Genomic DNA, 113,161 nt, shown 5'->3' on the forward strand with positions numbered 1-113,161 from the left:
ACATGCAACGAAATATTTCGAACGCAGGCCGTGCAAAAGCATTCGCCGCCCTCAAGCAACGTTCCGTCGCTTAAAATCGCGAAAATCGATTTGTTCATCTTGGGTTGAAGTGATCGGCGCGAAGACGGGGCTCGGTCGCCAAATAGAATTTTCATCTCGGAGGACACTTTGCGTAAAACCCTGATCGCCGCCACCATTGCCACCATGGCAGTTCCGGTCGGCATGTCGATTTCCGAAACCGCCGAAGCGCGCGGTCGCGGCCCCGAATATCACCACACCAACAATGGCATCCGCTACTGGCGCGGCAACGACGGCCGTTACCGCTGCACGAAGTCGAACGGCACCACCGGCCTGCTGATCGGCGGCGTTGCCGGCGCCCTGATCGGTCGCTCGATCGACACCCGCGGCGATCGCGCCACCGGCACGATCCTCGGCGCCGGCGCTGGTGCGCTGCTCGGTCGCTCGATCGATCGCAACAACAGCCGCCCGCGCTGCGGCTGATCTCAGACTGATCGGGCCGGTTGGCCCATAGATCGATGGGGGGCGCGCCGGCGAAAGCCGGCGCGCCCCTTCTTGTTTTACGGTGTTGTTCTGGCGCCATTTACCGGCGCCCGGTTTCATGGGCTGAAATATTCTGAAATCCGCAACTCACATGAAGGCCTCAGGGCCTTGCCCCATGGCAACCGTTCTTGAGACCCCCGCTCTGGACAGGACCGCCGGTACCACCGGCCTGAACCGGATCATCGCTTCGGCCTTCGGCGTGCGCCTCGTCAGCGACGTGCCCGAACGGTTGTCCCGCTTCGGACTGCGCCCTCTGCTGGATGCCAAGCGCCGTCAGCGGCTCAATCGGATCCGCATGAGCGGCCTGTTGTTCATCCATGTTCCCAAGAATGCCGGCACCTCGATCAGCGACCGGCTCTACGGCGCCCAGACCAAGCACGCTTCCGCCATCTATTATGCCCGGGCGGCACCGGACCTGCTGATCCTGCCCAGCTTTGCGATCGTGCGCAATCCGGTCGAACGGTTCCTTTCCGCCTATCGCTACGCCCGCGCAGGCGGAACCTTGCATCGCACGATTTCAGCCCCGTTTCGCGAACGCTACACCGCCTTTCGTTCGATCGACGACGCCATCGACCACCTTGCTGCCGCGCGCAGCCCGTTCGATCTGGATCACGTCTTTCGACCGCAATCGTGGTACTTGCTCGATGCCTGTGGCCAACTGGCGGTTGACCGGCTGATCCCCTATGAGCGGATCGGTGAAATCGGCAGGCTGCTGCGCCGGCCGGATCTGGAGAACCTGCCGCAGTTCAACTGCTGCGAAACAGCGTGCGAACTGCCGGGACGCGCCCAGCTCGATTTCCTCCACCAGTTCTATGCTGACGATTTCGCCTTGCGCGAAAGGGCTCTGAAAGCCGGCGCACCGCTGCTGACGCCCTGATCCGGACGCCCGGTTCAAGGGGGCCGGTTCAGGGGGCCAAGTTCAAGGGCCGGCCGTTGGCAGTTCGCGCCGCACTTTGCGGCAGAGGCGAAAAATCAAAGCATTGCTCTGTGCATAGGGGCCTTTCCTAAGCCGCCGTACTATGCTCCTATGCTGGCGATGTTCATGCGGAATCCCCCCTTCCTGACATATCGGAATTGCCCCGTTTCGGCTCCGGCCGGGCAGGCCCGGGGATTTTCACCTGAACCGTGTCAACTGTGTCAACCGGGCCATCAGACGGGGGCCTGCGCTTGACCGAGAGGCCGGCAATGCTCGTCACCGGCGGTGCCAAGCGGATCGGCGCGGCCATCGCCCGTGCCTATGGCTCGGCGGGCTGGCATGTCGTGATCCACTACGGCAACTCCCGCGAACAGGCTCAGGCACTGGCCTCCGAACTGCCCAGCGCCGAAATCGTCAGCTGCGAACTGGATGACTGGAACGCGGGCCCCGCGATGGTCGAACAACTCGCCGCGCGCCTGCCCCGCTGGCGCGTGCTGGTGAACTGCGCGGGCATGTTCGATCTCGACACCGCCGAGGCGCTTGTCCCGGCGACGTTCGAGAAGGCCATGCGCGTCAACGCGGGCACTCCGGCCCGGCTGGCGCAGGCGTTCCTCGCCCATGCGCGCAGCCCGGAAGGCCGCCGCGTGATCCACGTGACCGACCAGAAGCTACTCAATCCCAATCCGGACTTCTTCTCCTACACGATGAGCAAGCACGCGCTCGCCGCGACAGTGCCGATGCTCTCGATGGCCCGCCCGCGGGCGGAAGACCGGATCTACGCGCTCGCACCCGGCGCGATCCTCGCCAGCCACGACCAGAGCGAGGCCGAGACCGAAGTGTCGCACCGGATGAACCTGCTTCACCGCAAGACGACACCCGAAGACGTCGCCGACGCGGCGCTGTTCCTCTCGCAGGGATGGCTCGCAAGCGGGGAGACGCTTTTCGTCGATTCCGGACAGCACCTGCTCGCGCAGCCGCGCGACGTGCTGTTCCTTGCACGGCAGTAAGGGAGGCGCTGCCCGATTTCTCGCCTTCGCATGCGGCATTCGCACGCGAACCTTCTTGTTCCGGGCCGGCGCGCCCACTCACAAATGGCTGATGGCAATGGGAATTCTCGATCGCTTTCTCGAACGCGGGGTCCGCAGCGGCACGCTCGAACTGACCCGGCCGGACGGGAGCGTAAAACGCTTCGGTAAACCGGTCGCCGGTTACCCCGATGTCCGCATCCGCTTCGCGGACGCCAAGGCCGAACGCCAGATCCTTACCGATCCCCGTCTCGGCGCGGCGGAAACCTACATGGACGGCAAGCTCACTGTCGAAAACGACGACATCATGGGGCTGGTAGAACTGCTGCGCGCCAACTCCAGATGGGACAAGGGCGGCGAACTGCACGAACAGTCTGCCCTCAAGAAAGTGACCGGAAAGCTCGTCACGCTGGTCGACGGCATCAACAAGGCCACCAGCGCCAAGAAGAATATCGCGCATCACTACGACATCGGCAACGAACTCTACAATCTGTTCCTCGACATCGAACACATGCAGTATTCCTGCGCCTATTGGCCGGAAGAGAACATGACGCTGGAGCAGGCGCAGACCGCCAAGCTCGCCCATATCGCCGCCAAGCTCGCCCTCGCCCCGGGCCAGCGCGTGCTGGACATCGGCTGCGGGTGGGGCGGCATGGCGATCTACCTCGCGAAGAATGCGGACGTTTCGGTGCTCGGCATCACGCTGAGCGAGGAGCAGCTTGCCCTGGCGCGCGAGCGGGCGCAGCAGGCGGGCGTGGCGGACAAGTGCACGTTCGAACTGGTCGACTACCGCGACCTTGCCGCCCGCGGCGAGAAGTTCGACCGGATCGTTTCGGTCGGCATGTTCGAACATGTCGGCCAGGCGCAGTTCGCACAGTTCTTCAAGGCCTGCGGTACGCTCCTGCCCGACGACGGCGTGATGCTGCTCCACACCATCGGGCGCATGGGCGGCCCCGGCGCCACCGATGCCTTCACACGCAAGTACATCTTCCCGGGCGGCTACATCCCCGCGCTGAGCGAGACCGTGGCGGCGAGCGAAAAATTCCGCATCATCGCCACCGATGTCGAGAACCTGCGGCTTCATTACGCGCTCACCCTGCGCGAATGGTACAAGCGCTGCGTCGCCAATCGCGAAGCGATCATTTCGATGATGGACGAGCGATTCTACCGCATGTGGATCTTCTACCTCTCGGGCGCCACCGCCGCGTTCGAGAGCGGAGGCATGTGCAACTATCAAATTCAATACGCCCGTAATCGCGGTACGCTGCCGATCACGCGCGACTACATGGGCAAGGCCGAAGCCGCGCTTCCTAACCGCTGAGGGACATCTCTCACCCCGCCCGCCGTTGCGCGTTATTGCACTGGGGGGCGGGGGCTGTTAGGCGCGCGAGCCGAATCCAGCGCATTTCTGCGGAGCCCGTTCCCATGTCCGACAGCATCAAGAAGGTCGTCCTCGCCTACTCCGGCGGCCTCGACACCAGCGTCATCCTCAAGTGGCTTCAGGTCACCTACAACTGTGAAGTGGTGACCTTCACGGCCGACCTCGGCCAGGGTGAAGAACTCGACCCCGCCCGCGCCAAGGCCAAGATGATGGGCCTGCCGGACGAGAACATCTACATCGACGACCTGCGCGAGGAATTCGTGCGCGACTTCGTCTTCCCGATGATGCGCGCCAATGCCCGCTATGAAGGCGACTATCTCCTCGGCACCTCGATCGCCCGCCCTCTGATCTCCAAGCGCCTGATCGAAATCGCGCACGAGACCGGCGCCGACGCGGTCGCGCATGGCGCCACCGGCAAGGGCAACGACCAGGTTCGCTTCGAACTCTCGGCCTACGCGCTCGATCCGAACATCAAGGTCATCGCCCCCTGGCGCGAGTGGGACTTGACCAGCCGCACCGCCCTCATCGCCTGGGCCGAGCAGCACCAGATCCCCGTTCCCAAGGACAAGCGCGGCGAAAGCCCGTTCTCGACCGACGCGAACCTCCTCCACACCTCGTCCGAAGGCAAGGTTCTGGAAGATCCGTGGGAAGAGACCCCCGACTACGTCTACTCGCGCACCGTAAACCCGGAAGACGCGCCGAACGAGCCGGAATACATCACCATCGACTTCGAGAAGGGTGACGGCGTCGCGCTCAACGGCGTGGCCATGAGCCCCGCCTCGCTCCTCACCGCGCTCAACGAACTCGGCCGCAAGCACGGCATCGGCCGCCTCGATCTGGTCGAGAACCGCTTCGTCGGCATGAAGTCGCGCGGCATGTACGAGACGCCGGGCGGCGAGATCTACGCCCGCGCCCACCGCGGCATCGAGCAGATCACGCTCGACCGCGGCGCCGCGCACCTCAAGGACGAGCTGATGCCGAAGTATGCAGAGCTCATCTACAACGGCTTCTGGTTCGCCCCGGAGCGCGAGATGCTTCAGGCCGCCATCGACCACAGCCAGGCCCGCGTGAACGGCACCGTTCGCCTCAAGCTCTATAAGGGCAATGCCTCGGTCGTCGGCCGCAAGTCCCCGGACTCGCTCTACTCCGAACGCCACGTCACGTTCGAGGACGATGCCGGCGCTTACGACCAGAAGGACGCAGCCGGTTTCATCAAGCTGAACGCCCTGCGACTCCGCCTGCTGGCCCAGCGCGATTCCAAGTAAATACCTTCGGATTCGGCCTTCCGAATCCTTTCAACGTCTTAACGACATAGGGCGGCCCGTTGCCAAAGTGCGACGGGCCGCTTTTGCATGGGTCCTCAAGGCGATGAACTGCCTGTAGGAGTCCATCCCTATGACGGGGAAGCAAAACCAGCCGCCTAAAGCTCGCGCTAAACGCATCGGGTTCGCTCTGGCGAGCATCGCGCTTATCGCAGCTCCCGCCTCTTCGGCCGTGGCCGAGGGGCGCCTGGTCAAGCTGCCGGGCTCCGAGCCCGCTGCGGCGGAAGCTCCGGTAGCCATGGTGCCGCCCGCCGCGCTGACGCCGGCCCCGGCCGCCACTCCGCTGATCGAGGCTATCCAGCCCGAAACGCAGGAATTCGAGACCATCGGTTCCGGCATGGCCAGCTTCTACGGCCGCGAACTCGCCGGCAACCGCACCGCCAGCGGCGACCGTTTCGACCCGACCGCCCTCACCGCCGCGCACCGCACCCTGCCGCTCGGCTCGCAGGTTCGCGTCACCAACCCGGCCACCGGCCAGTCGGTGATCGTCACCGTCAACGACCGCGGCCCGTTCCATTCGAACCGCCTGATCGACCTGAGCAAGGCCGCTGCCGACAAGATCGGCATCTCGCGCGCCGGCTCCGGCAAAGTCGAAATCGCCGTCCGCGACGACGATTGATCGCCCATTCTGCCTGATCTGAAAGAAGGTTAGGCCGACGCGGTATCGGAGGGGGGTGGGGGAAGCACCGCGCCGGCCTTCACAGATACAAACATCGCCAGCGTCATAGAGTTCCCGGCCCGCTCGATTTTTTTGCGCCGCCGCCGCGCCGCGCGGTTGACACAGTTGACACGGTCCAGCGCAAATAGGCCCAGCCCTTTCCGAGCCGCCCCACACCGCACCATCCAGCGACTTGAACTCCATCGGCGGCCCGCCCACCGAGGCGCCATCCCCCGCCAGCACGCTGTCCACCGCCGCGAAAGCATGGCCCTGCCACGCATCCCACTCGCCCGCCGCCAGGGCCCGGCACGCCTCCAGATCGAGAGCCGGCGCATCGGCCACCTCCTCCCCGGCATCCACCGCGTCGAGCCACGCCTCCCGCGCTTCCCCGACGAGCAAGGCCCCCAGCTCCGCCACGTATCGCCCGCGCTCCGGCGGCAACCGCGCATCGCCGAGACCGTCCGCGTCGTCCTCCATCGGCGTCAGCCCCTCCGGCACCGCGCCCGCCACCAGCGCCAGCACCTCGTCGAACCGATCGGCATGAGCGCCCGCCTCAGTCTCCTCCGCTGCCCGGTCGAGCCGCGCCAGATGCGCGAGCAGCAGCCGCGCATCGAACCGACGTCGCACCGCCACTTGCTCGCCATGGTAAAAGACAGCCTCCTCCACCCCATCGAGCGCCCGCGTCGCCAGCACTTCCTCGACATGCCGCCGCGCCAGCACCAGCGCCGCATCCCATCCCTGCGCAAAGAGAGCGTCCCGCCGCCGCAACACGTAGGCCGACTGCCGAGACAACCCCACCGCCGCACTCGCCGCCCGCACGTCCCCCTTGTCGGCCAGCCGGTGCAAAAACCGAACCTTCCGCTCGGCGGTCCAAGAATTGTGAGGTGAAAGATCCTCCCCCATCGGGGGAGGGGGACCATCTCCGCTCATCCTGAGCTTGTCGAAGGAAGGATGGTGGAGGGGGCGAGCCACAGCGCCACCGCCAGAAGTAGAGGAACCAGATAAAATGCGAGGGCCATCGCCCTCGCGCTCCCCAACCCTTCCCGCCGCGCCCGACGCCCGCGAAGCGCCCTGCCCCGCACCGTCGCCGAGCGCCTCACCAAAGCCCGGCCCCATCCCGTCATCCCAGCGCAAGCCGGGATCGCCCTCGACCGAGCGCCCACCGCCCCGCCCGCGCGGAAAGGACTCCCCCGGCAACCCGATATCCCGAGAGCCCGGAATCCACCCCCGCCCGGCAGCGGTGGGATACGAAGAGTTTGAATGGTCGGACATGGTTCACCCCCAAGACTGGAGCCAAAGCCCCGGCACGGAGGCGGACACCTCGAAAAACCGCTGGCGCCTAGCGGCTTGAGCTGATTCACTGCCTTTGCACGACGGTGGAGGCGATGATGGCGGGACAGCCGAGTTTCTTCGATCTTTCGGACCGATACGAGGCGTTGAGCGCGGCAGGCGATCCACTTGAGCGGCTTGCGGCTGTCGTCGACTTCGAGGTTTTCCGCGGTCCGTTGGTAGCAGCACTGCGGCGGAGTGTCCGCGGCAAGGGCGGCAGGCCGCCGTTCGATCCGGTCCTCATGTTCAAGATCCTGGTGCTGCAGGCGCTCTACTCGCTGTCCGACGAGGCCACCGAGTTCCAGATTAAGGATCGCTTGTCGTTCCAGCGCTTCCTAGGGCTCGGGCTCGACGGCACGGTGCCGGACGCAACGACGGTGTGGCTGTTCCGCGAGAGGCTGGTCAAGGCCAAGGCGATCGACAGGCTGTTCGCTCGCTTCGATGCCGCGCTCACCGAGCGGGGCTATCTCGCCATGGGTGGGCAGATCATCGACGCCACGGTCGTGCCGGCACCCAAGCAGAGGAACACCGAGGCCGAGAAGATGGCGATCAAGGATGGCCGAGTGCCCGAGGACTGGAAGCCGGCCAAGATCAGGCAGAAGGATCGCGATGCGCGCTGGAGCGTCAAGTACACCAAGGCCAAGGTGAAGGAGGGCGCTGATCCCAAGGCAGCGAAGCCGGTTGACCTCGCTATCCCGATGTTCGGTTACAAGAATCACATCGGCATCGACCGCGCTCATGGCCTCATCCGCACCTGGGACGCGAGCGCCGCCAATGCCCACGACGGCGCGCGGCTGCCCGAGGTGGTCAGCAAGGACAACACCGGCTCGGGCGTTTGGGCCGACACCGCCTACCGGTCCAAGAAGAACGAGGCCTTCCTCGCCAAGGGCATGTTCACCAGCCACATCCATCAGAAGAAGCCGCCACGTCGACCGATGCCCGAGCGCATCGCCAGGGCCAATGCGAAGCGCTCCGCCGTGCGCTCAGCAGTCGAGCACGTGTTTGCCGGCCAGAAACACCGCATGGGGCTTGTCGTTCGCACCATCGGCATCGCCCGCGCCCGCATCAAAATCGGAATGACGAACCTCGCCTATAATTTCCAACGCCTCGCCTGGCTTGAGGGGCGAACTGCGCCCGCGTGACGCCGAAAACCGGCCTTAAGGCCGTCCATCACCCGAAAATCACAAGATCAGGAGGACGAAACAGAGGCCCACCGGGCCCTCCCGCGCCGTCATGTCAAAATCATGCCGATTTCAGAAAGTTCTTCGAGGTATCCAGGCGCCGGGGTGAACCAGATCATTTATCGCATGTGAGGACGTGTAGGAAAGTGAAGTATCGGAGACATCTTGCCGACAAGCTCACGACGAGAGGGTTCATCAGATGGCCGCTTGGGGCCGGTAGGCGACTGCCCGATTTAGAGGTGGCACTAACGGTTATTTGCCGTTCGCAGGATGCCAGCTTACCCGCTGTGAGAAAAAGCATTGTCGTTGAACAGTTCTACCTCTGATGGATCGACCACTTCCGGCGTATTTGCCGCATCTGCCACCACGATTTTGCTAACATCCAAGGCTTCTTTCAATGCGGCCCCAGATATCCAGTCATTGTTCCACAACGCTTCCGATTCGCCATCGACAATCTTACAAATTGTCTCGTTTGACGTAAATTCAAGCTCTAGTGCAGCGGGTTTTGTTACACGTTGCAGCCAGACTTCTTGATAACCGTTGTACGGAACACCGCCCATCTTTGCCTTTACCTTGCGCCATAGCCTGGCTTTCTCCTCTGGCTTTTGCAAGGCGAGCAAATGGGTCAAGATACCGGCAACTACCGGAAAAGTTGATGGGGACGTGACAGCTATGTCTGTGGCGATTGCCACTTGCACTTCTATATCTTCAGGCTCGATCTTTTGTGCGGCGATCTTTTTGTGCAATTCGGCCAAGAGCCGCTTTAGTGCGCCGCTGCTCGGATACTTCCGACCGAATGAATGTAATCGGAGCAATTGCTTCTGCAATGTCCTGGCGTTGGTCTCACCCAGGTCTTGGATTTCGATAGCAGCGATCTTATCGACCTTGATGGAACCTTCGATGACGTTGGTGCTGGAGTACGTCTTCGCAACGCCCAACCTCATTCCGACTTCTCGCAGACAATCGCTGACCACTTTTAGTATGCGTTCGCCCTCCCGATCGCTGTTAGTAAAAATGCGGTAATCATCACGGTAGCGCAGGATTATGAAGTCTTTCTCTCCTTCGAGATTCTTTGTGATCAACTCGTCAACGTAGCCAAGCACAAGCTCTGCCAGAAAGTCCATCAAAACGGAGCCTTGGGAAATGCCGTTTGTTTGGCCAAACCTCCCCCCGCGAACAAGGCGGTCAATCTTATCTCCCAAGAGGCTCTTGCCATTGCTTTCCTTCGCAGCCTCGAGGCCGTGTAAGGCCCAAGAGATGCTGTGGGTATAAAGCGAGCCGTAACAGTCAGTCACATCCGTATGCAGAATATGTGAAAAATCCAGTGAGTAGGTCAGCGATGCCTGCTCTACCGTCTGCCACCATTTTCTGATTTGCGTAGCTTGATCCTTTTCGTCGCCATCAGACAAGAAAACCGAACTGCAACAGGTGACAGCCCCGCCCTCGAATTCGGCGAACCTTTCTGTTATCGTTTTCCAAGCATCTGGCTCGCAGATCGTATTGACCAAAGATACGTAAATTGCGGGATGCATCAATTCTAATGGCCGCCATGCAAAGCGACCATCTTTGTTGGCAATGAAGTTATAGTTCACACCAGACATTTTTTCTGGCTTACCGTCGGCCAGTTCTTTGTAATCACCTCCCTTGAGCACACTCGATACAGCCTCAAGGATGGGCTCGAAGCTGATATAATTTGGGAAATCAGCGTTGAAGTAGCTACTACCCCTCAGGAAATACTTCATCGCATCAGCGGCAGGAAGATCTACAAGCTTTGTCAAAAACTATCTCATGCAAACATTACAAATCATCGGCGTGTTGCCACATTCGAAATCTTTCGGCTAGTCTTAATGATGTTACTGGCCTGCCAGCTTTTCGTTTGCGGCGAGACAAAGTGCCGTTTGTTACTGATCGGTCATTATGGGGTCGTTGCACGGGCGAGAATGGGTGTGGTCGGCATTCGTTGACTTAAATGCCGTTGCTACCGTGCCCAGCAATGACCGCTTCCGGGAAATCTAAACAATTGCCCTGATGGCCGGATTGGAGTGCAAAGCGGCCAAGCGAGGCCTACATCATCACATAGTGCGGCTTGCTCCACGTAGCGTAGCCCCGCCGCACTTCGGACGGCCTGAGATTGAGCCGCCATGTGCGGCCATTGCTCCGCAGCAGGACGAGGACGCCGGAACGGCGCAGGGTCTTGCCGGGCGCATCGCCGCGCACGTCTTCACAGCGAAGGGATGGCGCGGGCAGCGCGCTGCGCGGGGGTGCGCTCGACGGGACCGTCGGCGCTGTCGTCGAGGAACCACCCGGTCCGACTTCGTCCGCCACGGGGCCAATCGCCGAACGCGGGGCCCAGCTCGCGCCGGCAAGGGGTTGCGGCATGGCTGCAAGCGCCGCCGTCAGGACGGCAAGGGTGACTGCATTGGCTCTGCTGTTCGCGCGCATGTCTCCCTCCAGAAACAGGCGCCAGTTCGAAAGTCTCGCGCCCGGATGGCGCGGTTGACATTACGAATCGACTGAGCGTGCCACTACGCCCCTTGCATGGGCAAGGGGCGTGATGCGGCTCACACTTCCATTTTCGGCGTGAAGGGCCGCGCCGGACTGCCTGCCCGGCGCGCCGGGCCGGTCATTTGGCCAGCAGCGGTTTCAGGTAGTGCCCGGTGAAGGACTTCTTCACCTTGACGATATCCTCCGGCGTACCTTCGGCGATCACCTCGCCGCCGCGCACGCCGCCTTCCGGGCCCATGTCGATGATCCAGTCGGCGGTCTTGATGACATCGAGGTTGTGCTCGATCACCACCACCGAATTGCCTTGCTCGACAAGGCGGTGGAGCACTTCGAGCAGCTTGCGCACGTCCTCGAAGTGGAGGCCGGTGGTTGGCTCGTCCAGCACATAGAGCGTCTGGCCGGTGGAGCGGCGGGCCAGTTCCTTGGCGAGCTTGACGCGCTGCGCCTCGCCGCCGGACAGCGTGGTCGCCTGCTGGCCGACCTTGACGTAGCCGAGGCCCACCTCGTTCAGCATGTGCATCTTGTCACGGATCGGCGGCACGGCCTTGAAGAACTCCTCCGCGTCCTCGATCGTCATGTCGAGCACGTCGGCGATGGAGTGGCCCTTGAACTTCACTTCCAGCGTTTCGCGGTTGTAGCGCTTGCCGTGGCATTCCTCGCACGTGACGTAGACGTCTGGCAGGAAGTGCATCTCGATCTTGATCAGGCCGTCGCCCTGGCACGCCTCGCACCGGCCGCCCTTGACGTTGAAGCTGAAGCGCCCGGCCTTGTAGCCGCGTGCTTCCGATTCCGGGAGGCCCGCGAACCAGTCGCGGATCTGGGTGAAGGCGCCGGTATAGGTGGCGGGGTTGGAGCGCGGGGTGCGGCCGATGGGGGACTGGTCGATCTCGATCACCTTGTCGCAGTTTTCGAGCCCGGTGATCCGGTCATGCGCCCCGGCGACGACGCGCGCGCCGTTGAGCTGGCGCGCGGCGCCGGCCTGCAGGGTGTCGATGGTGAGCGAGCTTTTGCCCGATCCGGAAACGCCGGTGACGCAGCAGAAGGTGCCGAGCGGGAACTTTGCCGTCACGTTCTTCAGGTTGTTGGCGCGGGCGTTCTCGACCACGATCTTCTTGCCGTTGCCCTTGCGGCGCTTGGTCGGCACCTCGATCTTGCGCGTGCCGTTGAGGTAGGCGGCGGTGAGGCTGTTCTTGCTCTTGAGCACTTGCTTCAGCGTGCCTTCGGCCACCACTTCGCCGCCATGGACGCCGGCGCCGGGGCCAAGGTCGACAATATGGTCGGCCGTGCGGATCGCGTCCTCGTCATGTTCGACCACGATCACGGTATTGCCCAGGTCGCGCAGGCGCTTGAGCGTTTCCAGCAGCATGTCGTTGTCGCGCTGGTGGAGGCCGATCGAGGGTTCGTCGAGCACGTAGAGCACGCCCGACAGGCCCGAGCCGATCTGGCTGGCGAGGCGGATACGTTGGCTTTCGCCGCCTGACAGCGTGCCGCTGGTACGGTCGAGGTTGAGGTAATCGAGCCCGACGTTGTTGAGGAAGCCGAGGCGCTCGTTGATTTCCTTGAGGATGGCCTTGGCGATCTGCTGCTGCTGGGCGGTCAGCTTCTCCTCAAGATTGCCGAACCATGCGAAGCCGTCCGCCACCGAAAGGCGCGCGGCGTCGGCAATGTCGCTGCCGGCGATCTTCACCGAAAGCGCTTCGGGCTTGAGACGCTTGCCCTCGCAGGTTTCGCAGGGCTGCGCGGTCTGGAACTTGGACAGTTCCTCGCGCATCCAAGCGCTGTCGGTCTGGATCATGCGGCGGTTGAGGTTGCCGATCACGCCCTCGAACGGCTTGTTGACCGTGTATTCCTTCTTGCCGTCCTTGAACGTCAGCGGCACGGCCTTGCCCGCGGTGCCGTAGAGGATGACGATCTTCACCTCGGGCGAGAGCGCGTCCCACGGCGTGGTGAGGTCGAAACCGAAGTGCTCGGCCAGGCTGGAGAGCACCTGCATGTAATAAGGCGAAGGCGGGTTGGACTTGGCCCAGGGCACCACGGCGCCCTGCTTGAGGCTGAGATGCTCGTTCGGGACCACAAGTTGCGGATCGAACAGCAGCTTCTCCCCCAATCCGTCGCAAGCCGGGCAGGCGCCCTGCGGGGCGTTGAACGAGAACAGGCGCGGCTCGATCTCCTCGATGGTGAAGCCGCTGACCGGGCAGGCGAACTTTTCGGAGAAGACGATGCGGTTCGGCGGCAGGCCGACCTTCTTCATGCCCTTCGGTTGCGCTTGGCCTTCGACAGGCTCAGGCTGAGCGGACTTGGAGCGCCCCCCCTTCCCCGCTCGTGCCGAGCTTGTCGAAGCACCGGAAACCTCCGCCACCGTCGTATCGGCAAGGTCGATATAGGCCAGCCCTTCGGCCAGCTTCAGCGCCTGTTCGAAGCTGTCGGCAAGACGGGTCTGGATGCCGTCCTTGACCGATATGCGGTCCACCACGACTTCGATGTCGTGCTTGTACTTCTTGTCGAGCGCGGGGGCGTCCTCGATGGCGTAGAGTTCGCCGTCGATGCGCACGCGGGTATAGCCCGCCTTCTGCCACTCGGCCAATTCCTTGCGGTATTCGCCCTTGCGGCCGCGCACGACCGGCGCGAGCAGGTAGGCGCGGGTGCCTTCGGGCAGTTCCATCACCCGGTCGACCATGTTGGAGACGGTCTGCGCCTCGATCGGCAGGCCCGTGGCGGGCGAATAGGGAATGCCCACGCGCGCCCAGAGCAGGCGCATGTAGTCCCAGATCTCCGTTACCGTCGCCACCGTGGAGCGCGGGTTGCGGCTGGTGGTCTTCTGCTCGATCGAGATCGCGGGGCTGAGGCCGTCGATATGCTCGACGTCCGGCTTCTGCATCATCTCCAGGAACTGGCGCGCATAGGCGGAGAGGCTCTCCACGTAGCGGCGCTGGCCCTCGGCGTAGATCGTGTCGAACGCGAGGCTGGATTTCCCCGAACCCGACAGGCCGGTGATGACGATCAGCTTCTCACGCGGGAGCTCGATGTCGAAACCCTTGAGGTTGTGCTCACGGGCGCCGCGTACGGTGATGTGGGAGAGACTCATGGGGGAGATATGTTCCAGATTTGTTCACGATACGCAAGGCACGCTGCGCCGCAAAATGGGGGCCGCGAAGCCATGTGGGAACGGCAGGCCCGATTGCAACGTATGCCGCCCCCCGCCCTCCCCTCGGCGCCGCTTCCACCGGTCACGCCGTTCGTCGGCAATCGAATGTCGTCTATCGGTCGTGCAATGTCGTTTGCCGATCCGTTAGTTTGCAGACTTGAAACCGTCATCCCAATCAGTAATAGAGACGCTGCCTGATTACAGTAACGACTCACCCTTTGCTATTATGTCGACCTGCATGACAAAGTAGATCGTCAGGTGAATGAACCGGCCCGGGACGTCGCACAGGCTAACGCACTTATTGCCGATCGAATTCACAGCTTGGATTCACAACGTGAGTTCACGGCGGGGCAGGTGCGCACAACGCGCCTGTAAAACAAGAATTTTCAGATCGCACCAGGGTCGTCGCAGTTCATTTGCATCGTGGGACAGGGAGGTTCCGCGAAAGGCCGACTGCGCCCTTAAAGGAGGAGTACCTGAGATGACCAAGGTTTCCCTGTTCGCTTCCGCCGTCCTGTTCGGTGCCGCGCTCGGCCTGGCCGCGCCGGCCATGGCAGAAGACGTCCTTGTCAAGAATCGCGCCATCGATCCGAACGTTCCGCGCGTCGAAGTGCGCTACAGCGACCTCGATCTAGATAGCCAGGCGGGCCGCGACCGGCTCACCACGCGGCTCGATTCCGCGGTCCGGACGGTCTGCGGAGACGCGGATGTCCGCAATCTTGACGACTTCAGCCACATGCGGGACTGCCGCGATGAGTCCACCGATCGTGCCTATGCGGCACGTGACGAACTCTTCGCCCAGCACATGGCCGCCCGGGCGAGTGGCCAGACCCTTGCTTCGGCCGGCACCCCGCAAACCATGGCGGTCTTTGCCCGGCGCTGAGCCCTTGCGTCCGCCGGTCCGGCCCTTTCCGGATCGGCGGGACGCATCATTGAGTTAGCAGACTGAAATTTTCGGCAAGCGCCCTGTTGTATAGGCAATACTGTCCGAGCAATAGGATTACGCCAGCTTGCAGTTACTTTGTACGTTGCGGAATTAATTTTCCGTCACTGTATTTAATATTTCACAATCGAGAAATAGAGGAGGCCGTCCGCGCATTGCGGGATGGTCTCGGGGGGAATCGATGCCGCATCGTGCGCCGCAATTCGCGGTCACCCAGGTCGGCCCATCCCTCCCAAACACCGTTCAAAAGACCGCCACCAAAGCGGCCGACAATAACGAAGCAACGCCATGAGGGTCGCTCGCAATCCACCACCGTGCCGGGATTCCCCCGGACCGACCGGAGCATACGAGCATGACGCATTTTAACAGCCGCAAAACCTCGCAATTCGTTTCCACCCGTACTTTGTGGTCCGGTGTCGCGCTGCTTTGCACCGCGCTGCCGATCGCATCGCCGGCTCTCGCGCAAACCGTTGCCGCCACCATGACGGATGGCGACAGGCCCACCGAATTGGTGCGGTATGCCGACCTTGACCTCACTTCCCCGCAAGGACGCGCGCGGTTGGATGCGCGCATCAATTCGGCAATCGATCATGTCTGCGGCCACGCCGACATCGGCGATCTTGAAGGGCGCGCCCAGATCCATGATTGCCGCAGCGAAAGCGCGCAGCGGGCCTATACGGCGCGCGACACCATGCTCGCCGCTCGCGATCGCGGCGACCATGTGGCCGCCCTTGCCATCTCCAAGGGTCCGGCCACCGGACGTTCCGATCACTGACCGCATCGGAACGCCCTGAATGCGCCGCCCCCGCTCCCCCATGCGGGGGCGGCGCTTTCCATTTCATGACCCGTGGTTCCTGGCTCCGGCTCGGGGCCGGTTCCCCGAGAAATCCTCTTTCTGTCGCAGGCGCCGCACAGTCCGTCCCCGCGCGTCACCATTCGTCGCATAGGCTTTGCGCCGGCCCGTTCGCGTGGTCACAGATGCGCGCAAACACCTTCAGGGACGGAGAATTACATGAGGGGGTCGCCCATCCTTCTGGCGCTTGCTGCACCGGTTTTCGCATTCGGCATCGCCAGTGCCGCGCATGCCGACGATCCACGCGATCCGACCATGACGCCCGAGGCCATTGCCCGCGATCGCGCCGTGATCCGCAAGCTAAATCAGGACCAGCTGGCCTATGTGCGCAATCGTGATGCGCAGTATGCCGAAGGCTGGAAGGCCTATCGGCAGTCGCCGGATGCCCGGCGCAGCAGCGCCAGCGACGACGGCGCCCGCGATTACGCCGAAGCCCGCCGCCAGTACGAGGCCGACCTTGCGAGATGGCGCCGCGATGTCGCCGCCTGCCGCGCCGGCGACTATTCACGCTGCCGCTGACTTCTGACCGGCCCCTCTTGGCGAACCGCATGAGCGGCGCGTAAGATCCGGCCCATGACACTGCGCCCTTTCCACCTCGCCTTCCCCGTCCATGATCTCGACGCCGCACGTGCGTTCTGGGGTGGGCTGATGGGCTGTCGGGAGGGGCGCAGCAGCGACGCCTGGGTCGATTTCGACTTCCACGGCCATCAGATCGTCGCCCACCTCGTACCGGACATGGCGCGCGGGGATCGCGCTTCGAACCCGGTAGACGGTCACGGCGTGCCGGTACCGCATTTCGGCATCGTGCTGTCCATGGAAGACTGGGAAGCGCTGGCCCTGCGCCTGCGCGAAGCCGGTGTCGCTTTCGGAATCGAGCCCTATATCCGCTTCGCCGGTCAGGCGGGCGAGCAGGCAACCATGTTCTTCCGCGACCCTTCGGGCAATGCCATCGAGATGAAGGCCTTCGCGCAGCTGGACCAGCTTTTCGCGACCTGAATGTCCGTTTGAGCAACGCCCGCTCGGGCATGTTCGCCGGGGCACCGGCCAATTCCCTGCCGGAATTTCCGGTTTTTCAGACTTTCGCATGACTGGAACCACAGCGGCACCTCGCGTATTTACGCGGGATGGAAATGCGGCCGGATCCGAGGTGAGATGAAGGCAAAGCGCGTTTCCGCCGCTCTCGGCCTGCTGGTGCTGGCGCTCGCGCCTGCCGGGTGTCACCGAAAGGCGTCCGGCGAAGGTCCGCCGCCCCGCGCCAATGACGCCATCGTCATCGAACCGCAGGCGTCCTTGCTGACAGTCCCCGTCGAGGCAGACATTTCCCCGCTCGGCCCCGCGCTGGAGCGGGAAATTCCGCGCACGCTCTGGTCGATCGACCAGACCGGGCTGGACTGCCTGCCCTCGAAGCGGGTCAAAGTGGCCTTCGTCAAGATCAAGACCCCGAAGATCAAGTGCGACATCGTCGGCGATGCACGGCGCGGGGCCTTGCGCTTCTCCGGGACCGGCAACGAGGTTGTCTTCACCATTCCCGTCGTCGCACAAGTGCAGGCGCGCGACATCGGCGGCGTGCTCAAGCACGAGACCGCGAGCGCCCGCGCTGAGGCCCGCGCGCGCGTCCGTCTCGACCTGACGCCCGACTGGCACCTGCGCGGCAAGGTCGAGATCTCCTATCACTGGATCGACAGCCCGCACCTCGACTTCCTCGGCAAGCGCATCTACCTGTCCAAGCCTGCCGACCAAAAGCTCGCCCCGATCGTGGCCGGGCTGGAAAAGCAGCTGAGCGCGGAACTGGCCAAGATCAACGTCCGGCCGAAGATCGAGCAGGCCTGGGCAGCGGCCTTCACATCGGTGGAACTCAACAAGCGCAATCCGCCCGTGTGGATGCGGATCACGCCGCAGGAGCTGCAATACGGCGGCTATACCGTGAACGGGCACCGCCTGCAGTTGCGGCTCGGTCTCAAGGCGCTGACCGAGACCTTCGTCGGCGAGCGGCGGGACGATCCGCAGCCCACAGCGCTGCCACCGATGCGCCCCCTCGCCAGCGAGGCGGGCCGGATCGCCTTCTTCATCCCGGTGATCGCCGATTATCGCGAGCTGGAGCCGGTGCTGATGAAGGCTCTGGTCAAGCGCCAGCAGCGGCCGTTCACCGTGCCCGGCGGCGGTGCCGTGCGCGCCGAGTTCCGCAAGGCGACGATCTACGGCACCACCGGCGGGCGGATCGCGGTGGGCATCGAACTCTCGGTCGAGGGGACGAGGGGCTATCTGGGCAAATCGAGCGGCACCGTCTGGCTGACCGCCCTGCCCGCGAATGCTCCCGATTCCCGCAAGGTGGCGTTCACCGCGCTGCACGTAAGCGGGGGGATCGACATGGTCGGCAGCGATCTGTTGCTGAGCTTCGCCAATGGGCCCGAACTCTCCGCCACGCTGGCGGATGCGCTGGGCCAGAACTTCGAGAACGACTTCCAGAAACTGCTCGGCAAGATCGACCGTGCCATTGCCGAAAAGCGCGCGGGCAAGCTGCTGATCCGCGCCGAAGTTCAGGACGTGCACACCGGCACGATCCGGGCGGCCGGTCAGGGCCTCTACCTGCCCGTACGCGGCAGCGGCGTGGCAACGGTCAAGGTCGACGAATGAGCGCAGGGCCCGCTCGCTTCCAGCCCCATCGCGTGGACATCACAATTTGTATACTATATTCTGTAATTCCATCCAGCCAGACATGATGCGGAGGGCAAGGTGAACGCGGTTTTCCAGCACGGCGGCAACGGCAGGATCGACCTGCGCTATGCCCCGGCGACAAAGCCCGCGATCGGCCACGATACCGTGCTGATCGAGGTGGAGCTGGCCTCGCTGGAATGCGTGGACACGCATGACCCCGCCACCCTGCCGGCGCCGGTGCCCACGCGGATCCCGGGATGTCAGGCTGTCGGCACCGTGATCGCGGCCGGGCCTGCGGTCACGCGCTTCGCCGCGGGGGACCGGGTTGTCGGCCACCATCCCGGCGGCGCCTTCGCGGAACTCTTCGCCGTGCCGGAGGCGACCGTCTGGCACTTGCCCGAAGGGATCGACCCGGCGTTCGCGGCGGCCGTGCCCCATGCTTTCGCCTCGGCCCATGCCACGCTTTTCGCGCGCGGCGGCCTCAGGCAGGGCGAGACGCTGCTCATCAACGGCGTCACCAGCGCCATCGGGCTCATCCTGTTGCAGACGGCAGCGCAGGCGGGCGCGCGGGTGACGGGCATCGCCGCCGACACCTCTCGCCAGGATACCCTGACCGGTTACGGGCTCTCCCACCTGATCGACAGGTGCGGCAATGACGTGCTGGCCGCCTGCCTGGAGGCGAGCGACGGGCGCGGCTTCGATTTCGTCGTCGATACCGGCTTGGGCGCGGACTATGACATACTGTCGCGCCTGACGGTCTCGGGCGGGCGCTACGCCAGCTTCCGCCGCGATAACCAGTACCGGGACCCGAGGTTCGCGCACTTCGCCATCGGCCTTTTCGCGCCAATGGACGATCCGGCGGTCCATGCACTCGTCGAGCGCGAGTTGCACCGCGTCGCGCGCGGCGAAGTCGAAATCCCGGTCGAACACGAATTCGCGCTCTGCGAGGCGGGCGAGGCCTGGGCCTTCACCCGCCGGGGCGGCGTCTACGGCCGCGTGGTCCTGCGGCCTTAGGTATAGTCGCGGAATTGAGAACCGTCGCGCCCGCGAAGGCGGGGGCCCCGCTTCTTTGCAACCTCTCGTTCAGCCGCAAGAAGCGGGATCCGCCAAGTTCACAAACGAAGTGCAACACCAGGTTATGGTGTTGTCATGGGAAGAGCTTACGAACAGCTTGATCTGGAAGAGCGGTGTACGATTGCCCGTCTTCATGAAGACGGGCAATCGCTGCGCCAGATCGCGGCAGCTGTGGATCGCTCGGCATCGACGATCTCTCGGGAGCTGAAGCGCAACAGCGGCAGCACGGTGGGCTATCGGCCCGGCTATGCGCAAGAGCAGGCGCGCGCCCGGCGCTGGTCGGGCATGCGCCTCGAACGCGATCAGGCCTTGCGCGAGGGCGTGCTGGGCCGCCTCGCGGCCGGCTGGTCACCCGAGCAGATCGCCGGCCGCATGGCCCGCGAGGCCGGCGTGCGTATCATCAGTCACGAGAGCATCTATCGCTTCATCCATGCCCAGATCAGGCGGACGAACGATCGATCATGGCGCCATTATCTGCCCCGCGCCAAGGCCCGCCGCGGATGGCGCCGCAAGCCCGGCGGATCCTCGGTCCGCTTCATCGCCAAGCGCCAACCCATCGCCATGCGCCCGGACGAGGCCGCGGATCGGTCCCGGCCCGGCCACTGGGAGGCCGACTTCATGCTCTTCGCCCGATACGGCCAGGCCATCCTCGTCGCCCATGAACGCTCCTCGCGCTACACCCTGATCTGCCATCCGCCCGACCGAAAGGCCCGGCGCACCGCCGACCTGCTCGCCGCCATGCTGCGGCCCTGGCCCGCCGCCTTGCGCCAAACCCTGACCCTCGACAACGGCACCGAGTTTGCACAGCACCACAGGTTGCACCGTCTCGGCATCGATACGTTCTTCTGCGACCCCCACGCCCCATGGCAAAAGGGCGGCGTCGAAAACGCCATCGGCCGCCTCAGACGCGACCTGCCGCGCAAGACCAACATCGAGGATCTCTCGCCTGCCCACTTTGAGGACATCATCCAACGCTACAACAATACACCGCGAAAATGCCTCGACTTCAAAACACCCGCCGAGGCATGCTCTCTTCAACCGTTGCACTTCGAATGTGAATCCACAGCCCCGCCTTCGCGGGGATGACGGGTTTGGGGTTAGCAGCGTGCTTTTTAGCAACCTGAGCCAAGGCTCGGCCGATGGAACCGTCAGACGCTATCCGGATAGATCGGACGAATATCCACCGGCAGCGTACCCATTGCCTTGATCACGCCTTCCGCCTCCGGATCGAGCTTCGCCCAGCGGTCCATGAACGCGATGGTCCCGGCATAGTCGCCCCTGGCCTGCAACATCAGCATGTCGTGGAGCAGGTCGCGCAGGCCCGCTTCCATCTTCGCATCGTCCACCGTGAAGCGCCCGGTCGCCGGGTCGAAGACGAAGGCGCCCTTCGCACGCAGATAGCCGTATTGCAGCGCCGCGCCCTTGCCATGCGCCTCCACCGCGCCGAACCGCACCGCGCGGAACACGCCCACCGCGTAAGTCGCGAACAATTGCGGCTTTTCCGCCACCGGCAATTCGCCCTTCTGCATCATCAGCAGCAGGTCCCACACCCCCGCGACATCGGCCTTGGCCTCTTCGATGGCGGAGTTCTGCTCCTTCAGCGCCTTGTCCACGGTGGTCTTCTCGCCATTGACGACGATCGTGCCCGGCCCGAGACTGTGCGAGAGTTCGTGGAACAGCGTCTCGAACTGCATGTACCGACGATCCACCAGCGCCGCTTGCTCAGGCACCAGCACCAGCGCGCCCATCGGTTTCAAGATCAGGTCGAACTTGGCGCCCAGCACGTTGGAGAGGATCACCTTCTTGGCGCCCTTGGCCTCCCGCACCCGCTCGTCATTGGGCAGGTTGAAAGCGATGGTCTGCGGGCCCGGCACATTGTCGCCGCCACCGCGCACCTGCTCGGCCACGGCGATGGGGCTGGCGAAACCGCGCTGGAAGTTCTTGTACTCGTCGGGGATCGGCAGGTTCGCTTCCATATCGCGCAGGAAGGCCTTGTACTTGGCGAGCTTGGCCGATTCCTCGGGATCCTTCAGCGTCACGAAAGCCTCGAACGAGGCCTTCGCGCCCATCAGGCGATCGGTATAGACTTCATAAGGCCCGATAGCCGGTTCGATCGGCGTGCCCTCGATGTCCATCCACGCCAATTCGCTCTCGAAGTAGTCGTCGGTGCGCAGCGCCTTGGCCCGCAGGCTCAGAAACTTCTTCAGGCTCGCATTGCTGGTGCGCGCCGCCGCCTCGTCGAGCAGCTTGGCGGCAGGCTCCAGCCATTCCTTGTAGGCCTGCGAATAGGGCACCGCGACCAGCTTGCTCCCATCGCGCCGCACCACCGTATAGGGGCTGGTGAGCGCCGCCTTCTGGTCCGGATGGGCGGCGAGATAGGCCTCGAATTCCTGCCGCGTCAGGTCTTCGGGATAGAAACCGGCGCCTTCGGGCATCGGCTTGTCACCCCAGAACGGGTGGAGATCGGCCAGTTCGTCCCACGGGCCGAAGTTGCGGTGGAACATCTCCACCAGCAGATCGCGGTTGGCGCTCCGGTCTGCCGCAATCGCGCGGCCCACTTGCGGGTTCTCTGCATAGCGCTGGCGCATGTAGATCTCGCTGAACAGGTCGGCGACCTTCATCAGCTTGTTGACGACATCGCGCTCTTCAGGTGTCAGGAACTTGGTATCGACCTGCATGTGCACGGTCGCCAGCTTCGCCTTTTGCGCGGCAAGATCGTAGACCGGCGCGGCCGTCTGCGCCATGGCGGGCGGGGCCTGCAAGACACTGGCGGCAAGCAGCAATGGAGCGAGCGCGAAGCGGGTGGTGGGCATGATGGGGCCGAACTTGGGGACGAACTTAGGCGCGAACATGGGGGGAGCCTTTCGGGTCTGTTCTCGGCGCGGACCCTAGACCCAAGCGATCCATGAGAAAAGCCGCGAGCGCCGCCGAAACCGTTCAGCCGAACCAAGACCCGCGCCTCATTCTTTGCTAGCATATCAACAACAAGCATCAGAGAATGCCCGGAGAAGAGATGCCGCCATCGACCCTGAAGCGCCGATTTTTCACGGCTTCAGCTTGCCTGTTCCTGATGGCCAGCGGCTTTTCCGGGCTGGCCGAGGCGCCCGAAACCATCGGCGATCCAATCGTGGTGACGGCCCGCAAGATGCGGATCACGAATATCGAATACACCGTGCGCGGCCCCTATCTCAGAGGCTGCGTGCCGCACCCCTCCGTGGGATCGCCCGCCGCCGATCGCGTCCTTTGCTCCATGTTGCAGCAGTGCCTGCTCGAAGGGTACTCCGGAGAAATCCGCGCCAAAGCCTGTCTGAACGACCGTATCAACCGGTTCGCGGCGCAGGACGTTCCGATCGGAGCCGCCGAAGCCTCGTTCGAGACGGACATCGCGGAGAACCTCGGCACTCCGCAGGACAACGCGGCGCCTGCTCCCGAAACCTCCAACGAGATCACCGTTGCCGGATCGCGCCACCCCATTCCGGCGGGGCTGTGGCGCTTCGTCGAATACAGCACCCATACCACCAGCCTGGACCGTGTCTCGCCCCCATCGGTCCACCAGTGGCAGGTCTGCATGTCCGACGATGACCTTCACGCTTTCGCGAATGCCCTGCAAACGCCCGAAACCTCCGTGAACAACGCCATGCCGCCGGCCTGTCGCAGTTGGAAGATCAAGGTCAAAGGCAAGGACATTTCCGGCTCGTTGAGCTGCTTCCTGCAGGGCGGCGCGATCAAGCAGGGCAAACTCACCGGGCGTATCGACGCGAACCGTATCGAGATCACCAAGAACGTGCACTTTGACGCGAAATCGCCGAATGGCCGCGAGCTGCCGTTCTTCTCCACGCTTCAGTCCGAGCTGAGCGCCCAGCGGATTGGCGAGTGCACGAAGCGGTAGGACGGCGGCAATCGTTCGCAGCACCTCCCACTCCCAAAGAACCCGTCATCCCCGCGAAGGCGGGGATCCCGCTTCTGTCGTGCGGGGCGAGAGGTTGCCAGGAAGCGGGGCCCCCGCCTTCGCGGGGGCGACGGTTGTAAGACTGGCGGCCCCTCAGTTCTTCAGATCCGCTCCTAAAGCGGATCGAACTCCAGATGCAGGCTCGCCAGCGCGCGCAGGACATAGGTCGGTTCGTAATCGAAGTGCCACTCGCCTTCCCGTCCGTGATGCGCCTGCGATAGCCGGATATTGCCCATCCGCGCGAGCAGGCGCTCGATGCTGGTGACCACCTCGCGCCGGGCGAGCGGGGCACCGATGCAGGTGTGGGCACCGCGACCGAAAGCAAGATGTTCCTTGAGCTTTGGCCGGTCCATGTCGAACCTGCCGGGATCGGGGAAGCGCGCCGGATCGCGGTTGGCGGCCATGTGCGACATCAAGACCGCCGTGCCCGCCTTGATCTCCACGCCGCCCAGCGTGGTGGTCTTCTGGCACATGCGTCCGCCGCTCTTCACCGAGCCGTCGAAGCGCAAGACTTCCTCGACAAAATTGGCAATCCGCGCCGGATCGTCGCGCAGGCCCTGCTGGATGTCGGGGCGCGTGGCGATAACCTTGAAGGCGTTGGCGAGCAGGCGGTTGGTGGTGTCCTGCCCGGCGCCGAACAGGAACGCGGCAAGGCTGGTGAGGTCCACCAGAGTCGGCTTGCGGCCATCGGGATAGCGCGCCTGCGCCAGTTCGGCGAGGATGTCCTGCTGTGCCAGAACCCCGCGCAGCGGGCGCATCAGCGGATGAAGCGCGAAGCGGCGCTGGGCGATGAGCTTGAACAGGTCCTTGCCCACGCCAACCAGCGGGTTCTTCAGCATGTCCTCTTCGCTGGCGTCCATCGGCACCGGGATCGCGCCTTCGAGCAGCCCGCGGAATTTCGCGCGCGTCTTCTCGGACAGGCCGAGCAGGTCGGAGATCACCAGCGCACCATATGGCCCGCCGTACTGGCGCACGAGATCGACTTTGCCGTCATGGCGGAACTCGTCGATCAGCCCTTCGGCCGTGGCGAGCAGCTTGGGCTGAAGCTCCTTGAGGCGGCTCGGCGTGAACAGCCGCGCGAGGATCGAGCGCAAGTCGGCATGGCGATTGCCGCTCTCGGTGACGACCTGATCGGCGAACGGGATCTGCTTGCGATGCGCTTCGAGCATCGCGGTGATGTCGTCGCCCTCGGGCGTGAAGGGCAGTTCGGCCAGTGGGCCGGTCACGCCGTTGATCGACGAGAAGTGCTTGGTGTCCAGCATGACCTGCACGGTCTCGTCATAGCCCGTCACCGCTACGGCATTGCGGTACGGCAGGCGCACCACCGGGCCCTGCGCGCGCAAGTGGTCGAAATAGGCGTGCGGATCGTCCACCAGCCACACGTCGGTGTACCAGTCTGCGGTGTCGTACGACGCGGCATACTTCGGCGCTGGATTAAGCACTGGGCGACTTCTCCCGATCTCTCACATTTATGATCTTATGTGTATCACATCCACACCGATGGTCAAAGCTTCTCCGCTGTGATATCGCCCCGGCATGGCCATGACTGCCGCCCTCACCGCTTCCCGTACGTGCCGCCAAGGCGCGCGCGGCGGGGCGTGCGCGCGAAGCAGGTAAGGCCAACCACCCTTCCCTCACTCCGCGATACCGCCCGGCCCTTCGGCCGCCGGGTAAAAGCGCGCTTGCCGTTGGAGCCGGGTCTCCAGACCAAGGATCCGACAATGACCATATCCCTCCCCTTCGATGACGAGACGATCGAACGCGTCGCCCACGGCGTGCTCGACACCAGCTGGCCCTATGCCGAGTGGAGCCACGCCGCGCATTTCGCGGCGGCGCTCTGGCTGCTGCGCCATCCCGCGGTGCTGACCGGGCACGGCGGGATCGAGGCGGTGATCCGCCGTTACAACCGCGCCGTCGGCGTGCCGGAGAGCCCGACACGCGGCTTCCACGCCACCATTACCGAGGCTTCGATGCGCGTGGCGGCGCGGGAACTGGCCCGCCACGGCAAGGATGCGCCGCTCTCGCGCGTGCTGGCGGGAATCATGGATTCGCCGCTGGGCCGCTCGGGCTGGCTGCTTGTGCACTGGAGCGAGGCGCGGCTGATGAGCCCCGAGGCGCGCGCGGGCTGGATCGAGCCGGATCTCGTGCCGCTTCCCGAAGCCCATCCGGCCGGTCTATGATACCGGGATGCCGATCATAACCGCTCCCCTGACCCCCGCCCTGCCTCCCGCGATCGACTTGTTCGGGATCGCGGTCTTCGCGCTGTCCGGCGCGCTCACGGCGGTACAGATGCGCCAGACGTTCGTCACCGCCGCCTTCTTCGCGCTGATGACCGGCGTGGGGGGCGGTACCTTGCGCGACCTGCTGATCGGCGCCCCGGTGTTCTGGGTGCGCGATCACTATGTCGCCCCGGTCTGCCTTGCCGTGGCCTTGCTGGCCTGGTTCACACCGGTACGCTGGTGGCAAGGCCGCCTGCTCGAATGGGCCGACGCGCTGGGCCTTGCGGTCTATGCGGTGTTCGGCACGATCAAGGCGCTGGCCTGGGGCGTGCCGGCAGGCCCGGCGATCCTAATGGGCATCGTCACCAGCTGCGTCGGCGGCATCATCCGCGACGTGCTGGCGGGGCACCCCTCGATCCTGATGCGGCCGGAACTCTACGTCACCGCTGCCGCGCTGGCGGCAACGCTGGCGGCGGTGGGGATCGCGCTGGGGCTTTCGGCCGGGCTGAGCTGGGCGCTGGCTGCCGCCGCCGGTTTCGCGCTGCGCGGCGCGGCGATCCACTGGTCGCTCGGCCTGCCCGCCCATGTCGGGCCAGAGGACGCGGACTGACGGCTCAGACGCCCGGAATGCCGTTGAAGCCGAGATTGACGATAGAGCCGCGCCCGATCTCGCAGCGGAAATCGCCGCGCTTCGCCTTACCCTCGGCCGAAGCACCACCGCCCGAAACACTAACCCAGGCGCTCAGCACATAGCCCTCGGGCTTGTGCTCGATATCCTTGAGCCCGACCACCTGCACGCCCGTATAGCCGGCGCCATGCAGCGCGGTTTCGGCGGCGCCAGCGCACATATGCGCGGCCTGCCGCGAACTGACGCCGAATGCATCGCGCCGGTTATCAAGGCGGCGATCGGTGCCGAAGCGGTCCGTCTGCGCCAGTGCCACGGCAGGCAGCAGCGCGACGAGAAGCACGGCGCGAATGAAAGTCTTGGTGGGCATGGATCGGGGCTCCCTTGCACCTTCGGGCAGGCGATCAGCACGGAGGGGGAACTCTGCCGAGTCCCGCTCCATGCCCTATCCTCCGCGATTTCCCCGAAAACTCAAGCCCGTGGCGACGGATCGCCCTCCGCGCTGGATCACTTCTCCGGATGCAGCCCCGTCCACTGCGCCATGAAGGCCAGCACGTCTGCGCTCTCCTCGATCGCCTTGTCGGTCGGCTTGCCCGAGCCATGGCCCGCGCGCGTGTCGATGCGGATGAGGTGCGGCTTGTCGCCCAGCGCCGCATGCTGGAGCGCTGCGGCGTACTTGAACGAGTGCCCCGGTACCACACGGTCGTCGGTATCGGCCGTGGTCACCAGGATCGCCGGGTAGGCCATCCCCTCGCGGATGTTGTGGTAGGGCGAATAGGCGCGCAGCACCTTGAAGTCCGCCGCGCGGTCCGGATAGCCGTAGTCGTCCACCCAGTACCGCCCGGCCGTGAAGCGATCGAAGCGGAGCATGTCCATCACCCCCACTTGCGGCACGGCGGCCGCGAAGAGGTCCGGGCGCTGGTTGGTCACCGCCCCGATCAGCAAGCCGCCGTTCGAGCGGCCCTGAATGGCCAGCCCGTCCTTCGCGGCGATGCCTTGCGCCTTGAGGTACTCGCCTGCCGCGATGAAGTCGTCGAACACGTTCTGCTTGTTGGCCCCGCGCCCCGCGTCATGCCACGCGCGGCCATACTCGCCGCCGCCGCGCAAGTTCGCCATGGCATAAGCCCCGCCCGCCTGCACCCAGGCCATCGTCGATGCCGAGTACCCCGGCGTCAGCGCAATGTCGAAGCCGCCATAGCCATAGAGCAGCGTCGGCACGGGCTTGCCTGCCGCCGCCACGTCCTTGCGGCGCACCAGGAACATCGGAACGCGGGTGCCGTCCTTCGAGGTGTAGAAGCGCTGCTCGACCGCGATGTCGTCGGGCGAGAAGTCCATCTTCGGCTCGGCGAAGACTTCCGTCTTGCCCGTGCGCATATCGAGCCGGAAGATCGAGGCCGGCCGGTTGAAGCTGGAGAAGGCGTAGAACGTCTCCGGATCGCCCGGCCTGCCCCGGAAGCCCGAGGCCGTGCCGATCCCGCTGAGCGCCAGCGTGCGCGGGGTCTTGCCGTCCACCGAGACGATCTCGGCATGGCTCGCCGCATCGCGCATGTAGTTGAGCACGAGATCGCTGCCGATCACCCCGGCCCGCTCCAGAATATCGTCGCGCTCCGGCACGACCTCCGAGAAGGTCGGCGCCTTCTGGGCCAGATCGATGCTGACGAGGCGGAAACGCGGCGCGTTCTGGTTGGTGACGAACCACAGCCTCTGCCCCGCCCCTTCGACAAGGCGCCAGTCGTCGGTAAAGCCGGTGACCACCGCCTGCGTCCGCCAGCCCGCCCGCTTGCGCGCCGCCAGATCGACCACACGGACTTCGTAGCGCGCATCGGTGCCGATGGTGCTGGTAATCACCGCAAGGCGGCCGTCCTGCGTCACCTTGGCGCTGTGCCCGAATTCGGGATGATCGGGCGTCGCATAGACCAGTTCGTCGGCCGACTGCGGCGTGCCGAGCCGGTGATACCAGATAGCCTGATTGTAATTGCGGCTTTGGAACGTTTCGCCCGGCTTGGGCGCTGGGAAGCGCGAATAGAGGAAGCCCTCCTCGCCGATCCACGATAGCGGCGAGAACTTCACCCAGCGCAGCTCGTCCGCCATGACTTTGCCGGTATCGACGTCGAGCACATGGAGCACGCGCCAGTCGCTGCCGCCGTCCTGCACGCTGTAAAGCAGGTAGCGCCCCTTGTCCGACGGCTCCCAGTCATCGAGCGCGGTGGCGCCGTCCTTGGCCCAGCCATTCGGGTCGATCAGCAGGCGCGGCGTGCCGGAAAGCCCATCGCGCACGAAAAGCTGCGACTGGTTCTGGAGCCCCGAATTGCGCGTGTAGAAATAGCGCCTGCCCGCCTTGGTCGGCAGCCCGAAGCGCTCGAAATCGGTGAGCGCGCTGACCCGCTGCTGGAACCAGGCGCGCTGTGGCAGGGTCTTCAGATAGGCATCGGTAAAGGCAGATTGCCGCACTACCCAGTCGGCGACATCGGCATCGCGGCGCACGTCGGCTTCGAGCCAGCGATAGGGATCGGCGATCTTCTCCCCGAACAGCGTATCGACCACGTCACCGCGCCGCGTTTCCGGATAGACCAGCGGCTCCCTGTTCTGCGTGGAAGGCATGTCCTGTGCGGAAAGCGAAGAGGCCGTCAGAAGCACCATGCCGAAAGCCCCACCGAGGCCGGCCAGACGAACCATGTCGTTCTCCGAGAATGAAAAAAGGCGGCCGCGAGCCTAGCACTCGCGACCGCCCTTTCAATCTCGCCTCAGCTTTCGCGTGTGGAAAGCCGGAGGACCCTCAGCCTATCAGGCTTCGGCGTATTCGTTTTCTTCGGTCAGAACCGGACCCGAGTCCTTGCCCTTTTCCGAGGTGTCGCGGTCAACGAGTTCGATGATCGCGATCGGGGCGGCGTCCGAAGCGCGGATGCCGGCCTTGATGATGCGGGTGTAACCACCGTTGCGGCCCGCGTAGCGCTCTGCGAGCACTTCGAAGAGCTTCTTTTCCTGGGCTTCGTCCATCAGGCGCGCGTGCGCCAGACGACGGTTCGAAAGGCCGCCATGCTTCGCGAGCGTGATCAGCTTTTCGAGGTAAGGACGCAGTTCCTTCGCCTTCGGCGTGGTGGTCTGGATCTGCTCGTGCTTGATGAGAGCGGCAGCCATGTTGCGCAGAAGAGCGGCGCGATGGCCCGAGGTGCGCTGCAGCTTGCGCTGACCGTGCTTATGACGCATTTTCAGTTCTCCGTTCGTCAGACAGCCGTTCAAGGTACTGCCTGCCGGGCGATGTGGTTCGGCCACCGCCCAAAGCCGGTTCACTTTCGTGTGAAGGGCGCCCTCAAGACGAAAACGGCGAAAGAGTCAAGGATTGATGCCCCCGGCAGCCAATTCATGCCCGCGCAATGGTCGGAATGCGCACCACGCCAAAACGCCAGCTCCACAGCCCGATATACCTGCGGCGAACACCAGCATTCCAACGGCGACCAACCTGTAGTCCTCGTATTTCCCCGTAAAAGCGGGACTTTCGTAGTAGATATCCTGATAGCTCAGCCCAAACATGACGCGCGAATAGGTCCGCCACACGAAGTGGCCAAAAATCATCGCAAACCAGATGAAGCCCAGACCCAATTCGACCCGCGCCAGCCAAAGCGCCATCCCAGCACGGCGTAGCCATCGCGCAATCCAGACAATAGAGACGGTCGGCGGGATTACCGCCAGCAAGACATCGCTGACTGAAAAGCCCCCGCCAGGCGCGTTGCGAGCGAACCAGCACGCCGACCACGTTAGCGACAGAAAACAGACTGTCAGCGATATGATCGCAAGCAGGATCCGCATGAGCTGCCAAGCCTCCCTCTCCAGTCCCTAACGCAACAGTACCAGAACCGGCGGCCCCAACGTCAGCAATCCGATCCCCGCCGCCGCAATCGCCGCGATGAGTACGGCGCCCGCCGCGATGTCCTTGATGCGACCTATGGCCTCATCGAAGCCGGGCTCGATCCGGTCGCACAGTTCCTCGATCGCAGTGTTGAGCGCCTCGGCCAGCCAGACAAGTGCCATGGCGAGCACCAGCCAGCGCCAGTCGCTTGCCGAAACCTGTAAGAATAGCCCTGCCGCTACCACACCAAGCGAAGCGGTCAGATGTAGCCGGGCGTTATGCTCGCCCTCAACAAGCTGACGGAGGCCACGCCACGCATAAATAGAGCTCCGGAGACGCGCCACGACACTGAAACGACTTTGCTCCGGCAGCCCATCGGCTGAGAGCGTATCGGAAGGTTCGACCATGCCGATACCTTAAACCGACGCTGCAAGTTTGGACCAGCATAAAGAAAAAGGGCCCCACATTGCTGCGGAGCCCTTCTTCAATTCGGTACCGAAGGTGCCGATCAGCCGAGCAGTTCCTGCTCCAGCTTCTTGGCCATCTCTTCGATGTTCTCGGGCGGCCAGCCCGGGATGTCCATGCCGAGGCGCAGGCCCATCGACGAAAGGACTTCCTTGATCTCGTTGAGCGACTTGCGGCCGAAGTTCGGCGTGCGCAGCATCTCGGCTTCGGTCTTCTGAACCAGATCGCCGATGTAGATGATGTTGTCGTTCTTGAGGCAGTTGGCCGAACGGACCGACAGTTCCAGCTCGTCCACCTTCTTGAGAAGGTAGCGGTTGAGCTGGTTGGTGTCGCTCTCTTCCGAGGTCGCAGCACCGCCGGCAGCCATGCCGATCATCGGCGAGGCGCCAACCGGGGCGATGTCTTCGAAGTGGACGAACAGCGCCAGCTGGTCCTGGAGGATGCGGGCGGCATAAGCCACTGCGTCTTCCGGGGTCACGGTGCCGTCGGTCTCGACCATGAGGCTCAGCTTGTCGTAGTCAAGCTCCTGGCCGATACGGGCGTTCTCGACCTTGTAGCTGACCTGACGGACCGGCGAGTAGAGCGAGTCGACCGGGATCAGACCGATCGGCGCGTCAACCGGACGGTTCGACACGGCGGGGACGTAGCCCTTGCCGGTGTCGGCGGTCAGTTCCATGTTCAGGACTGCGCCCTCGTCGAGGTGGCAGACCACGAGGTCCTTGTTCATGACCTCGATGTCACCCGACACCGCGATGTCGCCAGCCTTGACCTCGCCCGGGCCAGTGGCCGAGAGCTGGAGGCGCTTGGGGCCTTCGCCCTGCATCTTGAGCGCGATCTGCTTGACGTTCAGGACGATGTCCGTGACGTCTTCGCGAACGCCGGCAAGCGACGAGAATTCGTGAAGGACGTTCTCGATCTTGATCGAGGTGATCGCCGCGCCTTGCAGCGAGGAGAGCAGCACGCGGCGCAGCGCGTTGCCGAGCGTCAGGCCGAAGCCACGCTCCAGCGGCTCGGCGATGAAGGTCGCCTTCAGCTTGGGGTCGGGTCCCGGCTTGATCTCAAGGCTGTTCGGCTTCTTGAGTTCCTGCCAGTTCTTGATGTTGACAGTCATGGACTTCCCCTGGGAGTGATGGCGGTTACGTCCCGCAGCCTGGTGGAAAGGCCCGGGACGTTCCGAAATCGGACGGCGACCGGTTCGCCGTCCGTATTAGCTCGATCAGACGCGACGGCGCTTCGACGGACGAACACCGTTGTGCGGGATCGGTGTCACGTCGCGGATCGAGGTAATGGTGAAGCCGACAGCCTGGAGGGCGCGCAGGGCGCTCTCACGGCCCGAACCCGGGCCCTTGACTTCGACTTCGAGGGTGCGCACGCCGTGCTCGGCGGCCTTCTTGCCGGCGTCGTCAGCGGCGACCTGTGCGGCGTAGGGAGTCGACTTGCGGCTGCCCTTGAAGCCCATCATGCCGGCCGAGGACCACGAAATCGCGTTGCCCTGGGCGTCGGTGATGGTCACCATGGTGTTGTTGAAGCTAGCATTCACATGCGCGATGCCGCTGGTGATGTTCTTGCGTTCGCGGCGCTTAATGCGCTGGGGTTCGCGTGCCATGTCCGTATATCCTGTAGATTAGTCGCTGCGGGAAAGAAGCCGAAAGGCGACTTACTTCTTCTTGCCGGCGATCGGCTTGGCCTTACCCTTGCGGGTGCGCGCATTGGTGTGCGTGCGCTGGCCGCGAACCGGCAGACCCTTGCGATGACGCAGGCCGCGGTAGCAGGCGAGGTCCATCAGGCGCTTGATGTTCATCGCGGTTTCGCGACGAAGATCACCTTCGACCGTGTGGTCGGCGTCGATGGTTTCGCGAATCTGCAGGACTTCGGCGTCCGACAGGTCCTGGATGCGACGGCTGTGGTCGATGCCCAGCTTGTCGGCGATTTCCAGGGCCTTGGTACGACCGATGCCATGGATGTAGGTGAGCGCGATGATCACGCGCTTGTTGGTGGGGAGATTTACCCCTGCAATACGAGCCACTTAATTCTCCATGCTCCACAGGAATGCCCCTGCGGGCTTTCCTATCTCAACGCTCAAATTCCACCTGAAACTGCTGAAATGGCAAAAGGTCCGGAGCACAGCAACCATTTTGCCTGTACCATCCGGACTTGCCGCAAGTGTCAAGTGAACGGCGCGCTTAGAACGATTCGCAAGGCATGTCAACGCCTGCAAATCCGCGTTCAAGCGCTCGGGCGACCCGGCCCGGACTGAGGCCCGGTGCGCAAGGATCGATCTGGAGCGATCCGCGCCATGGCCTTCGGGCTGCGGCCCGCTCTTCGGCGGTCGTCGCAACACCCGTGATGCAATCAGTGTACCGGATTCGCAAAGCGCAGTCAAAGAAAGCGCAAAGGCCGCAAGGACCTGCCCGCGTTTCCGATGCGCGCCGCGCGCCCTCAACGGCCGATGATCCGCGTCTTGTCGTCCTTCACGGGCGGCGCGTCTTGTGGCTTGTCGGCCGGACCGGCAGGCGGCTCACCCACGGCGCCGAGCGTATCGGGGCGGAATGCAGCGGCAAACGAGCCGCCAAGTTTTTCGACGAAGCGATCGACCTGCCCGGCCAGCACCCGGTCGAGCATCGGCGCAAGCCGGGCCGCATCGGTCCGGAAATAGCCGCCGACGACATATTCCACGAGGATCTGCGTGCCCGTCTCATCGGGCTTGAACTGGAAGGTCAGCGTGCCGACGGCGGCATCGGCCTGAAGCGGGCCCAGCGCGCCGGTCAAGCGCAGCGCCCTGCCCTTGTCGATATAGATCACGCGCATGTGCTCGACACCGCCGCGCGGCGCCGCTTTTGGCGCGTCCTTGTCGGGCAGCACTTCGCAGAAACATCCGCCGGGCCGCGCATCCAGCGAGAGATTGGCAGAGCTGCCCGAATAGGTGTGCTCCGAATCCCACCACTGCGACGGTTTGACCAGCACGGCCCAGGCCTCATCGGCGCCGACGGGGACATGCGCGACGTAGCGCATCACGATGCCGCGCTCGCTTGCCTCCTGCACCTTCGCCTGAGCCGGTGCTGCCGCGAGCACGCCAAGCCCCACCATCGCGAACAGCGCGAGTGTTGCCGCCTTCTTCATCGATTCCCCCTGCCCGTGCCTGTGCCCATGCGCGCCGCCCCAGCGCAGTGCAGTCGATGCAAAAAGGGCCCGCGATATCCGCGAGCCCTTCGAAGCTTCAGGACTTGAGCGCCGCCTCGATCGCGGCGGTCACATCGTCCATCTCGGCCATTCCGTCGACCTTGGCGACAATCCCGCGCGCTTCGTAGATCGGCAGGATCGGCGCCGTCTTGGCCCGGTATTCGGCCATGCGCGTGCGCACGGTCTCGGCATTGTCGTCCGGGCGGCGCTTGAATTCAGTGCCCCCGCACTTGTCGCAGACGCCCGGAACCTTCGGCTGCTCGAACTTGTCGTGGTAGCCCTTGCCGCACGTGGCGCACGTGAAGCGGCCGGTGATACGCTCGACCAGCGCATCCTCGTTCACTTCAAGCTCCACCACGTGGTCAAGCTTGCGTCCGCGCCCGGCCAGGATCGCGTCGAGCGATTCGGCCTGCGCCGCAGTGCGCGGATAGCCGTCGAAGATGGCGCCGACGCTCGGCCCCATCGCGTCAAGCTCATCCCCGATCAGTGCCGAAACGATCTCGTCAGAGACCAGTTCGCCACGTTCCATCACAGCTTTGGCTTCAAGCCCGGTGGGCGTGCCGGCCTTGACGGCGGCGCGCAGCATGTCGCCGGTGGAGAGCTGGCGCATGCCGTGCCGCTCAACCAGACGCTGCGCCTGGGTGCCCTTGCCCGCCCCCGGCGGGCCCAACAGGATGATATTCACGCCTTACCCCTCAATTATCCCTGTGCCTGCGCTCCCTTCAGCGCAGGCGTCCCTTCAGCTTGGCCTTCTTGATCAGGTCGCCATACTGGTGCGCCAGCAGGTGCGACTGGATCTGGGTGATGGTGTCGACCGTCACGTTGACGACGATCAACAGGCTGGTGCCCCCCATGAACAACAGCGGCAGACCGGTCATCGAGAGGAAGTACTCGGGCACGGTGCAAACCACGGTCAGATACAAGGCGCCGATCACGGTCACGCGCGTCAGCACGTAGTCCAGATAGTTCGCGGTGTTCTTGCCCGGACGGATGCCGGGAATGAAGCCGCCATTCTTCTTCAGGTTGTCGGCCGTCTCTTCAGGATTGAAGACCACGGCAGTGTAGAAGAACGAGAAGAAGATGATGCCGGCCGCATAGAGCGCCATGTACAGCGGCTTGCCATGGCCGAGATACTGGTTGAGCGTGACGACGATCTTGCCCGCGGTCGATTCCGGGTTCAGCGACTTGCCGGCGAACTGGGTGATCGTCAGCGGCAGCAGCAGCAGCGAGCTGGCGAAGATCGGCGGGATGACGCCGGCGGTGTTCAGCTTCAGCGGCAGGTGGCTGCGATCGGCCTGCATCATGCCGCGCTGGGTAGCGCGCTTGGGATACTGGATCAGCAGGCGGCGCGTGGAACGCTCGAAGAAGCAGATCCCCAGGATCATCAGCACCACGAGTGCGATCAGCGAGATGATCAGGATCGAGCCGGTGTCGCCGGCGCTGTAGGCCTGGCCCACGTTGCTGGCGAACGTCGGCATCTGGGCGACGATGCCGGCCATGATGATCAGCGAAACGCCGTTGCCTATACCGCGCGCGGTGATCTGCTCACCCAGCCACAGCAGGAACATGGTGCCGCCAACCAGCGAGATGACCGCGCCCACGCGGAACACGAGGCCCGGATCCACGACTGCGGCGAGACCGCTGGAGGCGCCATAGGCCTCAAGGCTCACGGCCAGGAACCAGCCCTGGATCGCGCAGAGCACCACAGCGCCGTAGCGCGTGTACTGGTTGAGCTTCTTGCGGCCGGCTTCGCCTTCCTTCTTCAGCGCCATCAGCGACGGATGAAGGGCAGCGGCCAGCTGAACGACGATCGACGCCGTGATGTAGGGCATCACGCCGAGCGCGATCAGGCTCATGCGCGAAAGCGAGCCGCCCGAGAACGTGTTGAACAGGTCGAGAATGCCGCCCTGCGTCTTGTCATAGAGCTTGGCGAGAATCACCGGGTTCACACCCGGGAGCGGCACGAAGCTCAGGAAGCGGAAAACGATCAGCGCACCGACTGTGAACCAGATACGGTTCTTCAGTTCGGTGGCCTTCGAGAAATTGGCCAGGTTCAGCGAGCTGGCAATGTTGTCGGCGCGAGAAGCCATGACGATTGGTAATGCCTCGAATAGTCGGTTCGCACTTGCCTTAGCGACTGCGCGCAGGCTTGTCGAACCCGGTTCTGGTCCGCTCATATAGACATTCGCGCCGGGTCTGAAAGACCCGTGCCGCAGGTTCGGTCGGAATGTTACACAAGTCGGAACGAAGAGAGGGCGAAGCGCATGGCGCCCGCCCTCTCCCTATGAGCTAATCGCTGATGCGATGCCTCAGGCCTCGACGGCTTCCTTGGCAGGAACGATGACCGTGCCGCCAACCTTTTCAACCGCTGCAATGGCGCCCTTCGAGGCACCGGCAACGTTGAAGGTGACCTTGTCGGTCAGTTCACCCTTGGCGAGGAGGCGCACGCCGTCCTTGCCGCCACGGGCCAGACCGGCTGCCTTGAGAACGGCGTGATCGACGGTGCCCGAGATGTCGAGCTTGCCGGCTTCGATCGCCTTCTGGATCATGCCGAGGTTCACTTCAGCGTAGTCCTTGGCGAACTTCTTGTTGCTGAAGCCGCGCTTCGGAAGGCGCATGTGGAGCGGCATCTGGCCACCCTCGAAGCCGTTGATCGAAACGCCCGAGCGTGCCTTGGCACCCTTCTGGCCGCGACCGGCAGTCTTGCCCTTGCCCGAACCGATACCACGGCCGACGCGGATGCGACGGTGACGGGCGCCGGCGTTGTCGCGGATGTCATTCAATTTCATAGTCTGCACTCGCTTTCGCTTTAAATCGCGCTTGAAGGAAGGGGCGCCCCATAAGGGAAAGGCGGCGGCCTGTCACCCCCTAATGCGGGAACGCGGCCGAAACCCGCCGATTCGCGGGCCTCGGCGCCTTTGAAACGGCCTTTTCAGGTGCCGCGAAGGCGGATCATCACCTTGCCCTCGCCCGCCACCGGGCGGCCTTCCGAATCGCGCGCCGGCACCCATTCGAGAACATCCCGACCCAGCTTGCAGATATCCGCATCGAACTCGGGCGAGACCGTCTTGGGTTCGAACGCGCAGGAGGTCATCCCGCCGCGCGCATCGATCTTGAAGTGCAGCGTGTGCCGGGTCATCTCGTCCTTGTTGAAGATCTTGCCATAGCGATCGCCAAGCTTGGCCAGCTCCCCATTGAACTCGGCCTTGCTGCCGTCGGCGAGTTGGGCCTCTTCGGCGAGCGCGGCGTAATCGTCCTCGGACACTTTCGGCTTCATCCGCTGGACCATCCCGATCCAGCCCAGCGCGCGGGCAATCTGCATCGGCGAATCGCGGTCGACCAACGCCTGGCACTGCGCGCCGGAGGGGCTGGCCCCGTGCGAGAGCAGGAGGCGCACCGCTTCATCGCGGCGATAGGCCATGGCCCAGGCCAGCGGGGTCATCCCGAACAGGTCCGGCGAATCGATCGAGCTTTTGGGAGCGGGCCTGTTGGTGGACTTTTCGCCCGGCTTGACCGGCGCATTGGCCTGTTCGGCGGCCAGCTTGCGCTGTTCGCGTGCTTCCTCATTCAGCATGCGGCGCAGGGCCGCCACGTTGCCCCTACGGGCCGCATCGGCAAGAGTCGCGCCGGTCTGTAGCGGGCCGAGGTCGGGATAGCCGTAGGCGCGCTTGGGCGCCTCGCTGATCGCGCGCACCACGGCGCCGTGGGCCGAGCCGACGTCCTTGCCCGCCGCATCGGCTTCCTGCGCCTCCAGCGGACGGCAGACGTCGCGGTAAGGATAGGCCGGATCGGCGATCAGTGCCTGATTGAAGGCGCGCGCGAAGGCGACGAGGTTGTCCTCGCGCGTGGCTTCCGGCGCGGCGCTGGCGGTATCGGTCGGCTCGGGCGACGGCTCGCCGTCCTCGCCGTAATACGTGACGACGCGGGCCATGCGCGGATTGAGCCCGCCGCGCAGCGCACAGAGCGCGCCGAACCCGCGCGTATCGATACCCTCCACCGTGACGGCGGCGACGAGCCGGAAATCACCCGCTGCAGCGGCCTTCTGCGCTTCCTCGATGGGATCGGCGCGGCCCTGCGCGATCGCGGCCTTCAGCGCGCGGTCGGCATTGCGGTTGCGTTCGAGCACGGCCGGATCCGCCAGCGGATCGGCGCAGGGAGGCTCCGCCGCCGGGCTCTCTTCGACGTAAGTCTCGTCATCGCCGGTGGCGGTGCCGTCGCAGCCCGAAACGGCGAGCGTGGCAAGAATGAGCGATGAGGCCGCGATGGTCCTGCGAAACAAGGTATCCCCCAGGGAAGTGCAAGGTGCCGAAAGTCGGGCGCGCTTAGCACAGGACTCATCCCCAGGTGGAGATGAACTTGCGCGAACGCACAGCTTTTCGATGGGCGGCCGTCGGCGGGATGACGCCGGAACCGGCCTGAGCAAAGAAAAGGGCCCCGGCGTTTCCGCCGGAGCCCCTTCCTGTTTTCTGGCCAAAGGCCGGTCGATCAGTCGACCACCACAACCATGTGCGGCAGCTTGGCGATCGCACCACGGACTTCCGGGGTGTCTTCGCGCTCGACGACCTTGTGCATCTTGCCGAGGCCAAGACCGATAAGGATCTTCTTCTGGCTCTCGGGGCGACGGATCGGCGAACCGATCTGCTTGATCTTGATCTTCGCCATGATGCTTACTCCACGATGGCTTCAGCAGCGGCTTCAGCCTCTGCTTCGCTGGCGCCACCGCGACCAAGCAGGTCAGAGACCTTCTTGCCGCGACGCTGGGCAACCGACTTCGGCGAAGTCTGGTTGGTCAGCGCGTCGAACGTGGCGCGGATCATGTTGTACGGGTTCGAGGTGCCGACCGACTTGGTCACGACGTCATGGACGCCGAGGCTTTCGAACACGGCGCGCATCGGACCACCGGCGATGATGCCGGTACCGGCAGGCGCCGTACGCACGTTCACCTTGCCGGCGCCGAAGTGGCCCCGACCGTCGTGGTGAAGAGTGCGGCCGTCCTTGAGCGGCACGCGGACCATCTTCTTCTTGGCAGAAGCAGTGGCCTTCGTGATCGCTTCAGGCACTTCGCGAGCCTTGGCATGGCCGAAGCCGACGCGGCCCTTGCCGTCACCAACGACGACCAGTGCTGCGAAACCAAAGCGCTTGCCGCCCTTAACGGTCTTCGAGACGCGGTTGATGTGGACGAGCTTCTCGATGAGCTCCTCGCCCTGTTCCTCGTCGTTGTTGCCACGGCCGCCACGGCGGTCGTCGCGACGGCCACGGCCGCCACGCTCGCCGCGTTCGCCACGGCCACGGCCACGACCACGACCTTCGCGGACTTCCTGGCCTTCAACAGCCGGGACGTCGGTCTGGATTTCGGTGTTTTCGTCAGCCATGATCAGAACTCCAGCCCGCCTTCACGGGCGGCTTCGGCCAGCGCCTTGACGCGGCCATGGAAGAGGAAACCGCCACGGTCGAACACGACCGAGGTGATGCCCGCCTTCTTGGCGGCCTCGGCGAGTTCCTTGCCAACGCGGGTCGCGGCATCCTTGTCGGTGCCCTTGCCGCCAAGGGTATTGGCGGCGGCCAGCGTACGGCCCTGCGCGTCGTCGATGATCTGCGCATAGATGTGACGGCCGGTGCGGTGCACCGACAGGCGAGGACGGCCGCCCGAACGGGCCTTCAGGGCCGTGCGGACGCGCCGGGCGCGGCGCGCGAAAAGAGAAAGCTTGGCCATTACTTCTTCTTCCCTTCCTTGCGGAAGATGAATTCGCCGCGGTACTTGATACCCTTGCCCTTGTAAGGCTCAGGCTTGCGCCAGCGGCGAATTTCGGCCGCGAGTTGGCCGACCTTCTGCTTGTCGATGCCCGAGATTTCGACCGTGGTGTTATCCGGGGTCTTGATCTCGATGCCTTCCGGCACGGCGATGTCAACGTCATGCGAGTAGCCGAGCTGCAGCTTCAGGTTCTTGCCCTGAGCGGCCGCACGGTAGCCGACGCCCTTGATCTCGAGGACCTTGGAGAAGCCGTTGGTAACGCCTTCAACGAGGTTCGAAACGAGGGTACGCTGCATGCCCCAGTGGCTGCGGGCAGCCTTGGTCTGGTTGGCAGGCTGAACGGCGATCGAACCTTCTTCGACCGAGTAGGTCACGAGGTCCGACAGACCCAGAGTCAGGGTGCCCTTGGGGCCCTTCACGCTGAGAACGCCGTTGTCGATGGCGGCAGTGACCCCGCCAGGGATCACAACCGGCTTTTTGCCGATGCGGCTCATTAGAACACCTCCGCCAGCACTTCGCCACCGACGTTGGCAGCGCGCGCTTCGGCATCCGAAAGCACGCCGCGGGGCGTCGAGACGATGGTGATGCCAAGGCCGTTGCGCACAACCGGGAGTTCCTTCGAACCCGAGTAGACGCGGCGGCCAGGCTTGGAGACGCGGGCGATGTGCTTGATAGCAGGCTCGCCCTCGAAATACTTCAGCTCGATGCGCAGCTGCGGGTGGGCACCGGTGGCGTCATCGCTGAAACCACGGATGTAACCTTCACGCTGCAGAACTTCGAGCACGCGCGCACGCAGCTTGCTGGCGGGAGAAAGGACCGAGTCCTTCTTCGCCTGCTGGCCGTTGCGGATGCGGGTGAGCATATCACCCAGGGGATCGGTCATAGCCATTGCTTAGTATCCCTTACCAGCTCGACTTGGTCACGCCGGGGATCATGCCTTTGTTGGCAAGATCGCGCAGCTCGACGCGGCACAGACCGAACTTGCGGTAGTAACCGCGCGGACGACCGGTGGTGGCGCAACGGTTGCGAACCCGGGTCGGGTTGCCGTTACGCGGGATCTCGGCCAGCTTCAGACGGGCGATGAGGCGCTCGGTTTCGTCGAGCGATTCATCATCGGCCACTGCCTTCAGGCGCGCGTACTTGCCTGCATACTTCTTAACGAGCTGCTTGCGGCGCTCGTTCTTGTTCACGGAACTCAGTTTCGCCATGGACTTAAGCTCTCTTGCTCAGCGGCGGCTCACGCCGCCTCCTTCTGTTCCGACACTTCAGCCGGGAACGGGAAACCGAAGAGACGCAGCAGTTCGCGCGCTTCCTCATCGGTCTTGGCGGTGGTGGTGACGATGATGTCCATGCCACGCACCTTCTCGATCTTGTCGTAGCTGATCTCCGGGAAGATGATCTGCTCCTTGAGACCCATCGCGTAGTTGCCGCGGCCGTCGAACGACTTCGGATTCAGACCACGGAAGTCGCGGATGCGGGGCATCGCGATCGTGATGAGGCGATCGAGAAATTCGTACATACGCTCGCGACGCAGGGTCACCTTGCAGCCGATCGGCATGCCTTCGCGCAGCTTGAACTGTGCGATCGACTTGCGGGCCTTGGTGATCACCGGCTTCTGACCAGCGATGGCTTCCATCTCGACAGCGGCGGTCTGGACCTTCTTCTTGTCCTGGCTCGCCTCGCCCACGCCCATGTTGAGCGTGATCTTTTCGATCTTGGGCACTTCCATCGCGTTCTTGTAACCGAACTTCTCGGTCATCGCCTTGACGATCGCGTCGTCATAGCGCGTGCGCATGCGCGGAGTGTAGTTCTCAGCCATCGATGGTCTCCCCGGACTTGACGGCCACGCGGACCTTCTTTCCGTCCTTGGTCTCGAAGCGAACGCGGGTCGGCTTGCCGTCCTTGTCGGCAACGGCGATCTTGCTGATCGCCATCGGTGCCGGAGTGCGCTCGATGCCGCCCTGCGGGTTCTGCTGGGTCGGCTTGCGGTGGCGGGTGGCGACGTTCACGCCTTCAACCACGACCTTGCCGTCCTTGGGCAGGACCTGGAGAACGGTGCCGGTGCGGCCCTTGTCCTTGCCGGACAGGACGACGACGGCGTCACCCTTCTTGATCTTTGCGGCAGCCATTACAGCACCTCCGGAGCAAGCGAGATGATCTTCATGAAGCCCTTGCCGCGAAGCTCGCGCACGACGGGGCCAAAGATACGAGTGCCGATCGGCTCCTCGTTCTTGTTGATCAGCACGGCGGCATTGCCGTCGAAGCGAATCACGCTGCCGTCAGCACGACGGACGTCCTTGCGCGTACGGACAATAACCGCACGATGGACGTCGCCCTTTTTGACGCGGGCGCGGGGCTGCGCTTCCTTAACCGACACCACGATGATGTCGCCAACGCCTGCGAACCGACGCTTAGAGCCGCCCAGCACCTTGATGCACTGGACGCGCTTTGCGCCGCTGTTGTCCGCGACGTCGAGATTGGATTGCATCTGGATCATAGATCCGAGTCCTTCTCAACTGGCTTGCCGGAACCAGTCCGGCAGTTCCTAAAAAGACAGGCCCACGAGGGGCCCGAGTCGCCCCGACGGGCGAAGTGCGGCCCTTTGCCGCATTCACCCGCCTAGGTCAACACTCTTGTCCGGCCGAGAGGCCGAGGTCCTTAGACCTCGGCTTCCAGTGCCGTACCCTTGCTCGCCTGAAGACGGTCAAGAACCTTCCAGGTCTTGGTCTTCGAGTAGGGCTTCGTCTCCTCGATCCGGACGCGTTCGCCGGTCTTGAAGGCGTTGTCTTCGTCGTGAGCGTGGTACTTCTTCGAGCGACGGATGATCTTCCCGTAAAGGGGGTGCTTCACCTTGCGCTCGACCAGTACGGTCACGGTCTTGTCGGTTTTGTCGGAAACGACGGTCCCGATCAGAATACGCTTGGGCATCGTGTTTCCTCCTTAGGCCTTCGCCGCACGCTCAGCCTGGAGCGTTTTGATGCGGGCGATGTCACGACGCACCTGCTGGATGCGCGCAGGCGCTTCGAGCTGGCTGGTCGCGGCCTGGAACCGCAGGTTGAACTGCTCGCGCTTCAGATCGACGAGTTCAGCGGTGAGCTGGTCGTCGGTCTTGGCGCGAAGGTCTTCGATCTTGTTAGCCATGATACGACTTCCTTACTCGCCGCCAAGGTGCGAGGTGTCGCCGAGGCGAGCCACGACCTTGGTCTTGATCGGCAGCTTCATCGCAGCGCGGCTGAAAGCCTCTGCTGCGAGGGGGCCAGCGACGCCGTCCAGTTCGAACAGGATGCGGCCGGGCTTGACGCGGGCCGCCCAGTATTCGACCGAACCCTTGCCCTTACCCTGACGGACTTCAGCAGGCTTCTTCGAAACCGGCACGTCGGGGAAGACGCGGATCCAGAGACGACCCTGGCGCTTGATGTGACGCGTGATCGCGCGGCGAGCCGCTTCGATCTGGCGGGCGGTGATCCGCTCCGGCTCGAGGGCCTTGAGGCCGTACGAGCCGAAGTTCAGGTCGGTGCCACCCTTGGCATCGCCCTTGATGCGGCCCTTGAAGGCCTTGCGGAACTTGGTCTTTTTCGGTTGCAGCATGGTGCTTACTCTACCTCAAGCCTCAGCGCGCGGGTCGCACGCCGGAGGTCTGGGCCTCCATCATAAGACGGTCCTGCGCCATCGGGTCGTGACCAAGGATTTCGCCCTTGAAGATCCAGACCTTGATGCCGATGATGCCATAGGCGGTGAGCGCCTCGGCTTCGGCATAGTCGATGTTGGCACGCAGAGTGTGCAGCGGCACGCGGCCTTCACGGTACCATTCGGTACGCGCGATTTCCGCGCCGCCCAGGCGACCACCGCAGGTGATCTTGATGCCTTCGGCGCCGAGACGAAGAGCCGACTGAACGGCGCGCTTCATGGCACGGCGGAAAGCAACGCGGCGGACCAGCTGGTCGGCGATGCCCTGAGCGACGAGCTTCGAGTCGATTTCCGGCTTGCGGATTTCAACAATGTTCAGCTTCACTTCGCTGCCGGTCATCGTCGCAAGCTGCTTGCGCAGCTTTTCGATGTCCGCACCCTTCTTGCCGATGATAACACCGGGACGGGCTGCGTAGATCGAAATGCGGCACAGCTTGGCCGGACGCTCGATCACCACCTTCGAGATCGCAGCCTGGGGCAGCGCCGAAATGATGAACTTGCGGATCTTGAGGTCTTCCTCAAGAAGCTTGCCGTAGTCCCGGCCTTCCGCGAACCAGCGGCTGTCCCAGGTACGGTTGATCTGCAGACGCAGACCGATCGGATTGCTCTTGTGACCCATGGCTCAGGCCTCCTCGACTTCGCGAACGACGATCCGCAGGCGCGAGAACGGCTTGAGGATCCGGGTGGACTTGCCGCGACCACGAGCGTGGAAACGCTTCATGGTGATCGACTTGCCGACCGACGCCTCGGCGACGACGAGAGCGTCGACGTCGAGGTTGTGGTTGTTTTCCGCATTCGCGATCGCCGAAGCGAGGATCTTGCGGGCGTCCTGGGCCATGGCCTTCTTGGAGAAGGCCAGGATGTTCATCGCGTCCTCGACCTTGCGGCCACGGATGAGGGCGGCGACGAGGTTGAGCTTCTGGGCGGAACCACGAATGGTGGTGCCGACCGCAAGAGCTTCCTTCTCGCCAACGCGGCGGGGTGCTGCCTGCTTGCTCATTAGCGCTTGCCCTTCTTGTCGGCAGCGTGGCCGGGGAACGTGCGCGTGGGCGCGAATTCACCGAGCTTGTGGCCGACCATGTCCTCGTTGACCGAGACAGGGATGAACTTGTGCCCGTTGTAGACCGAGAAGGTCAGACCAACGAACTGCGGAAGGATGGTGGAGCGACGCGACCAGGTCTTGATCGGACCAGCGCGGTTGCCGGCATCCTGCGCGACCTCGGCCTTCTTGAGAAGGTACAGGTCGACGAAGGGGCCTTTCCAGACGGAACGTGCCATCGTGTCTTACCTCTTCTTCTTGGCGTGGCGCGAACGGATGATCATCTTGTCCGTCTGCTTGTTGTTGCGAGTGCGAGCGCCCTTGGTCGGCTTGCCCCACGGAGTGACCGGGTGACGGCCGCCCGAGGTGCGGCCTTCACCACCACCGTGCGGGTGGTCAACCGGGTTCTTGGCAACGCCGCGCGTCAGCGGGCGACGGCCCAGCCAACGGCCGCGACCGGCCTTGGCAAGGGTCTGGTTGGCGTTATCGGGGTTCGACACGGCGCCAACGGTGCCCATGCAATCGCCACGCAGGTAGCGCTGCTCGCCCGAGTTCAGACGAACGATGACCATGCCGCGGTCACGACCGACGACCTGCACATAGGTGCCTGCCGAACGGGCGATCTGGCCGCCCTTGCCGGGCTTCATCTCGACGTTGTGGCAGATCGTGCCGACCGGCATCTGCGACAGGAGCATCGCGTTGCCGGGCTTCACGTCGGTCTTTTCGCCGGCGACGACAACGTCACCAACGGCCAGACGCTGCGGCGCCAGGATGTAGGTCAGCTCGCCGTCGGTGTACTTCACCAGCGCGATGAAGGCGGTGCGGTTGGGATCGTATTCGATCCGCTCCACGGTCGCTTCCATGTCCCACTTACGACGCTTGAAGTCGATGAAGCGGTACTTCTGCTTGTGACCACCGGCGATGCCACGCGAGGTGACATGACCTTTGTTGTTACGACCACCAGTCTTCGACTTGCCTTCGGTCAGAGCCTTGACAGGCTTGCCCTTCCACAGCGACGACTTGTCGACGAGGACCAGGCCGCGGCGTGCGGGGCTGGTCGGGTTATAATGCTTCAGTGCCATCGGATCAGCCCCGTACGCCTTCGGTGATGTCAATCGACTGGCCTTCGGCCAGCGTGACGATCGCCTTCTTCACGTCGCTGCGACGGTAAGGCTTACCGCGCCAGCGCTTGGTCTTGCCCTTCTGGACCAGGGTGTTCACGCCAGTAACCTTGACGTCGAACAGCGCCTCGACGGCAGCCTTGATCTCGGGCTTGGTCGCCTTGTCAGCCACCTTGAACACGACCGCGTTCTGCTCCGAAAGCAGGGTCGACTTCTCGGTGATGTGCGGCGAGAGGATCACGTCGTAGTGACGGATGTCCACGTTGCTCTTAGCCATTGAAACGCGCCTCCAGCTTCTCGACAGCGGCGCGCGTCAGCACCAGCGTATCATGCTTCAGGATGTCGTAGACATTGGCGCCGACAGCCGGGAGCACGTTGACGCCGATGATGTTGCGGGCAGCCAGGGCGAAGCCCTCGTTGACCTGCTCACCGTCCATGACGAGAACCTTCTTGCCGAAGTTCGCCTTGGCGAGCTGACCGGCGAGCGCCTTGGTCTTGGCATCGGAAACGTCGAGCGAGTCGACGATCACGAGACCGTTCTGAGCCTTGGCCGAAAGGGCCATCTTCAGACCGAGAGCGCGGATCTTCTTGTTCAGCGAGACGTTGAACTCGCGGCGACGGGCACCGTGAGCCTTACCACCGCCGATGAACACCGGTGCTGCGCGATCGCCGTGACGAGCGGTACCGCCGCCCTTCTGGCGACCGAACTTCTTGCCGGTGCGCGCGACTTCCGAGCGCTCGCGGGTCGCACGGGCGATGCCGCGACGGTTTTCGAGCTGCCAGGTGACGACGCGGTGCAGGATGTCAGCGCGCGGCTCAAGGCCGAACACGTCGTCCGAAAGCTCGATGTCGGCGTTAGCGGCCGAACCGTCGATATTGAGGACCTGAACCTTCATGATTAGCCCTCCTGGCCTTCGGTCGCTTCGGGAGCCACGGCTTCGGCCGGGGTCACGGCAGCGACCGTATCATTGGTGTTGGCGGCCGACTTGATGCCGGCGGGGTACGGAGCCTCGGCGTGACGGGCAACCTTGACGGCGTCCGAAACGGTGAGCCAGGCGTTCTTCGAACCCGGGACCGAACCCTTCACGAAGATCAGGCCACGCTCGTCGTCCACGCGGACGACTTCGAGGTTCTGCTGGGTGCGCTGACGGTCGCCCATGTGGCCGGCCATCTTCTTGTTCTTGAACACCTTGCCCGGATCCTGACGGTTACCCGTCGAACCGTGCGCACGGTGCGAGATTGAAACACCGTGGGTGGCGCGCATACCGCCGAAGCCCCAGCGCTTCATGGCGCCCTGGAAGCCCTTACCCTGGGTGTGGCCGCCTACGTCGACCAGCTGGCCGGGCACGAAGTGCGAGGCTGCGATCGTGGCGCCAACTTCGAGGAGGGCGTCGTCGGCGACGCGGAATTCCGCGACGCGCATCTTCAGGGGAACCTGAGCCTTGGCGAAGTGTTCGCGCTGCGGCTTGGCAACGTTCTTCTGCTTTGCTTCGCCCGCACCGAGCTGAACCGCGACGTAGCCGTCACGATCAGCAGTACGGACCGAAACCACCTGACAGTCTTCAAGTGCCAGGACAGTGACGGGCACGTGGCGACCGTCCTCCTGGAACAGGCGGGTCATCCCGACTTTCTTGGCGATCACGCCTGTACGCATGACCTTTCTCCTTACAGAGGCGTACGCAGGACCATCCCCCGTACGCGTGTCCAACCCTGTTATGATACGAACCCCGTCCGGGTCAGGTGTTCCCTGCAAACCCGTTATGGGCCGCGGAAACGAGACGGGGGACGCATTCCCGACGCTTCCCGAAGGAGACGGCGGAGGTATCCCTTGTGTCCCCTCGGTTTCCCTTAGGGGCGCTGTCTCTGCAAACTTCCGTTCGCAAAGCCGGCCGCGAAGGCCGACAAGGTAATTTGGATCCGAAGATCCGAATTTCACCTGATCGTTTTAAGTCCGATCAAAAAGACTATCGGGGCAACCTTGGCGGTTGCCCCGTAAACCGGCTTAGGCCAGCTTGATCTCGACGTTCACGCCGGCAGCCAGGTCGAGCTTCATCAGCGCGTCGACGGTAGCTGCGTTCGGCTGCACGATATCAAGCAGACGCTTGTAGGTGCGAACTTCGAACTGCTCACGCGACTTCTTGTCGATGTGCGGACCACGGTTGACCGTGAACTTCTCGATCTTGGTCGGAAGAGGAATGGGCCCACGAATCAGAGCGCCGGTACGGCGGGCCGTGTCAGCGATTTCGCCAGTAGCCTGGTCGAGCACGCGATGGTCAAACGCCTTGAGGCGGATACGGATGTTCTGAGCTTCCATTACCTACTACCGATGAGAAAGAGCCAAAGGGCTTGCGCCCAGTCAAATTCGAACCGCGCCCCTACACGGCGAAGGCGAGTCGGGCAACCCCTGATTTCACGTGGCCCGGCAGGTTTTTTCGAAGGTTGCCGGCGCCGTTCGTCGCATCCGCCCTTCCCTGCCCCCTATCGGCTTCCTACGTTGAGAAGGCGACGCCTAACAGAAGCCGCTCTCAATGCCCTCCATCACCACGACAATTTCGAGCGCGTTTACCGCGTTGACTCTTGCATGCCTGGCACCGGGTGCCCTTGCAGCCGGCGCCCCCGCCTATGCCCACAGCGGAAGCGGCACTCCCATCGACCTCGACGACACCGACGTACTAACCGCCCACGTTGGCATGCCCGACACCTCGGGCAGCCCGGTGGACGACGCCTCCCGTGAAGCCGCCCGCGCCAGCAATGGCGGCAATGAAGGCACGATCGTCGTCTGCTCCCACGGCGCCGACGGCACGGACCAGCGCGTCCCGGCATCGAAGTCGGTAGACGAAAGCACGCGCACGGGCGCAGCCTACCCGCCGGACGTCGGACATCTGCCCGGCTGCCTTGGTCCTTGCATCACCATACCGTTCGGCCGCGTGCCGGAACCGGTCTACTACATCGACCTCAAGTCCATTCCCGAAGCCCCCAAGGGCTCGGATGCATGGAAGATCGGACAGGGTGAGTTGCGAGCGCGGTAAAGACGCCCGTCAGGACTTCGAGCCCTCTCAACGCGAAAAGCCCGGCCTTCCTTGCGGAAGGCCGGGCCAATCACTCTAGCCGAAGCTGAAGATCAGCGAATTACTTCGTGATCTTGGCAACAACGCCCGAACCGACGGTACGGCCGCCTTCGCGAATTGCGAAGCGGAGACCTTCGTCCATGGCGATCGGCGCGATGAGCTTGATCGACAGGGCAATGTTGTCGCCCGGCATGACCATCTCAGTGCCCTCGGGAAGGATCACTTCGCCGGTCACGTCGGTGGTGCGGAAGTAGAACTGCGGACGGTAGTTGGCGAAGAACGGCGTGTGACGGCCGCCTTCGTCCTTCGACAGAACGTAGACTTCTGCGTCGAACTCGGTGTGCGGGGTAACGGTGCCCGGCTTGGCGAGAACCTGACCACGCTCAACGTCGTCGCGCTTCAGACCACGAACCAGCGCGCCGATGTTGTCGCCGGCTTCACCCTGGTCGAGCAGCTTGCGGAACATTTCGACGCCGGTGACGACGGTCTTCTGCGTGTCGCGGATGCCGACGACTTCGACTTCTTCACCAACCTTGACGATGCCGGTTTCGACGCGGCCGGTCACAACCGTACCACGACCCGAGATCGAGAACACGTCTTCGACGGGCATCAGGAACGCCTTGTCGGTGGGACGCGGGGGCTGCGGGATGAACTCGTCAACGGCCTTCATCAGCGCGAGGATCGATTCCTTGCCGATGTTGTCGTCACGGCCTTCAAGAGCGGCCAGAGCCGAACCCTTGACGACGGGGATGTTGTCGCCGTCGAAGTCATACGACGAGAGCAGTTCGCGCACTTCGAGTTCGACGAGCTCGAGGAGCTCTTCGTCATCGACCTGGTCGACCTTGTTCATGTACACGACCAGCTGCGGCACGCCGACCTGGCGGGCGAGCAGGATGTGCTCGCGGGTCTGCGGCATCGGGCCGTCAGCAGCGTTCACAACCAGGATCGCGCCGTCCATCTGGGCAGCACCGGTGATCATGTTCTTCACGTAGTCGGCGTGACCCGGGCAGTCGACGTGCGCGTAGTGACGAGCGTCGGTCTCGTACTCGACGTGTGCGGTCGAGATGGTGATGCCGCGCTCGCGCTCTTCGGGAGCCTTGTCGATGTTTGCGAAGTCAACCGCGGTACCACCGAATGCTTCAGCCATCACCTTGGTGATGGCGGCAGTCAGGGTGGTCTTGCCGTGGTCGACGTGACCGATGGTGCCGATGTTGCAGTGCGGCTTGTTCCGCTCGAATTTTGCCTTCGCCATTGTTCAAACCTTCTTTTCGCTTGAAATAGAATCTGCGGGAAGGACGGCGCCCGCTGAAACAGGCGCCGCCCCTAGAATGATCTTGCCTCTTAGGCAAGCTTCTCCTTGACTTCTGCCGCGACGTTGGCCGGGACTTCGTCGTAGTGGGAGAAGAACATCGAGTAGTTTGCACGGCCCTGGGTGAACGAGCGGAGCTGGTTCACATAGCCGAACATGTTTGCCAGAGGAACCATGGCTTCGACGACCTGGGCGTTGCCCCGGCTGTCGGTACCCTGGATCTGGCCGCGACGGCTGTTCATGTCGCCGATGACGTCGCCGAGGTATTCCTCGGGGGTGACGACTTCAACCTTCATGATCGGCTCAAGCAGCTTGATGCCGGCCTTCTGGGCGACTTCACGCATAGCACCGCGACCGGCGATTTCGAAGGCCAGAGCCGACGAGTCGACGTCGTGGTACGCACCGTCGTAAAGGACGATGTCGAAGTCGATGATCGGGAAGCCGACCAGCGAGCCCGAGGCAGCGGTTTCGCGCATGCCCTTTTCGATCGCGGGGATATATTCCTTCGGAATATTACCGCCCTTGATCTCGTCCTTGAAGTTGATGCCCGCACCGCGCTCGCCCGGCGTGACCTTCACCTTCACGCGGCCGAACTGACCGGTACCGCCCGACTGCTTCTTGTGGGTGTAGTCGATGTCCACCGGCTTCGCGAGGTATTCGCGATAGGCAACCTGCGGAGCGCCGACGTTGGCTTCGACCTTGAACTCGCGACGCATACGGTCGACGATGATGTCCAGGTGAAGTTCGCCCATGCCCTTGATGATCGTCTGGCCCGACTCGTGGTCGGTGGTGACGCGGAACGAGGGATCTTCAGCCGAGAGACGGTTGAGCGCGACGCCCATCTTCTCCTGGTCGGCCTTGGTCTTCGGTTCCACCGACAGCTCGATGACCGGCTCGGGGAATTCCATGCGTTCGAGAACGATCGGCGCCTTTTCCGCGCAGAGCGTGTCGCCCGTGGTGGTTTCCTTCATACCGGCAAGGGCAACGATGTCACCCGCGAAGGATTCGTCGATGTCCTTACGGTCGTTGGCGTGCATTTCGAGAATGCGGCCGACCTTTTCCTTCTTGCCCTTCACCGAGTTCAGGTACGTGCCCTTCGACAGCGTGCCCGAGTAGATGCGGATGAAGGTGAGCGAGCCCACGAAGGGATCGTTCATGACCTTGAAGGCGAGCGCCGAGAACGGAGCTTCGTCCGAAGGCGGACGGCTATCGGGCTCGTCGCTGTCGACCTTGACGCCCTGGACGTCTTCGATGTCGAGCGGCGAAGGCAGGTAGTCGACGACGGCGTCGAGCAGGGGCTGAACGCCCTTGTTCTTGAACGCCGAGCCGCAAACGACCGGAACGAACGAGTGGTTCAGCGTGCCCTTGCGGATCAGCGCCTTGAGGGTCGCGACGTCGGGCTCGGTGCCTTCGAGGTACGCTTCCATGACCGCATCGTCCTGCTCGACAGCAAGTTCGAGCAGCTTTTCGCGGTATTCGGCGGCTTCGTCAGCCAGCTCAGCCGGGATCTCTTCGTAGAAGAATTCGGCGCCGAGCGATTCGTCCTTCCAGATGATCGCACGGTTATGAACCAGGTCGACCAGGCCCTTCAGGTCGGCTTCGAGGCCGATCGGAATGTAGAGCACGGCAGGCGTCGCACCGAGGCGGTCGATGATCGACTGCACGCAGTACTTGAAGTTCGCACCGGTACGGTCGAGCTTGTTGATGAAGCACATGCGCGGAACGCCGTACTTGTCAGCCTGGCGCCACACGGTTTCCGACTGCGGCTCAACGCCGGCAACGCCGTCGAAGCACGCGACCGCACCGTCGAGCACGCGCAGCGAGCGTTCGACTTCGATGGTGAAGTCGACGTGCCCGGGGGTGTCGATGATGTTGATGCGGTATTCTTTGCTCTCGGACGTCCAGAAGCAGGTGGTCGCAGCCGAGGTGATGGTGATGCCGCGTTCCTGCTCCTGCTCCATCCAGTCCATGGTCGCAGCGCCGTCGTGGACTTCGCCGATCTTGTAGGACTTGCCGGTGTAGTAGAGGATTCGCTCGGTAGTGGTGGTCTTACCGGCGTCGATGTGCGCCATAATACCGATGTTACGGTACATATTGAGCGGATGGCTGCGTGCCATGGTGAAAATCCTTAGAAGGAGTTTTGGAGACTGGGACCGACCGTCAGATAGGTCCCCAGCCCCTGAAATAAAAGTGTGACGCCCGGATGACCGCCCGATCCTTCGACAAGCTCAGGAGGAGCGGATATCCGGGGCCACACGCTCACATTACCAGCGGTAGTGCGAGAAGGCGCGGTTCGCGTCCGCCATGCGGTGCGTGTCTTCGCGCTTCTTCACGGCGTTGCCGCGGTTGTTGGCAGCGTCGAGCAGCTCACCCGACAGACGGGCCGCCATGGTGGTTTCCGGACGGTTGCGAGCCGCCGTGATCAGCCAGCGGATGGCCAGAGCCTGGGCGCGCTCGGGGCGCACTTCGACGGGGACCTGGTAGGTCGCACCGCCAACGCGGCGGCTGCGAACTTCGATCTGCGGCTTCACGTTGTTCAGGGCATCGTGGAACAGCTGGATCGGGTCGGTCTTGGCACGGGTTTCCATGGTTTCCATGGCGCCATAGACGATCGATTCGGCGACCGACTTCTTACCGTCGAGCATGAGGTTGTTCATGAACTTCGACAGGACCTGATCACCGAACTTCGGATCAGGCAGGATTTCCCGCTTCTCGGGACGACGACGACGTGACATCGTTGGTATTCCTTGTTCTTTCGGGCGGGAGCGTGAGCATCACCGGCCGGTAAATCCAGTACCGTGCGGCGCAATTACGCCGCGGCCAGCTTACTTCGGACGCTTGGCGCCGTACTTCGAGCGGCTCTGCTTGCGATCCTTGACGCCCTGCGTGTCGAGCACGCCGCGCAGGATGTGGTAGCGAACGCCGGGAAGGTCGCGGACGCGGCCGCCGCGGATGAGCACAACCGAGTGCTCCTGCAGGTTGTGGCCTTCACCCGGGATGTACGAAATGACTTCGCGGCTGTTGGTCAGGCGCACCTTGGCGACCTTGCGGAGAGCCGAGTTCGGCTTCTTCGGGGTCGTGGTGTAAACGCGGGTGCAGACGCCACGCTTCTGGGGGTTCTGCTCCATCGCAGGGACCTTGGACTTGGCCTTCTGCGGTTCGCGGCCCTTGCGGACCAGCTGGTTGATAGTGGGCATCTATACTCTTCTTTCAAATGGGAGTGCGATGGATCCGGGCCGGGGCAAAAGCACCGGCACGAACCCTTCGCACCCGGATCAAGGGCCCGGAGCATCTGAAAGGAGAGTGCAGGAAGGGTCACGCCGTAACGGTATTTCCGGAAACCGCATCGTCATCCCGGCAAAAACCGGGGTCGCTGTCGGTTCAGGCCCACCCATCGGCGGGGACCGTCACACGTGAGCCGAAAAACACTCCACCCGGCCAGAATGCACCGGATTACTTTGCCATGAGCTTCCCGGAAAAAGGCCCTGCCCGACTCGGCGCAAGGTCATCCCGAATGGGAGCGATCCGCAGCCAAAGCCGCGCGAAAGTCCCGGAAATGCTGACATGGCAATGTTCAGCTCTATGTCGTTTCCTGCGAGAGAACCCGCAGAAGATGGGCGCCCTTACGGGATTTGGGCGGCGCAATCAAGTCCTGCGACGCGGGGGTTTGCCTCCGCCACCCCCAGAGGTTTCCCCGTACATCCCTAGGGATCTCCCCGATAGGCCGCCAAAGGGCGATCATGCAGCCTCCGCGCGGTGCAGTCAGAGGGGAGCGCATGCTCCGGCCTCGTAACCTGGAAGTGGAGCCTAGAGATGGCCGACAAAAAGCCGAACATCCTCATCCTGTGGGGGGACGACATCGGTCAGTCCAACCTCAGCATCTTCACCAAGGGCATGATGGGCTACAAGACGCCCAACATCGACAGTATCGCCGAACAGGGAATGCTGTTCACCGATTATTATGCCGAACAGAGCTGCACCGCAGGGCGCGCCAGCTTCATCATGGGCCAGAACGGCCTTCGCACCGGCCTGACCAAGGTCGGCATGCCCGGTGCCAAGGAAGGCATGCAGGCCGTAAACCCGACCATCGCGCGCGTGCTCAAGTCCGCAGGCTACGCGACCGGGCAATTCGGCAAGAACCACCTCGGCGACCGCGACGAACACCTGCCGACCATGCATGGTTTCGACGAGTTCTACGGTAACCTCTACCACCTCAATGCGGAGGAAGAGCCCGAGAACCCGGACTATCCCAAGCCGGAGGATTTCCCGAATTTCCGCAAGAAATTCGGCCCGCGCGGCGTGCTGCATTGCCATGCCGACGGCAAGGGCGGGCAAAAGATCGAGGATACCGGCCCACTGACCAAGCTGCGGATGCAGACCATCGACGACGAAGTGGTTGAAAAGGCCAGCGCCTTCATCCGCAAGACGGTGGAATCGGGTGAACCGTTCTTCGTGTGGTTCAACACCACCCACATGCACTTCCGCACCCACGTGAAGCCGGAAAGTCGCGGTCAGGCCGGTCGCTGGCAGAGCGAATACCACGACGTGATGATCGACCATGACAAGGCGATCGGCGTGATGCTGGGCCTGCTCGACGAACTGGGCATCGCCGACAATACCTTTGTCATGTACTCGACCGACAACGGCCCACACTGCAATTCGTGGCCGGATGCCGGCACCACGCCGTTCCGTTCGGAAAAGAACACCAGTTGGGAAGGTGCCTACCGCGTGCCCGCAATGGTTCGCTGGCCGGGCAAGATTCCCGCAGGATCGATCTCGAACGACATCGTCTCGCACCTTGACTGGCTGCCGACTTTCGCGGCCATGGCCGGTATCGAAGACGTCGCCGGGAAGCTCAAGAAGGGCTGTGAACTCGATGGTCACAAGTTCAAGGTCCACCTCGACGGTTACGACCTTGGCGGGCATTTGACCAAGGGCGAGAAGTCCCCGCGTCCGGGCTTCATCTACTGGACCGACGAAGGCGGCGTGGCAGCGCTCCGGGTGGACAACTGGAAGGCGGTGTTCATGGAGCAGCGCTGCCAGGGCACGCTGCAGATCTGGGGCGAACCGTTCGTCACGGGCCGCATTCCCAAGCTCTTCAACCTGCGGACCGACCCTTACGAATTCGCCGATATTACGTCGAACACCTATTGGGACTGGTATCTCGACCGCGCGTTCATCCTTGTGCCGATGCAGGGGATCATCGCAGACTTCCTGAGCACGCTGAAGGAATTCCCGCCAAGCCAGAAGGCAGGAACCTTCAATCTCGACAAGGTGCTCGATACCATGACCCAGGCGGCATCCGGCAGCGCCTGACACGCCAGAGCATCCGAAATCCGGCCGGGCCTCCGCCAGCGTGGAGGTCCGGCCAGCCTGTATCTGGTCCGCACGAGGCTGGAACGGATGGGGATGGAAGTGAAGGCATGGAAGCGGAGCGATCTCAATACGTGACGGTGATCGTCAGCGTATCGGCATAGCTGCCCACCGAAACGTTCTGGAGCGCCGGAATGCGGCCGTAGGCCGTCGCGCTGGAACTGAAGGCGAGCAGTCCGTTGAGCTGCACTTGCACGGTCGAGGTGCCCGCCGTGCCGTCTCCCCACACCGTGGTATGAGCCGAGTTCGCGAAGATGTTGTAATAGAGCAGGTTCGTGCCCGCAGCCATGCGCCGCGCGGTGGCATTGCCGGAAGCACCGGCACTGAGCGCGATGTCGGCGGTGCTGAGGATGCTGGCGACGCTGGTGCAGTTGATGGTGACAGTGGCGTTCACGTCCTGCGGCGCGGGGGCGGTCTGGTCGTAGTTTCCGAAAGCCATGGCCGTCGTGCTCACGGTGCAGGAGCAGAGGCAGAGCGCCTGCGCGGGCTCAGGCGGAAGGATCAGCGCGCAGAGCGCGACGGCCACGGGGAGGTAACGGAGCGTCATTTGCCCAAGATCCCGGATTCGGTCTGGCAGACGGCGGCGATCGGGTGGACGAGGACATCGGCGGGCACCGCCTCTCCCAGATGCACGACGCAAGTGCCGCCCTGCCCCTTCGCGATGCGCAGGCGCGTGTGGGGGATGAAGTCTTCGAGGTACAGTTCGCCGTCGTGGCCAATGACGGTATGCGTGGCGGTGGCGGCTTGCACGGTAACGTCGAGCCCGGCGGGGAGCGGATTTCCGGCAACGTTGGTCACACGCAGCCGCGCGGGATGCGCGTTGCGGTGGCCGAAAGTGACGCGCACGGCCTTGCCCCAGCCCGGCGTCACGGCCTGTTCGACATCGCCGAGAGAGACCTCGATCGGGATGTTCGCGGGATCGATGGACACGCGGTTGGCCACATAGGGAACCAGCCCGGTGACGAGGACGTTGCCGCTCCTTCCCGCCGCCGACGCCATCGGTATCGGAACCCAGCGACCAGACGAGATCGGGCTGCGCTTCCGCCGCTGCGCGGAACACCGGAACGCTGATCCGCAGCAGTGTACGGATGCCGCCGGGTCGGGAAGTGGAGCCCGGGGCCGCGTCCGGCCGGGGCAGTTCGTCCAACACCAGCCGCCAGCTCTGCTCGGCGACGCCCGAGGACGTTCGGGGCGCGGATGGCGGCATGCCGCACCGGACCAGCCGCTCTTCCCGGGCTCCCAGTGTCACGATCGTCGGATTGACCTGAAACGCCGCGTCCTCGGCCAGCACGTCCTCGCGGTTCGCATCCTTCGACCAGCGATAGCCCCGCACTTGCACGGAGACCGGCGTGTCCTCGTCATTGGAGACCGTCAGCCCGCAGAAACAGGCGTTCTCCGGAACCTCCACCCGGATCGGCATGACCCGCAGACTTCCCGCCGCCACCGGCGCCGCCCCGGCCATTGCCATCGGGGCCAGCAGCCAGAGGCCGGTCGCCCGCATCAATAGTTGACCGTGACCGTGACCGTATCGGTGTAACTCCCCGCAGGCACGTTCTGGAGCGCGGGTATCCGCCCGTAGACGGTGAGCGCCGCTGCCGTCGTGGTGGCGGTGGCGGTGGCCGGCGTATCGGTTCCCGGCGTGTTTCCCCAATTGTTGGTGTGGCCGGAATCGCGATAGAGCGCGTAGTTCAGCGCGTTGGTGCTCAACAGCATCTGCCGCGTGGTCACGGTGGCGCCGCTGGTGCCCCCGGCATTGAGCCCGACGGTATAGCTGGTGCCGGTCGTGCAGTTGACGGTGATCGTGCTGGTCCCATCGGTGGGCGTACCGGACAGCGGATTGTAGTTGCCGAAAGCCAATGCCGTTGCGGTAACCGTGCAGGAGGGCAGGACCGTGGCGGTGACGGCAAACGTGGTCGTCGCGGTCGCCGCTTCGGCAGCCTGGGGTGATGCGAAAACGAATGCGGTTACCGCGAGCGCAAGGGATCCGGTCTTGCAAAGGTTTGCGTAAAACCGCTTCCGACGCGTGGCGAATTGAAAGGCAAGGTTTTCCATGCCTTCGAGTCTCATTGATAATCCTTGATATTGGCTAGCCAGAGACCCACGTGTTTCTACGTAGTTTCCTGTGCTCCTGAAGCTTGCACGGTTAAGAACCCGTCGCCTTGCGCCAAGGGGCACACACCGCCCGCGCCGCGAAATATGGGACGGGTCGTGGACGGTTCCGGAGGCGCAGCCGATCGCGTGATAGGGCATGGCGTCGTCATGCAGGCGCTGCCCGCTGCGGCTAACTTCGCGGCGCTCGTAATAGCGGCTCGGCGCGTCTGGCGAATGTTCGGATGTGCGGGAGAGCCGCCATGGCTCTCCCCATCCCGGTTGCCGCTCATCCCCCTCACCCCGCTCATCCTGAGCCTGTCGAAGGATGTTGGATCAGCGCCACGCCGCCAGGGGCTTCGACAAGCTCAGCCTGAGCGGATTTGAAGAGTGAGCGGATTTGAAGGGCCGGAATTGCGGGGAAGCAGGCGTACCTTGGTGTGAATCATGTTCCGAAAACAGGAAGGCCTTGCTTGAACCAAGCGCGCTTTATCTTACCCTCTTCAACTTCATAGATGCCGATGACGTCGAGCTTCGCTCGGCCCTGCGGAAAGTTGCGTGTGACGATTTCCCGGTCCACGACCATGCCACCGACGGCAACGCGACCTAGCAGGCGAGCAAATAAATCCGGCTCGTTGAAGCGCTCAATGTGTCGGGCGCGGATCTGTTCGGAACCTTTAGCGATGCTCTCTGACGGCCATGCAAAAACCTCCGCATCGCTTGCCCAGAAAGACATGAATTCATCGATGTCGCGTGCATTGTAAGCATCGAGCTGGCGACCTACGACTTTCGCTTCCTCACTTGATTGAGCATCGATTTCCAACGTGAACCTCCTTGCCGGCACCGAGGCCGAGCGGGCGGGGTCCATGCGTCAAGCGGTGAAACTTCGCAACATTGGCATGCCAGAAACGCTGGCGTAAGCGGACGTGGCGCTTACGCACCTCGCGGCGATTGACTTCCCTGCGCGTCGTGAGCCTCGCGGCCCTCCCGCTTGCGGGAAGGCAGAGTTGCGTGCCCTCTCATGGTTGCGCTGGAACTCCCCTCCCGCAAGCGGGAGGGGTTGGGGGTGGTTTTCCCCCTCAGTCGATATCCAGCAGCCTCGGTGCGCCCATGCCGTCCATGAAGTTGGCAAGGTTGCGGTGGAGGTTGATGACCTTCTGTTCCTGATGCGGATTGGGCAGCGGGCCGCGGAAGCCGGAGGACTTCATGCCCTTCTGCACGAACTGCATGTTCGAGAAGTCCTGCGCCAGAACCGAGCCCCATTTCTCACCGATCGGATCGGCATAGACCCATTCCGTCTCCGGCTCCTCGCCTTCGGGGAAGCGTTCGAGGGCGTAGCTTTCGAACACGCACTTGTCGGGGTCATTGCCATAAGGGCGCACACGGTAGCAGAGCGCGAAAGTCTCGCCATGGAGGATGTTCTGGTTGGGGAACAGGCCCCAGGCCAGCCCACTCTCCTTCTTGATCTCTGGCGGGACTTCCGGCCAGGTCACACCACGCGCGGCGTCGTCGGCCTTGGCGCTTTTCAGCCAGTGGGCGATGATCTCACCCGGCGTGGCGGTTTCGGGAAGCTCGTCCACCAGACGGCTGGCGGCGTTGACCAGCGTTTCGGTGGAGGCGGAGTAGTTCACCGTCTCATAGTTTTCGCGGATCAGTTCGTAAGTCGAGACGCGCGCATCGTCGCCCTTGCCGGCGCGGGTGGTGCCGGCGCTCTCGCTCATCTGGAACTTGCTGTCGCGCGTGTCGTAGCTGGAGACCGAGTGCAGGCCGTACTGCTTGGACAGCGCGTAATAGTCGCCATAGGCCAAGAGCTGCGTGTGCGTGCCGGCCACGTGGTAGGGTTCCAGGAACGCCTCGATCGCGGTCTTCCAGTTGCAGTCGTAGATCGCCCACTGGCGCCACTTGTAGTGCATGCCGGCAAGGTCGAAGTGGTCGAGGATCTCCCCCGCGCGGCCCATCCATTCGGACAGCGGCACCGCATCGGGATCCATGGTGATGTAGATGTAGCCGCCCCAGGTATCGACCTGCACTTCGGACAGGCAGGTCATTTCCGGCGTCAGCTTGTTGTGCCAGTCCTGCGGGTCGAGGATGTAGGTGTTTTCACCGTCGAGGTTGAACGTCCAGCCGTGGAAGCCGCAGATGAAGCTCTTGCGGTTGTTGCCGCGCACGTCGTGGACCTTGCCCGGCAGCATGTCCGGCACCGAAACGAGCTGGCGGCCGCGATGCGGGCAGACGTTGTGGAAGGCCTTGAGCGAACCATCGTCCTTGCGCAGCACGATGATCGATTCGTCGGCGACATTGTAGGTCAGCCAGTCGCCGGGGTTCGGCAGGTCTGTCTCGCGCTCGACCATTTGCCAGATCTTCGGCCAGAGCAGGGTCTTTTCCGCCTGAAGGTAATCCTTCGAAAGGAAGGCCGTGGTCGGATACGTGGCGAGGCGTTCCTCGTCCATGTCCTGTGCGGTCAGTGTGGCCGTCTGATTGGTGCCCGTATCTTTCACGTGGCCTCTCCTGTTATCAACAGCGTTGTTCATTAAGCTATCGCCCGCCCGAGAACCAGAGGGATTTTACCCAAGATCGCTGCCGGGATGGATAAGAATTCAGGCGTGTTTCCGGAAGTCGCTCGCCGGGATCGGGCCGATCAGTTCGCCATCGTCCCACTCGACGCGGCGATAGCGGTTCTCGTCGAGGCCCAGCGGGAGCAGCGGCGTGTAGACATAGCGGCTGAACGCATAGACCCGGCGCGCCGGGACAAGCGCGGTGCGGACCTGGCGGACGGGCGTGATCGGGCCGCGATAACCGCCGAAAGCCCAGGCGTCCGTTGGCGCGCGGCTGGCCATGACGATCAGGGGAAACGGGCAGTCGCCCCGGTGGAATTCCAGCATGCAGGCCTGCTGCACCACCAGCCCCACCGACTCGTGGGAGACCAGCAGGGCGGAATTCGGGGTGTGGGCGACGGTCTGGATCGTGCGACGCCAGTCCTGCGGCTGGGGAATCCAGACGAGCGTGACCAGTTCGTAAAGCCCCACCACTGCCACGGCTGCGAGCGTAACTCCCTGCGCGAGAATGCCGAATCTGCGCCCTCCCCCCGCCAGCGCGGCAGCGGCGAGCAGGACGGTGAAGCTGGCGCACCAGTGCAGCGTGTAATCGGAGATGATCGGGTGGATCCGGTCCGCCACCTTGAATGCGGCCAGCGCAGCGATCACGATGAACAGCGCCAGCCGTGTCGTCCGATCCCGGAAAGTCCGCGCCACGCCGACGACCATCAGCGCCGCCATCAGGCCCGAACCGATCTCTCCATCAAGCAGGAGCTGGAGGTTCACGCTCGACAGCCAGTCGTCGAACGACAGCGGCTCGATCCACGCGATATTGGCCGAGGCTGCGTGGACTTGCACAGCGGCGATCCACAAGGCCCAGCCCGACAGTACCGCCACCGCAAGGTTCGCCGCCAACAGGCGCTGCAACGCCGTGCGGCCGATGCTCCGGCAAAGTGCCGCCTCCACCAGGACCGCCAGCGTGGCGATCACCGGCCAGAGCAGCATCGTCGTATGGCTGTAAATCGCGACCAGCGCCCCACCGACATAAAGCGCCCAGCCGCGCCGTGCCGTGCTCTCGCCTTCCAGTGCCGCCAGGAGGCCGACGAACGAGACCGTCACCGCCAGCTTGGCCAGCACATAGCCGCGCAGATATTCGGACTGGTAGATATCGGAGGGCGAGAGCGCGAAGAGCAGCACCGCCAGCGCCGCCGCCGCCCAGCCCCAGTTGCGCCCGGCGATCCGCGCCACCAATCCGATCTGCGCCAGCGACAGTAGCAATGGCAGGAGCCGCAGCACCGCCTGACTGTCCGGCAGCGCCATGCGCCAGAGTTTCAGCAGCGAATAGAACAGCGGCGGGTTGGTCTCGCGCAGCATCCACGGCCCCCACAGCTCCGCGAAGGACCGGCCGGAGAAATAGAGCGAGGCATATTCGTCAAACCCCAGCGGGGCCGGCTCCTGCCGCAGCCGCAAGCCCAGCGCGAGCGCAAAGGCCGCCGCGATGAGCAGCCCTGCGAGCACTGAACGCGATGGCAGCCTGGCGTACATTTGTTTCCCCAAGGTGCGCGCACGCAGCGCCACCCCCCGCGCCGATGTCTAGCCTGAGCGAGGCTCGGTGCAAATAGCCATACGCCGCCAAAGCGATCCGGGCTTCATGCGGGGATTTCCGCAGTCGAAAACGGGGAAAGCACCGTCCAGCCCAGCGACATGTAAAGCTGGCGCCCCTCCTCGGTCGCGACAAGAAGTTCGGGGGCATTCGGGGATTGTCGCTGCGACTTCAGCGCATGCATGACGATATTGCCCAGCCCCTTCCTCTGGTGCTCGGGTGCCGTCACGATCCGGTCGTAGATGAAAACGCCCATGGTTTCGGCAGCATAACCGCTTGCCGCCAGACTGCCGCCGTGGGCGACGATACGAATGGAAGTCGTCGGCCCATCGCGTTCACTTTCGAGCCGATAGCCGTCCGGAAGCGTGCGCGCCGCCGCGCCCACTGGAACCCTTACTGATGAGCGCGCATCGTTCGCGATCATAAAGTGGCTTTCGGGCTGGAGGTGCCACGCCGCCGGCAAAACAGCCCGCAAATCATCGACCGACCCGCACAACTTGAGAAAATGTCGAGGCAGCGACACTTCGCGCCCGAATTCCCGCAATCCCTCACACGGCTCGGCAAACACCCAACGGCGCGCCTCGTTGGGCAGGTTCGTATCCACTCTCCAGCCGCCCCGGTCGGCAACGGGCAAGGGAAGTCCCCGACAAACCGATCGCGCGGAAAGCCACGCGGCGATCAAGGCAGGAACTGCGGAAAGGTCAGACATTCCCACTTGATAACAGAGACCTCGGCACCAACCATCGGAATCTTCGCAGAGCCTGTCCAATGGCCCCGCGCCGGTGCTGCGTTACTCAGGCCGCTCCGCTGCAATAGCCTGCACGATCGGCTGGAACGCGGCGTCGAAACGCGCCAGCACGTCGATCTCGCCCCCCTGCTCCATGTGCGAGATCAGGCGCTCGCCATCCCAGCGGTGGAGGGCGTAGACGGGGGGCTCGTCGGTAATCATCGCGCGCTTGTCGGGGTGAGCCGGATCGGCGGGGGTGAAGTCGAGCGCAACCGGAGCCGCGCTCGATCCGCAGACGGTAGCGGGAATGCCGTTCCACAGCGTGTGGATAGGACGGTGGAGATGCCCCGCCAACAGCCCGACCACTTGCCGGTGCCCCTCAAGAGCCTGGGCAAGGCGGGCGATCCACGGCTCACGCGCGTCGCAGTCCAGCCAGGCAATGCCGCTCTCGAACGGCGGATGGTGGAGCGCGATCACCGTGGGCGCATGCGGATGCCCGGCGAGTTGCGCCGAGAGCCATGCCGCGCGCGTTTCGCAGAAACCGCCGCCGTGGCGGCCTTCCTCCAGCGTATCGAGCACCAGCACCCGCAGGCCTTTCAGCTCGATAGCATATTGCACGAAGCCGTCGTGGCTGGGGCAAGCGGGAAACGCGGCCAGCAGTGGCCCGCGCAAATCGTGATTGCCGGTCATCGGCGCCACTGGGATCGGGCAGCCTTCGACCAGACGCGCCAGCAGCGCATAGCTCTCCGCATCGCCATGTTCGGTGAGATCGCCCGAAAGCAGCAGCAGATCCGGCCGCTGCGGCCCTTCGGCAATACGCCGCAGCACCGCGAGCAGGCGGCGGACATTGAACTCCTCCGGGTTGCCCCGGTCGAAGCCGATATGGATGTCCGTCACTTGGGCAATCAGCAAGGCGTGTCTCCCGAAGGCTCTTTTCGTTATTGGCCCGTTTCTATGTGCCCGGTCTGTCCGGGGCATTGAAATCCTTGGTTACCGGCAGTTCAAGCGCCTCGTCGTGCACGGCGTCGCGCGGCACGGCCTTGCGCGATCCCGAGGAGACCCCGTGGAAGCCGTGGCACATCGCGCAAGTCGAGGGCACTTTTGCACGTGTCGGCAACAGGGAGGCCCCTTTCGCCGCGCCGACATGGCAGGTGCGGCACTGGGCGATGCCCGGCAGCAGCACATCGGCGGCGCGGTCGGACTTCGGCGCGGCGTGGCAGCTGGTGCAGCTTTCCTGCCGGTGCGCGGCATGATCGAACCAGCCTCGCATCATGTAGCGCGCAGGTTGGTGGACCGGTACGACGCCGGGCTTGCCGTCGATCATCGCCGCGCGGTGGCATTCGCCGCAGACGCCCTTGCTGGACAGCGCGGATGCGAGGCTCAGGCCCGGCCATGAGGCCTGTACCGGCTGCTGCACCGGCTGGGCATAGCGGAACTGGTAGAGGCCGCCTTCGCCGAAGACACCCGGCCGCCGCCGCGCGCCCACCTGCATTCCGGCTGGACGCGCCGCCATATAGGCGCGCGGCGTCCAGCGCGCGGCGGTGAGATCGGCGGCAAGCTGCTCCACGTCGCCGTGGCGCAGGCGGCGGACGATCCCGCCGACCCGGTCGTAGGCGAGCGAGTGGCAGCCTTCGCAATCGCGCTCCATTCGGACCGGCTGGAAGCGCACGCCGTCCTCGGTGGGGCGGTGGCAGTCCTTGCACTGGAGCCCGTTCGCGCCATAGCCGCGCGCGGCACCAAGGTTCATCGCCATGCGCGCCACCCCGCCGCGCGGATCGAGATGGAGGCGATGCGCGAAGGCCAGCCCGTTGTCCTCGCTCAAGGGCTTGTCGAGCGACAGTTCGGCGGTCTTGCCGCTCATCGCGTCGGTAACGACGGTGGCCGTGAACTGCGGGTGCAGGCGCGTGAAGTCCGACGCATTGCCGAGGCGCGTGTCGGGCAGCTTGTCCTTCAGCGCGCCGTGGCAATCGGCGCAGAACTGCTGGGCAGGTTCGGCCATGCGGGTCGGCCCCTGATGCTCGACATGGCAATCGCGGCAGGCGCCCGGCCCCTCGTGCCCGAAGGCACGGGCGACCGACCACAGTGCCCGCTCGCCGAGCGGCAGGTTGCCGCGCGCGGCGGCAAGGCGGGCCGGGTCGGCATGGTCGTGCACGGTCTTGTGGCAGGAGCGGCACGTGGCATCGCCCACCGGCTCGAACGGCTTGACGTGGCAGGTTTCGCAGCGATCGCTCAGGGTGTGGTGGGCCAGACTGAGTTCGCCGGGGTTCCAGCTCCTGTCCCCGATCACGCCCCGATCAGGCGTCCGCGTGAGGTTGCTGACGATCGGCACTGCCAGAAATGCGAGCAGGATCGCCAGCGCCAGCGTCCACGAGACCCAGCGCTTGCCCGGCAGCACGCCTTGCAGCGAAAAACCGCGCTTTTCCTCCAGATCGCCCGAGCGGGTCGCGGCGTCCTCGCCCTTGCGCACGGTGAGCAGCGCGGTGCCGTCCTCGGCCCGGCCCAGTGTCAGGCGATAAGTGCCGAAGCCCAGTTCCCCGCCCACTTTCGGGTCGAGCGTGGCACTGCGCGTCTCGCTGCCGTCCAGCACGAAGCCCAGCGTGCCCACGGCCTCTGCCCGCACCCGCCCTTCGGCGGCAAGGTGCAGCACGGCATGGCGCGGCTCCACGGCAAGATCCGGCAAGTGCAGATCGTTGTCGGCAAGGCGGCCGATGGTGAGCGCATCGCCCACCACGTCGCGGTCGCGCACGATCTCTCGCCCGGCGGCGGTGCGTTCGATCTGGCGGATGCGGAACGTCACTTGCGGCTCACCAGTAGAAGAACACGGAAACGACATGCGCGGTCAGCGCGGCCAATAGCGCCATCGTCGTCGGCACGTGGACGTAGAGCCAGACTTCCAGCAGCGCTTTGAGCCGCATGTGCCGCCGCAGCCGGTCCAGCATGGCCTTGCGGCGCATCATCAGCTTTTCGACGCGCTCCACATCGGGATTGGCGGCATCGAGCCCGGCAATCGCCCGCTGCGTGGCACAGTGCGGATAGTTCCCCGAAAGCCGCCGCCACAGCCCGGCCGTGAACGGGTCTTCGGCCAGCGCCGCCAGCACCAGATCGGCCTCCCGGCGGGCGAGCGGCTGGGCCGCCTCGTCCAGTTGCCGATCCAGCGCGCGCATCGCCTCCACCATCTGGGCCTGCGTCATCCCCTCCCGGTTCGAACTGAGCGCGGCGGGCAGCGCGGCATAGGCCCAGACCCCGAACAGGCCCGAGGCGATCACCAGCATCATCAGCGCATAGGCGAGCGTGTGGACGTTCCAGCCAAGCTGAAAGCCGGTGTGCAAGGTCGCCACCACCACCAGCGAAAGGCCAAGGTAGACATGCGCCGAAGTCCACGCCTTGAGCGACCAGCGCCCCGGTGTGATCGCTCGCTTACGAATGCCCAGCAGCGCCAGCCAGACAATCAGCAGCGCGCCGATCGTGCCCAGGGTATAGCCCAGCCAGGTCCCCCCGCCGGGGCGCGGTGTGGGATCGGTGAGCATATAGGCGGCAGCACTGACAAGGCAGAGCCCGCCCGCCAGCTTCGCCCAGCGGAAGCGGCGATGGCGCAGGAAACTCTCGTGACTGCTGGTAACCTCACGGTTCTGACGCAAGGGCGTGGTGGCCATCAGCCCTCCTCCCCCAACCGCGCGACAGTCAGGAACGCCTCGGGCGAAACGCGGATCGCGGCGCCGGTGGGGCAGGCACGCACGCACGAAGGGCCGCCGTCGATCCCGGCGCACATGTCGCACTTGATCGCCTTCTTCGGCTGTTCGACCTTGCCCGCGTGCTTCTTGCGCCAGTCCTTGCCCGGCTCGCCCGGTCCGGGGCCTTTGCCGAGAAACATCCACGAGAGCAGCGAAGGCTTCTTTGGCGGCACCGCGTCCATGCGGATCACGCCGTAGGGGCAGTTGCGCTGGCAATTGCCGCAGCCGATGCAAGTCTCGTCGATGAACACCTCGCCATCCGGGCCGCGCCGGATCGCATTGGGCGGGCAGTCGGCCATGCAGTGCGGATGTTCGCAGTGGCGGCACGAAGTGGGCACGTGGAGATGTGCGTAAGTTGTACCCGCCTCGCGGTCGAGGCGGGAGAGGCCGTCATGGCTGTCCGCGCAGGCTTTCTCGCAATTGTCGCAGCCGACGCAAAGCTTCTCGTCGATCAGCAGCACGTCGGTCGCTTCGCCGATGCCGTTGTCGACCAGGAACTGCGCGGTCTGCGAATACATGTCGACCACGCTGGAGAAGTTCTCCTTGCGCCCTTCGATGAAGGCATTGACCTCGCGCCGCCGCTCCATCTCGCCCATGGCCTTGGTGCGCAGTTGCGGCTTGCGGTCCAGCAGGCGCATGAACGCCTCGCCCGGCAGGCGGATCAGTTCGGAGCGGATCGCTGCGCGTACCGTGGCGGAGCGGCGCGATCCGTCGATCACTGCCATCTCGCCGACATAGGCCCCGGCGGGCAGATAGCTGAGGAACACCGGCTTTCCGGCGATCTCGCGCTCCACCACCATCGATCCGCGGCGGATGATGAAGATATCGGTGCCTTCCGCGCCTTCCTGCATCACCACGTCGCCCGCCCGAGCCTCCACCACTTCGGCCCCGGCGACCAGTTCGGCGATATCGTCCGGCGTCAGCCCCGATCCGAATATCTGGAGCAATTGCCGCTCGATCGAAATGCGGTTGACCACGCGGGCGGCGGCGGGCGCCGTCGCCATCAGCTTCAGCGCGGCGGCGCGCGGCAGTTCGACGACGATCAGGTCGCTGCCCGCCCGCACCGTCGCCCCGCGCCTGCGGCCCGAGATCAGGCCCACTTCACCGAAGATAGAGCCCTCGCCAATGGGCACGGTGATCGAGGGATCGTCCTTGCTGACTTCCACCAGCACCGATCCTTCGGCGATGGCGAAGAGCGAGGAGCCGGGCTCATGCCGCAGGAACACCGCCGCCCCTGCGGGAACCGCGCGCACGGCGGAATCGAGCATGATCTCGCGCAATTGCAGCGCCGAAATCTCGCGGAAGATCTCGATCCGCGTCCCGAACAGCGTGAGCCATTCCTCGACCCCGCGATTGCCGGGCAGCGGCGCGAATTTTTCGGCCAGTATCGGCTCGTCGGCAGGCTTGAGCGCGGTATTGCCGTTCAGGAACTCGACGACGTCGTAGCCCTGATTCATGCAGTGCTTGATCAGCGGATAACCCGCCAGCGCGCCGATCACGTGGATGCCCGGCCGTGTCGTCTCGAACTGGGGGGAGAGGACGGGGAATGCCTCCCGCTCTGGGCTGGTGAAGGCGATCCCGCAGTCTTCCACGAACTTGCGCGGCGGGGCGGAGCCGGTGCGGGCAATGATCCGGTCGCAGCGGATCGTCTCCTGCCCGTCGCGGGTATCGAGCACCAGTTCGCCGCCCTGTTCGCCAAGGCGCACTTCGGCCGGCGTTGTCTCATTCCGCACGCGGATGCGGCCTGCCGCCTCGGCTTCGGCCAACAGGGTGACGTTGCCTTCCTTGGCGCGGGCGAATTCGGTGCCGCGATTGAGGATGGTGACGACATTGCCCTGCGCCGGATCGGCGGCAAGCCCCAGCGCATTCTCGATCCCCGCATCGCCCGAACCGACCACGGTCACGTGCTCATCGATATACTCACCGGGATCGTCGAGCTGGTACTGGATATGCGGCATGTCCGCGCCGGGACAGCGCAGGCGGTTGGGATTGCCCTGCGTGCCGATCGCGAGGATCACGGCTTCCGCCTCGATCCGCGCGCCGTCCTTCAGCTTCAGGACAAAGGCGCCCTTCTCGCCCTCTATGGCAACGACTTCGGCGTGGTAGCGCACGGCGATGCCCTGTGCGGCGGCCTGCTCGTCCCAGGTGCCCAGCACCGCCTCGCGCTTGCCGGCGTCGAAATCGAAATCGGACCGCAGCACCAGCGAGGCGGGCGTCGCCATCACGTGCTTGCCCTTCTGGTACTTGAAGATCGTGTCCGACAGGTGGTTGGTCTTTTCCAGCAGCACGTGGCTCATGCCAAGCGCGGCTGCGCGGCCCGCCGCGCTCATGCCGGCGGGGCCCGAGCCCACGATGGCCAGTCGGACGCGTTCCGTCACCAAATTCCCCCTGCCGAGCCGCGATGGACATCGCCACGCCGGATGCCTGCCCAGCGAATGGGCCCCGCGATTGCAAAGTGCGGTGAAATTCCGCATCTGCGCTCGCGAGCAGCGTCCGACGTGCCCCCTGGGGCCGACCGGGCTCTCATGGATCGGTTTTTCCGATGTTACAACAGGGGGTTTACCGATGGGGGCAAAGATCGGTGTCCAGCGCGCGGCGCTGGTCGTCGCCGGGCTGGTTGCCGCAAGTGCGGTCGGCGTGGCCGTCTGGCGCACCAACGAACACCGGCCGGAAGCCGCAGCCGCCGGGGCAATCGCGCCGGGCGCAGACCCTGTCGGCACATTGGAACAGGCCGCGCACGATGCGCCCGCCGATGCCGCCGCATGGCAGAAGCTCGGCCTCGCCTACTTCGCGCAGAATCGCTACGGCGAAGCGGCCGATGCCTATGCGCGCGCGGCCGCCATCGCGCCGGATAAGGCAGTCCTGTGGTCTGCGCTGGGCGAGGCGCGAGTCATGGCCAGCGAACACGATCCGATGCCGGAACCCGCGCTGGAGGCCTTCCGCAAGGCCGCCTCTCTCGACAAGGCCGATCCCCGCGCCCGCTATTTCCTGGCCGTGAAGCGCGATCTGAACGGGGATCATGCCGGCGCGCTGGACGACTGGCTGGCGCTGCTGCGCGTTTCCCCCGCCGATGCCCCGTGGCGCACCGATCTCGTCCGCACCATTCAGCAAGTGGCGACGATAAACCATATCGACGTGACGAAGAAACTGGCCGAAGCGCAGGCCCTGCCCGCGGCCGCCCTGCCGCATGCGCAGGAAATGCCGCTGGCCACGCAAGGCATTCCCGGGCCCAGCGCCGGTGACATCGCCGCCGCCGCCCGGATGGCCCCGCACGAACAGCGCGAAATGGCGGACGGCATGGTCGCCCGCCTCGAAGCGCGGCTCGCGACCGAGCCTTCAAATGTCGACGGCTGGATCATGCTGATGCGCAGCCGGACGACGCTGGGAGAGACCGACAAGGCCCGCAAGGCGCTCGCCGATGCTATCGCCGCCAACCCCTCGCGTAGCGGGGATTTGCGCCAGCAGGCAGACGTTCTCGGCATTCACTGACAGGGGGCCACGGCGCGCACGATTAGCCAGAACCAATCACGGCGCGCCGTAACCGGCTTCCCTCGCGCGCGATGTGGGGAGCATGTGTCCCCAACGTCGAATCGATCCTGCCGGGAGTGCGCCATGAGTGAAGAACGCGAAATCGATGGTCTGCGCTGCATGTGGATGCGTGGCGGCACCTCGAAGGGCGGCTACTTCCTCAAGTCCGATCTCCCCGCAGACACCGCCGCGCGCGATGCCTTCCTGCTCGCGATCATGGGCTCGCCCGATCCGCGCCAGATCGACGGCATGGGCGGCGCCGATCCGCTGACCAGCAAGGTCGCCGTCGTCAGCAAGTCTGCCCGCGAAGGGATCGATGTCGATTACCTGTTCCTGCAGGTCTTCGTCGATCAGGCCATCGTCACCGACCAGCAGAACTGCGGCAATATCCTTGCCGGGATCGGCCCCTTCGCTATCGAGCGCGGGCTGATTGCGGCCACCGGCGACGAGACGAACGTCGCCATCTTCATGGAGAACACCGGCCAGGTCGCCGTCGCCACCGTGCAGACGCCGGGCGGACAGGTGACGTACAAGGGCGATGCCAGGATCGACGGCGTGCCCGGCAGCCACGCACCGATCCCGCTGGAATTCCGCGACACCGCCGGTTCTTCCTGCGGCGCGCTGCTGCCCACCGGCAATGCCGTGGACGAAGTGAACGGCGTGCGCGTGACGCTGATCGACAACGGCATGCCCTGCGTCGTCATGAAGGCCGAGGACGTCGGCATCACGGGCTACGAAGACCGCGAAAGCCTTGACGCCAATACCGAGTTGAAGGCCAGGATCGAGGCCATCCGCCTTGCCGTGGGCGAGCGGATGAACCTCGGCGATGTCAAGGACAAGTCGGTTCCCAAGATGATGCTGGTCGCCCCGCCGAAGCATGGCGGTGCGGTGACCGTGCGCAGTTTCATTCCCCACCGCGCCCACGCCACCATCGGCGTGCTCGGCGCGGTCTCGGTGGCGACGGCCTGCCTGATCGAAGGCTCGCCCGCCGCCGAAGTCGCCATATGCCCCGAGGGTCGCCGCAAGACGCTGTCGGTCGAACATCCGACCGGCGAGATGTCCTGCGTCCTCGAAGTGGACGAGGGCGGCGCCGTGGTGAGCGCCGCCCTCCTTCGCACCGCGCGCAAGCTGATGGACGGGGTGGTTTTCGCTTGAGCGCCAATCACTAACTGCAAAAAGCGCTCGCCGCGTCGCAACATTCCGGGTTATCAGGGCTTCAAGGGATCGATCGGCATCCCGCCCGACAGGAGTTGCGACATGGCCTCGAAATTCATCCTGACCACGACCATCGCCGCTGCGGCGCTTGCCGCTGTCGCCGGCTGCAAGGGGCCGCAAGCCGCCCCTGACAGCACCGCCACCGCCACGAATTCCCCGATCGACGTCTCCACGATCGTCAAGACGCGCAAGGCGAACTTCAAGGACATCGCCAAGTCCAACAAAGTGGCCAAAGTCGCGCTCGAAGCCTCGACGCCGGACTTCCCCACGGCCTCCGCCGCCGCTCAGGCGATCCAGACGGACGCGGGCAAGATCGTGGGTCTGTTCCCCGACGGCACCGGCCCGGCTGAAGCCCCGAAGACCGAGGCCCTGCCGATAATCTGGCAGAAAAACGCCGAGTTCAAGGCCGCCGCAGACAAGCTGATCGCCGCCGCCGGAACGCTCAAGACCGCTGCCGATGCCAAGGACCTCGCCGCCGCGAATACTGCGATGGCGGGCATCGGCGCCGCCTGCAAGGGCTGCCACGAGACGTTCCGAAAGAAAGATAAGTGAGTTCCCCGGCGGCCCCCACGGGCGTCCGCACCGCGCTTTGGGACCTGCCGGTCCGGGTGATCCACTGGAGCTTCGTGGTGCTGATCCCGGCGCTCTGGTGGACGGCCGAGAACGACCGGATGGCCCTGCACATGCAGATCGGCACGGTCTTGCTGCAACTGCTGGTGATCCGCGTGCTCTGGGGCTTCGTGGGCGGTTCGACCGCGCGCTTCGCCGCGTTCGTGCGCGGCCCCGGCGCGGTGCTGGCCTACTTGCGCGGCAAGACCGATGCCGCCGCTGCCGGGCACAACCCGGCGGGCGGCTGGAGCGTGATCACGCTGCTCGGCCTGATGGGGCTTCAGGTCACGCTCGGGCTGTTCTCGGGCGACGAGGATGACGGCGCCGTTGGCCCGCTCAATCATCTCGTGTCTTTCCGCACCGCCGACCGGGCGAGTAACCTGCACGGGCTGGTGTTCTATCTGATCCTCGCGCTGATCGCCCTGCACCTTGTAGCGATCGTCTATTACCGCGCGGTCAGGCGAGATCGGCTGATCGCGCCGATGGTGACCGGCAAGCGCGTGTTGCCTGCGGCCACGCCGGGGCTGGTGCGTGCGCCGGCTTGGCGGTTCTTCGCCTGTGTGGTGGTGGCATGGCTGGTCGGCTGGGCGATCTGGAGCGGGGTCAAGGCTTAGCGGCGGACGGTCGGAGGCTTCCGTTCCGCCCAGTCGCTTTAGACGCAAGCCATGGTTCGGCGCCCGTCGAGCACCCATCGGGGTTCCGGGCTAACCTGCGAAATGGATCCTGAAACAAGTTCAAGATGACGGATTGAGAGAACATCCGTTCCGCTGGCGACGAAGTCCCCATTTTGACAGCCCTGCTCTCAGCCCAACCTCTCAACCCCGCTCAGGCTGAGCTTGTCGAAGCCCCCTGAGGCGGGGCGCTGGGTCTACCATCCTTCGACAGGCTCAGGATGAGCGGGGTGGGTGGGGCTAGGGTGGAGATGGAGAAGACGATGCTCGCTCCCCCGCTTCACCCCTGCTTCAATTCCCGCAGTTCCTTCCGCGCCGCCATGTAGTTCGGCAACACGCTCCCCGCATACGTCCCGAAGATCGGCAGGTCGCCCCGGTCGATCGTCTCGGCCTCCGCATAGTGCGCAATGATCGCATCGGAATCGTTCATAAACTTGCCCGGCGCGTACTGCACGGTCGGGAACGTCACTTTCTCGAAATGCGGGGCGAGCTCGGCGCGGATCGCGGCTTCGTTCTCATCCCCGGCTGAGAAAATGCGCTGCTCGAACTGATCGAGAAGCCCCGCCTCCAGCAAAAAGATCCGCAGCTTGAGGCAGTGCGGACACGTCGCCTTCAGATAGAGAACGGGGCGGAACAGACTGTCTGACATGGGTTTTCCTCGTTCGGTCATTCGGTAAACGAGATGGAGGTGGGCTTGGCCAGTTCAAGCCCGCTGCCCGTCGCGGTCAGCCTGCCGCTGGCACGGTCCACCGCGAAGACCGCGAGATTGCCGCCACCTTGCGCGCCGCCCTGATTGGCGACCACCAACCATTTGCCATCGCCTGAAAGCGAGAAGGCCCAGGGGATCTGTCCGCCGCTGTCCACCGTGTCGATCGGCGCCAGTCCGCCGTCCTGCCGCACGGCGTAGATCTGGATGCGATTGGCCGCACGGTTGCCTGCGTAGAGGAAGCGCCCATCGCGCGAGATCGCGATTTCCGATCCGCTGCGCGTGCCCACGAAGTCGGCCGCATCGAGCTGGACCGTAGACAGCGGCGTGAGCCGTCCCTGCCCGGCATCCCACGCATAGCTGACGATCGAGCCCCCCATTTCCTCCATCAGGAAGGCATGGCGGCGGTCCGGCGAGAACACGATGTGCCGGGGGCCGGCGCCGGGCGTCACGGATGCGAAAGGCTCCGGCGCGGGTGATATCGTGCCCTTGGCGGCATCGAAGCGGTAGACGTAGACCTTGTCCGCGCCGAGATCGGGCGACAGCAGCCAGCGGCCCGAAGGATCTAGCGTCACGCCGTGCGCATGCGGCCCCTTCTGCCGCCGCTCGTTGGGGCCGGAGCCGGTATGGGCCTCCACGCTGGACGGCGCGGCGGCCAGCGTTCCGTCCGCCCCGACCGGGATCGTCGCGACGTGTCCGCTGCTGTAGTTGGCGACGAACAGCGTCCGCCCGTCCTGCGACAGCGCAAGGTGGGTCGGCCCGCCGCCGCCCGAATCGGCGCGTCCGCGAGGCGCCAGCGCGCCGGTCGCCGGGTCGTAGGAGAAGCCCAGCACGGCGCCATGGATCGTGCCGTCGTTGCCCGTCTCGCTCACTGAGAAAAGGCGGCGGTGGGCGGAATCGGCGAGTACCCAGGTCCCCCGGTCGACTTCCGCGACCACACCCAGCGAAGTGAGCGCGCCGCTCTGCGGATCGAACCGTACAGCCACCACGCCCTGCCCCGGCCCGCTGCCCTGCGTGCCGACATAGGCCAGCGTCTGGACCGGAGCGCTTGCAGTCGGCACGGTCGCGCACCCCGTCAGCGCGATGGCCGTCATGCCGGACGTCGCCCAGCGCATGGCGCTACCCCACAGCTTCGCTTTCATTTTCGCATCCTTTTCCCGATCTTGCCCCGCAGGTTAGCGAGCTAATGCGGACCCGGCCACAGCACCGTGCGCAATCTATCGGGGACGGTGCGGAATCGAAGCCTTTGTAAAGTTCCTCCCCTGCAAGGGGAGGAGTTCGGGGGGGCGCGCGAGGGCCATTGCGCCTGCCGCATCCGGTACTTAGGTTGACCGCGCGCCTTTCCCCCTCCCCCGCGATGGCGCGGCGATACAGGAGCCTCTCCTCATGGAATTCCGTCGCGAATCCGACTCCATCGGCGAAATCGACGTCCCAGCGAACGCCTATTGGGGCGCGCAGACCGAACGCAGCCTGCACAACTTCCCGTTCGGCCAGACCGAGCGCATGCCGATCGCCATCATCCACGCCCTCGCCCGCGTGAAGCTGGCCGCCGCGCGGGTGAACCGTCGCCACGGGCTCGCCGCCGAGCTGGCGCAGGCCATCGAGGCGGCGGCCGCCGAAGTGATCTCGGGCTCGCACGACGACCAGTTCCCGCTGGTGATCTGGCAGACCGGCTCGGGCACCCAGAGCAACATGAACGTCAACGAAGTGATCGCCGGACGCGCCAACGAGCTGCTTTCCAGCAAGCGCGGCGGCAAGAGCCCGGTCCACCCCAACGACGACGTCAACCGCGGCCAGTCCTCGAACGACAGCTTCCCCACCGCCCTGCACGTCGCCGCCGCGCTGGGGATCGAGCGGGCCCTGCTGCCCGCGCTGGACCGGCTGGCGGCGGCGCTCAATGCCAAGGCCCAGGCGTGGAGCGGGATCGTCAAGATCGGCCGCACCCACTTGCAGGACGCCACGCCGCTGACGCTGGGCCAGGAGTTCTCCGGCTATGTCCAGCAATTGCGCGACGCGCGGCGGCGGCTGGTGGAGGCCGAACAGGGCGTGCTGCGGCTGGCGCAGGGCGGCACCGCCGTCGGCACCGGGCTCAACGCGCCAGAGGGCTTTGCGGCCGACATGGCCTCCGATCTGGCATCGCAGACCGGGCTGGCCTTCGTGCCCGCGCCCAATGCCTTCGAGGCGCTGGCCAGCAACGATGCGCTGGTGCAGCTTTCGGGCACGCTTTCGACGCTGGCGGTGGCACTGACCAAGATTGCCAACGACGTGCGGCTGCTGGGATCCGGGCCCCGCTCCGGGCTGGGTGAGCTGGACTTGCCAGCCAACGAACCGGGCAGCTCGATCATGCCGGGCAAGGTCAATCCCACCCAGTGCGAGATGCTGACGATGGTCTCCGCGCAAGTGATCGGCAACCATCAGGCGGTGACCGTCGGCGGGATGCAGGGGGCGTTCGAGCTGAATGTGTTCAAGCCGCTGATCGGCGCGGCGGTCACGCGCTCGATCGCGCTACTGGCGACCGGGATGGACAGCTTCGCCGAGCGCTGCGTGGAAGGGATAGAGCCCAACCGCCGGCGCATCGCCGAACTGGTGGAGCGCTCGCTGATGCTGGTCACTGCGCTCGCGCCCGAGATCGGTTACGACAATGCGGCCAAGATCGCCAAGCATGCCCATGCGGAAGGGATGACTCTGCGCGAGGCGGCGCTCGATCTGGGGCTGGTTGACGAGGCGACGTTCGACCGGGTGGTGCGGCCTGAAACGATGGTTTGAGGGGGCTAAGGGGCCGGGATTGAGTCGGATCAGGATGACATCCTGAACCCCAAACCTTCGTCGCCCCCGCGAAGGCGGGGGCCCCGCTGCCTTCTCGCTACATCGCAAGAACAAGCGGGGTCCCCGCCTGCGCGGGGACGACGAGGTTCATTGTGTTGACCTCGTTCGGGCCGGCCCGGCTTTCGCCAGCCAGATTCAAATCGGGCCCTTCAAGCCCGACCGTTTAGGGCCAGCCCTTCCCGGACCGGCCCCGCATTCCTTCAGCCCTTGGCCTGCTCGGGCCCGCCGATGGCGCGCACGTAAGCCACGGCGGCACGCATCCGATCGGTCTCGACCGCGATCGCCGAACGCTGGGCGGCCAGCGCATCGGTCTGCGCGGTGACGACATCGAGGTAACCCGATGCGCCGTCGCGATAGCGCGACATGGCGATCTCGCTGGTGCGGCCTGCGGCGTCGGCGGCTTCGCGCTGGGCTTTGCCTTGTGCCTCAAGCTGGCGCATCGCCGAGATGGAGTCTTCCACCTCGCGGAAGGCGTCCAGCACCGTCGAGCGGTAATCGGCAGCGGCCTGATCGTATTCCGCGCGCGAGATCTTGACTTGCGCGCGACGAGCACCGCCGTCGAAGACGTTGAGCAATGCCGTCAGCGGGCCCAGCGCCCACATGCTGTTCGGCGCGCTCAGCAGGTTGCCGTGGGTGGCCTGCCACCCGCCCGAACCGCCGAGGCTGATGGTCGGGAACCATGCTGCGCGGGCGACGCCGATCTGGGCATTGGCGGCAAAGACGCGGCGTTCGGCGGCAGCGATGTCCGGGCGGCGCTGGAGCAGTTCGGACGGCGTGCCCACCGCAATAACCGGCGTGGCAATCGCGCCGTCGCGCGGGGCGACGTGGAAGTCCGATGCCAGCGCGCCGGTCAGCGCGGCCAGTTCGTGCTCGGTCTGCGCGCGATCGTTGGCGACCGATGCGACTTGTGCCTGCGCATTGCCGAGCACGGTACGTGCGCGGTTGACGTCGATGCCCGAGGCGATGCCGCCCTCGTGCCGGGTCTCGGTCAGTTCGAGCGCGTGCTTGAAAGCGTCCACCGAATCGTCGAGCAGGCGGGCTTCCGCGTCGAGCCCGCGCAGCCGCAGGTAGGCATCCGCCACCGAGGCCTGAAGGCTGAGTCGTGCCGAGGCGAGATCGCCTTGCGAGGCTTCCGCTTCCGCCTTGCCGGCCTTCACCGTGTTGCGCACCCGGCCCCAGAGGTCGAGCTCGTAGGACACGCTGCCGCCGACCACGAAGTCGTTGTAGGTCGCCGGGCCATTGGTGGCGAGCGGACGGCCGCCCGAGACACGCTCACGCGTGGCCGCACCGGAAACGCCGACCTGCGGGTAGAGGCCCGAGGCGGCAAGACCGGCGGCGGCATGCGCCTGGTCGTAGCGCGCGAGCGCGGCGGCCAGCGTCGGGCTCGCGGCGGCGGCGCGGGTTTCGAGATCGTCGAGCACCGGATCGCCGAACGCGGTCCACCAGTCTCCCCGCACGTCGCCATCGCTCGGCGCGGCCTGCGTCCAGCCCGCCATCTCGGCGAACTGGGCGGGCGCGGCGGGCAAGGCGCTCTGCGGCGATTTATAGTCGGGCGCCATCGAGCAGCCGGCAAGGCCGGTGCCCGCAAGCAGCACCGCGGTCATGGCGGCAAGCGCCGCGCGGTTAGCCGCCATGGGCCGCACCTTTGCCCGGAGCATCAGCCTTGGCCGGAGCGTCGGCAGCCGCCTGCGACTGCACATGGTCGCCGGTGCGGATCGAGTCCGGCGGCGAGTCCACCACGCGGTCACCCAGATTGACGCCGACCGAGACGATCACCGACTTGCCCTGATCGCGGGCGATGGTGATCGGGCGCACGGTGACGCGGTTGTCCGCGCCGAGCACGGCGACGCTCGGGCCCTTGTCGGTGTTGAGCACCGCGCTGCCCGGCAGGGTCACGCCCTTCAGCGTGGCATCGACGTCGAAGTGGGCCTGCACGAAGGCGCCCGGCTTGAGCGCGCCTTCCGAGTTGTCGGCCTGCACTTCGACCAGCACCGCGCCCGACTGGGCGTCGACCGCGCCGGCGCTGCGGCTGACCGTGCCGGGGAACGTGCGGCCGGGGAACTCGGGCAGGCTCAGCGCGACGGCGACGCCGGGGTTGACCAGCGCCGAGTAGATCTGCGGCACCCGCACATAGACGCGCATCTTGTGCGTGTCGGATACGGTGAACAGCGGCTGGGCGGCGGCATTGCCTGCCACCACCAGCGCGCCGATCTGCGCCGAGCGGCTGGTGACGACGCCTGCGAACGGAGCTGAAAGCTGGGTGAAGCCGTGCTGCGCCTCAAGCTCGCGCACATTGGCGAGCGCGGCATTGGCGAGCGCGGTCTTGGCCGCGAGGTCGCCCGCCTTCTCGTCCACTTCCTGCTGCGAGACGGCATCCTTGCCGAGCATCGCGCTCCAGCGCTTGGAGGTCGTCGCCGCAAGGCGCTGGTTGGCCAGCGCGGTCTGGTAGTCCGCCTTGGCCTGCGCCAGCTGCTGGTCGATTTCCGGCGCGTCCAGAATGGCCAGCGGCTGGCCGGCCTTCACGTGATCGCCGATATCGGCCAGCCACTTGCTGACGTAGCCGTTGGTGCGCGCATTGATCGCGGCGCTGTTCCATGCCTGCGCAGTGCCGGGAAGGACGAGCCCGCCCTGCCCTGCGGCAGTCTGGGGCACGACCACCGAGACGGTGGGCAACGCGGCGTCGGCGGCCACCGTTTCCAGTTCCTTGCGGGCCTGGATGCGGGTGGCGGTGCCGATGCCGACCACCGCGAGCGCCACCAGCGCGGCGCCGACGCCGATGCGCTTCAGCGTGCGGCTGTCGGGGCCGGTCGGGGTTTCGCCCTCGGGGCTTTCGGGGATCGCGTGGTTCTGGGGATCAAGCATGGGCGGCCTGCACTTCCATGGGAGCGACCTTCTCGCGGCGACGGCCGTGGAAGAAGGCGAAGACGGTGGGAACGAAGAACAGCGTGGCGATCGTCGCACAGACGAGACCACCGATCACGGCGCGGCCGAGCGGAGCGTTCTGCTCGCCGCCCTCGCCAAGGCCAAGGGCCATCGGCGCCATGCCGATGATCATGGCGAGCGCGGTCATCAGCACGGGGCGGAAGCGGACGAGGCCGGCTTCCATCGCCGCCTTCACCGGATCGCCCAGCTCGGCCAGCTTTTCGCGGGCGAAGCTGACGACCAGGATCGAGTTGGCGGTGGCCACGCCCATGCACATGATCGCGCCGGTAAGGGCCGGGACCGACAGCGTGGTCCCGGTCGCGAACAGCATCCAGACGATACCGGCCAGAGCGGCGGGCAGCGCGGTGATGATGATGAACGGATCGAGCCAAGACTGGAAGTTCACGACGATCAGCAAGTAGATCAGCACGACTGCCGCGAGCAGGCCCCAGCCGAGGCCGGAGAAGGCCGTGTTCATCGTCTGGTACTGGCCGCGGATGGTCACGCTGGCGCCCTTGGGCATTTCACCCTTGAGCGAGTTGATCGCGTGCTGCACGTCGCCCGCCACGGCACCAAGGTCACGGCCCTGGATGGTCGCGAAAATGTCGATGACCGGGGCGATGTTATAGTGCGAGACGACCGGTGCGGTGGTCGAACGGGTTACCGTGGCCAGCGCGCCCAGCGGCTGCGGACCGGCAGTGCCCGATCCGGAGACCGGCAGGTTGGCCAGCTTGCTCATCGAATCGACGGCATAGTCCGGCGCCTGCGCGACCACGGCATATTGCACGCCGTTGTCCGGGTTCACGAAGTACACCGGCGCGGTCTGCGAGGTACCGGCAAGCGAGTTGCCGAGGCTGGTGGTCACGTCCCTTTCGGTCAGGCCGTACTGCCCGGCCCGCGCGCGGTCGACATTGACGTCGAGCTGCGGCGAGTTGGCAGGCTGCTGGATGCGCAAGTCGGCCAGGCCGGGAATGCCGTTCAGCTTCACCATCAGCTTGTGCGCGAAGGCACGCGCCGCCGCGGGATCCTTGCCGGAGATCTGGACGTCGATCGGCGAAGGCGAACCGAAGTTCAGGATCTGGCTGGTGATGTCGGCGGGCAGGAACGAGAACTGCGTGCCGGGGAAGCGGCGGGGCAGTTCGCGGCGCAGCTGCGCGACGTAGCCGTCGGTCGGCTTGTGGCCTTCCTTCAGCGTGATCAGCATGTCGCCGTCCTGCGGACCGATGGTGCCGCTGTTGTTGTAGACGGTGTTGATCGAGCTGACCGGCAGACCGATGTTGTCGGTGACCGATTCCAGCTGGGCGCTCGGGATGATCTTGCGCACTTCGGTGGTGATCTGTTCGAAGTTGCGCGCGGCTTCGTCGATGCGGGTGCCGACCGGCACGCGGATGTGCATGGCGATCTGGCCGGAATCGACCGACGGGAAGAAGTTGCTGCCCAGCATCGGCATCAGGCCGAAGGAGAGCACGACCACGGTGAGGAAGCCGATCATGAACGGCTTGCGCGAGCGCAGGGCGCGGGCAAGCATGCCGAGGTAACCGGCGCGGATCTTCTCGAAGCGGGCCTCGAAGCCGCGCTGGAACCGCACGAAGGGATTGCGCGAGGCCGGCGAACCGGCGTTGTGCGCATTCTCGTCATGCGGGGTGTGCGGCTTCAGCAGGTACATCGCCATGGTCGGCACCAGGGTGCGCGACAGGATGAACGAGGCGATCATCGCGAAGACCACCGAAAGCGCCATCGGCACGAACAGGTAGCCCGCAACGCCCGGCAGGAAGAACATCGGAACGAAGACGATGCAGATGCAGAGCAGCGAAACGAAGGCCGGGGTCACGATCTGGGCGGCACCGTCAAGGATGGCGTCCATCACGCCCTTGCCCTGTTCGAGGTGCCAGTTGATGTTCTCGATGGTCACAGTCGCGTCGTCGACGAGGATGCCGACCGCGAGCGCCAATCCGCCCAGCGTCATGACGTTCATCGTCTGCCCGAACACCGCGAGCGCGGCGACGGCGGCGAGGACCGCCAGCGGGATCGAAACCGCGATGATCACGGTCGAACGCCAGGAACCGAGGAACAGCAGGATCATCAGCGAGGTCAGCGCGGCGGCGATCGCGCCTTCATGAAGCACGCCCGAAACGGCGGCCTTCACGAACACCGACTGGTCGCCCACCGGCAGCACTTTCAGCGTGTCCGGCAGGGTGGAGGTGATCTTGGGCAGCGCGTCCTTCACGCCGTCCACCACCGACAGGGTCGAGGCGGCGCCGTTCTTGAGCACGGTGAGCAGCACCGAGCGGCTGCCCTGCACGTGCACGACGTTCTGCTGCTGGGCGCTGCCGTCGCGGACGAAGGCCACGTCGCGCATGTAGATCGTCGCGCCGTTGACCACCTTGACCGGCAGGTCGTTCAGCGCCTCGATCGAGGCGGGGGTGTTGTTCAGGCGGACCGAGTACTGCGCCGGGCCGATCTTGACGAAGCCGGCCGGGTTGATCTGGTTCTGCGCAGCGATGGCGTTGCCGACGTCCTGCGCCGAAAGGCCGCGCGCCTGCAGCGCGTCGGGATCGAGGTCGACCTGCACCTGGCGCTGCTTGCCGCCCGAGGGATAGGGCATGGCAAGGCCGGGAATGGTGACGAGGCCGGTGCGGACCTGGTTCTGGCCGATGTCGAACAGCTGCTGTTCTGACAGACCCTTGCCCGAGAGCGCGAGCTGGAGGATCGGCACAGTGGAGGCGGAATAGTTCAGGATCAGCGGCGGGTTCACGCCCGGCGGCATCTGCTTCAGCACGGTCTGCGAAATCGAGGTGACCTGCGCCGTCGCCGTGCGGATATCCGCGCCCGGCTGGAAGTAGATCTTGACGATGCCGGTGCCTTGCAGCGACTGGCTTTCGATATGTTCGATATCGTTGACGGTGGTGGTCAGCACGCGCTCGTAAGGCGTGACCATGCGGTCCGACATGTCCTGCGGCGACAGACCCGTATAAGTCCACGCAACCGCGATGACGGGGATCTTGATCTCCGGAAAGATGTCGACCGGTGTGCGGAAAGCGGCGATCAGGCCGCCGATCGCGATAAGAATGGCCATGACGATAAATGTCAGTGGCCGATGCAGCGCGGTCTTGACGATTCCCAGCATCGAATACTCCAAACGCCGAGGAGCCCGCGCGCAGGGACGCACGGCTCGCCGGCCAGATCGCCTCACCCCGGAAATGGTATGGAGAGCCGATAGCCGGAAGCCGCGCTAAGGCGCGGCGGGGACCGGGACGACCCTTCCTGTTTTTTCGAGAATCAGGCGCCTATCAGCTTGGGCCGCCCGGAAATAGATACTTAGTTTTGATTGCTGTCATGAAATTGAATCATGACTGGCGTGCGGCACACAGCCCACACGGGGCCCCGGCGGGGCACAATCCGCAGTATACTGCGCTTCACACGCGTTCGAGCAGTACCGCCAAGCCTTGTCCCACGCCGATGCACATGAAGGCAAGGGCGTAGCGGCCATACGTTCGGCTGAGCTGTTCGGTCGCACTCATCGCGATTCTGGCGCCCGACATGCCCAGTGGATGGCCCAAAGCGATGGCCCCGCCGTTCGGATTGACGCGCGAGTCGGTGAAGGGATCGACACCCAGATCGCGCAGTGTGGCGATGGCCTGACTGGCGAAGGCTTCGTTGAGTTCGATGACGTCCATCTGGTCCATCGTCAGGCCATTGCGGGCGAGCACCTTGCGCGCGGCCTCGATCGGGCCCGCCCCCATGATGCGCGGCGCGATGCCCGATGCGGCCATGCCGATCACGCGGGCGCGCGGGGTCAGGCCGTGCCGTTTTGCGGCCGCCTCGCTGGCGACCAGCATCGCCGCCGCGCCGTCGTTGAGCCCTGAGGCGTTGCCCGCCGTCACCGTGCCGTCCGCTTTCACCACCGGCTTCAGCTTCGCGAGCGCTTCGAGGCTGGTCGCGCGGGGATGTTCGTCGCGGTCGAACACCAGCGGATCGCCCTTCTTCTGCGGGATCGAGACCGGCACGATCTCGGCCGCCAGACGCCCGCTGGCCTGCGCGGCGGCGGCTTTCTCCTGACTGGCGAGAGCGAAGCGGTCCTGATCCTCGCGGCTGACCTGCCACTGGTCGGCGACATTCTCGCCCGTCTGCGGCATCGTATCGACGCCGTAAGCGGCCTTCATCGCCGGATTTATGAACCGCCAGCCGAGCGTGGTGTCCTCGATCTTCTGATCGCGGCCGAATGCGCTGCCCGCCTTGCCCATGACATAGGGCGCGCGGGTCATGGACTCGACGCCGCCGGCGATCATCAGATCGGCATCGCCGCTGCGGATCGCCTGCGCCGCCATGCCCAGCGCGTTGAGTCCGGAGGAGCACAGGCGGTTGACCGTCACCCCCGGCACCGTTTCCGGCAGACCCGCCAGCAGCGTGGCCATGCGTGCGACGTTGCGGTTGTCCTCCCCCGCCTGATTGGCGCAGCCGAGGATCACATCGTCCACGGCATCCCAGTCCACGCCCTGATTGCGCTCCACCAGCGCGCGCAGCGGAATGGCGGCAAGGTCATCGGCGCGGACGCTGGAAAGCGAGCCGTTCAGCTTGCCGATGGGGGTGCGGATGGCGTCGCAGACGAATGCTTCGGACATGAGAGATCAGCCTTCGAGAAACGGAATGAGCGCGGCGGCCAGCGCCTCGGGCGCTTCCAGCGGCGCAAGGTGCGCGGCAGTCAGTTCGGCATGGCGGGCGCCGAGAATGCGCGCCAGCAGATGCTCGCCGTGCCCTTCGAGCGGGGTGGAGGTATCGCGAGTGCCGGTGACGACCAGCGTGGGCGCGGCAATCCCGCCGATCCGGGCCCCAAGGTCCATGTCACGGATCGCCGCGCCGCAGCCCGCATAGCCCTGCGGGTCCATGGTCACGAGCTGGCGGCGCACCGTCTCGTAGAGCGCGGGGTTTTCCTCGCGCAGGTCTTCCGAGAGGAAGCGGCCCATCGCCAGATCGGCGATGGCGGCCATGCCGGAGCCCCGGACTTTGGCGACGCGGTCGTTCCACGCGGCCGCGTCCATCGTCGCGGAGGTGCAGACCAGCGCCAGCTTTTCCACCTGCTGCGGACGGGCCAGCGCCAGTTCCATGCCGATCATGCCGCCCAGCGACACGCCCGCGAGCGCAAACCGATCGATCCCGGCATCGTGCGCCACCGCCAGAACATCGCGCGCCAGCAATTGCATCGAGAAGTCGCCGGGCTCGGCGGTGGAAGCGCCATGGCCGCGCGTATCGATGCGCAGCAGCCGGAAGCGCGCGCGCAGCAGCGGCAGCACCGGGTCCCACAAGTCCATGTCGGTGCCGATGGAATTGAGCAGCACCAGCGGACGGGCGCCCTCGCGCCCCTCCAGCTTCCAGTAGAGCCGCGCACCGGGAACGCTGGTGAACATCAGAGGGCCTCTTCCAGCGCGGAGGCGAACGGGGCGCCGGTCTTGGCGGTGACTTCCTCCAGCGTGACGCCAGGGGCGAGTTCTACCAGGGTCAGCCCGCCTGCCCTGCGATCGATGGCGAAGACGGCCAGATCGCTGACGATCATGTCCACCACCCGCTTGCCGGTCAGCGGCAGGGTGCAGGCGGGCAGGATCTTGGGGTCGCCGTGCTTGGAGACGTGATCCATCACCACGATCACTTTCTTCACGCCGGCAACGAGGTCCATCGCCCCGCCCATGCCCTTCACCATCTTGCCCGGGATCGTCCAGTTGGCGAGGTCGCCATCGACCGAAACTTCCATCGCGCCCAGCACGGCCATGTCGATATGGCCGCCGCGGATCATCGCGAAACTGTCTGCGCTGGAGAAGAAGCTGCTGGTGGGCAGCGCGGTGATCGTTTGTTTGCCGGCGTTGATGAGGTCCGGATCGACATCCTCGTCATAAGGGAACGGGCCGATGCCGAGCATGCCGTTCTCGCTCTGCAGCGTGACCTTGATGCCTTCCGGCACATGGTTTGCGACCAAGGTGGGGATGCCGATACCAAGGTTCACATAGTACCCGTCGCGCAGTTCCTTTGCGGCACGGGCGGCCATTTCATCGCGGGTCCAAGGCATTATGCGACCTCCCTTTCGCGTACCGTGCGCTTCTCGATGCGCTTTTCGTTGATGGTGGAGAGCACCACGCGATCGACATAGATGCCGGGGGTGTGGATGCAGTCGGGATCGAAGGTGCCGGCGGGCACGATCTCTTCCACTTCGGCAACGGTCACCTTGCCGGCCGTGGCCATGTTCGGGTTGAAGTTGCGCGCGGTCTTGCGGAACATCAGGTTGCCCTCCTCGTCCGCGCGCCAGGCCTTGATGATCGACAGGTCCGCGCGCAGCCAGGTTTCGCGCACGTATTCCTCGCCCTCGAACACTTCCACCGGCTTGCCTTCGGCGACCACGGTGCCGACGCCGGTCTTGGTGTAGAACGCCGGAATGCCCGCTCCGCCCGCGCGAATGCGTTCGGCCAGCGTGCCCTGCGGGTTCAGTTCCAGTTCGAGTTCGCCCGAGAGGTACTGGCTTTCGAACAGCTTGTTCTCACCCACGTAGGAGGAGATCATCTTGCGCACCTGCCGGCTTTCCAGCAGCATCCACAGGCCGAACCCGTCCGCGCCAGCGTTGTTGGAAATGACCGTCAGGTCCTTCACACCCGCCGCGCGGATCTCCGGGATCAGGCTCTCGGGATTGCCAGAGAGCCCGAAACCGCCCGACATGATCGTCATGCCGTCGAACAGCAGGCCGTCGAGGGCGGCGGCGGGGCTATCGTAGATTTTCGACATCGAGTGTCTCCGTTTAGCCGAGGTCGCCACCGGCAACCGGTAGTACCGTGCCGGTCACGTAGCTGGCCTCGTCCGAGGCGAGGAACAGGATCGGGGCGATCTGCTCCTCAAGGGTTCCGTAGCGCTTCAGGAAGGCGGAGGAGGTTACCTGCTCCACCGCTTCCGCCATCCACGCCTGTTCCTGCGCATTGTCGCCTTCGGCGTTCCGGGCGACACGGCGGGGGGGAGCACTGGTGCCGCCCGGTGCCGTCGCGACGACACGAATGCCCGCTTCGGCGTATTCCATCGCAAGGCTCTGGGTCAGGCCGTTGATCCCGCCCTTGGCCGCCGAATAGGGCACCCGGCGAATGCCGCGCGTGGCGTTGGACGAGAGGTTGACGATCGTGCCAGCCCCCTGCCGCAGCATGGTCGGCAGCACCGCATGGCAGCAGTAAAGCGTGGGCATCAGCGAACGGCGGATTTCCGCATCGATCTGCGCGGGCTCGAACTCGGCATAGGGCCGCATCCGGATCGCGCCGCCGACATTGTTGATCAGGATGTCGATCCGCCCGAATGCCTCGACCGCCTTGGCCATCGCCATGGCCGCGCTTTCGTAAGTCTCAAGGTCGCAGCAGACGGAGACGGCTGTTCCGCCCGCCGCCACGATGGCCTGTTCCACCTCGGTCACGAATTCGGCGCGGTCGACCAGCACCACGCTGGCCCCTTCAGCGGCGGCACGGGTGGCAACACCGGCCCCGATGCCCTGCGCCGCGCCGGTCACGACCATGACCTTGCCTGCGAAACGTCCTGCGAAGATCATTTGCACCTCCTCAGACGTGATAGATGTCGATGACCTGATGAATGTAGTCGTCCTTCAGGACGATCTTCTTCTTCAGGATCTTGGGCGCATCGCCAGAGGTATCCAGCGTCAGGAACGTGGTTCCGAAGAACTGCTGCGTCTGCTGATAGCGGTGGCTCATCGTGTGCCAGTTGTAGCGCAAGTCCACCTGTCCCTCGCGGCTCTCCAGCACTTCCACATTGGCGATGAAGTGCGCCGAGCGCGGTTCCGGCGTCGAGGCGGAGGAGCGTTCCGTGTTCAGGCGGTAGACCCGGTCTTCCAGCCCCTTCCGGTTGGCGTAGTAGATCAGCGAGATTTCGGTCTGCGGGTCGGTGCAGAGTTCATCGTCGTCGGTCCACGCGGGCATCCAGTATTCGGCGTTTTCGGAATAGCATTCCAGCCACTCATCGAACCGGCGATCGTCCAGCAGCCGCGCCTCGCGGTAGAGGAAGGCGCAAATCTCGCAGTAGGACAGCGCTTCACGTGTCATGTCGAGCGTGCTCATTCCGCCGCCTCCATCATCGGCGGCTGATTGGCCGCGTCCTTCGCCAGACCGTCCAGCATGATCTGCGCCCAGAACTCATGCTGGCGCACGAAGAGGCCCTCGTCCTCGCTACGCTCGCTGGAGAGCAGCGGGTTCATGCCCATGGCAGCGGCATTGGCGTCCGGCCCGTGGATCCAGCGCTTGGCCCCACGGCTGAGGTCGTTCCACAGCTCGCCCGCGCCTTCGTAGGCCTTCTGGCAGCTGCGGAATTCCTCCAGATCGTCGGGCGTGCCCATGCCGGTGACGTTGAAGAAATCCTCGTACTGGCGGATGCGGTGGGCGCGGTCCTCGGCGCTCTCGCCCTTGGGGGCGTAGCAGTAGATCGTCACTTCGGTGGTGTGCACGTCGATCGGGCGGACCACGCGGATCTGCGTGGAGAACTGGTCCATCAGGAACACGTTGGGATAGAGCGCCAGATTGCGCGTCTGCTCGATGATGAACTTGGCCTTGTCCTCACCCAGCCGCGCGTCCAGTTCCGGCTTGTGGTTCCAGATCGGCCGCACTTCGGGATTGATCACCTGCGTCCAGAGCAGGATGTGGCCATGTTCGAAGCCATAGACGCCGCTGGCGGGCGCCTTGGACCAGCCGCTCGCATCCACCGCCTTGGTCCCGCCCTCTGCGCGGCGGCCCATGGTGGACTGGTAGTTTTCGTGAACGGAGCTGACGTGATAACCGTCGCAACCGTTCTCCATCTGCATCTTCCAGTTGCCATCGAAGGTGTAGGTGGAATTGCCGGTCAGCACTTCCAGCCCCTCGGGCGCCTGATCGACCATCTGGTCGATGATGACCTTGGCCTCGCCCAGATGCTGTTCCAGCGGCAGCACATCGTGGTTCAGCGATCCGAATACGAAGCCGCGATAGCTCTCGACGCGCAGGCGCGTCAGGTCGTGTGAGCCTTCATGGTCGAAGCTTTCCGGATAGGCGCCGGTGCTGGCATCCTTGGCGCGCAGCAGCTTGCCGTCGGGCTTGAAGCTCCAGCCGTGGAACGGGCAGACGAACAGCGGCTGGTTGCCCCGCTTGCGGCGACACAGCTTGGCGCCGCGATGCGCGCAGGCATTGACCACGCCGTTGATCGCGCCGTCCTTGGCACGGGTCAGGATCACGGGCGTGCGCCCGATGAACGTCGTGAAGTAATCGTTCTTGTTCGGAAGCTGGCTTTCGTGGGCCAGATAGACCCAGTTGCTTTCGAAGATGTACTTCATTTCCAGTTCGAACAGCGCCGGATCGGTGAAGACGTCCCGGCGGCAGCGGAACTCTCCGGTTTCGACGTCATCGACCACGGCGGTCGAGACCCGGTGCATGAGGCGTTCGTACATGATCCTGTCTCCCGTTATGGTTGCGGTCAGGCCGTTTCTGTTTCCGGTTCGACTTCGGCGCGGGCGCGGGACGAGAAGTGCTCATCATCCGCGTCAGCGGCGCGCTGCATCTGGAAGTCGAACTGGATGTAGGCGCTGTCGCCCTGGCGGCTGGGCACCGGCAGCAGACCCTCGCGGGTGCCGAAGGCGAAATCGTCGGCCGCGAAGGGATCGTCGCCGAAGTTGATCTGCGTGGTCAGCGTGCGATAGCCCGGCGCTTCGATGAAGAAGTGGACGTGAGCCGGGCGATTGCCGTGGCGGCCCAGCGCCTGCATCAGCTGGTCAGTCGATCCGCCCGGCGGCACCGAATAGCCGCTCGGCTGCTTGGAATGGAACGCATAGCGCCCGTCCTTGCCCAGCTTGATGCGGCGGCGGTTGTTGAACGGGGTCTGCTCGCCGGTCGGGTCGAAGTGCGAATACCAGCCCTTCGAATTGGCGTGCCAGACGTGGACGATGGCGTTCTCCACCGCCTCGCCATCCGGGCCGGTGACGTTGCCGGTCATGTGCAGGACCGTGGTGCCCTCATCCTCGTCGACGGAAAGGTTCACATTGCCTTCCACCAGCGGCGCGCCGGCGACGTAGAGCGGGCCCTCGATGGTGCGCGGGGTGCCGCCGGTCAGGCCGGCCTCGGCATCCTTGGCATCCATGTAGAGGTCCAGGAAGTGCTCAAGGCCGGTGCCGGGCACGATCAGGCCGATCTCGCCCGCGCTGTCCGAAAGGTACTTCATGGCGAGCCAGAACTCGCTTTCGGAAATGTCGTGGCGGACGATCAGCTCCATCACCGATTCAGTGAGGTCGCGCATGATCGCCTTGAGGCGCGGGCTGCCGCCGCTCTCGTTCACGCCGGCGGCGCGGTCGAGCAGCTGCTGGATTTCCGGGGTCTTTATGAAGCTGACGTCCATTTTATTCTCTCCCAAGGACTGAATTCAGTGGCTCCGGCGATCAGCGATCGTCGTCATGGATGGAGGATGGGTGCCGGGCGAGCGGCGTGACCTTCATGGTCATGAAGGGGTAGAGCGGCAGGGCCATGAGCGTGTCATGCAGCGCCGCATTGCTCTCGACATCGAAGATCGAGACGTTGGAATAGAGCCCGACCTTGCGCCAGATGTGGCGCCAGGTGCCTGCGGTCTGGAGCTTCTGGAAGTACGCCTTTTCGGCGGCCTTGATCTTCGCGGCGTGTTCCGCGTCGAAGTCCAGCGGGATGTTGACGTCCATTTCGACCATGAACAGCATGGTTCAGGCTCCTGTATTTACGGCGTGGAGGATGGGACCGGAGCGGTCGCGCCGGAAGAAAGCGATCTTGTCGGGATCGAGCGCGATGCCGAGGCCGGGGCCGGTCGGCACCTTGAGCGAGAAGTCCCCGTAGCCGAGCGGCTGCGTGAGGATTTCCTCGGTCTGCAGCAGCGGGCCGAACAGTTCGGTGCCCCAGGCAAGCTCGGGAACGGTGGCGAAGACATGGGCCGAAGCCGCCGTGCCCACGCCGCCTTCCAGCATCGTGCCGCCATAGAGGCCGATGCCCGCGGCGGTGCCGATGGCCGCCACTTCCGCAGTGGCGAACAGCCCGCCCGACTGCGCGATCTTCAGCGCGAAAACGCCCGCCGCACCGGCAGCGGCAATCCGCAGCGCGGTGCGCGGGCCGTGCAGTGCCTCGTCCGCCATCAGCGGCACCGCCTGCGTGGTGGCAAGACGGGTCATTGCCGCAATATCATCCCCGGCGATGGGCTGTTCCACCAGATCGCAGCCGACATCCTGCAGCATCGCCATGCCCAGCTTGGCCTGCGCCTCGCTCCAGTTCTGGTTCACGTCCACGCGCACGCTCGCACGATCACCCAGCGCCTTGCAGATCGCGCCGACATGGGCGACGTCCGCCCGCACATCGCGCTTGCCGATCTTCAGCTTGAAGATGCGGTGGCGGCGCAGGGACAGCATTTCCTCGCCCTCGGCAATGTCGCGCGCGGTGTCGCCGCTGGCCAGGGTCCAGGCCACCGGCATCTCGTCCCGCACGCGGCCTCCGCCGATGAGGTCAGAGACCGGCACGCCCAGTCGCTTGCCCGCCATGTCCAGCAGCGCCGTTTCCACCGCGCACTTGGCGAAATGGTTGCCGCGCACGCACTTGGCCACTTTCGCCATCGTCGCGCCGACATGGGCGATGTCGCAGGTCTTCAGGACCGGGACGATATAAGTGTCGATGGCGGACTTGATGCTTTCCGGGCTTTCCTCGCCATAGCTGAGGCCGCCGATCGTGGTGCCCTCGCCAATGCCCTCGACACCGTCGCTGTCCGTCAGGCGGACGATCACCATCGCCTGCGAATGCATCGTGGCCATGGCCAGCACATGCGGGCGGATCGTCGGTACATCGACGATTAAGGTATCAGCGCGATCGAGCGCAGCCATTGCAGAACCTCTCCGGTATGCTTAGGGTTTCGGCAACAAATTAGGGATGAGGCTGAGTCGCATCAAAGACCGATGTGGTTGCGCCCTGATACCTGACAGGTATTTCGATCATGGACCTTCGCCTGCTGAGGTACTTCGTCGCGGTTGCCGACGAAGGCAATTTCAACCGGGCCGCAGAGCGGCTCCACATCGCCCAACCGCCCTTGAGCCGCGCTATCCAGCAGCTTGAGGCGCAAGTGGGCGCGGCCTTGCTCGACCGCGCGCAGCGTCCGCTGCGTCTTACCCCGGTCGGCCAGCTTGTCTACGATCAGGCGCTGCAGATGCTGGCGCGGATGGAAGACATGGACGCGATGGTGAAAGCTGCCGTCGGCAGCGAGCGGCGGCGCTTCGTGGTCGGCTTCGTTTCCTCGACGATCTATGCCCGCCTGCCCGAACTGATCCGCGAATTCCGCAAGGAGGCGCAGGACGTCGAACTGGTGCTGGTGGAAAGCACCACGCTGGACCAGATCGCCGCGCTGAAGGAAGGCCGCATCGACGTGGGGTTCGGCCGTATCCGCTTCGACGACCCCTCGGTCCGCCGCACCGTACTGCGGCATGAGAAGCTGGTCGCCGCCTTCCCCTTTACCCATCCGCTGGCGCAGGGCGACGGGCCGGTCTCGCTGCACGACATCGCTTCGGAGCCGCTGATCGTCTACCCGCGATCCCCCCGCCCCAGCTACGCCGATCAGGTGCTCTCGCTGCTGCGCGACCACTCGATCGAGCCGCGCGTGGTGCATGAGGCGCGCGAATTGCAGATCGCCATCGGCCTGGTCGCTGCCGAGGAAGGCGTGGCCATCGTTCCGGAATCGGTCCACCGCGCGCGCAGCCACGATGTCGCCTATCGCGAACTGGCGGAGCCGGTGACCTCCCCGATCATCATGAGCCACCGCGCGGGCGATCACTCGGCCGAATTGCAGCGAATGATAACGGTGATCGCCCGCAAATACCGCGAATGGGGGTACGATGTGTCGCCCGCGCTGGAGGCGGCTCTTTGATCACCTGCAAGCAAGTATGTTTCACCCCAGACATTGACGGAGAGATGAAATTGCCCGAACGGATCGGCTCATGAGCAAGGCAGACGTCGTTATCGTAGGAGCCGGCCACGGCGGGGCGCAGTGCGCCATCGCCTTGCGCCAGAACGGTTTCACCGGAACCATCACCGTGATCGGCCGCGAGCCGGAGTATCCTTACGAGCGCCCGCCGCTCTCCAAGGAATATTTCGCGCGCGAAAAGACGTTCGACCGCCTCTACATCCGCCCGCCGACGTTCTGGGCCGAGAAGGAAGTGACCTTCAAGCTCGGCACCGAAGTCACGGCGGTCGATCCTTCGGCGCATGAACTGACGCTCTCGACCGGAGAGACGTACGGCTATGGCAAGCTGGTCTGGGCAACCGGCGGCGATCCGCGCCGTCTGGCCTGCACGGGCGCCGAACTGGCGGGCATTCATGCCGTGCGCACCCGTGAGGATTGCGACACGCTGATGGCCGAAGTCGATGCCGGCACGAAGAATATCGTCGTGATCGGCGGCGGCTACATCGGGCTGGAAGCGGCGGCGGTGCTGTCGAAGATGAAGCTCAACGTCACCCTGCTGGAAGCGCTGCCCCGCGTGCTGGCGCGCGTGGCGGGCGAGGAACTCTCCGAGTTCTACCAGAACGAACACCGCGACCATGGTGTCGATCTGCGCACCGGCGTTGCCGTCGAATGCCTTGAAGGCGACGGTCACCGCGTGACCGGCGTGAAGCTGGCGGATGGCGAAGTCGTCCCGGCCGAGGCGGTGATCGTCGGCATCGGCATCGTTCCCGCCGTCGGCCCACTGATCGTAGCGGGCGCGGCGGGCGCGAACGGCGTGGACGTGGACGAATACTGCCGCACCTCGCTGCCCGACATCTATGCCATCGGCGACTGCGCCTCCTTCGCCTGCGACTTTGCGGGCGGCAACGTGATGCGCGTGGAATCGGTACAGAACGCCAACGACATGGCGACTTGCGTGGCCAAGGCGATCTGCGGCGACGAGAAGCCCTACAAGGCGTTCCCGTGGTTCTGGTCCAACCAGTATGACCTGCGCCTGCAGACCGCTGGCATCAACGTGGGCTTCGACCAGACGGTGGTCCGCGGCGACACTGCCGCGCGGTCGTTCTCGGTGGTCTACCTGAAGCAGGGCAAGGTCGTCGCGCTGGACTGCGTGAACATGGTCAAGGACTATGTGCAGGGCCGCAAGCTGGTGGAAGCGGGCGCTTCGCCGGATGTCGCGGAACTGGCCGATGCGGGCAAACCGCTGAAGGAACTGATCTAAGGAAATGCGCGTAGGCGGGGGGAGCGTGACGGCTGCTCCCCGCCCGCACCCATGGCAACCTAAACCTGCGAATCCTGACAGAACAGGCCGATCGGGAAATCGCCCATGGGCGTGACGATCTCTCCGGCCGTCTCGAAGCGATAGCGCGGCGCCAGCAATTCGAGCACGGCGATCTGCGGCCAGTGCGCGCAGACGCTGCCCTCGCTGGCGGAGCGTGCCAGCAGGATCGCGCCTTCGGCCGTCTCGACCAGCCCCTTGTCCGGGCAGACCGGCCGGTAATCGAGCCCCAACCTGCTGTCCGGCGCGGCGCGCAGGATTGCGGCGGCCTGATCCATGGCGGCCACAGGATCGTCGAACTGCAGCAACGCGAAGCCCTCGAACACGGCCCGATGGGTGACGAACGTCAGATCACAGCAGGCCGGAATCGCCCCGGGCATGGCCAGCACTGCGCGGTTCACGGCGCGGTCGAAATCCGAGCCGTGCGCGGGCTGCGATTCGTCCAGCACCAATTCGTGCAACGTACGCCCCTGCCGCCGCCATTCGACTTCGGGCGGGGAAAGCTCCCCGAAAGCGCGGCCGACGTGGAAGGCCAGCGCCTCGGTCGCCAGCACGCGCGCGCGGCGGATCGCAAGGCCCATTGCCACTTGCGCGGCCAGATGCACCGCTGCACCGGAAAGCTTGCCCGGCCCTTCCAGCGTGTCGACCACATCGGCGGCGTCCATCAGCCGGTCGAACCGCTCGCCCCAGTCGCCTCCGAAGTGCGCCACCGAAACTTCGCGAAATGTCTCCACCGCCGTTGGCAACACGACATGGAGCCGGGCCCCTGCCGCCGTTGCCAGTTCGGCAATGACGATATCCGAACCGGCGGCCAGCGCGCCGAACACGACGCCGGGGCGGACGCGGTCCAGCAAGGCGCCGACTTCGTGCCGCACGCGGTCCTCTTCCTGCGGCAATCCGATGATCCCGCTGAAATAGAGGCTGGGCGGCGGGCGCAGATGATCGAACAGACCGAACGGCGCGCCTGTCCATTCGAGGATCTGCTGGAACTGGCGCAGCGTGGCCGCATGGTCTTCCCAGGCATCCGGCGCGGCTTTCAACGCATCCTCAAGCGCAAGACGCGCCGCGCGGGGATCGCCCAACAGCAGCCGGGCCTCGGCTGCCGTGGCGCCCAGCCAGTAACGCGTCTCCGGTTCGTAATCACCGCTGTCCAGCAGTTCGAGCACTTGCCGGGCCAGTGCCTGCGCCTCGTCCGGCTTGCCGTTGAGCAGCGCGATAGTGGCCGCGTTGATGATCGGATAGGTGGCGCGCCGCCCGCCCGCGGCGCGCCCGTAAGCATCCTGCGCCTGATCCAGCAGATCGCTGCGATCAGGTCCCAGACTGCGCAGGCCGCGATCCTTGAGCAACCGCCCCTTGAGGCTCAGCGCCTCGCTGTCACGCGATTCCAGCAGGCCGGCACCCTCGAACAGGCGCCACGCGCGAAGCACGTCGCCTGATCGGGCGATCTGCCGAATTCGGGCTAGGAGCGGAAGTGTCACGGTTCTCGTCGCCTGCGCAATCGTTAGCCGTCAGCCGCCGTTCTGCGGCGGCGGGTTCTTGATGTCGGGATCGATGGACAGGCTGATCCACTTCGGCTCGCCCTCGTCGGTCCACTGCAACAGATCGACATTGAGGTTGAACCCATGGCAGGTGCCCAGCTTGCCGCCCACGTTGTAGCGCGCCTTGAAGCGCAAGGACTTGTAGCGGTCCAGCCTCTTGTCATAGTCGACATATTCGACGCCGCCATAGTACGAGGACAGCGGATCCTTGGTGGTGATCCCCTCATAGGCCTTGGAGAACCACAGCTGCTCGCCCACCAGCGTGATCTGGACGGTCGAATTGCAGGTGATGGCAATGTAGTCCTGATCCTCCGGCGCGTCCTTCACGTGGTATCTCAGCTCGATCCGGTCGTGCCTGGCCGAGAGATGGACGTGGAAGTCGATCGGCGCCTCGGCACGCCAGTTTTCCGCCTGTACGTCAGGCTCAAGCCACGGCGATAGGCCGAATTCCGTATAGTTCTGCGTAGACATACTGCTTCCCCTTCAGTCGAACGGTTTTTCGAGTTTACGCTGCCAGATGCGCCAGTCGTTGTTCGCCGGGTCCGACGCGCTCAGCCGGTCCACATCGCGGCGGGCTTCCGCACGCATGGCCTCGGCCTCGTGCTGCTCGCCCAGCGCGTGGAGCACTTGCGAGGTGGAGTAGCGGACCAGCATCCAGTCTTCGAGATAGCTGGCGTTCTTCGGGTCGTCGTGCAGCAGGGATTCGACGATCGCGGCCTGCTTGCGGCGTTCTTCCAGTGCCTCGCGGTCGCGGCCTTCGGCGCGCAAGGCATCGGCCAGCCAGCCGTGGCGGTTAGCGATATCCTCCTGAACGCTCGCATCGCCCGGTGCCATGCGGCCCACTTTCTCCATGGTCTGCAAGGCCCGGCCGCATTCGGCAAGCACATCCTTCGGTCCCTTCCGGCTCACCGCGACCGAGCAGATGTTCCCCTGCGCATAGCCAAGTTCGCGAACGTAAGTGCGGTTGTCCGGCCGAAGTTCGACAAGCCGCAGCGCAAGGTCGCGATAGGCGCGAAAATGCGGCAGCGAGGCGTCATACTTGAACACGATGTAGTCGGCATAGCCGAGCCAGTATTCGCTCTGGGCGTGGGCGAAGACGCGCGTCGGATCCCTCGGATCGGCATCGAGCAGCGCGCCGGTAACGCGGTGCGCCTCGCGGAACTTGGCGAGCGCACCGGCAGAATCGCCGCGCTTCTGATCGTCCTCGCCCATGGCGTGCAGGATGCGGGCGCGCCGGTCCAGCGAATCGGCGGGCAGGTCCGTCAGGTTCGGCTGGTCGGCATAATAGGCCAGGGCCCGCTGGTTCACGGTCTGAAGCACATCGAGTCGGCCGACGCCCTCGAGCTTTTGCCTCAGGTCCGTCAGCATGAATTCGATCAGTCCCTCTGCCTGCTGGCGCTGGCGCTGCGCTTCCATCTGCGCGCGCACCGCGAAGATCAGCATCAGCGCCATCGATAGCGTAAGCAGCACGGTAAGGAGCGTGATGGCGATCACGCGCCGCAACTGGCGCTGGGCATCGCGCTGGATGATCTGGTCGAGCGCGACTCCGGTCAGGCCCGCCACGATCTTGAGCCGCGCCAGCTTCGGCCCGTCGGAATCGCCGCGGAAATCGGCAGCGATCGGCTCGTGCACCACTCCGTTCGCATCGGGCTGGAGCAGCGCGCGCGGGAAACTTTCCTCCGGCTCGCCATCGACCAGCGCGGCGATGATCGGCCGGTCGGGATGGAGGCCGCGAAACAGCTCGATCTCGGCATCGACCCAGCGCGACTTGCGCGCGGCGGGAGAGCACAGCACCAGCAGCGCCGCCGATTGCGAGAGCGCCAGCCGTACCTCGCGGTCGAGACTGGTGGCGGCGGGCAGTTCCGCGCGGTCGCGGAAGATCGGGGTGAGTCGCTTGGGCACCGGCCCGTGCGGCGAGGCGGTGCCGACAAGGCGCGGTGGTATGCGATAGGCTTCCAGCCAGCGATGCAGGCGGCGGGCAAAGCGCTCGTCGGTGTGGCTATAGCTCAGGAAGGCCCGATAGCTGCGTGCGTCCGCCGCTGTGACGATGCCTTCATTAACCATTACTTTGTGCCTGCGCCCCCGTGCAGCTTGTCTCCGCCCCGGTCCCGTCCTGGGTCACAAACCACCTATCAGAAGCGTGTCGCGGTGCAACAACCGTAACGCGCTGGCACGATGCCGCCCGCGCGCGAAAAATCGCGTGCGGGCGGCATCAGCATGGCTCTAGTCAGGCTTGATGTCGTGACGGCCGAGGAAGGCGAAGATCGTCTCCCACACGTGCCGCGCAGTCGTCCCGCGGACGGCGGAATGGGTCTGGCCGGGGTAGAGCATCATCTCGAACGGCGTGGACGCGGCCTGCATCTTGGCGATCAGCGCGGTGCTGTTCTCGAATACCACGTTGTCGTCCGCCATGCCGTGGATCAGCAGCAGCGGATCGGCGATTTTGGGCGCATTCTCCACCGCGTCGGCAGCCCGGTAGACGTCCGGCTGCTTGCGCGGATCGCCCAGATAGCGCTCGGTATAGCTGGTGTCGTAAAGCTCCCACTTCGTCACCGGCGCGCCCGAGATGCCCGCCGCGTAGAGCCCCGGATCAGCCTCCAGCATCTTCAGCGTCATGTAGCCGCCGTAGGACCAGCCATAGATCGCGATCTTGGCGGGATCGACGAACGGCAGGGTCTTCAGGTACCGCGCCCCGGCGCGCTGATCGGCCACTTCCACGGTGCCCATGGCGTTGCGGATCTGGCTTTCGAACGCGACGCCGCGATTGGCGCTGCCCCGGTTGTCGATGCGGAAGTAGATGTACCCCTTCGCTACGATCGCCTGTGGCAGCGCGCCCAGCCAGCCGCGTGTAACCGTCTGCGAGTGCGGGCCGCCGTAGTGCTCGAAGAACACCGGGTAGCGCTTGCCGGGCTCCATCTTGGGCGTGATCATCAGCCAGTGGAGGTCCGAACCGTCGTCGGCCTTGACCGTGCCGAACGTTGTTTCACGGTGCGCGGGCATGAAGGGCGCATAAGGATGCGTGCCTTCCACGCGGTTCTCCTCGACCCACGCCAGACGCTTGCCCGAAGCGTCCGCCACGTAGCTCTGCGGCGGCTGGTTCGGCGACGAACGGGTGACGAAGAAGGTGGTCCCGTCATTGCTGCCCAGCGCGGAATTGACCCAGCCGGTCTCGGTCAGCCGCTCCGGCTTGCCTGGCTTGGCCAGATCGAGCGCATAGACTTGCGGCGCCAGCACATCGTCCTTGGTGCCGGTGCAGAAGAGACGGCCTTTCGCCTCGTCCACGCCGACCAGATCGGTGACCATCCAGTTCCCGCTGGTAAGCTGCGTCCACTTGCCGTCCCGGAAGCGGTAGAGATGGCCGAAACCATCGCGCTCCGACCACCATATCAGGCTGCCGTCGCGCAGGAAGCGGTAATCGCTCGACAGGTTGAGCCAGCTGCCCTTCGGCGCGTTCTCGGTGAAGAGCACATGACTCTTGCCGGTCGCGGGATCGACCGCCAGCATGTCGAGCTTCGTCTGCGCGCGGTCCTCGCGCTGGACATAGAGCGTGCGCCCGTCCGGCGCCCAGTCGACGCGGGCAAGGTAGATGTCGGGATCGGGGCCAAGGTCCACCTTGACCAGCCCCGAACCGTCCGGGTTCATCAGGTGCAGCGAAACCAGCGCATTGGGCGTGCCGGCGGCGGGATAGCGCTGTTCGAAAGTCTTGGTGCCCTCGGCGCCGATCGCCGCGCGGGTGACGACGCCCACCGGGGCCTCGTCGAAGCGCTCGACGGCGATGTGGCTTTCCTCGGGCGACCACCAGTAGCCGGTGAGGCGGTCCATTTCCTCCTGCGCGACGAACTCGGCCTCGCCCCAGTGGACGGTCTTGGCGGTTTCCGCGGGCGTGACCGGACGCGGCGCATTGTCGGCCAGCGTGCCGACCCACAGGCGGCCGTCGCGCACGAACGACAGATAGCGGCCGCGCGGACTGAGCGCGGCGTTCAGCTCGTCCTCGGGCGAATCGGTCAGGCGGCGCACCGAACCGTCCAGCGTGGCCAGCCAGAGGTCGCCGTCCAGCGGCACCAGGATCGCCTTGCCGTCCTTGGTCCAGCTATAGCTGACGATGCCCTTGAGGCTGCCGACGCGCTTGCGTTCGCGCTGCATCTTCTCGGCCTCGCTCAGCGGACGGTTGGAGCCCAGCTTGAGCGAATCGACCAGCATGCGCCACTGGCCGGTCTGGCGGTCATAGCCCCACAGGTCGTAGCGCTCGCGGTCTTCGGCGCGGTTGCGCAGCAGGGTGAGCCAGCGCCCGTCGGGCGAAATCTTCACCTCGCGCGGAGCCGTGCCGTCGAGCGAGGGACTGGCGAAAACGCGCTCGAACGTAAGGCTGTTCTGCATTTTGGGGGCACTCTGCTCGGGCTGGGGCGCGGCCGCGAAAGCGACGGTGGGGGCGAAAGCGGTCGTCGCCAGCAGCAGGCTGGCCACACCCGCCCGGAACGTCAAACGCGTGGTCACTTGGTAGCTCTCCGATATTTCGTCCTGACCGTCCGGAGCCCGGCGGTGCGACGCAAGAGCCCCCGGACGCGGGATGCGCGGCCGAGGGAGTAATGCTGCCTCGATAGCGGTCCTGACGGCGAATTGCACCCCGTCGATGTGCGTGATGCTGATCTGCTCCCGCACAGCTCTCACCAAAACACTCCGTCGCCCCCGCGCAGGCGGGGGCCCCGCTTTTTCTTGAGTTCACGCAGAGACGCGGAGGCGCGGAGAAACCGTGCAACAATCCACCGTTTCCTCTGCGTCTCTGCGTGCTGAAAGAAGAACAGCGGGATCCCCGCCTTCGCGGGGATGACGAAGATGATGGAGGATGACGAACGTGACAGGACACATGGGCGAGGCGGATGGGGCCAATGAAAATGACGGGTCCGGCGGTGACAACCGATCCACCGAAACGACGCGGATCCCGCAAAATCCGCCCATTACAGCGACCAAACTAGCGGAAAATACGCAGCCAACCGCCCTCACATGAATCTTTTGTAACCTCGCCTCCACCGCCGATCCATGCCTACAAAGGCAAAAGGGCCGTGCGGTCCGGGATCCGCAGTCTGACAGTCGCACCCTCGTCAAAGCCCCCGGATCCCGGACCGCACCCCCGAAGAACTCTGTTGTATCGGGCCGCCAGTTCGCAGCCCGGCTCTTGCGAGAGAAACCGTGGCCGCACCTGTATTTTTCGATCCCACCGGCAATCGGCGCGTTCGCGTCCGTCGAATGGGCCTGTTCCTGATGCTGCTGGCGATTGCCGCCTCGGCCATTTTCGCGACCACGGTCGCCAGCGTGCCGGCTCCGCCGCCGCTGCCGATCGCCTATGAGCACGCGTCACCGCTGCCATTCCGCGCGCAGATCGGCCACCTTACCCGCAGCGCCCGCAAGTTCCTGTTCGGCCGCCCCGCCGCGCCGGCGCCCACGCCGGGCGCCAAGCCGATCACGGTCGGCTTCTACACGCCGTGGAACGACGACAGCGCCACCTCGCTCGAACGCCATATCGACCGGCTCGACTGGGTCGCCCCCGCCAACCTCTCGGTAGACGCCAATGGCGCGCTGAAGGTGGAGGACGATCCGCGCTTCGCCCATATCATGGCGACCGCCCTGCACCGCCCGCTGGTGGTGCCGGTGCTCCAGAACACGCTCGACGGCGAGTGGCAGGGCCCCAAGACCGCCGCGATGCTGGCCAACCCGGCCCAGCGCCGCGCGCTGGAAGCCCAGGTCGGCGCCTATCTCGACAAGACCAACGCCGCCGGCGTGATGGTCGACTTCGAAACCATTCCCACCAACGGCATCCCCGCCCTGCGCCAGTTCCTGGCCGAACTGCGCGCGCAGCAGACACCCAAGCACCGCCTGATCTCGGTCACCATGCCGATCGACAACCCGGACTGGTCGACCCGCGCTTTCGCGCAAGTGGCGGACCGTCTGGTGCTGATGGCCTATGACGAACACTGGCAGGGCGGCACCCCCGGCCCGATCGCGTCGAACCCGTGGTTCGTGCAGAAGCTGCAAGGCGCGCTGGCCGGCCTGCCGCGCGGCAAGGCGATCGTGGCGCTGGGCGAATATGCCTACGACTGGCACGACGGCAAGGCCGACAGCTCCACTGTCGAGGAAGCCTGGCTGGACGCGCACGACAGCGGCACCACCCCGCAGTACGACCCGATGAGCGGCAACGCCGGGTACTCCTACGTCGACGGCAGCCGCCACGACGTGTGGATGCTCGATGCCGCCGCCAGCTGGAACCAGATGCGCATCCTGTCGCGCCTGGGCGTGGGCGATATCGCCCTGTGGCGCCTGGGCTCCGAGGACCCGAGCTTCTGGACCGCCGTCAAGTCCTGGCGCGACGGCACCACGCCGAACCTCACGCACCTTGTGCAGGCCGCAAACGTCGACGTCGAGGGCCAGGGCGAGATCCTGTCGGTCACCGCTACCCCGCGCGACGGCAACCGCGACGTCATGTTCGACAAGACCACCGGCATGGTCTCCGCAGAGACCTACAAGGTCCTGCCCACGCCCTATGTCGTAAAGCGCACCGGCAATCTGAACAAGCAGGTCTCGCTGACCTTCGACGATGGTCCGGACCCGACGTGGACGCCCAAGATCCTCTCGATCCTGGAGAAGAACCACGTCCCCGGCACGTTCTTCATGATCGGCGAAAATGCGCTGGGCAACCGCGACCTCATCAAGCGCATCGCCGACGATGGTGACGAGATCGGCAACCACAGCTACACCCACCCGAACATGGCCGAAGAGGCCGCGACCGGGATCGGGCTGGAACTGAATGCCACCCAGCGCCTGATCGAGGCCACCACCGGCCGCTCGATCCGCCTGTTCCGCGCGCCCTATTTCGGAGACGCCGAGCCGACCACCGCCGACGAGCTGGAACCTGCCGTCGTCGCACAGCAGCACGGCTACACCGTGGTCGGTCTGCACGTGGATCCCGATGACTGGCAGCGCCCCGGCGTCCAGCACATCGTCGACAGCACCATCGAGCAGGTCGAATCCGCCAATCCGGATCGCTCCGAGAACGTGATCCTGTTGCACGACGGCGGCGGCGACCGTTCGCAGACCGTGGAAGCGCTGCCGATCATCATCCAGCGCCTGCGTCAGGACGGCTACACGTTCGTGCCGACCTCGACGCTGGCCGGGCTCACCCACGATCAGGTCATGCCCATGGTCGATGGTGTTGACCTTGCCGCCGTGCGCGCCGACGTCGCCCTGTTCGCCGTGCTGGCGGGCATTCTGGCCGGGCTGAACTGGACGTTCTTCTTCGCGATCTCGCTGGGCGTGCTGCGCTCGGTCAGCCTCGCGTCGCTGGCGACCATGCTGCGCCGCCCCGAACCGATGGCCGCGCCCGAGGACACCGGCGACCCGCTCGTCACCGTCATCGTGCCCGCCTACAATGAAGAGCGCGTGATCGAGGACTCGGTGCGCCGGGTGCTGGAAAGCGACTATCGTCACTTGCAGGTGATCGTGGCCGACGACGGTTCGAAGGACCGCACCAGCGCAATCATTGCCGAAGCATTCGCCGCCAATCCGCGCGTCGAACTGCTGACGCTGGTCAATGGCGGCAAGGCCGCCGCGCTGAACCGGGCCCTCAAGGAAGCGCGCGGCGCGATCATCGTGGCGCTCGATGCCGATACCCAGTTCGAGCCCGAGACGATCTCGCGCCTCGTCCGCTGGTTCGCCGATCCGCGCATCGGTGCCGTCGCCGGCAATGCCAAGGTGGGCAACCGCGTCAACCTGGTCACCCGCTGGCAGGCCGTGGAATACGTGACCGCGCAGAACCTGGAACGCCGCGCGCTGACCAAGCTCGATGCGATCATGGTCGTGCCCGGCGCGGTCGGTGCATGGCGCCGCGAAGCGCTGGACGATGTCGGCGGCTACCCCGAGGACACGCTGGCCGAGGATCAGGACCTGACCATCGCCATCCAGCGTAAGGGCTGGAAGGTCGCCTACGACGAAGAGGCCGTGGCCTGGACCGAGGCGCCGGAAAGCTTCAAGGCCCTGTCCAAGCAGCGCTTCCGCTGGTCGTTCGGTACGCTCCAGTGCCTGTGGAAGCATCGCGGCACGCTGCGCAAGGGCCGCCCGTCTGGCCTGGCTTTCATCGGCATGCCGCAGGCCTGGCTGTTCCAGATCGTGTTCGCAGTGATCTCGCCCGCGATCGACCTTGCCCTGCTGATCTCGATCGGCGGCACCGCGCTGCGCATCTCGCAGCATGGCTGGGCCCAGACGCAGACCGACGTGCTGCGCATGGGCATCTACTGGCTGGGCTTCACGATGATCGACCTTGCCTGTGGCTGGGTGGCCTATCGCCTGGACCCGAGGAAGGAACGCTTCCGCCCGCTGCTGCTGCTGGCCCAGCGCTTCATCTACCGCCAGCTGATGTACAGCGTGGTCATCCGCGCGGTGAGCGCGGCGATGGCCGGGATCGGCATTGGCTGGGGCAAGCTGGAACGCACCGGCCGCGTGAGCGCCGGACCGGCGGGAACCGCGCCGAAGTCGATCGGCCGCGAGACGCCGGAGGCCGAGCCGGAACTCGAAACGGCGGGGTGAATTGACGCTCTGATTGTGGCTCAATGCGGCGCCCTCGCGAAAGCGGGGGCGCCGTTGGCTTTTCCGGGGCGACCATAGATGCCAGGCGTCAGGTCTTCGTCATCCTGAACTTGTTTCAGGATCCATTTCGCGACCTATCCCGAAAGCTGGCGCAAAAGGTGCGGCGATTGCGAATTGCCGATCGAAGCATAGCGCAGGCGGCAAGATGGATCCTGAAACAAGTTCAGGATGACGGGTCATGCCGGCAGTGGAGTGAACGGCGGAAATCAGGGAGGTCTCTCAAGCCCCTTACACACCGATCATCCTGAACTTGTCGAAGAATGGAGGCCATGCGCCCCGCCCTCCGGGAGCTTCGACAGAATCAGCCTGAGCGGAGTTGGAAACGTGGCCCGAATTCGGATTGGAGAAGTCGCCGGAATCGGGGACAAACGGCCCCCGCGCGCCCCTCACCCCGCGCCGAGTATCAACCGCACTTCCAGCCCCTGCCCCGGCGCATCGGCCAGTTCCACGCGGCCGTCGTGCAGTTTGGCCACTGCCTCCACCAGCGCAAGGCCCAGCCCCGATCCGGCAACCGCACGCGTGGGGTCGAGCCTTCCGAAGCGCTGCAGGGCCGCCTCGCGCTGGGCTTCGGGAATACCCTGCCCATCATCGCGCACGCCCAGCACCACGCGCCCGTCGTGCCGCCGCGCGAACAGCGTGATCCAGTGCCCGCCCCGCGCGTATTTCACCGCATTGTCCACCAGATTGCCCAGCGCCTGCCCCATGAGTTCGCGGTGGAGCAACACGGCCAGCCCATCCGGCGCCTCGGCGCGGAGTACGAAGCCCTCGTCCTCCGCGTAAGGCTCGTAAAGTGCGGCAAGGTCTTCGAGGAACGGCGCCAACGCGGTCTGTTCGAAGCGCTCGCGGCCGATACCGGCTTCGGCGCGGCCGATCTGGAGCGCGGTGTTGAGGATCCGGGTCAGCGCATCGGCTTCGGCCAACGCGCGGCTCATTGCCGCTTCCGCTGCCGGATCGCGCGCCTCGATCGCCGCTTGTTCCAGCGCCGCGCGCAGCCGCGTCACCGGGGAGCGCAAGTCGTGCGCCAGCCCCTCCGCCACCACGCGCAGTTCGCCCACCAGCGTCTCGATGCGCGCCAGCATGACGTTGATCTCGCCCGCCAGCTCGTCGAAAGCATCGCCCGAACCGTCGAGCGCCACGCGCGCGTCGAGCGCGCCGCTGGCCACGTGGTGCGCGGTCTGCGCCATGTCGTGGACACGGCGGCCGACCAGCCGCGAGGTCAGCGCCGCCACCAGCATCGCCAGCGGCAGGGCCAGGAAAATGGCGGCAAGCAGCGCCTGCTCGAAACTGTGCTGGAGCCTGAGGTCGCGGCCGATGCCGGTGCCCGCCAGCAAGGTCGAGCCATCGGGAAAGCGCTGTTCGGCCAGCACCATCTGTTCGGGCTGAGGGTCGTCGTCACGATAGAGTTCGGTTTCGAACGTATCGCTACCCCGACCGGACTGGGGCGGCAGCGCGGCAAGATTGCCCGCCAGCCGCTGCCCGTCCGGCCCGGCCAGCAGCATGACCGGCGCGCGTTTGCCTTCGTTGCGCAGCCGGGTCTCGATCGTGGTACGCAGCGCTGCGGTGCCGCCATCAGCGTAGATGGCGACCAGATCGTCGCGCAAGTCCTCGACGATGGCGCGCTGATCGTCGCGCGCGCTCTGCTGGCTGGAAATCCACACGAACGCCAGCACCCCGCCGGTGGCGACGAGCTGGAAAATCACGACCGGCACGAACAGCCGGAAAGAGGTGGACCGCAACAGCCGCCGGACGCGCAGCTTCAAGCGGAAAGGCCCAGCCGGTATCCCGCCCCGCGCACAGTGTGGAGCAAAGGCTCCGCCCCATCCTCGTCAAGCTTGCGGCGCAAGCGGCTGACGTGGACATCGATCACATTGGTACCGGGATCGAAGTGATAGTCCCACACTGCCTCCAGCAGCATGGTGCGCGTCACCACTTCGTCGACATGACGCAGGAAATATTCGAGCAGGCGGAATTCGCGCGGCTGCAGGTCGATGGTCCGGGCCCCGCGCCGCACCTTGCGTGCCAGCAGGTCCATTTCGAGATCGCCGCACGTCAGCCGCGTTTCGACCGCGGGCTGGCTGACGCCGCGCTTCACCAGCAGGCGCACGCGGGCGAGCAGTTCGGCAAAGGCGAAAGGCTTGGCAAGGTAATCGTCCGCGCCTGAAGTGAGCCCGGCAACGCGATCGTCGGTCGATCCCAGCGCCGACAGCACGATCACCGGCGTCTCGATCTTCCCCGCGCGCAAGGCGCCCAGTACCGACATGCCGTCCATCTGCGGGATCATGCGGTCCAGCACGATGGCGTCATAGCTGCCGTCGCTGGCAAGGAACAGCGCATCGCGCCCGTTGTCCGCCCGGTCGACCACGAAGCCTTCCTCGGCGAAGCCCTTGATGACGTAAGTGGCGGTGGCCTCGTCATCTTCGACGACCAGCAGCTTGTGCCCCATCCCTTGCTTTTCCGCCTCCGCCTGCATGTCACCCCCCGGACACGTCATGGCGTTCGGGGTCGCTGCGGTTCACCGGCAAGCTCGATCCGGCGGACTTCGCCCTGGTGCACCACATCCAGATGCATAGGACGCTGGCCGCGCAGAGACAACTCCTCGGCCAGCGACTGGAGCGAACCGGGCTCGCGGCCGTCGGCTCGGGCGATGCGGTCGCCCACCGCAAGGCCCGCATGCTCGGCATAGCCGTTGGAGCGTACGGACGTCACCACCAGCCCCTGGCGGGCGCCGGGCAGGCGGTCTGCGGTAAAATCGAGAACCCGGCGCCAGGGTTCGGGCCGGACAGCGTTGTGAAAGGTCGCGACGCCCCGGTCGATCAGGCCGAAATGGCGCTGCGCCCAGAGATCGCCCCAGGTCAGCGCACCGGTCACCGCCAACAGCGCGCCCAGCATCGGCAGCAGGTCGAGGATGCGATTCTTCGCCTCGGGGTCACGCCGGAAACGGCGACGCGCGGCGCGCGCAGGGTCAGAGGCTTGGTCGGCGTCGGTCATCAGGCGGCATAATCCACGCCCCCGGCACGCATGGCCGGCGGCTTTCAGCACACCCTTGCCCATGATCATCGCAGTCCCCGCCGCGATTGTCACATTAAGGAAATTCCATGTTCGCTCCACCCTGCGGCAATCCGCGCGCGCGCATGCAGGCAGGATGACAAGCCGTGGTTTTCCCCAAGGTGAGGCCAAAAACGCGGCCAGAATCTGGGGTCGCAGAGTAGCCGTCGTCCTGATCGCCGTCCTCGTTGCGGCGGCACTCGGGGTGGCTGCGATCCTGACATGGTACGGCGCCTTCGACGCCAGCCCGTTCCGCGAAATCCCGGCGCGGGCCGTCGGGAATGGGGCCGAAACCAGTACAGGCAAAGGCTATGCCGCCGTGCTGGTGTCGGGCGACCTGGGCCCACGCGCCGGAATGGGCGCACCAGTGGCCGGTCTGCTGGCCGAACATGGCGTCGCCACGGTTTCGGTCAATTCGCTCAATTACTTCCGCGTGCGCCGCACGCCCGCCGATGTCTCCGCCCTGCTGGGCGAAGCGATCCGCCGCGCCATGGCGCTTGGCCATGTCGACAAGGTGGTCGTGCTCGGCCAGTCGTTCGGCGCGGACATGGTCCATGTCGGGCTGCAAGGCCTGCCGGCGGACTTGCGCCGCCACGTCTCGCTGGTGGTGCTGACGGTGCCGACGCGCACTGTGTTTCTGCGCGTCTCCCCGCTCGAATGGCTGGACCGCACCACGCCCGACGCCATGGCCATCGTCAGCGCCCGTGCGCTCGACTGGGTGCCCGTGGTCTGCATTCGCGGCCGCGAGGAGCCGGACAGCCTCTGCCCGCTGCTGCACCTGCCGCGCCTTACGCAAGTCGCCCTCCCGGGCGACCACTATCTCGAACACAATGCCGACCGGCTGTTCATGGCGATCCGCGACGCCTTGGCCGGCCATTTCCACACCGCTTTCCCGGAGCCTGCCCCATGATCCGCCGCGTCTTCAGCCGCGCCCGCCTGCTTGGCCCTCTGTTCCTTGGTATCGTCCTTGCCGCCGTGGCGCCTGCGGGCGCAGTGCCCACGATTGCCCAGCCGCTGAGCGTGAGTCCCTACGGACGCTGGCTCAATCCGGCGGGCGATGTCGAAGTCTCCGTCGCGCCTTGCGGTTCGCTGCTGTGCGGCACGGTCACATGGGTCGGCGGGCAGGCTCTGGCCGACGCATCCGATGCCGGCGTGCAGCACCTTGTCGGCACCCAATTGCTTCAGGGCTACCACCGCGAAGGCGCAGGAACCTGGCAGGGTGAAGTCTTCGTGCCCGACATGGGTGCGACATTCTTCTCGCGTATTCACCAGCCCGATCCCGGCCACCTGAAGATCAGTGGCTGCATCCTCCACGGCCTGCTCTGCAAGTCGCAGATATGGACCCGACGACCGTGACGACACCGCTGCACAGACGCCTCGCGCACCTGAAACCGCTGGCCGAAAGGCTGGCGGTTCCTGCGCAACTGGCGCTGGCGGCTTTGGTGCTGATCCTCGCCGGGCTCAGCCTGCGTCACATGGCGGCGACGTTCCATTTCCACGCCGTGCTGCGTGACGCCCGCGCGCTGCCGGTCTGGCGGCTGGCGCTGGCATTCGGCTTCACGGCGGCAAGTTACCTGCTGCTCACCATCTACGACGTGATGGCCCTGCGCGCGATCGGGCGGCCGCTGCCGTGGCGGAGCGCCGCGCTGGCTTCGTTCACCAGCTATACGCTGAGCCACAACCTTGGCTTCGGGATCATCACCGGCGCCGCGGCGCGCCTGCGCGTCTACGGCGCGAAAGGCCTCACCACCGGCGATGTCGCGCGCGTCACCGCCATTGCCGGGGTGACGTTCTGGGCTGGCGTGCTCGCCTCTGCGGCACTGGCCCTGCTGGTCCATCACCTGCCGCTGGTGATTTCCGGCCGAGTCCTGCCGCTGACCGCGCAGCATACCGCCGGCGCGGTGCTGCTGGTCGTGCTCACCGTGGCCGCGCTGACCGGCAAGCGCTGGCACCTTCCCGGCCCCGGCGGCATGGCCCGCATGACCGTGGTGGCACTCGCCGACATCGGCGCCGCCTGCGCCGCGCTTTTCGTGCTGCTGCCCGATGCCGCCCCGGCGCTCTACGCCCCGCTCCTGCTGGCCTATGTGCTGGCGATCGTCGTCGCGCTGGTGAGCCACGTGCCCGGCGGACTCGGCGTGTTCGAGGCGACCGTGGTGGCGCTCTGCCCGCAAGTTCCGGCGGGCGGGCTGCTGGCCGCGCTGCTGGTCTACCGCATTGTCTATTACCTCGTACCGCTCGCGCTCGCATTGGCGCTGCTGTTGCGCCACGAGCATGCGCGCTGGAAACGCCCGGCGGGCCTTGCCCTGAAAGCGGGCGAGACCATGATTACCGCGCTGGCCCCCCGCGTCATCGCGCTGGTCGTATTTCTCGGCGGCGGCGTGCTGCTGCTTTCAGGCGCGACGCCCGCCCTGCCCGAACGCATGGCGGCCATTCGCGGCGTGGTGCCGCTGCCCTTCGTCGAAGCCTCGCAGATCGCCGCCAGCCTTGTCGGCACGCTGCTGCTGATCCTTGCCCCCGCACTCTATCGCCGGCTCGACGCCGCGTTCCTGCTGACCCGTGCGCTGCTGCTGGCCGGCGCGGTGTTCTCGCTCGCGAAGGGGCTCGACTATGAGGAAGCGCTCACCCTGCTGGCGGTCGCCGGCGTGCTGCAACTGGCGCGCAAGGGCTTCTGGCGCCGCACCGCGCTCACCACCGACGTGATGAGCGTCAACTGGGTGCTCGCGATAGTGGCGACGATCACGCTGGTGATCGTCATCGGCTACTTCACCCAGACTTTCCCCGCCTATCGCGGCAGTCTCTGGTGGAAGTTCGCGTGGTCGGGCGATGCCTCGCGCTACATGCGGGCCAGTTTCGCGACGGCCGTTGCAACCGGCGCCTTCGTGGTGCTCGCGCTGCTGCGCCCCTCGCACCACTGGGCCCTGCCCGATGAGGCAGCAGTCGATGTCGACGCAGCGCTGCTCCACGCCACCCGCTCGGAATCGATGCTGGCACTGACCGGCGACAAGCTGTTTCTGGCGGGGCCCCATAGCCGCAGTCTGCTGATGTACCAGGTGCGCGGCCATTCGTGGATCGTCATGGGCGATCCGGTGGGCGAGAAGGCCGACTGGCCAGACCTGCTGTGGCGCCTGCGCGAGCGCGCCGACGCCAATCAGGGCCGCGTGCTGCTCTATCAGGTGACGCCGGACGTGCTGCCCATCGCCATCGACATGGGACTCCAGCTCATGAAATACGGCGAGGAAGCACGAGTGGACCTTGCCCACTTCAGCCTTGACGGACCCACCGCGCGGCCGCTGCGCCACGCCATGCGCCGGGTGGAGCGCGAAGGCGCGGAATTCGCCATCGTTCCCGCCGCGCGCGTGCCCGCGATCATGGCCGAGCTGCGCGCGGTCTCGGACGAGTGGCTCCACGCCAAGGGCCAGCGCGAGAAGTCCTTCAGCGTCGGCCGTTTCGACGAGGCCTATATCGCCCGCTGCGACGTGGCGGTCGTGCGGCGTGAAGGCGCTATCGTGGCCTTCGCCAATCTCTGGAAGACCGCCGGGCGCGAGGAGCTTTCGGTGGACCTCATGCGCCACCGCGCCGAAGTGCCCTATGGCTGCATGGACTTCCTGTTCACGCGCCTGATGCTGTGGGGGCGGCAGGAGGGCTATAGCTGGTTCAACCTCGGGCTCGCGCCGCTGTCCGGCATCGAGGCACGGCGACTGGCACCAACGTGGGCACGCGCGGCGGGCATGCTGTTCCGCCACGGCGCCGCGTTCTACGGCTTCGAGGGGCTGCGGAACTACAAGGAAAAGTTCGCTCCCGTGTGGGAGCCGCGCTTCATTGCCAGCCCCGGCGGCATCGCCCGAGGTCGCGCACTACTGGACCTTCAGGCCCTGATCGGCGACAGCCGCGGCGCGGCACGCCTGCGCGGATCGCAACGGCGCACGGCTTCGTGAGGGGGTATTCGATACTACTGAGTCCCGCCAGCCCGCTCATCGCCAACGGATAACGCCCCAGATTAGCAGGTGCAGTTGCTTTCCCCCACTCCGCTCATCCTGAGCCTGTCGAAGGATGGAGGCCTCCCGCCCCACCTCGGGGGCTTCGACAAGCTCAGCCTGAGCGGGATTGAAGGAATAGCTCGTGGGAAACCAGTGCAACGCGAAGAATCGCCTCAACAGCAGCACAGAACATCAAATCCGCTACGCAGACCCCCAAAAAACCCACGTCGCCCCCGCGAAGGCGGGGGCCCCGCTTCCTTGCAACTTCTCATCCCGCGCAACAGAAGCGGGATCCAGCCTCACCGAAATTAGAGAGACGGCTCGCATCGAGCCGGACGCCACCTCACCTCATAGCCTTCTCCACCCCGCCCCGCGCACAAGCGGTTGTCGCATGCCGCGACCTGCCGCTAAAGTCGCGCCCCAATCCCTTGTTTCGGGACCAAGAATGACCGTCATTGCCGCCCAACTCTACCACAAGGGCCGCCCCGCCGAGCCCGTATCACTCGAAAGCTGCCCACCGATGCGGCAGGAGGGGGACTTCGTCTGGATCGGCCTCTACGAGCCGACCGAGGCTGAACTGCGCTCCGTGCAGAAGACGTACGGCCTGCACCCGCTCGCCGTGGAAGACGCGCTCAAGGCGCACCAGTTGCCCAAAGTGGACGTTTACGGCGACCAGCTTTTCGTCGTCGCCCGCACCGCCCACCTGCTGAACGACGCCATCGCTTACGGCGAAACCTCGCTGTTCGTCGGCAAGCATCACGTGATCTCGGTCCGCCACGGCTCTGCACGCGCGCATACGGAGCTACGGGCCCAGCTCGAAGCCGCGCCGACGCTGCTATCGCACGGCGTGGACTATGTGCTCCACGCCATTCTCGACTTCATCGTCGACGGCTATTTGCCGATCGTCGAGACCATCGAGGAAGAAGTGCTGGAGATCGAACAGCAGGCGCTCGACGCCTTCCTCGACCGCGAGCAGGTCATGCGCCTGTTCGGATTGCGCCGCGAGCTGATCCGCTTCCAGCGCGTGCTCGGCCCGATGGGCGAAGTGTGCAGCAAGCTCGTCCACCTCGACATGCCGTTCCTCGACGCCGCAGTGAAGCCCTATTTCAGCGACGTGCTGGACCATGTGCGCCGCGTGGAATCGATGGTGGCAAACTTGCGCGAAGTGCTCACGTCGGTGTTCGAAGTCAGCCACCTGCTGGAATCGCAGCGGCAGAGCGAGATCACCCGCCAGCTTGCCGCCTGGGCCGCGATTCTCGCCGTGCCGACCGCGATTGCCGGGATCTACGGCATGAATTTCGAATTCATGCCCGAGCTGCACTTCCGCTACGGTTACTACGGCGTGCTGGGCGCGATCCTGCTGCTGTGCAGCATGCTCTATGCGTGGTTCCGCCATACGAAATGGCTCTAGGCACCGGCAAATTGCCGGGCACCCAGAGCCATCGGGGGACACGCATAAGAAACGCCCGGACCTGAACGCGGTTCCGGGCATCCGGCCCACATTCCTTAGCCTCGTCCCTGAAAAACCCTCTGGTCGTCGACGTCCCCCTTTTCGTCATTGCGAGCATAGCGAAGCAATCCAGAGCCGCTTGGCACACCCCTGGATTGCTTCGCTATGCTCGCAATGACGAAGGCTGGGGCACTCCGAAACGGAATGGCCGAACGGAATGGCCGAAACGGAATGGACCTCCTTCCGCCCCTTTCGCCCCCGCAAAACCCCTGCTTGGCCGCCTGTTAGAAATCCTCGCTCCATTATTGCAACTGGTTATCATTAGCTATAACGAGTTTCGCCAAGGAGTGAGTCATGCATGCAGTCGCCGGGCCGAGGGCGCTAAACCCGCGCAGATGCAGGCGTTTTGCGCCTGCCGTCACGCATGCCCGCTCCTTGACTGCCCCCGCCAGCCTGACCATCGGCGCTTTGCCGCGGGTTCCGCGCAGGCGCGCCGCCGCCTCGGCCGCCCATTTTCGCCTTGCCTTGCCGCGTATGACAGGTCATTCGCGCGAACGGTTTCGACTCACGCCGATGAATGGGCGCATCATTGGCGAGGACGAGGCGATCCTGTTCGGCCTGCGGACCAGATCACGGTCTGCGCGGCGACTTCATGCCCTGTAATGCAGGGTTAAACGCCCCAAGAAGACACCGCCGCCGACAGTATTTCCCGGACACAGCATTTTTTCCGAAGGATTCGATAGTAATGAGCGATAGCGCCGCCGATACGGCGACCCTGACCCCCACCGGCGCATTGACGGTTGAGGAAGTGCTGTCGGTCCATCACTGGAACGACCACCTCTTCAGCTTCAAGATCACCCGCCCCTCGACCTTCCGCTTCCGCTCGGGCGAGTTCATCATGATCGGCCTGCCGGGCGACAACGGCAAACCGCTGCTGCGCGCCTATTCGATCGCCAGCCCGGCCTATGCCGAGGAACTGGAGTTCCTCTCGATCAAGGTGCCGGACGGCCCGCTGACCTCGCGTCTGCAGCAGATCCAGCCGGGCGACCAGATCTACCTCGGCCGCAAGCCGGTGGGCACGCTCGTCGCCGACGCGCTGCGCCCGGGCAAGCGCCTGTTCCTGTTCTCGACCGGCACCGGCCTCGCGCCGTTCCTCAGTCTCGCCCGCGATCCGGACATCTACGAGCGTTTCGAGCAAATCCTGCTGGTCCACTCGGTCCGCCGCGTCAGCGATCTGGCCTTCCGCACCGAACTGGAAAGCCAGCTGGCCGACGATCCGCTGATCGCCGACGAGGCGTTGTTGCAGTTCCACTACCTGCCGACCGTCACGCGTGAGGACTTCCACACGCAGGGCCGCATCGGCAACTTGATCGAGGACGGCCGCCTGTTCATCCCGCAGCTTCGCGGCCCGGCCAAGCTCGATCCCGAGACCGACCGCATCATGCTCTGCGGCTCGATGGCGATGATCCGCGAGTTCGAGCACAGCCTTGAAGCCGCGGGCTTCGAGGAAGGTTCGAACAACAAGCCGGGCGACTTCGTGATCGAACGCGCGTTCGTTGATTGATCGGATCGACCGACCGAATACGAAAAGGGGCGCAGCGATGCGCCCCTTTTCTTTTGTGCTCACCACCCCCGCATACCAAAATCCCCGTCGCCCCCGCGAAGGCGGGAGCCCCGCTTTTTTTGGCAACGTGGGCGTAAGGAGACAGGAAGCGGGATCCCCGCCTTCGCGGGGATGACGGGGTGGTTTGGGTTGGCATACTTGGTGGAATACCCGAGCGTTAAGCCCTTTCGCCGGTCACCTTGGCCGAGCCGAACATGCCCATCTTGCACTTGCCGGTGATGGTGTCGCCGCCGATCTCCAGATCGTACTTCAGCGTGATCTTCATCGGCTTCTCGACCTTGAGATCGA

110 protein-coding genes and 1 pseudogene (1 of these 111 only partly in view) are annotated in these 113,161 nt (G+C 65.1%); 34 read left to right on the plus strand and 77 right to left on the minus strand.

Features of this window, described 5'->3' with window-relative positions:
- Positions 1–168: 168 nt before the first annotated feature.
- The 8 genes from AC1VVK_RS05470 to AC1VVK_RS05505 all read left to right on the plus strand — a co-directional run bounded on the left by AC1VVK_RS05470 (position 169) and on the right by AC1VVK_RS05505 (position 8,334).
- Positions 169–501 carry a glycine zipper 2TM domain-containing protein gene (locus AC1VVK_RS05470; RefSeq protein WP_482904689.1) on the plus strand — a complete coding sequence of 111 codons (333 nt, stop codon included), beginning with the start codon at positions 169–171 and terminating at the stop codon, positions 499–501.
- A 175-nt stretch (positions 502–676) separates the two neighbouring features.
- Positions 677–1,438, plus strand: a complete 762-nt coding sequence (locus AC1VVK_RS05475; RefSeq protein ID WP_482904690.1) for a sulfotransferase family 2 domain-containing protein — start codon at positions 677–679, stop codon at positions 1,436–1,438.
- A gap of 308 nt (positions 1,439–1,746) precedes the next feature.
- Positions 1,747–2,484, plus strand: a complete 738-nt coding sequence (locus tag AC1VVK_RS05480) for an SDR family oxidoreductase (RefSeq protein ID WP_482905120.1) — start codon at positions 1,747–1,749, stop codon at positions 2,482–2,484.
- 97 nt (positions 2,485–2,581) lie between these two features.
- A complete protein-coding gene (locus AC1VVK_RS05485) occupies positions 2,582–3,823 on the plus strand; it encodes a class I SAM-dependent methyltransferase (RefSeq protein WP_482905121.1) in 1,242 nt (413 codons plus the stop codon).
- 104 nt (positions 3,824–3,927) lie between these two features.
- Positions 3,928–5,148, plus strand: a complete 1,221-nt coding sequence (locus AC1VVK_RS05490) for an argininosuccinate synthase (RefSeq protein ID WP_482904691.1) — start codon at positions 3,928–3,930, stop codon at positions 5,146–5,148.
- 130 nt (positions 5,149–5,278) lie between these two features.
- Positions 5,279–5,824: a septal ring lytic transglycosylase RlpA family protein gene (locus AC1VVK_RS05495; RefSeq protein ID WP_482904692.1), complete on the plus strand. Its 546-nt coding sequence runs from the start codon at positions 5,279–5,281 to the stop codon at positions 5,822–5,824.
- A gap of 303 nt (positions 5,825–6,127) precedes the next feature.
- Complete coding sequence (locus tag AC1VVK_RS05500; RefSeq protein WP_482904693.1) at positions 6,128–6,751, plus strand: hypothetical protein; 624 nt, start codon at positions 6,128–6,130, stop codon at positions 6,749–6,751.
- 500 nt (positions 6,752–7,251) lie between these two features.
- Positions 7,252–8,334 carry an IS5 family transposase gene (locus AC1VVK_RS05505; RefSeq protein ID WP_482905122.1) on the plus strand — a complete coding sequence of 361 codons (1,083 nt, stop codon included), beginning with the start codon at positions 7,252–7,254 and terminating at the stop codon, positions 8,332–8,334.
- A 317-nt stretch (positions 8,335–8,651) separates the two neighbouring features.
- On the opposite strand, the gene AC1VVK_RS05510 is transcribed toward AC1VVK_RS05505, so the two are convergent.
- The 3 genes from AC1VVK_RS05510 to uvrA all read right to left on the minus strand — a co-directional run bounded on the left by AC1VVK_RS05510 (position 8,652) and on the right by uvrA (position 13,963).
- Positions 8,652–10,151, minus strand: coding sequence for an RNA-directed DNA polymerase (locus AC1VVK_RS05510; RefSeq protein ID WP_482904694.1), 1,500 nt, complete (start codon positions 10,149–10,151; stop codon positions 8,652–8,654).
- A 286-nt stretch (positions 10,152–10,437) separates the two neighbouring features.
- Positions 10,438–10,815, minus strand: a complete 378-nt coding sequence (locus AC1VVK_RS05515) for a hypothetical protein (protein WP_482904695.1) — start codon at positions 10,813–10,815, stop codon at positions 10,438–10,440.
- 181 nt (positions 10,816–10,996) lie between these two features.
- Positions 10,997–13,963 carry an excinuclease ABC subunit UvrA gene (uvrA, locus tag AC1VVK_RS05520; protein ID WP_482904696.1) on the minus strand — a complete coding sequence of 989 codons (2,967 nt, stop codon included), beginning with the start codon at positions 13,961–13,963 and terminating at the stop codon, positions 10,997–10,999.
- A 541-nt stretch (positions 13,964–14,504) separates the two neighbouring features.
- Here uvrA and AC1VVK_RS05525 point away from each other — a divergent pair.
- The 7 genes from AC1VVK_RS05525 (at position 14,505) to AC1VVK_RS05555 (ending at position 20,634) form a co-directional block, all read left to right on the plus strand.
- Positions 14,505–14,906, plus strand: coding sequence for a UrcA family protein (locus tag AC1VVK_RS05525; RefSeq protein ID WP_165912161.1), 402 nt, complete (start codon positions 14,505–14,507; stop codon positions 14,904–14,906).
- 412 nt (positions 14,907–15,318) lie between these two features.
- Positions 15,319–15,741 carry a UrcA family protein gene (locus tag AC1VVK_RS05530; protein ID WP_482904697.1) on the plus strand — a complete coding sequence of 141 codons (423 nt, stop codon included), beginning with the start codon at positions 15,319–15,321 and terminating at the stop codon, positions 15,739–15,741.
- A 237-nt stretch (positions 15,742–15,978) separates the two neighbouring features.
- Positions 15,979–16,338: a hypothetical protein gene (locus AC1VVK_RS05535; protein ID WP_482904698.1), complete on the plus strand. Its 360-nt coding sequence runs from the start codon at positions 15,979–15,981 to the stop codon at positions 16,336–16,338.
- A 54-nt stretch (positions 16,339–16,392) separates the two neighbouring features.
- The gene (locus tag AC1VVK_RS05540) at positions 16,393–16,815 is read left to right on the plus strand and encodes a VOC family protein (RefSeq protein ID WP_482904699.1); all 423 of its coding nucleotides are present in this window, start codon (positions 16,393–16,395) and stop codon (positions 16,813–16,815) included.
- Positions 16,816–16,971: 156 nt separating this feature from the next.
- Positions 16,972–18,453, plus strand: a complete 1,482-nt coding sequence (locus AC1VVK_RS05545; protein WP_482904700.1) for a DUF4403 family protein — start codon at positions 16,972–16,974, stop codon at positions 18,451–18,453.
- 99 nt (positions 18,454–18,552) lie between these two features.
- The gene (locus AC1VVK_RS05550) at positions 18,553–19,488 is read left to right on the plus strand and encodes a quinone oxidoreductase family protein (protein ID WP_482904701.1); all 936 of its coding nucleotides are present in this window, start codon (positions 18,553–18,555) and stop codon (positions 19,486–19,488) included.
- A 135-nt stretch (positions 19,489–19,623) separates the two neighbouring features.
- The gene (locus AC1VVK_RS05555; protein ID WP_482904702.1) at positions 19,624–20,634 is read left to right on the plus strand and encodes an IS30 family transposase; all 1,011 of its coding nucleotides are present in this window, start codon (positions 19,624–19,626) and stop codon (positions 20,632–20,634) included.
- Positions 20,635–20,696: 62 nt separating this feature from the next.
- Here the strand turns inward: AC1VVK_RS05555 and AC1VVK_RS05560 are convergent, their stop codons facing one another.
- Positions 20,697–22,400 carry a dipeptidyl-peptidase 3 family protein gene (locus tag AC1VVK_RS05560; RefSeq protein WP_482904703.1) on the minus strand — a complete coding sequence of 568 codons (1,704 nt, stop codon included), beginning with the start codon at positions 22,398–22,400 and terminating at the stop codon, positions 20,697–20,699.
- Between the two features lie 161 nt (positions 22,401–22,561).
- Here AC1VVK_RS05560 and AC1VVK_RS05565 point away from each other — a divergent pair, with 161 nt between their 5' ends.
- Positions 22,562–23,437, plus strand: coding sequence for a hypothetical protein (locus tag AC1VVK_RS05565; protein ID WP_482904704.1), 876 nt, complete (start codon positions 22,562–22,564; stop codon positions 23,435–23,437).
- Positions 23,438–23,610: 173 nt separating this feature from the next.
- Here AC1VVK_RS05565 and AC1VVK_RS05570 read toward each other — a convergent pair whose 3' ends face one another.
- Entirely contained in the window at positions 23,611–24,939 is a 1,329-nt protein-coding gene (locus AC1VVK_RS05570; RefSeq protein ID WP_482904705.1) for a cytochrome P450, read from the minus strand.
- 279 nt (positions 24,940–25,218) lie between these two features.
- On the opposite strand from AC1VVK_RS05570, the gene AC1VVK_RS05575 reads away from it, so the two are divergent.
- Both AC1VVK_RS05575 and AC1VVK_RS05580 read left to right on the plus strand, forming a co-directional pair.
- Positions 25,219–25,677: a hypothetical protein gene (locus tag AC1VVK_RS05575; protein WP_482904706.1), complete on the plus strand. Its 459-nt coding sequence runs from the start codon at positions 25,219–25,221 to the stop codon at positions 25,675–25,677.
- A gap of 7 nt (positions 25,678–25,684) precedes the next feature.
- The gene (locus AC1VVK_RS05580; RefSeq protein WP_482904707.1) at positions 25,685–26,326 is read left to right on the plus strand and encodes a trimeric intracellular cation channel family protein; all 642 of its coding nucleotides are present in this window, start codon (positions 25,685–25,687) and stop codon (positions 26,324–26,326) included.
- Between the two features lie 4 nt (positions 26,327–26,330).
- On the opposite strand, the gene AC1VVK_RS05585 is transcribed toward AC1VVK_RS05580, so the two are convergent.
- The 33 genes from AC1VVK_RS05585 to rpsJ form a co-directional block, all read right to left on the minus strand.
- Positions 26,331–26,711, minus strand: coding sequence for a hypothetical protein (locus tag AC1VVK_RS05585; protein WP_482904708.1), 381 nt, complete (start codon positions 26,709–26,711; stop codon positions 26,331–26,333).
- 137 nt (positions 26,712–26,848) lie between these two features.
- A complete protein-coding gene (locus AC1VVK_RS05590) occupies positions 26,849–29,017 on the minus strand; it encodes a prolyl oligopeptidase family serine peptidase (protein WP_482904709.1) in 2,169 nt (722 codons plus the stop codon).
- 108 nt (positions 29,018–29,125) lie between these two features.
- Positions 29,126–29,548 carry a 50S ribosomal protein L17 gene (gene rplQ / locus AC1VVK_RS05595; RefSeq protein ID WP_132387461.1) on the minus strand — a complete coding sequence of 141 codons (423 nt, stop codon included), beginning with the start codon at positions 29,546–29,548 and terminating at the stop codon, positions 29,126–29,128.
- A 126-nt stretch (positions 29,549–29,674) separates the two neighbouring features.
- Positions 29,675–30,148, minus strand: a complete 474-nt coding sequence (locus tag AC1VVK_RS05600; protein ID WP_482904710.1) for a hypothetical protein — start codon at positions 30,146–30,148, stop codon at positions 29,675–29,677.
- A 27-nt stretch (positions 30,149–30,175) separates the two neighbouring features.
- Positions 30,176–30,595 carry a diacylglycerol kinase family protein gene (locus AC1VVK_RS05605; protein ID WP_482904711.1) on the minus strand — a complete coding sequence of 140 codons (420 nt, stop codon included), beginning with the start codon at positions 30,593–30,595 and terminating at the stop codon, positions 30,176–30,178.
- 101 nt (positions 30,596–30,696) lie between these two features.
- Complete coding sequence (locus tag AC1VVK_RS05610; protein ID WP_132386825.1) at positions 30,697–31,764, minus strand: DNA-directed RNA polymerase subunit alpha; 1,068 nt, start codon at positions 31,762–31,764, stop codon at positions 30,697–30,699.
- A 105-nt stretch (positions 31,765–31,869) separates the two neighbouring features.
- A complete protein-coding gene (gene rpsK / locus AC1VVK_RS05615; protein WP_007011846.1) occupies positions 31,870–32,259 on the minus strand; it encodes a 30S ribosomal protein S11 in 390 nt (129 codons plus the stop codon).
- 51 nt (positions 32,260–32,310) lie between these two features.
- The gene (gene rpsM, locus AC1VVK_RS05620; protein ID WP_086490038.1) at positions 32,311–32,679 is read right to left on the minus strand and encodes a 30S ribosomal protein S13; all 369 of its coding nucleotides are present in this window, start codon (positions 32,677–32,679) and stop codon (positions 32,311–32,313) included.
- A gap of 413 nt (positions 32,680–33,092) precedes the next feature.
- Complete coding sequence (locus tag AC1VVK_RS05625; RefSeq protein WP_482904712.1) at positions 33,093–33,773, minus strand: SRPBCC family protein; 681 nt, start codon at positions 33,771–33,773, stop codon at positions 33,093–33,095.
- Positions 33,774–33,870: 97 nt separating this feature from the next.
- On the minus strand, positions 33,871–34,518 hold the full coding sequence (locus tag AC1VVK_RS05630) for an adenylate kinase (protein ID WP_132386829.1): 648 nt from the start codon (positions 34,516–34,518) through the stop codon (positions 33,871–33,873).
- Between the two features lie 37 nt (positions 34,519–34,555).
- Positions 34,556–35,923, minus strand: coding sequence for a preprotein translocase subunit SecY (gene secY, locus AC1VVK_RS05635; RefSeq protein WP_132386831.1), 1,368 nt, complete (start codon positions 35,921–35,923; stop codon positions 34,556–34,558).
- Positions 35,924–36,142: 219 nt separating this feature from the next.
- Positions 36,143–36,622: a 50S ribosomal protein L15 gene (rplO, locus tag AC1VVK_RS05640; RefSeq protein WP_132386833.1), complete on the minus strand. Its 480-nt coding sequence runs from the start codon at positions 36,620–36,622 to the stop codon at positions 36,143–36,145.
- Positions 36,623–36,765: 143 nt separating this feature from the next.
- Positions 36,766–38,112 carry a hypothetical protein gene (locus AC1VVK_RS05645; protein ID WP_482904713.1) on the minus strand — a complete coding sequence of 449 codons (1,347 nt, stop codon included), beginning with the start codon at positions 38,110–38,112 and terminating at the stop codon, positions 36,766–36,768.
- 206 nt (positions 38,113–38,318) lie between these two features.
- Positions 38,319–38,495 carry a 50S ribosomal protein L30 gene (gene rpmD, locus AC1VVK_RS05650; protein ID WP_132386837.1) on the minus strand — a complete coding sequence of 59 codons (177 nt, stop codon included), beginning with the start codon at positions 38,493–38,495 and terminating at the stop codon, positions 38,319–38,321.
- Between the two features lie 5 nt (positions 38,496–38,500).
- Complete coding sequence (gene rpsE, locus AC1VVK_RS05655; RefSeq protein ID WP_132386839.1) at positions 38,501–39,205, minus strand: 30S ribosomal protein S5; 705 nt, start codon at positions 39,203–39,205, stop codon at positions 38,501–38,503.
- Between the two features lie 2 nt (positions 39,206–39,207).
- The gene (rplR, locus tag AC1VVK_RS05660) at positions 39,208–39,546 is read right to left on the minus strand and encodes a 50S ribosomal protein L18 (protein ID WP_132386841.1); all 339 of its coding nucleotides are present in this window, start codon (positions 39,544–39,546) and stop codon (positions 39,208–39,210) included.
- Positions 39,546–40,079 (minus strand): 50S ribosomal protein L6, encoded by a 534-nt coding sequence (gene rplF, locus AC1VVK_RS05665; RefSeq protein ID WP_132386843.1) that lies wholly within the window; start codon positions 40,077–40,079, stop codon positions 39,546–39,548. Before rplF ends, rplR begins: the two co-directional genes overlap by 1 nt.
- Complete coding sequence (gene rpsH, locus AC1VVK_RS05670; RefSeq protein ID WP_132386845.1) at positions 40,079–40,474, minus strand: 30S ribosomal protein S8; 396 nt, start codon at positions 40,472–40,474, stop codon at positions 40,079–40,081. The genes rplF and rpsH overlap by 1 nt, the downstream gene beginning before the upstream one ends.
- 13 nt (positions 40,475–40,487) lie before the next feature.
- Positions 40,488–40,793, minus strand: coding sequence for a 30S ribosomal protein S14 (gene rpsN, locus AC1VVK_RS05675; protein WP_132263811.1), 306 nt, complete (start codon positions 40,791–40,793; stop codon positions 40,488–40,490).
- 29 nt (positions 40,794–40,822) lie between these two features.
- Positions 40,823–41,404, minus strand: a complete 582-nt coding sequence (rplE, locus tag AC1VVK_RS05680) for a 50S ribosomal protein L5 (RefSeq protein ID WP_132386847.1) — start codon at positions 41,402–41,404, stop codon at positions 40,823–40,825.
- Positions 41,397–41,714, minus strand: coding sequence for a 50S ribosomal protein L24 (gene rplX / locus AC1VVK_RS05685; protein ID WP_132386849.1), 318 nt, complete (start codon positions 41,712–41,714; stop codon positions 41,397–41,399). The genes rplE and rplX overlap by 8 nt, the downstream gene beginning before the upstream one ends.
- Positions 41,714–42,082: a 50S ribosomal protein L14 gene (gene rplN, locus AC1VVK_RS05690; RefSeq protein ID WP_132386851.1), complete on the minus strand. Its 369-nt coding sequence runs from the start codon at positions 42,080–42,082 to the stop codon at positions 41,714–41,716. The genes rplX and rplN overlap by 1 nt, the downstream gene beginning before the upstream one ends.
- A gap of 161 nt (positions 42,083–42,243) precedes the next feature.
- Positions 42,244–42,513 carry a 30S ribosomal protein S17 gene (gene rpsQ, locus AC1VVK_RS05695; protein WP_054440320.1) on the minus strand — a complete coding sequence of 90 codons (270 nt, stop codon included), beginning with the start codon at positions 42,511–42,513 and terminating at the stop codon, positions 42,244–42,246.
- Between the two features lie 12 nt (positions 42,514–42,525).
- Positions 42,526–42,726 (minus strand): 50S ribosomal protein L29, encoded by a 201-nt coding sequence (rpmC, locus tag AC1VVK_RS05700; protein ID WP_132386853.1) that lies wholly within the window; start codon positions 42,724–42,726, stop codon positions 42,526–42,528.
- Positions 42,727–42,738: 12 nt separating this feature from the next.
- The gene (rplP, locus tag AC1VVK_RS05705; protein ID WP_021233439.1) at positions 42,739–43,173 is read right to left on the minus strand and encodes a 50S ribosomal protein L16; all 435 of its coding nucleotides are present in this window, start codon (positions 43,171–43,173) and stop codon (positions 42,739–42,741) included.
- A gap of 22 nt (positions 43,174–43,195) precedes the next feature.
- Positions 43,196–43,891, minus strand: coding sequence for a 30S ribosomal protein S3 (gene rpsC, locus AC1VVK_RS05710; RefSeq protein ID WP_132386854.1), 696 nt, complete (start codon positions 43,889–43,891; stop codon positions 43,196–43,198).
- Between the two features lie 3 nt (positions 43,892–43,894).
- A complete protein-coding gene (rplV, locus tag AC1VVK_RS05715) occupies positions 43,895–44,272 on the minus strand; it encodes a 50S ribosomal protein L22 (protein ID WP_132386855.1) in 378 nt (125 codons plus the stop codon).
- The gene (gene rpsS, locus AC1VVK_RS05720) at positions 44,272–44,550 is read right to left on the minus strand and encodes a 30S ribosomal protein S19 (RefSeq protein WP_054440312.1); all 279 of its coding nucleotides are present in this window, start codon (positions 44,548–44,550) and stop codon (positions 44,272–44,274) included. The genes rplV and rpsS overlap by 1 nt, the downstream gene beginning before the upstream one ends.
- Before the next feature lie 6 nt (positions 44,551–44,556).
- Positions 44,557–45,393, minus strand: coding sequence for a 50S ribosomal protein L2 (rplB, locus tag AC1VVK_RS05725; protein ID WP_132386856.1), 837 nt, complete (start codon positions 45,391–45,393; stop codon positions 44,557–44,559).
- A 4-nt stretch (positions 45,394–45,397) separates the two neighbouring features.
- Positions 45,398–45,709, minus strand: a complete 312-nt coding sequence (locus AC1VVK_RS05730; protein WP_132386857.1) for a 50S ribosomal protein L23 — start codon at positions 45,707–45,709, stop codon at positions 45,398–45,400.
- Complete coding sequence (gene rplD / locus AC1VVK_RS05735) at positions 45,702–46,328, minus strand: 50S ribosomal protein L4 (RefSeq protein WP_132386858.1); 627 nt, start codon at positions 46,326–46,328, stop codon at positions 45,702–45,704. The genes AC1VVK_RS05730 and rplD overlap by 8 nt, the downstream gene beginning before the upstream one ends.
- Positions 46,329–46,330: 2 nt before the next feature.
- Positions 46,331–47,086: a 50S ribosomal protein L3 gene (gene rplC, locus AC1VVK_RS05740; protein ID WP_482904714.1), complete on the minus strand. Its 756-nt coding sequence runs from the start codon at positions 47,084–47,086 to the stop codon at positions 46,331–46,333.
- 348 nt (positions 47,087–47,434) lie between these two features.
- The gene (rpsJ, locus tag AC1VVK_RS05745; protein WP_007011873.1) at positions 47,435–47,746 is read right to left on the minus strand and encodes a 30S ribosomal protein S10; all 312 of its coding nucleotides are present in this window, start codon (positions 47,744–47,746) and stop codon (positions 47,435–47,437) included.
- A 256-nt stretch (positions 47,747–48,002) separates the two neighbouring features.
- Between rpsJ and AC1VVK_RS05750 the strand changes: the two genes are divergently transcribed.
- Positions 48,003–48,461, plus strand: a complete 459-nt coding sequence (locus tag AC1VVK_RS05750) for a hypothetical protein (protein ID WP_482904715.1) — start codon at positions 48,003–48,005, stop codon at positions 48,459–48,461.
- Between the two features lie 100 nt (positions 48,462–48,561).
- Here the strand turns inward: AC1VVK_RS05750 and tuf are convergent, their stop codons facing one another.
- The 4 genes from tuf to rpsL all read right to left on the minus strand — a co-directional run bounded on the left by tuf (position 48,562) and on the right by rpsL (position 53,006).
- Complete coding sequence (gene tuf / locus AC1VVK_RS05755) at positions 48,562–49,752, minus strand: elongation factor Tu (protein ID WP_132386863.1); 1,191 nt, start codon at positions 49,750–49,752, stop codon at positions 48,562–48,564.
- A gap of 89 nt (positions 49,753–49,841) precedes the next feature.
- Positions 49,842–51,926 carry an elongation factor G gene (gene fusA, locus AC1VVK_RS05760; protein WP_132386865.1) on the minus strand — a complete coding sequence of 695 codons (2,085 nt, stop codon included), beginning with the start codon at positions 51,924–51,926 and terminating at the stop codon, positions 49,842–49,844.
- Between the two features lie 147 nt (positions 51,927–52,073).
- Positions 52,074–52,544 carry a 30S ribosomal protein S7 gene (gene rpsG / locus AC1VVK_RS05765; protein ID WP_132386867.1) on the minus strand — a complete coding sequence of 157 codons (471 nt, stop codon included), beginning with the start codon at positions 52,542–52,544 and terminating at the stop codon, positions 52,074–52,076.
- A gap of 90 nt (positions 52,545–52,634) precedes the next feature.
- A complete protein-coding gene (gene rpsL / locus AC1VVK_RS05770) occupies positions 52,635–53,006 on the minus strand; it encodes a 30S ribosomal protein S12 (RefSeq protein WP_007011879.1) in 372 nt (123 codons plus the stop codon).
- A 616-nt stretch (positions 53,007–53,622) separates the two neighbouring features.
- Here rpsL and AC1VVK_RS05775 point away from each other — a divergent pair.
- A complete protein-coding gene (locus AC1VVK_RS05775; RefSeq protein WP_132386869.1) occupies positions 53,623–55,125 on the plus strand; it encodes an arylsulfatase in 1,503 nt (500 codons plus the stop codon).
- 124 nt (positions 55,126–55,249) lie between these two features.
- Here AC1VVK_RS05775 and AC1VVK_RS05780 read toward each other — a convergent pair whose 3' ends face one another.
- The 3 genes and pseudogenes from AC1VVK_RS05780 to AC1VVK_RS05790 all read right to left on the minus strand — a co-directional run.
- Complete coding sequence (locus AC1VVK_RS05780; RefSeq protein ID WP_482905123.1) at positions 55,250–55,729, minus strand: Csu type fimbrial protein; 480 nt, start codon at positions 55,727–55,729, stop codon at positions 55,250–55,252.
- On the minus strand, positions 55,726–56,181 hold the full coding sequence (locus AC1VVK_RS05785) for a FimD/PapC C-terminal domain-containing protein (protein WP_482904716.1): 456 nt from the start codon (positions 56,179–56,181) through the stop codon (positions 55,726–55,728). Before AC1VVK_RS05785 ends, AC1VVK_RS05780 begins: the two co-directional genes overlap by 4 nt.
- Positions 56,182–56,296: 115 nt before the next feature.
- Positions 56,297–56,602, minus strand: a pseudogene (locus tag AC1VVK_RS05790) (fimbria/pilus periplasmic chaperone); the annotation flags it as partial.
- Between AC1VVK_RS05790 and AC1VVK_RS05795 the strand changes: the two are divergent.
- On the plus strand, positions 56,532–56,693 hold the full coding sequence (locus tag AC1VVK_RS05795; RefSeq protein ID WP_482904717.1) for a hypothetical protein: 162 nt from the start codon (positions 56,532–56,534) through the stop codon (positions 56,691–56,693). The pseudogene AC1VVK_RS05790 and the gene AC1VVK_RS05795 sit on opposite strands and share 71 nt — an antisense overlap.
- Here the strand turns inward: AC1VVK_RS05795 and AC1VVK_RS05800 are convergent.
- The 9 genes from AC1VVK_RS05800 to AC1VVK_RS05840 form a co-directional block, all read right to left on the minus strand.
- Positions 56,683–57,249 (minus strand): Csu type fimbrial protein, encoded by a 567-nt coding sequence (locus AC1VVK_RS05800; protein WP_482904718.1) that lies wholly within the window; start codon positions 57,247–57,249, stop codon positions 56,683–56,685. The two genes, AC1VVK_RS05795 and AC1VVK_RS05800, sit on opposite strands and share 11 nt — an antisense overlap.
- A gap of 466 nt (positions 57,250–57,715) precedes the next feature.
- Entirely contained in the window at positions 57,716–58,093 is a 378-nt protein-coding gene (locus AC1VVK_RS05805; RefSeq protein WP_482904719.1) for a nuclear transport factor 2 family protein, read from the minus strand.
- Positions 58,094–58,349: 256 nt separating this feature from the next.
- A complete protein-coding gene (locus AC1VVK_RS05810) occupies positions 58,350–59,720 on the minus strand; it encodes an aromatic ring-hydroxylating oxygenase subunit alpha (protein WP_482905124.1) in 1,371 nt (456 codons plus the stop codon).
- A gap of 147 nt (positions 59,721–59,867) precedes the next feature.
- Positions 59,868–61,349 carry a hypothetical protein gene (locus tag AC1VVK_RS05815; protein ID WP_482904720.1) on the minus strand — a complete coding sequence of 494 codons (1,482 nt, stop codon included), beginning with the start codon at positions 61,347–61,349 and terminating at the stop codon, positions 59,868–59,870.
- Positions 61,350–61,453: 104 nt separating this feature from the next.
- Positions 61,454–62,041 carry a GNAT family N-acetyltransferase gene (locus AC1VVK_RS05820; RefSeq protein ID WP_482904721.1) on the minus strand — a complete coding sequence of 196 codons (588 nt, stop codon included), beginning with the start codon at positions 62,039–62,041 and terminating at the stop codon, positions 61,454–61,456.
- A gap of 156 nt (positions 62,042–62,197) precedes the next feature.
- Positions 62,198–63,046 (minus strand): phosphodiesterase, encoded by an 849-nt coding sequence (locus AC1VVK_RS05825; RefSeq protein ID WP_482904722.1) that lies wholly within the window; start codon positions 63,044–63,046, stop codon positions 62,198–62,200.
- Between the two features lie 40 nt (positions 63,047–63,086).
- Entirely contained in the window at positions 63,087–64,931 is a 1,845-nt protein-coding gene (locus AC1VVK_RS05830; protein ID WP_482904723.1) for a cytochrome c3 family protein, read from the minus strand.
- Between the two features lie 7 nt (positions 64,932–64,938).
- The gene (locus tag AC1VVK_RS05835; RefSeq protein WP_482904724.1) at positions 64,939–65,787 is read right to left on the minus strand and encodes a hypothetical protein; all 849 of its coding nucleotides are present in this window, start codon (positions 65,785–65,787) and stop codon (positions 64,939–64,941) included.
- Complete coding sequence (locus AC1VVK_RS05840; RefSeq protein WP_482905125.1) at positions 65,787–68,195, minus strand: cyclic nucleotide-binding domain-containing protein; 2,409 nt, start codon at positions 68,193–68,195, stop codon at positions 65,787–65,789. The genes AC1VVK_RS05835 and AC1VVK_RS05840 overlap by 1 nt, the downstream gene beginning before the upstream one ends.
- Before the next feature lie 235 nt (positions 68,196–68,430).
- Between AC1VVK_RS05840 and AC1VVK_RS05845 the strand changes: the two genes are divergently transcribed.
- The 4 genes from AC1VVK_RS05845 (at position 68,431) to AC1VVK_RS05860 (ending at position 71,831) form a co-directional block, all read left to right on the plus strand.
- Positions 68,431–69,354, plus strand: coding sequence for a tetratricopeptide repeat protein (locus tag AC1VVK_RS05845; RefSeq protein ID WP_482904725.1), 924 nt, complete (start codon positions 68,431–68,433; stop codon positions 69,352–69,354).
- A gap of 123 nt (positions 69,355–69,477) precedes the next feature.
- A complete protein-coding gene (locus AC1VVK_RS05850) occupies positions 69,478–70,548 on the plus strand; it encodes a 4-oxalomesaconate tautomerase (protein ID WP_482904726.1) in 1,071 nt (356 codons plus the stop codon).
- Positions 70,549–70,650: 102 nt separating this feature from the next.
- The gene (locus tag AC1VVK_RS05855; RefSeq protein WP_132386893.1) at positions 70,651–71,160 is read left to right on the plus strand and encodes a cytochrome c; all 510 of its coding nucleotides are present in this window, start codon (positions 70,651–70,653) and stop codon (positions 71,158–71,160) included.
- Positions 71,157–71,831, plus strand: coding sequence for a cytochrome b/b6 domain-containing protein (locus tag AC1VVK_RS05860; protein ID WP_482904727.1), 675 nt, complete (start codon positions 71,157–71,159; stop codon positions 71,829–71,831). Before AC1VVK_RS05855 ends, AC1VVK_RS05860 begins: the two co-directional genes overlap by 4 nt.
- A 337-nt stretch (positions 71,832–72,168) precedes the next feature.
- Here AC1VVK_RS05860 and AC1VVK_RS05865 read toward each other — a convergent pair whose 3' ends face one another.
- Positions 72,169–72,537, minus strand: a complete 369-nt coding sequence (locus AC1VVK_RS05865; RefSeq protein WP_165912164.1) for a glutathione S-transferase N-terminal domain-containing protein — start codon at positions 72,535–72,537, stop codon at positions 72,169–72,171.
- A gap of 17 nt (positions 72,538–72,554) precedes the next feature.
- Complete coding sequence (locus tag AC1VVK_RS05870) at positions 72,555–73,736, minus strand: lactonase family protein (RefSeq protein ID WP_482904728.1); 1,182 nt, start codon at positions 73,734–73,736, stop codon at positions 72,555–72,557.
- A gap of 244 nt (positions 73,737–73,980) precedes the next feature.
- Here AC1VVK_RS05870 and fumC point away from each other — a divergent pair, with 244 nt between their 5' ends.
- Positions 73,981–75,360: a class II fumarate hydratase gene (gene fumC, locus AC1VVK_RS05875; RefSeq protein WP_482904729.1), complete on the plus strand. Its 1,380-nt coding sequence runs from the start codon at positions 73,981–73,983 to the stop codon at positions 75,358–75,360.
- A 260-nt stretch (positions 75,361–75,620) separates the two neighbouring features.
- Here fumC and AC1VVK_RS05880 read toward each other — a convergent pair whose 3' ends face one another.
- From AC1VVK_RS05880 to AC1VVK_RS05940, 13 genes are all read right to left on the minus strand, one after another.
- Complete coding sequence (locus AC1VVK_RS05880) at positions 75,621–77,054, minus strand: efflux transporter outer membrane subunit (RefSeq protein ID WP_482904730.1); 1,434 nt, start codon at positions 77,052–77,054, stop codon at positions 75,621–75,623.
- On the minus strand, positions 77,044–78,282 hold the full coding sequence (locus AC1VVK_RS05885; protein WP_482904731.1) for an efflux RND transporter periplasmic adaptor subunit: 1,239 nt from the start codon (positions 78,280–78,282) through the stop codon (positions 77,044–77,046). Before AC1VVK_RS05885 ends, AC1VVK_RS05880 begins: the two co-directional genes overlap by 11 nt.
- Positions 78,275–81,469, minus strand: coding sequence for an efflux RND transporter permease subunit (locus AC1VVK_RS05890; protein WP_482904732.1), 3,195 nt, complete (start codon positions 81,467–81,469; stop codon positions 78,275–78,277). The genes AC1VVK_RS05885 and AC1VVK_RS05890 overlap by 8 nt, the downstream gene beginning before the upstream one ends.
- A 289-nt stretch (positions 81,470–81,758) precedes the next feature.
- On the minus strand, positions 81,759–82,964 hold the full coding sequence (gene pcaF, locus AC1VVK_RS05895; protein WP_482904733.1) for a 3-oxoadipyl-CoA thiolase: 1,206 nt from the start codon (positions 82,962–82,964) through the stop codon (positions 81,759–81,761).
- A 6-nt stretch (positions 82,965–82,970) separates the two neighbouring features.
- Positions 82,971–83,747, minus strand: a complete 777-nt coding sequence (gene pcaD / locus AC1VVK_RS05900; protein ID WP_482904734.1) for a 3-oxoadipate enol-lactonase — start codon at positions 83,745–83,747, stop codon at positions 82,971–82,973.
- Positions 83,747–84,400 carry a 3-oxoacid CoA-transferase subunit B gene (locus AC1VVK_RS05905; protein WP_482904735.1) on the minus strand — a complete coding sequence of 218 codons (654 nt, stop codon included), beginning with the start codon at positions 84,398–84,400 and terminating at the stop codon, positions 83,747–83,749. Before AC1VVK_RS05905 ends, pcaD begins: the two co-directional genes overlap by 1 nt.
- Positions 84,400–85,107 (minus strand): CoA transferase subunit A, encoded by a 708-nt coding sequence (locus tag AC1VVK_RS05910; RefSeq protein ID WP_482904736.1) that lies wholly within the window; start codon positions 85,105–85,107, stop codon positions 84,400–84,402. Before AC1VVK_RS05910 ends, AC1VVK_RS05905 begins: the two co-directional genes overlap by 1 nt.
- A gap of 13 nt (positions 85,108–85,120) precedes the next feature.
- On the minus strand, positions 85,121–85,906 hold the full coding sequence (benD, locus tag AC1VVK_RS05915; protein ID WP_482904737.1) for a benzoate diol dehydrogenase BenD: 786 nt from the start codon (positions 85,904–85,906) through the stop codon (positions 85,121–85,123).
- A 10-nt stretch (positions 85,907–85,916) separates the two neighbouring features.
- Complete coding sequence (gene benB, locus AC1VVK_RS05920; RefSeq protein ID WP_482904738.1) at positions 85,917–86,429, minus strand: benzoate 1,2-dioxygenase small subunit; 513 nt, start codon at positions 86,427–86,429, stop codon at positions 85,917–85,919.
- On the minus strand, positions 86,426–87,784 hold the full coding sequence (locus AC1VVK_RS05925) for an SRPBCC family protein (RefSeq protein WP_482904739.1): 1,359 nt from the start codon (positions 87,782–87,784) through the stop codon (positions 86,426–86,428). Before AC1VVK_RS05925 ends, benB begins: the two co-directional genes overlap by 4 nt.
- Positions 87,785–87,810: 26 nt before the next feature.
- Positions 87,811–88,725, minus strand: a complete 915-nt coding sequence (locus AC1VVK_RS05930; protein WP_482904740.1) for a dioxygenase family protein — start codon at positions 88,723–88,725, stop codon at positions 87,811–87,813.
- 40 nt (positions 88,726–88,765) lie between these two features.
- A complete protein-coding gene (catC, locus tag AC1VVK_RS05935; RefSeq protein ID WP_482904741.1) occupies positions 88,766–89,056 on the minus strand; it encodes a muconolactone Delta-isomerase in 291 nt (96 codons plus the stop codon).
- Between the two features lie 3 nt (positions 89,057–89,059).
- A complete protein-coding gene (locus tag AC1VVK_RS05940) occupies positions 89,060–90,217 on the minus strand; it encodes a muconate/chloromuconate family cycloisomerase (protein ID WP_482904742.1) in 1,158 nt (385 codons plus the stop codon).
- Between the two features lie 110 nt (positions 90,218–90,327).
- Here AC1VVK_RS05940 and AC1VVK_RS05945 point away from each other — a divergent pair, with 110 nt between their 5' ends.
- A complete protein-coding gene (locus AC1VVK_RS05945; RefSeq protein ID WP_132386929.1) occupies positions 90,328–91,251 on the plus strand; it encodes a LysR family transcriptional regulator in 924 nt (307 codons plus the stop codon).
- A gap of 70 nt (positions 91,252–91,321) precedes the next feature.
- Positions 91,322–92,548: an NAD(P)/FAD-dependent oxidoreductase gene (locus AC1VVK_RS05950; RefSeq protein ID WP_482904743.1), complete on the plus strand. Its 1,227-nt coding sequence runs from the start codon at positions 91,322–91,324 to the stop codon at positions 92,546–92,548.
- Positions 92,549–92,607: 59 nt separating this feature from the next.
- Here the strand turns inward: AC1VVK_RS05950 and AC1VVK_RS05955 are convergent, their stop codons facing one another.
- The 4 genes from AC1VVK_RS05955 to AC1VVK_RS05970 all read right to left on the minus strand — a co-directional run bounded on the left by AC1VVK_RS05955 (position 92,608) and on the right by AC1VVK_RS05970 (position 98,637).
- The gene (locus AC1VVK_RS05955) at positions 92,608–94,083 is read right to left on the minus strand and encodes a TRAFs-binding domain-containing protein (RefSeq protein ID WP_482904744.1); all 1,476 of its coding nucleotides are present in this window, start codon (positions 94,081–94,083) and stop codon (positions 92,608–92,610) included.
- 30 nt (positions 94,084–94,113) lie between these two features.
- Positions 94,114–94,614, minus strand: a complete 501-nt coding sequence (locus AC1VVK_RS05960; protein ID WP_482904745.1) for a nucleotide synthetase — start codon at positions 94,612–94,614, stop codon at positions 94,114–94,116.
- A 12-nt stretch (positions 94,615–94,626) separates the two neighbouring features.
- Complete coding sequence (locus AC1VVK_RS05965) at positions 94,627–96,207, minus strand: toll/interleukin-1 receptor domain-containing protein (RefSeq protein ID WP_482904746.1); 1,581 nt, start codon at positions 96,205–96,207, stop codon at positions 94,627–94,629.
- 159 nt (positions 96,208–96,366) lie between these two features.
- Positions 96,367–98,637, minus strand: a complete 2,271-nt coding sequence (locus AC1VVK_RS05970; protein ID WP_482904747.1) for a S9 family peptidase — start codon at positions 98,635–98,637, stop codon at positions 96,367–96,369.
- Between the two features lie 693 nt (positions 98,638–99,330).
- On the opposite strand from AC1VVK_RS05970, the gene AC1VVK_RS05975 reads away from it, so the two are divergent.
- A complete protein-coding gene (locus AC1VVK_RS05975) occupies positions 99,331–102,717 on the plus strand; it encodes a trifunctional glycoside hydrolase family 18/polysaccharide deacetylase/glycosyltransferase family 2 protein (RefSeq protein WP_482904748.1) in 3,387 nt (1,128 codons plus the stop codon).
- A 446-nt stretch (positions 102,718–103,163) separates the two neighbouring features.
- On the opposite strand, the gene AC1VVK_RS05980 is transcribed toward AC1VVK_RS05975, so the two are convergent.
- Genes AC1VVK_RS05980 through AC1VVK_RS05990 form a run of 3 tightly spaced genes read right to left on the minus strand, consistent with a single transcriptional unit; the run spans position 103,164 to position 105,834 of the window.
- A complete protein-coding gene (locus tag AC1VVK_RS05980) occupies positions 103,164–104,537 on the minus strand; it encodes a sensor histidine kinase (RefSeq protein WP_482904749.1) in 1,374 nt (457 codons plus the stop codon).
- Positions 104,534–105,220, minus strand: a complete 687-nt coding sequence (locus AC1VVK_RS05985) for a winged helix-turn-helix domain-containing protein (RefSeq protein WP_482904750.1) — start codon at positions 105,218–105,220, stop codon at positions 104,534–104,536. Before AC1VVK_RS05985 ends, AC1VVK_RS05980 begins: the two co-directional genes overlap by 4 nt.
- 44 nt (positions 105,221–105,264) lie before the next feature.
- The gene (locus AC1VVK_RS05990; RefSeq protein WP_482904751.1) at positions 105,265–105,834 is read right to left on the minus strand and encodes a PDZ domain-containing protein; all 570 of its coding nucleotides are present in this window, start codon (positions 105,832–105,834) and stop codon (positions 105,265–105,267) included.
- A gap of 85 nt (positions 105,835–105,919) precedes the next feature.
- On the opposite strand from AC1VVK_RS05990, the gene AC1VVK_RS05995 reads away from it, so the two are divergent.
- From AC1VVK_RS05995 to AC1VVK_RS06015, 5 genes are all read left to right on the plus strand, one after another.
- On the plus strand, positions 105,920–106,732 hold the full coding sequence (locus tag AC1VVK_RS05995; protein ID WP_482904752.1) for an AcvB/VirJ family lysyl-phosphatidylglycerol hydrolase: 813 nt from the start codon (positions 105,920–105,922) through the stop codon (positions 106,730–106,732).
- Positions 106,729–107,178 (plus strand): DUF2147 domain-containing protein, encoded by a 450-nt coding sequence (locus AC1VVK_RS06000; protein ID WP_482904753.1) that lies wholly within the window; start codon positions 106,729–106,731, stop codon positions 107,176–107,178. The genes AC1VVK_RS05995 and AC1VVK_RS06000 overlap by 4 nt, the downstream gene beginning before the upstream one ends.
- A complete protein-coding gene (gene mprF, locus AC1VVK_RS06005; RefSeq protein WP_482904754.1) occupies positions 107,160–109,757 on the plus strand; it encodes a bifunctional lysylphosphatidylglycerol flippase/synthetase MprF in 2,598 nt (865 codons plus the stop codon). The genes AC1VVK_RS06000 and mprF overlap by 19 nt, the downstream gene beginning before the upstream one ends.
- A 487-nt stretch (positions 109,758–110,244) precedes the next feature.
- The gene (corA, locus tag AC1VVK_RS06010; protein ID WP_132386953.1) at positions 110,245–111,210 is read left to right on the plus strand and encodes a magnesium/cobalt transporter CorA; all 966 of its coding nucleotides are present in this window, start codon (positions 110,245–110,247) and stop codon (positions 111,208–111,210) included.
- A gap of 784 nt (positions 111,211–111,994) precedes the next feature.
- Positions 111,995–112,813, plus strand: coding sequence for a ferredoxin--NADP reductase (locus AC1VVK_RS06015; protein WP_132386955.1), 819 nt, complete (start codon positions 111,995–111,997; stop codon positions 112,811–112,813).
- Positions 112,814–113,030: 217 nt separating this feature from the next.
- Here the strand turns inward: AC1VVK_RS06015 and AC1VVK_RS06020 are convergent, their stop codons facing one another.
- A protein-coding gene (locus tag AC1VVK_RS06020; RefSeq protein ID WP_482904755.1) for a xanthine dehydrogenase family protein molybdopterin-binding subunit crosses the window boundary here: on the minus strand, positions 113,031–113,161 show its end. It continues 2,593 nt past the right edge of the window; the window shows 131 of its 2,724 coding nt (coding positions 2,594–2,724); its start codon lies beyond the right edge, outside the window — the gene reads right to left on this strand; it ends in the stop codon at positions 113,031–113,033.

The sequence above is a fragment of the Novosphingobium sp. BL-S-32 genome (assembly GCF_056857055.1).

Coding starts and splice junctions, on each gene's coding strand:
- AC1VVK_RS05575 (WP_482904706.1), top strand. CDS start 25,219: ATGACCATATCCCTCCCCTTCGATGACGAGACGATCGAACGCGTCGCC.
- AC1VVK_RS06000 (WP_482904753.1), top strand. CDS start 106,729: ATGATCCGCCGCGTCTTCAGCCGCGCCCGCCTGCTTGGCCCTCTGTTC.
- tuf (WP_132386863.1), bottom strand. CDS start 49,752: ATGGCGAAGGCAAAATTCGAGCGGAACAAGCCGCACTGCAACATCGGC.
- rpsQ (WP_054440320.1), bottom strand. CDS start 42,513: ATGCCCAAGCGTATTCTGATCGGGACCGTCGTTTCCGACAAAACCGAC.
- AC1VVK_RS05485 (WP_482905121.1), top strand. CDS start 2,582: ATGGGAATTCTCGATCGCTTTCTCGAACGCGGGGTCCGCAGCGGCACG.
- AC1VVK_RS05555 (WP_482904702.1), top strand. CDS start 19,624: ATGGGAAGAGCTTACGAACAGCTTGATCTGGAAGAGCGGTGTACGATT.
- rplR (WP_132386841.1), bottom strand. CDS start 39,546: ATGGCCAAGCTTTCTCTTTTCGCGCGCCGCGCCCGGCGCGTCCGCACG.
- rplO (WP_132386833.1), bottom strand. CDS start 36,622: ATGAAATTGAATGACATCCGCGACAACGCCGGCGCCCGTCACCGTCGC.
- AC1VVK_RS05995 (WP_482904752.1), top strand. CDS start 105,920: ATGACAAGCCGTGGTTTTCCCCAAGGTGAGGCCAAAAACGCGGCCAGA.
- mprF (WP_482904754.1), top strand. CDS start 107,160: ATGGACCCGACGACCGTGACGACACCGCTGCACAGACGCCTCGCGCAC.
- benB (WP_482904738.1), bottom strand. CDS start 86,429: ATGAGCACGCTCGACATGACACGTGAAGCGCTGTCCTACTGCGAGATT.
- AC1VVK_RS05545 (WP_482904700.1), top strand. CDS start 16,972: ATGAAGGCAAAGCGCGTTTCCGCCGCTCTCGGCCTGCTGGTGCTGGCG.
- AC1VVK_RS05810 (WP_482905124.1), bottom strand. CDS start 59,720: ATGGACGAGGAACGCCTCGCCACGTATCCGACCACGGCCTTCCTTTCG.
- AC1VVK_RS05590 (WP_482904709.1), bottom strand. CDS start 29,017: ATGGTTCGTCTGGCCGGCCTCGGTGGGGCTTTCGGCATGGTGCTTCTG.
- AC1VVK_RS05945 (WP_132386929.1), top strand. CDS start 90,328: ATGGACCTTCGCCTGCTGAGGTACTTCGTCGCGGTTGCCGACGAAGGC.
- rplV (WP_132386855.1), bottom strand. CDS start 44,272: ATGAGCAAGCAGGCAGCACCCCGCCGCGTTGGCGAGAAGGAAGCTCTT.
- rplP (WP_021233439.1), bottom strand. CDS start 43,173: ATGCTGCAACCGAAAAAGACCAAGTTCCGCAAGGCCTTCAAGGGCCGC.
- AC1VVK_RS05880 (WP_482904730.1), bottom strand. CDS start 77,054: ATGGCGGCTAACCGCGCGGCGCTTGCCGCCATGACCGCGGTGCTGCTT.
- AC1VVK_RS05525 (WP_165912161.1), top strand. CDS start 14,505: ATGACCAAGGTTTCCCTGTTCGCTTCCGCCGTCCTGTTCGGTGCCGCG.
- rpsN (WP_132263811.1), bottom strand. CDS start 40,793: ATGGCGAAACTGAGTTCCGTGAACAAGAACGAGCGCCGCAAGCAGCTC.
- AC1VVK_RS05785 (WP_482904716.1), bottom strand. CDS start 56,181: ATGGCGTCGGCGGCGGGAAGGAGCGGCAACGTCCTCGTCACCGGGCTG.
- AC1VVK_RS05535 (WP_482904698.1), top strand. CDS start 15,979: ATGAGGGGGTCGCCCATCCTTCTGGCGCTTGCTGCACCGGTTTTCGCA.
- AC1VVK_RS05515 (WP_482904695.1), bottom strand. CDS start 10,815: ATGCGCGCGAACAGCAGAGCCAATGCAGTCACCCTTGCCGTCCTGACG.
- AC1VVK_RS05565 (WP_482904704.1), top strand. CDS start 22,562: ATGCCGCCATCGACCCTGAAGCGCCGATTTTTCACGGCTTCAGCTTGC.
- rplX (WP_132386849.1), bottom strand. CDS start 41,714: ATGGCTGCCGCAAAGATCAAGAAGGGTGACGCCGTCGTCGTCCTGTCC.
- AC1VVK_RS05940 (WP_482904742.1), bottom strand. CDS start 90,217: ATGGCTGCGCTCGATCGCGCTGATACCTTAATCGTCGATGTACCGACG.
- AC1VVK_RS05505 (WP_482905122.1), top strand. CDS start 7,252: ATGGCGGGACAGCCGAGTTTCTTCGATCTTTCGGACCGATACGAGGCG.
- rpmC (WP_132386853.1), bottom strand. CDS start 42,726: ATGGCTAACAAGATCGAAGACCTTCGCGCCAAGACCGACGACCAGCTC.
- AC1VVK_RS05950 (WP_482904743.1), top strand. CDS start 91,322: ATGAGCAAGGCAGACGTCGTTATCGTAGGAGCCGGCCACGGCGGGGCG.
- uvrA (WP_482904696.1), bottom strand. CDS start 13,963: ATGAGTCTCTCCCACATCACCGTACGCGGCGCCCGTGAGCACAACCTC.
- AC1VVK_RS05480 (WP_482905120.1), top strand. CDS start 1,747: ATGCTCGTCACCGGCGGTGCCAAGCGGATCGGCGCGGCCATCGCCCGT.
- AC1VVK_RS05990 (WP_482904751.1), bottom strand. CDS start 105,834: ATGATCATGGGCAAGGGTGTGCTGAAAGCCGCCGGCCATGCGTGCCGG.
- AC1VVK_RS05560 (WP_482904703.1), bottom strand. CDS start 22,400: ATGTTCGCGCCTAAGTTCGTCCCCAAGTTCGGCCCCATCATGCCCACC.
- rplQ (WP_132387461.1), bottom strand. CDS start 29,548: ATGCGTCATAAGCACGGTCAGCGCAAGCTGCAGCGCACCTCGGGCCAT.
- AC1VVK_RS05885 (WP_482904731.1), bottom strand. CDS start 78,282: ATGCTTGATCCCCAGAACCACGCGATCCCCGAAAGCCCCGAGGGCGAA.
- AC1VVK_RS05865 (WP_165912164.1), bottom strand. CDS start 72,537: ATGTCAGACAGTCTGTTCCGCCCCGTTCTCTATCTGAAGGCGACGTGT.
- AC1VVK_RS05605 (WP_482904711.1), bottom strand. CDS start 30,595: ATGGTCGAACCTTCCGATACGCTCTCAGCCGATGGGCTGCCGGAGCAA.
- AC1VVK_RS05540 (WP_482904699.1), top strand. CDS start 16,393: ATGACACTGCGCCCTTTCCACCTCGCCTTCCCCGTCCATGATCTCGAC.
- AC1VVK_RS05610 (WP_132386825.1), bottom strand. CDS start 31,764: ATGACTGTCAACATCAAGAACTGGCAGGAACTCAAGAAGCCGAACAGC.
- pcaF (WP_482904733.1), bottom strand. CDS start 82,964: ATGTCCGAAGCATTCGTCTGCGACGCCATCCGCACCCCCATCGGCAAG.
- AC1VVK_RS05835 (WP_482904724.1), bottom strand. CDS start 65,787: ATGGCCACCACGCCCTTGCGTCAGAACCGTGAGGTTACCAGCAGTCAC.
- pcaD (WP_482904734.1), bottom strand. CDS start 83,747: ATGTTCACCAGCGTTCCCGGTGCGCGGCTCTACTGGAAGCTGGAGGGG.
- AC1VVK_RS05490 (WP_482904691.1), top strand. CDS start 3,928: ATGTCCGACAGCATCAAGAAGGTCGTCCTCGCCTACTCCGGCGGCCTC.
- AC1VVK_RS05800 (WP_482904718.1), bottom strand. CDS start 57,249: ATGAGACTCGAAGGCATGGAAAACCTTGCCTTTCAATTCGCCACGCGT.
- AC1VVK_RS05930 (WP_482904740.1), bottom strand. CDS start 88,725: ATGGACGTCAGCTTCATAAAGACCCCGGAAATCCAGCAGCTGCTCGAC.
- AC1VVK_RS05625 (WP_482904712.1), bottom strand. CDS start 33,773: ATGAAGAAGGCGGCAACACTCGCGCTGTTCGCGATGGTGGGGCTTGGC.
- corA (WP_132386953.1), top strand. CDS start 110,245: ATGACCGTCATTGCCGCCCAACTCTACCACAAGGGCCGCCCCGCCGAG.
- rplB (WP_132386856.1), bottom strand. CDS start 45,393: ATGGCACTGAAGCATTATAACCCGACCAGCCCCGCACGCCGCGGCCTG.
- AC1VVK_RS05580 (WP_482904707.1), top strand. CDS start 25,685: ATGCCGATCATAACCGCTCCCCTGACCCCCGCCCTGCCTCCCGCGATC.
- AC1VVK_RS05530 (WP_482904697.1), top strand. CDS start 15,319: ATGACGCATTTTAACAGCCGCAAAACCTCGCAATTCGTTTCCACCCGT.
- fumC (WP_482904729.1), top strand. CDS start 73,981: ATGGAATTCCGTCGCGAATCCGACTCCATCGGCGAAATCGACGTCCCA.
- rpsJ (WP_007011873.1), bottom strand. CDS start 47,746: ATGGAAGCTCAGAACATCCGTATCCGCCTCAAGGCGTTTGACCATCGC.
- AC1VVK_RS05910 (WP_482904736.1), bottom strand. CDS start 85,107: ATGTCGAAAATCTACGATAGCCCCGCCGCCGCCCTCGACGGCCTGCTG.
- catC (WP_482904741.1), bottom strand. CDS start 89,056: ATGCTGTTCATGGTCGAAATGGACGTCAACATCCCGCTGGACTTCGAC.
- rplE (WP_132386847.1), bottom strand. CDS start 41,404: ATGGCTGAGAACTACACTCCGCGCATGCGCACGCGCTATGACGACGCG.
- AC1VVK_RS05730 (WP_132386857.1), bottom strand. CDS start 45,709: ATGGCTAAGAGCAACGTGGACATCCGTCACTACGACGTGATCCTCTCG.
- benD (WP_482904737.1), bottom strand. CDS start 85,906: ATGATCTTCGCAGGACGTTTCGCAGGCAAGGTCATGGTCGTGACCGGC.
- rpsK (WP_007011846.1), bottom strand. CDS start 32,259: ATGGCACGCGAACCCCAGCGCATTAAGCGCCGCGAACGCAAGAACATC.
- AC1VVK_RS05840 (WP_482905125.1), bottom strand. CDS start 68,195: ATGAGCGCGGCGGGCCGCGCAGCCGCGCTTGGCATGAGCCACGTGCTG.
- rpsH (WP_132386845.1), bottom strand. CDS start 40,474: ATGGCTATGACCGATCCCCTGGGTGATATGCTCACCCGCATCCGCAAC.
- AC1VVK_RS05500 (WP_482904693.1), top strand. CDS start 6,128: ATGGCCCTGCCACGCATCCCACTCGCCCGCCGCCAGGGCCCGGCACGC.
- AC1VVK_RS05585 (WP_482904708.1), bottom strand. CDS start 26,711: ATGCCCACCAAGACTTTCATTCGCGCCGTGCTTCTCGTCGCGCTGCTG.
- AC1VVK_RS05905 (WP_482904735.1), bottom strand. CDS start 84,400: ATGCCTTGGACCCGCGATGAAATGGCCGCCCGTGCCGCAAAGGAACTG.
- AC1VVK_RS05775 (WP_132386869.1), top strand. CDS start 53,623: ATGGCCGACAAAAAGCCGAACATCCTCATCCTGTGGGGGGACGACATC.
- AC1VVK_RS05925 (WP_482904739.1), bottom strand. CDS start 87,784: ATGTACGAACGCCTCATGCACCGGGTCTCGACCGCCGTGGTCGATGAC.
- AC1VVK_RS05780 (WP_482905123.1), bottom strand. CDS start 55,729: ATGACGCTCCGTTACCTCCCCGTGGCCGTCGCGCTCTGCGCGCTGATC.
- AC1VVK_RS05960 (WP_482904745.1), bottom strand. CDS start 94,614: ATGTCTACGCAGAACTATACGGAATTCGGCCTATCGCCGTGGCTTGAG.
- AC1VVK_RS05985 (WP_482904750.1), bottom strand. CDS start 105,220: ATGGGGCACAAGCTGCTGGTCGTCGAAGATGACGAGGCCACCGCCACT.
- AC1VVK_RS05815 (WP_482904720.1), bottom strand. CDS start 61,349: ATGTACGCCAGGCTGCCATCGCGTTCAGTGCTCGCAGGGCTGCTCATC.
- AC1VVK_RS05475 (WP_482904690.1), top strand. CDS start 677: ATGGCAACCGTTCTTGAGACCCCCGCTCTGGACAGGACCGCCGGTACC.
- rpsL (WP_007011879.1), bottom strand. CDS start 53,006: ATGCCCACTATCAACCAGCTGGTCCGCAAGGGCCGCGAACCGCAGAAG.
- fusA (WP_132386865.1), bottom strand. CDS start 51,926: ATGGCACGCAGCCATCCGCTCAATATGTACCGTAACATCGGTATTATG.
- AC1VVK_RS05855 (WP_132386893.1), top strand. CDS start 70,651: ATGGCCTCGAAATTCATCCTGACCACGACCATCGCCGCTGCGGCGCTT.
- rplN (WP_132386851.1), bottom strand. CDS start 42,082: ATGATCCAGATGCAATCCAATCTCGACGTCGCGGACAACAGCGGCGCA.
- secY (WP_132386831.1), bottom strand. CDS start 35,923: ATGGCTTCTCGCGCCGACAACATTGCCAGCTCGCTGAACCTGGCCAAT.
- rplF (WP_132386843.1), bottom strand. CDS start 40,079: ATGAGCCGCATCGGCAAAAAGCCGGTTGTGATCCCTGGCGGGGTCACT.
- AC1VVK_RS05965 (WP_482904746.1), bottom strand. CDS start 96,207: ATGGTTAATGAAGGCATCGTCACAGCGGCGGACGCACGCAGCTATCGG.
- AC1VVK_RS06015 (WP_132386955.1), top strand. CDS start 111,995: ATGAGCGATAGCGCCGCCGATACGGCGACCCTGACCCCCACCGGCGCA.
- rplD (WP_132386858.1), bottom strand. CDS start 46,328: ATGAAGGTTCAGGTCCTCAATATCGACGGTTCGGCCGCTAACGCCGAC.
- rpmD (WP_132386837.1), bottom strand. CDS start 38,495: ATGGCGAAGATCAAGATCAAGCAGATCGGTTCGCCGATCCGTCGCCCC.
- AC1VVK_RS05890 (WP_482904732.1), bottom strand. CDS start 81,469: ATGCTGGGAATCGTCAAGACCGCGCTGCATCGGCCACTGACATTTATC.
- AC1VVK_RS05600 (WP_482904710.1), bottom strand. CDS start 30,148: ATGCGGATCCTGCTTGCGATCATATCGCTGACAGTCTGTTTTCTGTCG.
- rpsS (WP_054440312.1), bottom strand. CDS start 44,550: ATGGCACGTTCCGTCTGGAAAGGCCCCTTCGTCGACCTGTACCTTCTC.
- rpsC (WP_132386854.1), bottom strand. CDS start 43,891: ATGGGTCACAAGAGCAATCCGATCGGTCTGCGTCTGCAGATCAACCGT.
- rpsG (WP_132386867.1), bottom strand. CDS start 52,544: ATGTCACGTCGTCGTCGTCCCGAGAAGCGGGAAATCCTGCCTGATCCG.
- AC1VVK_RS05870 (WP_482904728.1), bottom strand. CDS start 73,736: ATGAAAGCGAAGCTGTGGGGTAGCGCCATGCGCTGGGCGACGTCCGGC.
- AC1VVK_RS05845 (WP_482904725.1), top strand. CDS start 68,431: ATGGGGGCAAAGATCGGTGTCCAGCGCGCGGCGCTGGTCGTCGCCGGG.
- rpsE (WP_132386839.1), bottom strand. CDS start 39,205: ATGGCTGACGAAAACACCGAAATCCAGACCGACGTCCCGGCTGTTGAA.
- rplC (WP_482904714.1), bottom strand. CDS start 47,086: ATGCGTACAGGCGTGATCGCCAAGAAAGTCGGGATGACCCGCCTGTTC.
- AC1VVK_RS05495 (WP_482904692.1), top strand. CDS start 5,279: ATGACGGGGAAGCAAAACCAGCCGCCTAAAGCTCGCGCTAAACGCATC.
- AC1VVK_RS05850 (WP_482904726.1), top strand. CDS start 69,478: ATGAGTGAAGAACGCGAAATCGATGGTCTGCGCTGCATGTGGATGCGT.